Source organism: Rothia terrae, from assembly GCF_012396615.1.
GTDB lineage: Bacteria > Actinomycetota > Actinomycetes > Actinomycetales > Micrococcaceae > Rothia > Rothia terrae.
Window position 1 is genome coordinate 1 of the sequence record NZ_JAAXPV010000007.1, and the last position, 115,343, is coordinate 115,343.

General features: G+C 53.5%; 112 protein-coding genes, 5 tRNA genes, 2 pseudogenes and 1 riboswitch (1 of these 120 running past the window's edge). Of the genes and pseudogenes, 44 read left to right on the forward strand and 75 right to left on the reverse strand.

All coding sequences use genetic code 11. The features are described 5' to 3' along the window. The first annotated feature begins 292 nt into the window (after positions 1-292). Entirely contained in the window at positions 293-652 is a 360-nt protein-coding gene (locus tag HF984_RS04965) for a hypothetical protein (protein ID WP_168614582.1), read from the forward strand. Between the two features lie 60 nt (positions 653-712). Further along, positions 713-937, forward strand: a complete 225-nt coding sequence (locus HF984_RS11910) for a recombinase family protein (protein WP_168614583.1) — start codon at positions 713-715, stop codon at positions 935-937. A 258-nt stretch (positions 938-1,195) separates the two neighbouring features. Here the strand turns inward: HF984_RS11910 and HF984_RS04975 are convergent, their stop codons facing one another. From HF984_RS04975 to HF984_RS04985, 3 genes are all read right to left on the reverse strand, one after another. After that, the gene (locus tag HF984_RS04975) at positions 1,196-1,825 is read right to left on the reverse strand and encodes a transposase family protein (RefSeq protein WP_168614584.1); all 630 of its coding nucleotides are present in this window, start codon (positions 1,823-1,825) and stop codon (positions 1,196-1,198) included. A 184-nt stretch (positions 1,826-2,009) separates the two neighbouring features. Then, positions 2,010-2,759, reverse strand: a complete 750-nt coding sequence (locus HF984_RS04980) for a hypothetical protein (protein ID WP_168614585.1) — start codon at positions 2,757-2,759, stop codon at positions 2,010-2,012. 98 nt (positions 2,760-2,857) lie between these two features. Next, positions 2,858-3,589, reverse strand: a complete 732-nt coding sequence (locus tag HF984_RS04985; RefSeq protein WP_168614586.1) for a hypothetical protein — start codon at positions 3,587-3,589, stop codon at positions 2,858-2,860. Positions 3,590-3,898: 309 nt separating this feature from the next. On the opposite strand from HF984_RS04985, the gene HF984_RS04990 reads away from it, so the two are divergent. From HF984_RS04990 to HF984_RS05000, 3 genes are all read left to right on the forward strand, one after another. Then, positions 3,899-4,558, forward strand: coding sequence for a hypothetical protein (locus tag HF984_RS04990; protein ID WP_168614587.1), 660 nt, complete (start codon positions 3,899-3,901; stop codon positions 4,556-4,558). Between the two features lie 53 nt (positions 4,559-4,611). Further along, entirely contained in the window at positions 4,612-4,971 is a 360-nt protein-coding gene (locus HF984_RS04995) for a hypothetical protein (protein ID WP_168614588.1), read from the forward strand. Positions 4,972-5,212: 241 nt separating this feature from the next. Continuing rightward, positions 5,213-5,827 carry a tyrosine-type recombinase/integrase gene (locus HF984_RS05000; RefSeq protein WP_168614589.1) on the forward strand — a complete coding sequence of 205 codons (615 nt, stop codon included), beginning with the start codon at positions 5,213-5,215 and terminating at the stop codon, positions 5,825-5,827. 307 nt (positions 5,828-6,134) lie between these two features. Here the strand turns inward: HF984_RS05000 and HF984_RS05005 are convergent, their stop codons facing one another. Together HF984_RS05005 and HF984_RS05010 are read right to left on the reverse strand one after the other, a co-directional pair. After that, positions 6,135-7,214, reverse strand: a complete 1,080-nt coding sequence (locus HF984_RS05005; RefSeq protein ID WP_168614590.1) for an alkene reductase — start codon at positions 7,212-7,214, stop codon at positions 6,135-6,137. Between the two features lie 195 nt (positions 7,215-7,409). Then, positions 7,410-8,609 carry a glutathione-independent formaldehyde dehydrogenase gene (locus HF984_RS05010; protein WP_168614591.1) on the reverse strand — a complete coding sequence of 400 codons (1,200 nt, stop codon included), beginning with the start codon at positions 8,607-8,609 and terminating at the stop codon, positions 7,410-7,412. A gap of 297 nt (positions 8,610-8,906) precedes the next feature. Between HF984_RS05010 and uvrA the strand changes: the two genes are divergently transcribed. From uvrA to HF984_RS05040, 6 genes and pseudogenes are all read left to right on the forward strand, one after another. Next, complete coding sequence (uvrA, locus tag HF984_RS05015; RefSeq protein ID WP_168614592.1) at positions 8,907-11,579, forward strand: excinuclease ABC subunit UvrA; 2,673 nt, start codon at positions 8,907-8,909, stop codon at positions 11,577-11,579. A 243-nt stretch (positions 11,580-11,822) separates the two neighbouring features. Next, a complete protein-coding gene (locus HF984_RS05020) occupies positions 11,823-12,359 on the forward strand; it encodes a type 1 glutamine amidotransferase domain-containing protein (protein ID WP_168614593.1) in 537 nt (178 codons plus the stop codon). Positions 12,360-12,946: 587 nt separating this feature from the next. After that, complete coding sequence (locus HF984_RS05025; RefSeq protein ID WP_168614594.1) at positions 12,947-13,684, forward strand: hypothetical protein; 738 nt, start codon at positions 12,947-12,949, stop codon at positions 13,682-13,684. Between the two features lie 361 nt (positions 13,685-14,045). Continuing rightward, complete coding sequence (locus HF984_RS05030) at positions 14,046-14,381, forward strand: helix-turn-helix domain-containing protein (RefSeq protein ID WP_168614595.1); 336 nt, start codon at positions 14,046-14,048, stop codon at positions 14,379-14,381. Positions 14,382-14,411: 30 nt separating this feature from the next. Next, positions 14,412-14,675 (forward strand): annotated as a pseudogene (locus tag HF984_RS11915) (transposase family protein); the annotation flags it as partial. Positions 14,676-14,962: 287 nt separating this feature from the next. Next, complete coding sequence (locus HF984_RS05040; RefSeq protein WP_168614596.1) at positions 14,963-15,457, forward strand: hypothetical protein; 495 nt, start codon at positions 14,963-14,965, stop codon at positions 15,455-15,457. 443 nt (positions 15,458-15,900) lie between these two features. On the opposite strand, the gene sucD is transcribed toward HF984_RS05040, so the two are convergent. The 4 genes from sucD to pcrA all read right to left on the reverse strand — a co-directional run bounded on the left by sucD (position 15,901) and on the right by pcrA (position 21,789). Continuing rightward, a complete protein-coding gene (gene sucD / locus HF984_RS05045; RefSeq protein WP_168614597.1) occupies positions 15,901-16,818 on the reverse strand; it encodes a succinate--CoA ligase subunit alpha in 918 nt (305 codons plus the stop codon). A gap of 34 nt (positions 16,819-16,852) precedes the next feature. After that, positions 16,853-18,019 (reverse strand): ADP-forming succinate--CoA ligase subunit beta, encoded by a 1,167-nt coding sequence (gene sucC / locus HF984_RS05050; protein WP_168614598.1) that lies wholly within the window; start codon positions 18,017-18,019, stop codon positions 16,853-16,855. A gap of 355 nt (positions 18,020-18,374) precedes the next feature. Beyond that, complete coding sequence (locus HF984_RS05055; protein WP_168614599.1) at positions 18,375-18,986, reverse strand: aminomethyltransferase family protein; 612 nt, start codon at positions 18,984-18,986, stop codon at positions 18,375-18,377. A 103-nt stretch (positions 18,987-19,089) separates the two neighbouring features. Next, entirely contained in the window at positions 19,090-21,789 is a 2,700-nt protein-coding gene (gene pcrA, locus HF984_RS05060; protein WP_168614600.1) for a DNA helicase PcrA, read from the reverse strand. An 89-nt stretch (positions 21,790-21,878) separates the two neighbouring features. Here pcrA and HF984_RS05065 point away from each other — a divergent pair, with 89 nt between their 5' ends. Further along, positions 21,879-22,547, forward strand: a complete 669-nt coding sequence (locus HF984_RS05065; RefSeq protein WP_168614601.1) for a hypothetical protein — start codon at positions 21,879-21,881, stop codon at positions 22,545-22,547. A 158-nt stretch (positions 22,548-22,705) separates the two neighbouring features. On the opposite strand, the gene HF984_RS05070 is transcribed toward HF984_RS05065, so the two are convergent. Continuing rightward, positions 22,706-22,778: transfer RNA gene (locus HF984_RS05070), tRNA-Arg, on the reverse strand. Positions 22,779-22,978: 200 nt separating this feature from the next. On the opposite strand from HF984_RS05070, the gene HF984_RS05075 reads away from it, so the two are divergent. Continuing rightward, complete coding sequence (locus HF984_RS05075; protein WP_168614602.1) at positions 22,979-23,890, forward strand: DUF4031 domain-containing protein; 912 nt, start codon at positions 22,979-22,981, stop codon at positions 23,888-23,890. On the opposite strand, the gene HF984_RS05080 is transcribed toward HF984_RS05075, so the two are convergent. The 3 genes from HF984_RS05080 to HF984_RS05090 form a co-directional block, all read right to left on the reverse strand. Next, positions 23,879-24,115: a hypothetical protein gene (locus tag HF984_RS05080; RefSeq protein ID WP_168614603.1), complete on the reverse strand. Its 237-nt coding sequence runs from the start codon at positions 24,113-24,115 to the stop codon at positions 23,879-23,881. The genes HF984_RS05075 and HF984_RS05080 overlap by 12 nt on opposite strands. A 249-nt stretch (positions 24,116-24,364) precedes the next feature. Next, positions 24,365-24,967, reverse strand: coding sequence for a C40 family peptidase (locus HF984_RS05085; RefSeq protein WP_168614604.1), 603 nt, complete (start codon positions 24,965-24,967; stop codon positions 24,365-24,367). Positions 24,968-24,972: 5 nt separating this feature from the next. After that, positions 24,973-25,114: riboswitch (cyclic di-AMP (ydaO/yuaA leader) on the reverse strand. 522 nt (positions 25,115-25,636) lie between these two features. Further along, positions 25,637-26,329, reverse strand: a complete 693-nt coding sequence (locus tag HF984_RS05090) for an iron-dependent transcriptional repressor DtxR (RefSeq protein ID WP_168614605.1) — start codon at positions 26,327-26,329, stop codon at positions 25,637-25,639. Positions 26,330-26,589: 260 nt separating this feature from the next. Between HF984_RS05090 and serC the strand changes: the two genes are divergently transcribed. Then, positions 26,590-27,711 (forward strand): phosphoserine transaminase, encoded by a 1,122-nt coding sequence (gene serC, locus HF984_RS05095; RefSeq protein WP_425563892.1) that lies wholly within the window; start codon positions 26,590-26,592, stop codon positions 27,709-27,711. 105 nt (positions 27,712-27,816) lie between these two features. Here the strand turns inward: serC and HF984_RS05100 are convergent, their stop codons facing one another. Beyond that, positions 27,817-29,172: an MFS transporter gene (locus tag HF984_RS05100; protein WP_168614607.1), complete on the reverse strand. Its 1,356-nt coding sequence runs from the start codon at positions 29,170-29,172 to the stop codon at positions 27,817-27,819. Between the two features lie 180 nt (positions 29,173-29,352). Beyond that, a complete protein-coding gene (locus HF984_RS05105; RefSeq protein WP_168614608.1) occupies positions 29,353-29,907 on the reverse strand; it encodes a DUF3027 domain-containing protein in 555 nt (184 codons plus the stop codon). Between the two features lie 131 nt (positions 29,908-30,038). On the opposite strand from HF984_RS05105, the gene HF984_RS05110 reads away from it, so the two are divergent. From HF984_RS05110 to HF984_RS05125, 4 genes are all read left to right on the forward strand, one after another. Then, positions 30,039-30,272 carry a hypothetical protein gene (locus HF984_RS05110; protein ID WP_168614609.1) on the forward strand — a complete coding sequence of 78 codons (234 nt, stop codon included), beginning with the start codon at positions 30,039-30,041 and terminating at the stop codon, positions 30,270-30,272. 98 nt (positions 30,273-30,370) lie between these two features. Further along, complete coding sequence (locus tag HF984_RS05115; protein ID WP_168614610.1) at positions 30,371-31,075, forward strand: response regulator transcription factor; 705 nt, start codon at positions 30,371-30,373, stop codon at positions 31,073-31,075. Between the two features lie 13 nt (positions 31,076-31,088). Continuing rightward, positions 31,089-32,552 carry a sensor histidine kinase gene (locus HF984_RS05120; protein WP_168614695.1) on the forward strand — a complete coding sequence of 488 codons (1,464 nt, stop codon included), beginning with the start codon at positions 31,089-31,091 and terminating at the stop codon, positions 32,550-32,552. Positions 32,553-32,781: 229 nt separating this feature from the next. Further along, a complete protein-coding gene (locus HF984_RS05125; protein WP_168614611.1) occupies positions 32,782-33,072 on the forward strand; it encodes a WXG100 family type VII secretion target in 291 nt (96 codons plus the stop codon). Positions 33,073-33,209: 137 nt separating this feature from the next. Here the strand turns inward: HF984_RS05125 and HF984_RS05130 are convergent, their stop codons facing one another. Next, a complete protein-coding gene (locus HF984_RS05130; protein WP_168614612.1) occupies positions 33,210-34,223 on the reverse strand; it encodes an RNase H family protein in 1,014 nt (337 codons plus the stop codon). Between the two features lie 84 nt (positions 34,224-34,307). Between HF984_RS05130 and HF984_RS05135 the strand changes: the two genes are divergently transcribed. Then, a complete protein-coding gene (locus tag HF984_RS05135) occupies positions 34,308-35,084 on the forward strand; it encodes a 4'-phosphopantetheinyl transferase family protein (protein ID WP_168614613.1) in 777 nt (258 codons plus the stop codon). Positions 35,085-35,087: 3 nt separating this feature from the next. On the opposite strand, the gene HF984_RS05140 is transcribed toward HF984_RS05135, so the two are convergent. From HF984_RS05140 to HF984_RS05150, 3 genes are read right to left on the reverse strand one after another with little or no spacing between them, the layout of a single operon-like run. After that, positions 35,088-36,182, reverse strand: a complete 1,095-nt coding sequence (locus tag HF984_RS05140) for an isochorismate synthase (RefSeq protein ID WP_343947376.1) — start codon at positions 36,180-36,182, stop codon at positions 35,088-35,090. A 48-nt stretch (positions 36,183-36,230) separates the two neighbouring features. Beyond that, positions 36,231-36,998, reverse strand: coding sequence for an SDR family oxidoreductase (locus HF984_RS05145; protein WP_168614615.1), 768 nt, complete (start codon positions 36,996-36,998; stop codon positions 36,231-36,233). Further along, on the reverse strand, positions 36,995-37,651 hold the full coding sequence (locus HF984_RS05150; RefSeq protein WP_168614616.1) for an isochorismatase family protein: 657 nt from the start codon (positions 37,649-37,651) through the stop codon (positions 36,995-36,997). The genes HF984_RS05145 and HF984_RS05150 overlap by 4 nt, the downstream gene beginning before the upstream one ends. Positions 37,652-37,921: 270 nt before the next feature. Here HF984_RS05150 and HF984_RS05155 point away from each other — a divergent pair, with 270 nt between their 5' ends. Both HF984_RS05155 and HF984_RS05160 read left to right on the forward strand, forming a co-directional pair. Beyond that, positions 37,922-38,746, forward strand: coding sequence for a VanW family protein (locus tag HF984_RS05155; RefSeq protein ID WP_168614617.1), 825 nt, complete (start codon positions 37,922-37,924; stop codon positions 38,744-38,746). An 88-nt stretch (positions 38,747-38,834) separates the two neighbouring features. Continuing rightward, the gene (locus HF984_RS05160; protein WP_168614618.1) at positions 38,835-39,251 is read left to right on the forward strand and encodes a cupin domain-containing protein; all 417 of its coding nucleotides are present in this window, start codon (positions 38,835-38,837) and stop codon (positions 39,249-39,251) included. Between the two features lie 104 nt (positions 39,252-39,355). On the opposite strand, the gene HF984_RS05165 is transcribed toward HF984_RS05160, so the two are convergent. From HF984_RS05165 to HF984_RS05205, 9 genes and pseudogenes are all read right to left on the reverse strand, one after another. Further along, the gene (locus HF984_RS05165; protein WP_168614619.1) at positions 39,356-40,048 is read right to left on the reverse strand and encodes a type 1 glutamine amidotransferase domain-containing protein; all 693 of its coding nucleotides are present in this window, start codon (positions 40,046-40,048) and stop codon (positions 39,356-39,358) included. Between the two features lie 38 nt (positions 40,049-40,086). After that, complete coding sequence (gene rlmC / locus HF984_RS05170; protein WP_168614620.1) at positions 40,087-41,217, reverse strand: 23S rRNA (uracil(747)-C(5))-methyltransferase RlmC; 1,131 nt, start codon at positions 41,215-41,217, stop codon at positions 40,087-40,089. Positions 41,218-41,228: 11 nt separating this feature from the next. After that, positions 41,229-42,161 (reverse strand): annotated as a pseudogene (locus HF984_RS11840) (MFS transporter); the annotation flags it as partial. A 12-nt stretch (positions 42,162-42,173) separates the two neighbouring features. Further along, positions 42,174-42,545 (reverse strand): MFS transporter, encoded by a 372-nt coding sequence (locus tag HF984_RS05180; protein ID WP_168614621.1) that lies wholly within the window; start codon positions 42,543-42,545, stop codon positions 42,174-42,176. A gap of 147 nt (positions 42,546-42,692) precedes the next feature. Then, on the reverse strand, positions 42,693-44,102 hold the full coding sequence (gene uhpT / locus HF984_RS05185) for a hexose-6-phosphate:phosphate antiporter UhpT (protein WP_168614622.1): 1,410 nt from the start codon (positions 44,100-44,102) through the stop codon (positions 42,693-42,695). Positions 44,103-44,353: 251 nt separating this feature from the next. Next, the gene (locus HF984_RS05190; protein ID WP_168614623.1) at positions 44,354-45,436 is read right to left on the reverse strand and encodes an SGNH/GDSL hydrolase family protein; all 1,083 of its coding nucleotides are present in this window, start codon (positions 45,434-45,436) and stop codon (positions 44,354-44,356) included. A gap of 301 nt (positions 45,437-45,737) precedes the next feature. Next, positions 45,738-47,360, reverse strand: a complete 1,623-nt coding sequence (groL, locus tag HF984_RS05195; protein ID WP_168614624.1) for a chaperonin GroEL — start codon at positions 47,358-47,360, stop codon at positions 45,738-45,740. 354 nt (positions 47,361-47,714) lie between these two features. Further along, a complete protein-coding gene (locus HF984_RS11705; protein WP_168614625.1) occupies positions 47,715-48,314 on the reverse strand; it encodes a LytR C-terminal domain-containing protein in 600 nt (199 codons plus the stop codon). A 112-nt stretch (positions 48,315-48,426) separates the two neighbouring features. Further along, entirely contained in the window at positions 48,427-48,675 is a 249-nt protein-coding gene (locus HF984_RS05205) for a DUF3263 domain-containing protein (RefSeq protein ID WP_168614626.1), read from the reverse strand. Positions 48,676-48,740: 65 nt separating this feature from the next. On the opposite strand from HF984_RS05205, the gene HF984_RS05210 reads away from it, so the two are divergent. Beyond that, positions 48,741-49,418 carry a uracil-DNA glycosylase gene (locus tag HF984_RS05210; protein ID WP_168614627.1) on the forward strand — a complete coding sequence of 226 codons (678 nt, stop codon included), beginning with the start codon at positions 48,741-48,743 and terminating at the stop codon, positions 49,416-49,418. A 74-nt stretch (positions 49,419-49,492) separates the two neighbouring features. Here the strand turns inward: HF984_RS05210 and HF984_RS05215 are convergent, their stop codons facing one another. The 11 genes from HF984_RS05215 to HF984_RS05265 all read right to left on the reverse strand — a co-directional run bounded on the left by HF984_RS05215 (position 49,493) and on the right by HF984_RS05265 (position 62,768). Further along, positions 49,493-51,235 carry a threonine/serine exporter family protein gene (locus HF984_RS05215; RefSeq protein ID WP_168614628.1) on the reverse strand — a complete coding sequence of 581 codons (1,743 nt, stop codon included), beginning with the start codon at positions 51,233-51,235 and terminating at the stop codon, positions 49,493-49,495. Then, positions 51,232-53,316, reverse strand: a complete 2,085-nt coding sequence (locus HF984_RS11480) for a threonine/serine exporter family protein (protein ID WP_168614629.1) — start codon at positions 53,314-53,316, stop codon at positions 51,232-51,234. The genes HF984_RS05215 and HF984_RS11480 overlap by 4 nt, the downstream gene beginning before the upstream one ends. 167 nt (positions 53,317-53,483) lie before the next feature. After that, positions 53,484-54,584 (reverse strand): lipid II:glycine glycyltransferase FemX, encoded by a 1,101-nt coding sequence (locus HF984_RS05225; protein WP_168614630.1) that lies wholly within the window; start codon positions 54,582-54,584, stop codon positions 53,484-53,486. Between the two features lie 282 nt (positions 54,585-54,866). Then, positions 54,867-55,145 (reverse strand): HPr family phosphocarrier protein, encoded by a 279-nt coding sequence (locus HF984_RS05230; protein ID WP_168614631.1) that lies wholly within the window; start codon positions 55,143-55,145, stop codon positions 54,867-54,869. 125 nt (positions 55,146-55,270) lie between these two features. Further along, positions 55,271-56,968: a phosphoenolpyruvate--protein phosphotransferase gene (ptsP, locus tag HF984_RS05235; RefSeq protein WP_168614632.1), complete on the reverse strand. Its 1,698-nt coding sequence runs from the start codon at positions 56,966-56,968 to the stop codon at positions 55,271-55,273. Between the two features lie 47 nt (positions 56,969-57,015). Further along, positions 57,016-59,157 (reverse strand): PTS fructose transporter subunit IIABC, encoded by a 2,142-nt coding sequence (locus HF984_RS05240; RefSeq protein WP_168614633.1) that lies wholly within the window; start codon positions 59,155-59,157, stop codon positions 57,016-57,018. Between the two features lie 69 nt (positions 59,158-59,226). Continuing rightward, positions 59,227-60,189: a 1-phosphofructokinase family hexose kinase gene (locus HF984_RS05245; RefSeq protein WP_168614634.1), complete on the reverse strand. Its 963-nt coding sequence runs from the start codon at positions 60,187-60,189 to the stop codon at positions 59,227-59,229. Next, positions 60,186-60,977: a DeoR/GlpR family DNA-binding transcription regulator gene (locus tag HF984_RS05250; protein ID WP_168614635.1), complete on the reverse strand. Its 792-nt coding sequence runs from the start codon at positions 60,975-60,977 to the stop codon at positions 60,186-60,188. Before HF984_RS05250 ends, HF984_RS05245 begins: the two co-directional genes overlap by 4 nt. 98 nt (positions 60,978-61,075) lie before the next feature. Beyond that, the gene (locus tag HF984_RS05255; protein WP_168614636.1) at positions 61,076-61,552 is read right to left on the reverse strand and encodes a VanZ family protein; all 477 of its coding nucleotides are present in this window, start codon (positions 61,550-61,552) and stop codon (positions 61,076-61,078) included. After that, complete coding sequence (locus HF984_RS05260; protein WP_168614637.1) at positions 61,552-62,154, reverse strand: histidine phosphatase family protein; 603 nt, start codon at positions 62,152-62,154, stop codon at positions 61,552-61,554. Before HF984_RS05260 ends, HF984_RS05255 begins: the two co-directional genes overlap by 1 nt. 26 nt (positions 62,155-62,180) lie before the next feature. Further along, on the reverse strand, positions 62,181-62,768 hold the full coding sequence (locus HF984_RS05265; RefSeq protein ID WP_168614638.1) for a histidine phosphatase family protein: 588 nt from the start codon (positions 62,766-62,768) through the stop codon (positions 62,181-62,183). A gap of 97 nt (positions 62,769-62,865) precedes the next feature. On the opposite strand from HF984_RS05265, the gene HF984_RS05270 reads away from it, so the two are divergent. Further along, a complete protein-coding gene (locus tag HF984_RS05270; RefSeq protein WP_168614639.1) occupies positions 62,866-63,582 on the forward strand; it encodes an HAD family hydrolase in 717 nt (238 codons plus the stop codon). A 39-nt stretch (positions 63,583-63,621) separates the two neighbouring features. Further along, positions 63,622-64,329 carry a DUF4436 domain-containing protein gene (locus tag HF984_RS05275; RefSeq protein WP_168614640.1) on the forward strand — a complete coding sequence of 236 codons (708 nt, stop codon included), beginning with the start codon at positions 63,622-63,624 and terminating at the stop codon, positions 64,327-64,329. A 103-nt stretch (positions 64,330-64,432) separates the two neighbouring features. Here HF984_RS05275 and HF984_RS05280 read toward each other — a convergent pair whose 3' ends face one another. The 4 genes from HF984_RS05280 to HF984_RS05295 all read right to left on the reverse strand — a co-directional run bounded on the left by HF984_RS05280 (position 64,433) and on the right by HF984_RS05295 (position 69,249). Beyond that, positions 64,433-65,107 (reverse strand): methionine ABC transporter permease, encoded by a 675-nt coding sequence (locus tag HF984_RS05280; RefSeq protein WP_168614641.1) that lies wholly within the window; start codon positions 65,105-65,107, stop codon positions 64,433-64,435. Beyond that, positions 65,107-66,162, reverse strand: a complete 1,056-nt coding sequence (locus tag HF984_RS05285; protein ID WP_247596473.1) for a methionine ABC transporter ATP-binding protein — start codon at positions 66,160-66,162, stop codon at positions 65,107-65,109. The genes HF984_RS05280 and HF984_RS05285 overlap by 1 nt, the downstream gene beginning before the upstream one ends. 177 nt (positions 66,163-66,339) lie before the next feature. Further along, positions 66,340-67,194, reverse strand: a complete 855-nt coding sequence (locus HF984_RS05290; RefSeq protein WP_168614642.1) for a MetQ/NlpA family ABC transporter substrate-binding protein — start codon at positions 67,192-67,194, stop codon at positions 66,340-66,342. A gap of 330 nt (positions 67,195-67,524) precedes the next feature. Further along, positions 67,525-69,249: a long-chain-fatty-acid--CoA ligase gene (locus tag HF984_RS05295; RefSeq protein ID WP_168614643.1), complete on the reverse strand. Its 1,725-nt coding sequence runs from the start codon at positions 69,247-69,249 to the stop codon at positions 67,525-67,527. Positions 69,250-69,367: 118 nt separating this feature from the next. Here HF984_RS05295 and HF984_RS05300 point away from each other — a divergent pair, with 118 nt between their 5' ends. The 6 genes from HF984_RS05300 (at position 69,368) to HF984_RS05325 (ending at position 74,396) form a co-directional block, all read left to right on the forward strand. Continuing rightward, positions 69,368-69,514, forward strand: coding sequence for a hypothetical protein (locus HF984_RS05300; RefSeq protein ID WP_168614644.1), 147 nt, complete (start codon positions 69,368-69,370; stop codon positions 69,512-69,514). A gap of 6 nt (positions 69,515-69,520) precedes the next feature. Further along, a complete protein-coding gene (locus tag HF984_RS05305; protein ID WP_281727783.1) occupies positions 69,521-70,168 on the forward strand; it encodes a sugar O-acetyltransferase in 648 nt (215 codons plus the stop codon). A gap of 7 nt (positions 70,169-70,175) precedes the next feature. Beyond that, complete coding sequence (locus HF984_RS05310) at positions 70,176-71,048, forward strand: hypothetical protein (RefSeq protein WP_168614645.1); 873 nt, start codon at positions 70,176-70,178, stop codon at positions 71,046-71,048. A gap of 278 nt (positions 71,049-71,326) precedes the next feature. After that, positions 71,327-72,040: a response regulator transcription factor gene (locus HF984_RS05315; RefSeq protein ID WP_168614646.1), complete on the forward strand. Its 714-nt coding sequence runs from the start codon at positions 71,327-71,329 to the stop codon at positions 72,038-72,040. 44 nt (positions 72,041-72,084) lie between these two features. Continuing rightward, entirely contained in the window at positions 72,085-73,362 is a 1,278-nt protein-coding gene (locus HF984_RS05320) for a sensor histidine kinase (protein ID WP_168614647.1), read from the forward strand. Positions 73,363-73,364: 2 nt separating this feature from the next. Continuing rightward, entirely contained in the window at positions 73,365-74,396 is a 1,032-nt protein-coding gene (locus tag HF984_RS05325) for a hypothetical protein (RefSeq protein WP_168614648.1), read from the forward strand. 621 nt (positions 74,397-75,017) lie between these two features. On the opposite strand, the gene HF984_RS05330 is transcribed toward HF984_RS05325, so the two are convergent. The 6 genes from HF984_RS05330 to HF984_RS05355 all read right to left on the reverse strand — a co-directional run bounded on the left by HF984_RS05330 (position 75,018) and on the right by HF984_RS05355 (position 82,637). Next, positions 75,018-76,511 (reverse strand): dihydrolipoamide acetyltransferase family protein, encoded by a 1,494-nt coding sequence (locus HF984_RS05330; RefSeq protein WP_168614649.1) that lies wholly within the window; start codon positions 76,509-76,511, stop codon positions 75,018-75,020. A 16-nt stretch (positions 76,512-76,527) separates the two neighbouring features. Beyond that, positions 76,528-77,520 carry an alpha-ketoacid dehydrogenase subunit beta gene (locus HF984_RS05335; RefSeq protein WP_168614698.1) on the reverse strand — a complete coding sequence of 331 codons (993 nt, stop codon included), beginning with the start codon at positions 77,518-77,520 and terminating at the stop codon, positions 76,528-76,530. Between the two features lie 11 nt (positions 77,521-77,531). Beyond that, a complete protein-coding gene (locus HF984_RS05340; RefSeq protein ID WP_168614650.1) occupies positions 77,532-78,683 on the reverse strand; it encodes a thiamine pyrophosphate-dependent dehydrogenase E1 component subunit alpha in 1,152 nt (383 codons plus the stop codon). Between the two features lie 211 nt (positions 78,684-78,894). Then, entirely contained in the window at positions 78,895-80,022 is a 1,128-nt protein-coding gene (locus HF984_RS05345; RefSeq protein WP_168614651.1) for a histidinol-phosphate transaminase, read from the reverse strand. A gap of 41 nt (positions 80,023-80,063) precedes the next feature. After that, positions 80,064-82,070: an alpha/beta hydrolase gene (locus tag HF984_RS05350; RefSeq protein ID WP_168614652.1), complete on the reverse strand. Its 2,007-nt coding sequence runs from the start codon at positions 82,068-82,070 to the stop codon at positions 80,064-80,066. 39 nt (positions 82,071-82,109) lie between these two features. After that, entirely contained in the window at positions 82,110-82,637 is a 528-nt protein-coding gene (locus HF984_RS05355) for a hypothetical protein (RefSeq protein ID WP_168614653.1), read from the reverse strand. Between the two features lie 206 nt (positions 82,638-82,843). On the opposite strand from HF984_RS05355, the gene purB reads away from it, so the two are divergent. Both purB and HF984_RS05365 read left to right on the forward strand, forming a co-directional pair. Further along, entirely contained in the window at positions 82,844-84,286 is a 1,443-nt protein-coding gene (purB, locus tag HF984_RS05360) for an adenylosuccinate lyase (protein ID WP_168614654.1), read from the forward strand. Between the two features lie 88 nt (positions 84,287-84,374). After that, complete coding sequence (locus HF984_RS05365) at positions 84,375-85,262, forward strand: hypothetical protein (protein WP_168614655.1); 888 nt, start codon at positions 84,375-84,377, stop codon at positions 85,260-85,262. Between the two features lie 134 nt (positions 85,263-85,396). On the opposite strand, the gene HF984_RS05370 is transcribed toward HF984_RS05365, so the two are convergent. Continuing rightward, positions 85,397-86,161: a di- and tripeptidase gene (locus HF984_RS05370; protein WP_168614656.1), complete on the reverse strand. Its 765-nt coding sequence runs from the start codon at positions 86,159-86,161 to the stop codon at positions 85,397-85,399. Positions 86,162-86,520: 359 nt separating this feature from the next. Here HF984_RS05370 and HF984_RS05375 point away from each other — a divergent pair, with 359 nt between their 5' ends. Genes HF984_RS05375 through HF984_RS05385 form a run of 3 tightly spaced genes read left to right on the forward strand, consistent with a single transcriptional unit; the run spans position 86,521 to position 87,561 of the window. Next, entirely contained in the window at positions 86,521-86,715 is a 195-nt protein-coding gene (locus HF984_RS05375; protein WP_168614657.1) for a hypothetical protein, read from the forward strand. Continuing rightward, on the forward strand, positions 86,690-87,175 hold the full coding sequence (locus HF984_RS05380) for an EamA family transporter (RefSeq protein WP_168614658.1): 486 nt from the start codon (positions 86,690-86,692) through the stop codon (positions 87,173-87,175). The genes HF984_RS05375 and HF984_RS05380 overlap by 26 nt, the downstream gene beginning before the upstream one ends. After that, positions 87,175-87,561, forward strand: a complete 387-nt coding sequence (locus tag HF984_RS05385; RefSeq protein WP_168614659.1) for a DMT family transporter — start codon at positions 87,175-87,177, stop codon at positions 87,559-87,561. The genes HF984_RS05380 and HF984_RS05385 overlap by 1 nt, the downstream gene beginning before the upstream one ends. Before the next feature lie 109 nt (positions 87,562-87,670). Here HF984_RS05385 and HF984_RS05390 read toward each other — a convergent pair whose 3' ends face one another. The 6 genes from HF984_RS05390 to HF984_RS05415 form a co-directional block, all read right to left on the reverse strand. Further along, positions 87,671-88,444 carry a hypothetical protein gene (locus HF984_RS05390; protein ID WP_168614660.1) on the reverse strand — a complete coding sequence of 258 codons (774 nt, stop codon included), beginning with the start codon at positions 88,442-88,444 and terminating at the stop codon, positions 87,671-87,673. Positions 88,445-88,482: 38 nt separating this feature from the next. After that, on the reverse strand, positions 88,483-89,283 hold the full coding sequence (locus HF984_RS05395) for a spermidine synthase (protein ID WP_168614661.1): 801 nt from the start codon (positions 89,281-89,283) through the stop codon (positions 88,483-88,485). A gap of 26 nt (positions 89,284-89,309) precedes the next feature. Further along, positions 89,310-90,254: a cation diffusion facilitator family transporter gene (locus HF984_RS05400; RefSeq protein ID WP_168614662.1), complete on the reverse strand. Its 945-nt coding sequence runs from the start codon at positions 90,252-90,254 to the stop codon at positions 89,310-89,312. 18 nt (positions 90,255-90,272) lie between these two features. Then, on the reverse strand, positions 90,273-90,593 hold the full coding sequence (locus tag HF984_RS05405; RefSeq protein WP_168614663.1) for an acylphosphatase: 321 nt from the start codon (positions 90,591-90,593) through the stop codon (positions 90,273-90,275). An 84-nt stretch (positions 90,594-90,677) separates the two neighbouring features. Next, on the reverse strand, positions 90,678-91,358 hold the full coding sequence (locus HF984_RS05410; protein WP_168614664.1) for an SDR family oxidoreductase: 681 nt from the start codon (positions 91,356-91,358) through the stop codon (positions 90,678-90,680). Between the two features lie 28 nt (positions 91,359-91,386). Beyond that, on the reverse strand, positions 91,387-92,187 hold the full coding sequence (locus tag HF984_RS05415) for a carbon-nitrogen hydrolase family protein (protein ID WP_168614665.1): 801 nt from the start codon (positions 92,185-92,187) through the stop codon (positions 91,387-91,389). A 196-nt stretch (positions 92,188-92,383) separates the two neighbouring features. On the opposite strand from HF984_RS05415, the gene HF984_RS05420 reads away from it, so the two are divergent. Both HF984_RS05420 and HF984_RS05425 read left to right on the forward strand, forming a co-directional pair. Further along, positions 92,384-92,758 carry a YidH family protein gene (locus HF984_RS05420; protein ID WP_168614666.1) on the forward strand — a complete coding sequence of 125 codons (375 nt, stop codon included), beginning with the start codon at positions 92,384-92,386 and terminating at the stop codon, positions 92,756-92,758. 5 nt (positions 92,759-92,763) lie between these two features. Further along, positions 92,764-93,093 carry a DUF202 domain-containing protein gene (locus HF984_RS05425; protein WP_168614667.1) on the forward strand — a complete coding sequence of 110 codons (330 nt, stop codon included), beginning with the start codon at positions 92,764-92,766 and terminating at the stop codon, positions 93,091-93,093. Between the two features lie 74 nt (positions 93,094-93,167). Here the strand turns inward: HF984_RS05425 and HF984_RS05430 are convergent, their stop codons facing one another. Continuing rightward, positions 93,168-93,866, reverse strand: coding sequence for a DsbA family protein (locus tag HF984_RS05430; protein ID WP_168614668.1), 699 nt, complete (start codon positions 93,864-93,866; stop codon positions 93,168-93,170). Positions 93,867-94,091: 225 nt separating this feature from the next. On the opposite strand from HF984_RS05430, the gene HF984_RS05435 reads away from it, so the two are divergent. Both HF984_RS05435 and HF984_RS05440 read left to right on the forward strand, forming a co-directional pair. Beyond that, positions 94,092-94,166 (forward strand) — tRNA-Thr (locus HF984_RS05435). Positions 94,167-94,261: 95 nt separating this feature from the next. After that, entirely contained in the window at positions 94,262-94,492 is a 231-nt protein-coding gene (locus HF984_RS05440) for a hypothetical protein (RefSeq protein ID WP_168614669.1), read from the forward strand. A 73-nt stretch (positions 94,493-94,565) separates the two neighbouring features. Here the strand turns inward: HF984_RS05440 and HF984_RS05445 are convergent, their stop codons facing one another. From HF984_RS05445 to HF984_RS05455, 3 genes are all read right to left on the reverse strand, one after another. Then, the gene (locus HF984_RS05445) at positions 94,566-95,417 is read right to left on the reverse strand and encodes an HpcH/HpaI aldolase/citrate lyase family protein (RefSeq protein ID WP_168614670.1); all 852 of its coding nucleotides are present in this window, start codon (positions 95,415-95,417) and stop codon (positions 94,566-94,568) included. Positions 95,418-95,619: 202 nt separating this feature from the next. Beyond that, on the reverse strand, positions 95,620-96,348 hold the full coding sequence (locus HF984_RS05450) for an ABC transporter ATP-binding protein (protein ID WP_168614699.1): 729 nt from the start codon (positions 96,346-96,348) through the stop codon (positions 95,620-95,622). Between the two features lie 214 nt (positions 96,349-96,562). Continuing rightward, positions 96,563-97,654 carry an ABC transporter permease gene (locus HF984_RS05455; RefSeq protein ID WP_168614671.1) on the reverse strand — a complete coding sequence of 364 codons (1,092 nt, stop codon included), beginning with the start codon at positions 97,652-97,654 and terminating at the stop codon, positions 96,563-96,565. A gap of 201 nt (positions 97,655-97,855) precedes the next feature. Here HF984_RS05455 and HF984_RS05460 point away from each other — a divergent pair, with 201 nt between their 5' ends. Continuing rightward, the gene (locus tag HF984_RS05460) at positions 97,856-99,184 is read left to right on the forward strand and encodes a sensor histidine kinase (protein ID WP_168614672.1); all 1,329 of its coding nucleotides are present in this window, start codon (positions 97,856-97,858) and stop codon (positions 99,182-99,184) included. Positions 99,185-99,323: 139 nt separating this feature from the next. After that, positions 99,324-99,959, forward strand: coding sequence for a response regulator (locus HF984_RS05465; RefSeq protein ID WP_168614673.1), 636 nt, complete (start codon positions 99,324-99,326; stop codon positions 99,957-99,959). A 71-nt stretch (positions 99,960-100,030) separates the two neighbouring features. Here HF984_RS05465 and HF984_RS05470 read toward each other — a convergent pair whose 3' ends face one another. From HF984_RS05470 to HF984_RS05485, 4 genes are all read right to left on the reverse strand, one after another. After that, positions 100,031-101,200, reverse strand: coding sequence for an acyltransferase family protein (locus HF984_RS05470; protein WP_168614674.1), 1,170 nt, complete (start codon positions 101,198-101,200; stop codon positions 100,031-100,033). Between the two features lie 372 nt (positions 101,201-101,572). After that, positions 101,573-102,058 (reverse strand): dehydrogenase, encoded by a 486-nt coding sequence (locus tag HF984_RS05475; protein ID WP_168614675.1) that lies wholly within the window; start codon positions 102,056-102,058, stop codon positions 101,573-101,575. Between the two features lie 327 nt (positions 102,059-102,385). Next, positions 102,386-102,583, reverse strand: coding sequence for a YbdD/YjiX family protein (locus HF984_RS05480; RefSeq protein WP_228008147.1), 198 nt, complete (start codon positions 102,581-102,583; stop codon positions 102,386-102,388). 87 nt (positions 102,584-102,670) lie between these two features. Beyond that, on the reverse strand, positions 102,671-103,681 hold the full coding sequence (locus HF984_RS05485; protein WP_168614677.1) for a zinc-binding dehydrogenase: 1,011 nt from the start codon (positions 103,679-103,681) through the stop codon (positions 102,671-102,673). 150 nt (positions 103,682-103,831) lie between these two features. On the opposite strand from HF984_RS05485, the gene HF984_RS05490 reads away from it, so the two are divergent. The 3 genes from HF984_RS05490 (at position 103,832) to HF984_RS05500 (ending at position 105,846) form a co-directional block, all read left to right on the forward strand. Continuing rightward, positions 103,832-103,922 (forward strand) — tRNA-Ser (locus tag HF984_RS05490). Between the two features lie 187 nt (positions 103,923-104,109). Beyond that, positions 104,110-105,579 carry an FGGY-family carbohydrate kinase gene (locus HF984_RS05495; RefSeq protein ID WP_168614678.1) on the forward strand — a complete coding sequence of 490 codons (1,470 nt, stop codon included), beginning with the start codon at positions 104,110-104,112 and terminating at the stop codon, positions 105,577-105,579. A 178-nt stretch (positions 105,580-105,757) separates the two neighbouring features. After that, positions 105,758-105,846: transfer RNA gene (locus HF984_RS05500), tRNA-Ser, on the forward strand. A gap of 153 nt (positions 105,847-105,999) precedes the next feature. On the opposite strand, the gene HF984_RS05505 is transcribed toward HF984_RS05500, so the two are convergent. From HF984_RS05505 to HF984_RS05555, 11 genes are all read right to left on the reverse strand, one after another. Beyond that, positions 106,000-106,533: a SixA phosphatase family protein gene (locus HF984_RS05505; protein WP_168614679.1), complete on the reverse strand. Its 534-nt coding sequence runs from the start codon at positions 106,531-106,533 to the stop codon at positions 106,000-106,002. Positions 106,534-106,645: 112 nt separating this feature from the next. Then, positions 106,646-107,083, reverse strand: a complete 438-nt coding sequence (locus HF984_RS05510; protein ID WP_168614680.1) for a SufE family protein — start codon at positions 107,081-107,083, stop codon at positions 106,646-106,648. Beyond that, complete coding sequence (locus tag HF984_RS05515) at positions 107,083-107,979, reverse strand: sulfurtransferase (RefSeq protein ID WP_168614681.1); 897 nt, start codon at positions 107,977-107,979, stop codon at positions 107,083-107,085. The genes HF984_RS05510 and HF984_RS05515 overlap by 1 nt, the downstream gene beginning before the upstream one ends. A gap of 181 nt (positions 107,980-108,160) precedes the next feature. Continuing rightward, a complete protein-coding gene (locus tag HF984_RS05520) occupies positions 108,161-110,152 on the reverse strand; it encodes a BCCT family transporter (RefSeq protein ID WP_168614682.1) in 1,992 nt (663 codons plus the stop codon). A 196-nt stretch (positions 110,153-110,348) separates the two neighbouring features. Next, positions 110,349-111,143: an alpha/beta fold hydrolase gene (locus HF984_RS05525; protein ID WP_168614683.1), complete on the reverse strand. Its 795-nt coding sequence runs from the start codon at positions 111,141-111,143 to the stop codon at positions 110,349-110,351. A gap of 93 nt (positions 111,144-111,236) precedes the next feature. Next, on the reverse strand, positions 111,237-112,028 hold the full coding sequence (locus HF984_RS05530) for a winged helix-turn-helix domain-containing protein (RefSeq protein ID WP_168614684.1): 792 nt from the start codon (positions 112,026-112,028) through the stop codon (positions 111,237-111,239). A gap of 492 nt (positions 112,029-112,520) precedes the next feature. After that, positions 112,521-113,159, reverse strand: a complete 639-nt coding sequence (gene upp / locus HF984_RS05535; protein WP_168614685.1) for a uracil phosphoribosyltransferase — start codon at positions 113,157-113,159, stop codon at positions 112,521-112,523. A gap of 73 nt (positions 113,160-113,232) precedes the next feature. Further along, positions 113,233-113,490 carry a hypothetical protein gene (locus HF984_RS05540; RefSeq protein ID WP_168614686.1) on the reverse strand — a complete coding sequence of 86 codons (258 nt, stop codon included), beginning with the start codon at positions 113,488-113,490 and terminating at the stop codon, positions 113,233-113,235. A gap of 8 nt (positions 113,491-113,498) precedes the next feature. Next, positions 113,499-114,146: a hypothetical protein gene (locus tag HF984_RS05545; RefSeq protein WP_168614687.1), complete on the reverse strand. Its 648-nt coding sequence runs from the start codon at positions 114,144-114,146 to the stop codon at positions 113,499-113,501. 555 nt (positions 114,147-114,701) lie between these two features. Further along, positions 114,702-114,789 (reverse strand) — tRNA-Ser (locus tag HF984_RS05550). A gap of 72 nt (positions 114,790-114,861) precedes the next feature. Beyond that, positions 114,862-115,343 carry the 3' portion of a TetR/AcrR family transcriptional regulator gene (locus tag HF984_RS05555; protein WP_168614688.1) on the reverse strand. It continues 175 nt past the right edge of the window, so 482 of the gene's 657 nt are visible here — the last part of the coding sequence; the start codon falls outside the window, past its right edge — the gene reads right to left on this strand; its stop codon occupies positions 114,862-114,864.

Below are 115,343 nucleotides of genomic sequence, written 5' to 3' on the forward strand. Positions count from 1 at the left end.
AGTGCTGGTGGTCTTCCGCCTGGTTTTGCCCAGGTGATATGAGAGGTGAGGGCTGTCAGTAGCGTGGTGAATTGCTGAGGTGTGAGCCCTGTTGTACGCTGGTGGAGCAACGGTTCTTCCGGTATGGTTTGAGGTTATTTGTAGTGATTTAATCCTCTTATTTTTGCCGCTGGTGGGGCCGTTGTCTAGTTGGTGGGGTGTGGGTGTGTTCCTACTTTTGAATAAGCCTCGTTGTCTTTTGGTGGGGTGGGGTTGCCCCTCCCTTATGAATAAGCCTCCTTGGGGAATAAGAATGAAAGCATCATTCTCGATTTTACTAGGACTATTAGGATGTGGTGTTCTAGCAATTATCTCAGCGGGGTTTGCAGATAGTGCGGTTGAGAGGTTAGTCGGGGGACTTCTAGCTCTAGTAGTGTATGCAATTTGTATCATGATTGCAGGTGGAATCATGGATGAACATCAAGTTAGTACAGCTACTCTAACTAAATATTTAGTTGAAGCTGAAAATCCAACACAAGTGAGAGAGATTATTGAGAGAGCTTTAGATGGCGAAAAATTTGCTGTAAAGCAAAAAAGAGAGGGCGATAAATTATTTAAGCGATATTACCCTAGAGAGATAACATTAGGTTCGCAAAACTCGTCACATCAATAAGTTAAAACCGCACTCCACCACCTAATAAGCAGACCAACGCGAGAGATGAGGGCCAATGACATGAAAGTAGGTTATATTCGCGTTTCGGCCTATGAACAAAAAGAATACCTTCAAACACAAAGAGAGCAGTTAACCGCGCACGGGTACAAAAGACTTTTTCACGAAATTGCTTCAGGCGCCAAATCTAAACGTTCTCAACTTCAAGCTGCTTTGGAATACGCACGCGAAAACGACACTATAGTCGTCACTCGTCTCGACAGACGCCGTAGACTCTGTTACCCCTAGGAGAGAAGGTCCCTTCCATCCTACTGCTCCAGTATTACTTGGGGATCAGATGGCTTCCCTCTACCGAGAAAATTGGAGAAAGAAATAGAGGGAAATCATCACACCGAGGCTTATTCAAAAGTCCTCCCAGCCGCATAAAACACCAAACCCCGCACCAGAAGAAAACACCCGCCGATACAAACTCAACGGCCGCCTAAACCCCGAATAAAGAACCCGCCAGGTCTTCACTTGAGCGATAACCCGCTCCACCACAGCCCGTCATCTATTGATAATGCGATTATTATCCTTGACACCCTGAGGCACTTTCACACCAGGCTTACGCCTGGTCGGGGTTGCTAACCCCAGGCCTATATAGCCCTTATCGGCCAGAGTCGAGGAATCCAGTAGCTGATCTAGCCCGTGAGCTGTGAAAGCATGAGCATCATGCCTTGCCCCGGGTAGCGGGTCAGTGATGACTAGGAGCCTGCCATCGAGGGTGCAGATGACTTGGTGGTTGAAACCGGTTCGTTTATGTTTGCCCGAAAAATTTGTTTTTCCTAGTGAACGCCAGTTCCAGGTGGGTACAAGAGTTGCATCGACAACCAAAGAACCTGGTACATCCAGGCTCATTTTCAAAGGCTGTTCTAGAGGTTTGAAGACCTTTGCAAGCGCCTTTTCGATAGTGTTGATGGTTCGTGAGATGGTAGGTTGCGAGACGGTGAAGATTTCAGCAAGTAGCTCTTCGGTGAGGTTGTGTCGGTGGTAGAGCAGAGTGGTTTTGAGTGCCTGAGCTGGAGTGAGGGCTGGTGGTCTTCCTCCTGGTTTACCCCAGATGAGTTGGTTGGTCAGGGTTGTCAGTAGTGTGGCAAATTGCGTGGCGGTTAGGCCGGTTGTACGCTGGTGGTGCAACGGTTCTTCTTGGTGCGGTTTGAGAATATTTGTGGTTATTTATCCTCAAGGTTGCCGCTATGGTGGGGCCGTTGTCTAGTTGGTGGGTGTGAGGTGTGTGCATACTTTTGAATAAGCCTCACCGCCAAAACAACAATGGCGTAGGCGAAGAGTGCTTGCTACTGGAGATATCTTCAGCTAGTGCTTATCTCGAACACCACTTCCTGACAGCCTCAGCAAATTCTCCCAGACCTGAATGAACAGCTGCTATAACATCACACAACTCCTGAACCGCAGCTTTCCTCCACTTGTACTGCCACGCGTTCTCTTGCCAATAAAAAGCTTCAAGACTGCCACTCACACCATTGTTATGGGTCCAATGATCAGCATCTGCTCTGATACCCACACTGCGCATCTTTTCGGTGCTTAGCTTTTGTTCCGGAGCCAGCCACAAATATTTCACCGCATCGTTATCCACTTTTTCCGGGTCTAGCCAGCACCCATTGGTGTAACAAATTACTTGGTTACTGTAATGGGGGTGCTCGCCCGTAGGGCAATTAACATAATTAATCTGAGCGTTTCCCTTAAGCTCAACGGCTCCGATGAGTTCATCTTGCTCACTATCAAGATTAGTACGCGTAAGCGCAATATCAGGGCGACGCTGCGTAGATTTTCCGCTAGTAACTTCTGAACCAAGCAAACCTGAAACGAATGGTTCTGCACTTGAAATCTCTCGTAACCGATAGGCATATCGAGCTGATTTCTTTACCCCCATCTTTTGACAGAAGAAGTTAATAGTAACCTCCTCAAGATCCCCAAAGAAGGCGCACATAGCTGCAGAGATATCTCCTTCAAGCATTGTTTCGTTTTCCCACCGTGACCAGCAAGATACAGACCATCCTTTGACGTAGCCCTCAAAGAAATAATCCTCATTTTTGAAGATTGAAGTATCCATTATCGTTTTCTTTCAATAATTATTTTTAATGCGCAGGTCCCCTCATAAAAAGTGCACATTAGGAAGGGACCTAAAGATTCTCGGGTAGTAGTAAGTTCTTAAAGAATGTTTCCCTGAGCATCAAAGCTGAGCATTCGATGAGACTCGTGGCCATTCGGCAGAAGAACTGGAGCATGCTTATTCCATTCTTCCGCTTTTACTTCAGCAAACGGCTCACAAACACAATCCTGCAAATTGTGACGGTGTTTCGAATGTCCTAAAGGCATCACAGCGACAACATCTTTTGAGGTCGGGCTGGCAAAAGCATAAAATTCACCTCCCTCAATTTTCACGATTGAACGATAAGCTACAGACTTTTCCTGCGAAAGACTTACATCGGATACCGGCTCAAACTCTGATTGCGGCATAGTATTCAGTTCACTCAAAATATCTGCACGTTCTTCAGTCCAATATGAAGTCTGCGCCTCTTCAGTCTGAGCATAAGCATCCAATGATTCCTTGAGCACATCAACTGCAGGAAGAATTTGAATATTAGTTCCTTCTTTCAAACTGGGACACAAGATTACTAGTGCTTCAACTTTACGAACGCGAGCAGCATACAAAAGAGCTCGGATATCTTGAATCTGTTTTTCGTTCCACCGACGTGAAGGGTTCAGAGATTTGGTGATACGGATGCCCAGGTAATTTTTACGATTTTTTTGGTCTGTAATCGACAGCAGATTTTCGCAATCAATATCAGAATTCGGCAAGGTGTTCTGACGTACCACAGAGTATCCGTGAGGGAGGCAAAGAGCGTTAATTTTACGTGCAGATGATGCATTGACAGCCATGATTTTATCTTTCGTTTTTGTTTTTCTTAGTCGTTCGAACAAGTTAAACAATACACAACGTAAATATATTATGCAACGCAAAGATAATTTTTTTTCATCTAGTTTTGTACATATTTCAAGAGTAACCACACCTGACTAGGGTGAATGATTCGAAAAATATTTTTAGAATTTTTTCACCCCAACCAGGAATGAAGTAGAGGCAGGTGAAAACCCATGAAGCCCTTTATGTAAGTACATGGAAATATTTTTACTAATCATTATTTGTGATATGATGATATTGGATAGTAAAAATTTTGCAGAAGGAATATCATGGCTAGTTACGACGATGAGGGGTACGCTTTCCCTCCCCAGCAAACCCCCAGTTACCTGTCTCTTTCGCAGTTCATCACGCTGTGTAATCAGGGATTAGAGGAGCACGAAAAGCTCAATCGCAAAGCAGCTGAAGGCATTGCTCTTTCAGGTGTCCTCGATAAGTTTTCAGGGATTGATGGAAGCGTGACTTTAGACCTTAAAGGTCGACTACAAATAGCACCCGAAGCGGTAGTGCCTCTTCAACGGGTTGAGAAAGTTGATCTTGAAAAGTACCACCAGGTTCATGGTGATCAGGACATCCTGAATGTACGAGTCCGTCCTGCGCGAACGGTGGATTCAGATGATGGGGAACGTAAATATATGGGTTGGCATGCCAAGCTCACCGATGAAGAGGCGCGTTTAGGTGTAACTCGCTGGTGGTCTAAGCCTTACCGAGAAGACATTACAAATATGCCATTTTTAGCTACCATCAATGGTTTTGTAGTCTACAGCGGAGTCATCCGAGATATCGAAAAAACCATGCTGGGCTTAGTCGCTTTCGATGTTTGCACTGATGAAGCAGATGCTGAGCTCGGTGAGCAAGTGCGGCATATCCGCGAGAGTTTCCTTTATAAGCGCGTTGACTCTCCACGAGGTGGAAACATCGCTTACCTCTAAAGCCCTATAAAAATAACCATGACTAGTTCAAAGGAGTTTCTCAGATGAGAATCATGGGAATTCTTATCCCCGAAGACAACACACAACCACCACGTCTTGTGGATGCGGGGGATTATGCAGAAAACATCAAAGAGGTACTAGAGGTAAGGTCATTTGATATGACGGTGCTACCGGGACGAACCCTTTCTCTTTATTTCGATGCAGAAGGCGCTTACAAGGTAGGTGCTGTAATGAATGAGCGTGCTAGCACATTTTTTTACCAAGAAAGCAACCGCCTAGCTGGAGTATCTGAAGTATCCGAAACTTTACCTCGTGAAGCCATGATTTTCGGCCCGGTATTAGTTTTAGGCGGTCCTGATTCTCAGGGGTTAGATACCTCTGTAGGTGCGGAATACATCGAAAGAATCATCTAATTTTAGTGAATGTCCGCACTCGAATTACCAAAGGTGCACAGCAGATAGGTCGCCCTTTGCATAAGTGGCTTGGACCTCGACAGGTGTCTTAAATTCAAAGTAAGTTTGAGGCACCTATTTTAGTTTAATTTCTGGTCCATAATGCATGTTATGTATCATAAAATGGGTTCAGCGGGCCTAGCTACTGTTTTTCGGTGGCATGGGTCTCGAAAACGTGTTTTGCCCAGAAAGTGTCTCGTGAATGCCCAGCGAACTTGAGATAATCACCAGTGAATCATCAGAGTTGATAGAAACTGACTCAACCCTGCCCAATTTCGTGAAATACCGTGAGCACATCACCTCCTGGGCCCTCTCCTACGCCTCAGCCAACACTCAACAGGCCTACCTGAATGACCTGAAGATATTCTGCGCCTTTCTCGACGAAGCACGCGCTGATCTCTTGCAGGTGCGGCGCACCCACCTGGATGTGTTCTCCCGAGTCCACGAAAAGTACACCGATTCGAATGCATCGGTGGCCAGGCGCCTAGCTGCCATCTCAGCTTTCTACCGATTCCTCTTGCTGGATGAGGTGATTGACAAATCCCCCGCTGACTATATCCGCAGACCACCGGTTGACCCAGATTTCACCGCCACCCAAGCCCTCACCCAACGCGAAGCCCTACGGTTGCTCGATACAGCAACCGAGCACTCCCTGCGTGCTCAGACACTGGTGGATTTGTTGCTGAGCACGGGTCTGCGCATCAGCGAAGCCTTAAATATTAGGGAATCCGACATATCGCAGGGGCGTCTACTCATCACCCGCAAAGGTGGTAAAAATCAGCGGTCTACCTACCCGAGCATACGCTGCGGAACCTGAGGGATCTGACTCGGGCAACAGGGTTAAGAGCAGAGACTCAAGAAAATGGTGGGGTCTCTTATTACATTTGTTCGCTGTACCCAGTCCAAGCTGCTGACGCCACATTCCTCTGCACAGGTAGCCCGGGAGATTCTCCAAGCCCAGAGAATGATTACAACGGCGTAGCCTACAAAAGAAAATAAAAAGATAGCCCCCTGCCGTGCTACAAGACAGGGGGCTATTCATATCAAAAGGTGGAAGCAAATAGAAAGTCCACTCCCTCAATAAAATTAGAGAAAGTACACGGACTATCTATCCATTCAGCAAGTTATTCCTGACCTGCCATAGGGTAATCAATGTAACCATGAGGACCCGGGGTATAGAAGGTATCCGAATCTATAGGATTCAACGGAAGATCATTCTTCCAACGGTAAGAAAGATCCGGATTAGCAATAATCTCGCGCCCAACCGCTACCCCATCAGCCAGGTCATCCTCCACGATATGACGAGCCTCGTCCAATTCGGTCTCCGTACCAAAACCTGTATTGAGAATCATAAAACCGCCAAAAGACTCCCGCAAAAAGGCAACGAGGTCGCTCTCCGCGTCCTGATACAAAACGGAGAGATAAGCGATATTCAAATCAGCGATGCCGTCTAGTAAAGCCTTATAAGTAGCCCGTACGTCATTTTCATCCTCTTCCATGCAACCTTGGATGTTATGCATAGGTGAAATACGCAGGCCCAGCCGGTCAGCTCCAATTTCATCTGCAATAGAGCGAATAACTTCGATAGCTAAACGAGCACGATTTTCGGGGCTCCCACCATACTCATCTGTACGGTGATTGGAACTGGGGGCAAGGAACTGATGAAGAAGGTAACCGTTGGCTCCGTGCACTTCAACCCCATCCATACCTGCGTCAATGGCACGTCGAGCGCCTTCAGTAAATTTTCTCACGACCCGCTCAATGCCCTCGCTATCGAGAGCTACAGGAGTAGGTACCTCTTCTCGCCCTTCTGCACCATGCAGAGTAACGCCTGGAGCAATTGCGCTAGAAGATTCACCCTGGTCGAATCCGTTAATGGAGGGAAGAGTGAGACGGCCTCCATGCATAATCTGCATAACGATCTCGCTACCCTGTTCATGAACAGCCTGGGCAACTTTACGCCATCCTTCTTGTTGTTCGGCAGTGGCGATGCCGGGCTGCCCCAAAAATGCACGGTTGATGTCTTCAAAGAATGTACCCTCGGTAACAATCAAACCGTTGTCTGCCCGCTGTTTGTAATATTCGATGTGCATATCGGTAGGAATACCGTCTTGAGCCGCGCGTGAGCGTGTCAAGGGTGCCATAATAATACGGTTATTGAGGTGGATCGCACCTACCTGGGCAGAATCAAAAAGACCCGTCATTCTTCTCTTACTTTCGGTAGAAAATATCGTCTAACTGGATGTACAACACAGATTCGGGAAAAAATATTTCCCCTGCGGTATTAAAATTTCCCCACAGATTAATCGGGCCCTCTCAAGGCCCTTCTCATTCACAGAAAAAAGGGAGGGAATCGGTCAAACCAATCCCCTCCCCCTAATTCTTCTCGGAGAATTTATTTACTTAGCGGTAGGAATGCTACCGTGCGGATCAATAACATACTTCAATGATGAACCCTTATCGAAGTCCGCGTATGCCTGAGGTGCCTCATCAAGGCTAATGACCTTGATGTTGAGCATATCTGAAAGATAAGGCATACGATCCCACAGAATCGACATCATCAATTCACGGTTGTAATGCATAACCGGTGCCTGACCACCGGCAATACGAGGCGATTTAATCCAAGCATCACCGAAGTTGAGAGAGTAAACACCCTCACGCTCAGCAGGAACAGGAGAAATAGGGTTAGCACCATAAACACCGATGATGCCGGTTGCTCCACCGGGGCGGGTTGCATCCAGAACCTGATTGATAGCGTAAGACGATTTGGTCTTCTCAGCTTCTTCGCCCAGACCGTGTGCTTCGTTGCCTACATAGTCAACTGCGCAGTCAACATAGGGAGTGCCAAGGATAGCTTCAATCGCATCATTGATGGAGTCAACCTTGGAAAGGTTGATGGTCTCGCAACCATTCTGGCGAACCAGTTCCAAACGATCCTCATAGTAATCACCCACGATGATGCAAGATGCGCCCATGAGGCGAGCAGCAGCAGCACCACAGCGACCTACCGGACCAGCACCTGCAATATAGACAGTAGAACCAGGCTTCACACCTGCTTCGACCAGACCATGGTAAGCAGTGGGCAAAATATCGGAAAGCACTGCAAGGTCTAGAATTTTCTCCATTGCCTGATCCCTGTCAGGGAAACGAAGAAGCTGGAAGTCAGCGTAGGGCACGAACATGTATTCTGCCTGGCCGCCTGCGAAGCCACCAAGGTTGAAACCGTAGGCTGCACAGGAAACCTCAGGGTTAGTAGTTTCGCAAACCTCGGTGCGTCCGTTGCGGCAGTTGCGGCAACGACCACACGCTACGTTAAAGGGTACAGAAACGATGTCACCGGGCTTGAGGAACTCAACATCTGAACCGACTTCTACAACTTCACCGGTCATTTCATGGCCCATCACCATACCTTCGGGTACAGGGAAGGAGCCACGGTAGATGTGCAAGTCACTGCCACAGATATTGGTAGCAATCAGCTTGACGATAACGCCATGGGGGGCTTTTTTGCCGTTAGGCATTTCTAGCTTGGGGAAGTCAAGGGTATCCACGCGCATATCTTTGACGCCGTGGAATACTACTGCGCGATTTTTATCTGCCATGATTTTTCCTCACTGCTTTCTTCTTTGAGGAAGCTCTTAGGGTTGAAGCTAAAACTCTTGACGAGGAATAGTCCCTCAGAAGAGGGAGTGTTTTATTCATCTCAAGGGGCTTTTAGCTTCTTCGTAAGCTTAGCAGAGGGGAGGGTAAAACAAGATCTTCACCTACCCATTGAAAGAGAACAAAAAATCGTTGTTACGAATCGACGGGGATAGGCAGTAAAGTTGCAAACGACAAGAAATCACACCGATTTTGAGGCTCCCTGCGCCTTACACAGAAGCGATTGGTCAGATTTATCTATGAGCTATTTACACGAACGCGTCACAGACAACGAAACTCACATTCAACCAGATGTTCGAGTACTGGGAGCACGCCAGAACAACCTGCAAAACGTCGATCTTTCTGTACCGCGCGATGCTCTCGTCGTTTTCACCGGTGTCTCGGGATCGGGGAAATCCTCTCTTGCCTTTGGAACTCTCTATGCAGAATCACAGCGCCGTTATCTAGAGTCGGTAGCACCCTATGCCCGCCGTCTTATCGATCAGGCAGGAGTGCCCGACGTCGACTCCATTACCGGGATGCCTCCAGCCGTAGCCCTACAGCAACAGCGAGGTGGACAAAACTCACGATCGACCGTTGGTAGCATCACTACCATCTCAAGTCTGGTTCGTATGTTGTTTTCACGCGCCGGTCAATATCCAGAGCATCAGAGCATGCTCTATGCTGAGGATTTCTCTGCCAACACACCGCAGGGTGCATGCCCTCAATGCTATGGAATTGGCAGAGTCTATGAAGTTCCCGAAGATCGCATGGTTCCCGATCCCACCAAGACCATCCGTGAACGGGCCATAGCTTCTTGGCCTACCGCCTGGCACGGGCATCAACTTCGAGACGTTTTAGTGGCACTTGGCTACGATGTGGACGTCCCTTGGAAAGATCTTCCGAAAAAAGATCGCGACTGGATTCTTTATACGGACGAAACCCCGCACGTACCGGTCTACTCGCGAATGACACTTGCCGAAGCTCAAGCAGCCAAAAAAGCAGGTGCTGAGCCTTCTTACAGCGGCACCTATGTGGGCGCAAAACGCTATGTACTGGATACTTTTGCCAACACTAAAAGTGCCTCCATGAAGCGCAAGGTGGCGCAGTTTCTCACATCCATCCCGTGCCCAGCCTGCCACGGTAAACGCATCAAATCAGAGGCTCTCTCCGTCACCTTTGCAGGGTTAGATATAGCTGATTTCTCCCACCTGCCTCTCCATGAGCTAACCAGTCTTCTTGAAAAAGCTGTTGAAGATGCTTCCCGCAAAATACCCCTAAATGCAAGGGAGGAAGAAGCGCTGGGGCAAGGCTTGCACCAAAAAACGGGAGAAGAAGCTACAGAGCCCGGCACTCCCGCAAATGGACTTACCACTGAGATAGAACCGGAAGCTCTTAAGGCTCCCCCTCAGCCTACTGAAAAACTCGCCGCTACCTCTCGGCTGGCCACTGGCCTCATTGAGCGTCTTCGCCCCATTATTGACCTCGGCTTAGGCTATCTTTCTCTCGATCGGATGACCCCCACCCTTTCCGGGGGCGAACTGCAACGGTTGCGCTTAGCTACTCAGCTGACCTCTGAACTTTTTGGTGTGGTCTACGTATTAGATGAACCCTCTGCTGGGCTTCACCCTCAAGACACCCGTGCTCTTCTAGGCGTTCTTGACGGGCTCAAAGCACGAGGAAATAGTTTGTTTGTGGTGGAGCATTCTATTGAAGTAATGAAACATGCTGACTGGATTGTGGATGTAGGGCCAGGAGCTGGAGAACATGGTGGTCGAGTTCTTTACAGCGGTGAAGTTGATGGTTTAGCGTACGTCCAGGAATCTCTTACACGCGGTTACCTCTTTGGAGACAGTGGGCTCGCGCCACATACTCCGCGGAAACCCGAGCAGTGGATAAAACTTTCTGGAGTGAGCCGAAATAATCTCCATAACGTAGATGTACAAATTCCTCTAGGTATTCTCACTGTGGTCACAGGTGTTTCAGGTTCGGGGAAATCTAGCTTAGTCAGCCAGTGCCTACCTCAACTGGTAGGGCATCGCCTAGGTAAAACGGCGCAGGTAGATGAATCACCCGTTGAGGGAGATGAAATTCTAAGGGCCGAGCAGACCCCCGAAACGAGGGGAACTGTTGAAGGTGATTTCAGCGGGATACGCCGCGTGGTTGCCATCGATCAGAAACCTATTGGGCGAACACCTCGTTCAAATATTGCAACCTACACAGGGCTCTTTGACCATGTACGCCGTCGTTTTGCCGATACCGCTGAGGCCAAACGCCGGGGATACAAACCAGGCAGATTCTCCTTTAATGTAGCGGGCGGACGCTGCCCCACCTGCGAAGGTGAAGGGTCAGTGATGGTAGAGCTACTCTTCTTGCCATCGGTCTATACAAAATGCCCTGATTGCCACGGCACTCGTTATCAGTCGAGCACTTTGGAAATTTTGTGGCGAGGTAAGAACGTGTCAGAAGTTTTGGAATTGAGTGTGGACGAAGCCTTGGAGTTTTTTGAGGGAGAGTTCGATATTATGCGTTCATTGACTGCGCTGAGTGATGTTGGATTGGGTTATCTGCGTTTGGGGCAGCCTGCTACAGAGTTATCTGGTGGTGAGGCTCAACGAGTCAAACTTGCCTCTGAATTGCAGAGGGCTCAACGGGGCGACACTCTCTATGTACTGGATGAGCCCACTACAGGTTTACATTGCTCTGATGCAGACCGCTTGATGTCTCATCTTCAGACCTTAGTGGATTCCGGTAACACGGTAGTGATGGTTGAGCTTGATATGCGAATTATTGCAACGGCAGATTATGTGATAGACATGGGCCCTGGCGCAGGAGATGACGGGGGTCAGGTTGTTGCCGCTGGCACCCCATCGCAGGTGGCGACTTCAGCAAAAAGTGTTTCTGCACCATTTTTAGCGGCGGCCTTGAAGTAAGAATGTATTCATGGTTTGGAAGAGTTATTTATAATCCTTCTAAATTAAGTAACGCATTGAACTTTATGGGCTACCTTTCGCCCTCCCTCCCCCGGCTCATCTGGTGATCTTATAGGGGGGGGTAGCATCTTTTGATCGCGGTAGACCGATTCGGTAACTTCGAAAGAATTTTGTAGATATTCATCTCTCCACTACAGTTAGAACAGTAAGTTTTCTTAGTATCACTAGATTCAAGGAGTAACCATGGCTGACCTCAGCAATAAAAAAGTTCTTATTCTCGCTAGCCAGGGCGTAGAGCAGATTGAACTTACCTCACCCCGTGATGCACTCAAGGACGCCGGCGCGCAGGTTTCACTAGCAGCCCCTCAAGGCAAAGAATTCCAGGGCATGAACGGCGACTGGGAGAAAGCAGATACTTTCACCCCTGACCTCGCATTGGCAGACGTTAACGTTGAGGACTTCGATGCGCTTGTTCTCGCCGGCGGTACCCTCAACGCCGATGCAATGCGTATCAACCCTGAGGCTCGCTCCATTACCGTTCAGTTCTTTGAGGCAGAGAAGCCCGTTGCGGCAATCTGCCATGCACCCTGGTTGCTCATCGATTCCAAGAAGGTTGAAGGCAAAAAGCTAACCTCCTACACTTCGGTGAAGCTGGACCTTCAAAACGCTGGTGCCGAATGGGTTGATGAAGAAGTTGTGGAAGACGGCAATCTCATTACCAGCCGTAACCCCGGCGATCTTGAGGCTTTCAACAAGGCGATTATCGCGAAGTTGAGCTAATTCCTGAATGATAAGCCAGAACTTTCCTTGTTGATATCGCTTCTACGGTTGCGAGGACAGTAATGTCAAGCCCCGAGCGCACTGATACATGTGCCTCGGGGCTTGACTTATTCACCTGACGCTCAGTGCGTTTGAACTCCATAACGGAGTAGTTCGGTAGGCTTGGGAAAGAAAACACCGTCTCTTCAAAGATCGACGGGTGCCGGACAATCTGTATGCAAAACCCGCCAGGTTTTATTCTGGGCAACGTTCCGCTGAACCATCGAATGCAATCTGTTAATCCGATGATTATCCTATTTCACCGCAACTCTCATCTTCGCTGAGGCCTTCCGTTTTAGTCGGAGCCAGCAGCCTCAACCCGTAGTATGCTTTCTCTGCCAGCCCCAGCTGGGAGGGTGACTTTGAGGGCTTCAATCAAAACGAATAAGCCTCATATTTTTGAATTTAATGAACAATAATCCATTCAAAAGTAGATTTAATCATTTTTATTATTTAGACTGTCGCAGTAAGCTAACAGATTCTACCCGCACTCGCAGGTAACTTCCTTCAGCATCCCTCATCCCCCTCCCCGAAGAATAGGAATACCTATGTCCCCCTCCCTTACCCGTCGCCAGGTTGCCAAAGGCGCTGTCTGGGCAACTCCCGTTGTTGTTACTACCGCTGCGGTTCCTGCCTATGCGGCTTCTAAGGACATATGTGCCTTGGATGCAGGAGCGTCGCTTGCCACGGGCTTTGAGTATGGCGAGAAAATTGTCGATGCAAACACTAACCGCACCACTGAGTACTTCACTCTGGATAGAGGTGGCATGGATGTTTATGGTCTTGATGCGGATGAAACCGTCACTTCCCTTTCAGTTACTCTTAGCGTTGAAAATGCTAACTCCACCCGCACTGCAGGAAATAATCAAGGTTTTGATGATCCTACACAAAATACAGTAAATGTTGACGATTCTGGTTTGGGACCGGGTTGGACCCAGACAAGTGCAGCTCGCGCCCGCACCACTACCATCAATCTAGAAGATGGAGGAACAACCACTCGCAATATGTGGTCTGTAACTTTTACCAATGATCCACTCTCCAGCGGTTCATATTCAACTGATGCTAACGGTTGCAAGACATTTGTTTCTAGCGACATCGTTACCCGAACTGCAGGATACGCGCTCCAATACCCTAATATGGTGGCATACTCTGGAGACCCTGGAAATCTCATTGTGAGTCAGGTTGTTACCTACACAGCGACAACCTCAAAGGGTAATACCATTGTTTACCAAGAATACATTCTCAATAATGATTCTATCCATGGGGTAGTCAAAAATATTACTTAAAGGTGAGGCCAACTTCTGAAAGCGCAGGAAATTCTGGTAGACCATACCTGGCGTTCTGGGCGAACAGAGTAACCTAAGCTTTGGAACTTTATGGATTCCATCACCCATGCACACCATCTAAGCCGTCTACTGACTTTTATATTGAGATGCACGAGAGCCCTATTAAGGAAATCTCGTGCATCTTCATATTTTAAGATTAAAACCATTTATAGTTATAGAAAAATCCTGGAGACGATCATTGAGGCTTATTCAAAAGTATGCACACACCCCACACCCACCAACTAGACAACGGCCCCACCAGTGGCAAAAAATTGAGGATAAATAACCACAAATACTCTCAACACCGCACCAAGAAGAACCGTTGCACCACCAGCGTACAACCGGCCTAACCGCCACGCAATTTGCCACACTACTGACAACCCTGACCAACCAACTCATCTGGGGTAAACCAAGAGGAAGACCACCAGCCCTCACTCCAGCTCAGACACTCAAAACCACTCTGCTCTACCACCGACACAACCTCACCGAAGAGCTACTTGCTGAAATCTTCACCGTCTCGCAACCTACCATCTCACGAACCATCAACACTATCGAAAAGGCGCTTGCAAAGGTCTTCAAACCTCTAGAACAGCCTTTGAAAATGAGCCTGGATGTACCAGCTTCTTTGGTTGTCGATGCAACTCTTGTACCCACCTAGAACTGGCGTTCACTAGGAAAAACAAATTTTTCGGGCAAACATAAACGAACCGGTTTCAACCACCAAGTCATCTGCACCCTCGATGGCAGGCTCCTAGTCATCACTGACCCGCTACCCGGGGCAAGGCATGATGCTCATGCTTTCACAGCTCACGGGCTAGATCAGCTACTGGATTCCTCGACTCTGGCCGATAAGGGCTATATAGGCCTGGGGCTAGCAACCCCGACCAGGCGTAAGCCTGGTGTGAAAGTGCCTCAGGGTGTCAAGGATAATAATCGCATTATCAATAGATGACGGGCTGTGGTGGAGCGGGTTATCGCTCAAGTGAAGACCTGGCGGGTTCTTTATTCGAGGTTTAGACGGCCGTTGAGTTTGTATCGGCAGGTGTTTTCTTCTGGTGCGGGGTCTGGTGTTTTATGCGGCTGGGAGGACTTTTGAATAAGCCTCTTTGGTTTTTATGATTTTTGTGCACGAGATCCTGGTTTTTCGAACTATTAGCGTATGTGAATTAGTGGCAAGGAAAATATGGGTCACTGTAGTTCACTGGCGCTTTCCCCCGCACTAGAAAAATTAGGGAAATAATGAGCTCACACATTTCACGCCGTTCGCTCGCGAAGGGCGTCGCCGGGGCAACCCCGGCAGTAATGGCGACGGCGGCGGTGCCGGCGTATGCGTCTTGGCCCAAGGACTACACTTTTACGGCATCTTGGTTCTCTGAATACGAAACTTTCAACAATGGGCAGTGTGATATCGGCTCTGGTTATGTTGATTATTTTACTTTTTACACTGATGCTAGTTTCAACGGCGAAGCACCCGGATTTGGCGTAACTGAGCTTAATAATTCTCCCACTACCGGAGTAACTCTGAATAATGTTCAGATGCAGGTAGCGTTTCCTGCAAACCTAATTACCCGTTTGACCGTAGTTCAGGGAGACTACACGGTTTCAGGTCCGACAACTATTACGATGCCTGGGGCACCTTATAACCAGTACGATGTCTTCACTTTCACCTTCACAGGGCAAAACACCGGCACAACTTCCCCCACAAACACAACTTGGCCGGGCTCTAACTTGTAACCGACGTAAGTTACTACAATGACGTCTGTGTGCCGAACGGCGGCGAAAGCTACTACATCCGCTATACCGGTAGCTTCACAACAGATAACGGTGTAACCGTGGTTGGTTAGAAACCAGCTTCATATAGTCATCTATTACCTAATATAGGCGGGGCGTTTCTTTAGGGCGACGCCCCGTTTTTGTGTGTAAAGACTTCCTGCGAAGCTAGCGGGCGTCGTAGCCAACTGGCTCGGGGTTGGCGTTTAAGGGGAAGTTGGCGCACGGCGTCCGCTAGCGCGCCCTCACCCACGAACCTAAAAACCAGCATCCGCATTCTAAAGCAGGATTAGCGCCGTAGAATTACAGCAAACAACCCACAGCAATGTTTTAGAGTAAAGCAATACAAAAAGGTGGGGCGCCCTCTTGACGAGGACGCCCCACCTTTTCGCTGTGTAGAAGCTGGTTTACTTAGCTGCGAAGATGTCGCGCATGAGCTGAGCTGCTTCTGACGGGGTCTTGCCGACCTTCACGCCTGCTGCTTCGAGAGCTTCCTTCTTAGCGGCTGCGGTACCTGATGAGCCTGAGACGATTGCGCCTGCGTGACCCATGGTCTTGCCTTCGGGAGCGGTGAAGCCTGCAACGTAGCCGACAACGGGCTTGGTGACGTTTGCCTTGATGAACTCTGCTGCGCGTTCCTCAGCGTCGCCACCGATTTCACCGATCATGACGATGGCTTCAGTTTCAGGGTCAGCTTCGAATGCTTCGAGAGCGTCGATGTGGGTGGTGCCGATGACGGGGTCACCGCCGATGCCGATTGCGGTGGTGAATCCGATGTCACGCAGTTCGAACATCATCTGGTAGGTCAGGGTACCTGACTTTGAGACCAGACCAATCTTGCCCTTGCCGGTGATGTTGCCGGGGGTGATGCCTACGTTGGCTTCGCCGGGGGTGATGATACCGGGGCAGTTGGGTCCGATGATGCGGGTAATCTGCTTGCCGTTAGCGTCGACCTTTGACTTTGCGTGTGCCCAGAATTCAGCTGAATCCTGTACGGGAATGCCTTCGGTGATGACTACTACCAGGGGAACTTCAGCGTCGATAGCTTCGATGACTGCGTCCTTGGTGAATGCCGGCGGAACGAAAACGATGGAGACGTTCGCACCGGTCTTTTCTACAGCTTCTGATACTGAACCGAAGACGTCCAGCTCTACTTCTTGGCCGTCCTTGTTGGTGTGGGTAACAGTGGTGCCAGCCTTGCGTGCGTTCACGCCACCAACAATGTTGGTGCCGTATGCGAGCATGCGTGCGGTGTGCTTTGAGCCTTCGCCGCCGGTGATGCCCTGAACGATGACCTTTGAGTCTTTGTTCAAAAAGATAGACATAGTTTTTACCTTCTAAAAATATCTAACGGCGGTCTTATGCGGTGTGAGCCAGTTCAGCTGCCTTGTCGGCACCTGAGTCCATGGTCTCTGCCTGGTGTACCAGCGGGTGGTTAGCTTCGTTGAGGATCTTGCGGCCTTCTTCAACGTTGTTGCCGTCGAGGCGTACGACGAGGGGCTTGGTTGCCTTGTCGCCCAAGATTTCAAGAGCCTTGATGATACCGTTTGCTACAGCGTCGCATGCGGTGATGCCGCCGAAGACGTTGACGAATACAGACTTGACCTGCTCGTCGTTGAGGATGATGTCGAGGCCTGCTGCCATGACTTCAGCTGATGCGCCGCCGCCGATGTCGAGGAAGTTTGCGGGCTTGACGTTGCCGTGGTTTTCGCCCGCGTATGCAACAACGTCGAGGGTGGACATGACCAGACCTGCGCCGTTACCGATGATGCCGACTTCACCGTCGAGCTTGACGTAGTTGAGGTCGTTTTCCTTAGCCTTAGCTTCGAGCGGGTTCTCAGCTGACTTGTCAACGAGAGCTTCGTGCTCTGACTGGCGGAATTCTGCGTTGTCGTCGAGTGAGACCTTGCCGTCGAGTGCGAGGATCGTGCCGTCGCCGGTCTTGACCAGCGGGTTGACCTCAACGAGGGTTGCGTCTTCCTTGTCGTAGACTTCGCCGAGCTTAACCAGAACAGCTGCGACGTCGTCCTGGATGTCTGCGGGGAAGCCAGCAGCCTCAACGATTTCCTTAGCCTTAGCCTCGTTCAGGCCTTCAGCGGGGTTTACCTCTACCTTAGCGAGTGCTTCAGGACGCTCAGCTGCGAGGGTCTCGATGTCCATGCCGCCTTCGACGGAGCACATTGCGAGGTAGGTACGGTTTGAGCGGTCGAGCAGGATTGAGAAGTAGTATTCTTCAGCGATGTCAGCGCCCTGGGCGATCATGACGCGCTTTACGGTGTGGCCCTTGATGTCCATACCGAGGATCTGCTGTGCATATTCAAAAGCCTCATCGGCGGTCTTTGCGACCTTGACGCCGCCAGCCTTACCGCGTCCGCCAACCTTGACCTGAGCCTTGACGACGGTGACGCCGCCAATCTTCTCAGCAGCTGCCTTCGCTTCTTCGGGAGTAGTGGCCACGATGCCCTGAAGCACGGGTACGCCGTGCTTCTCGAAGAGATCGCGTGCCTGGTATTCAAACAGGTCCACAGGTTTTGTCCTTCTTCTTCGAAGTTCATGCTCGGGGGCGTCCCAAGCTTCTTACCTTGAAGCACACTGGCATCTCTCGCGAGAGCGAGAGCTGAAGCACAGTGTGATTCTCCACAGCCCACTTTAGCTGATATGAGCGATGACACCCTAACTCGCTGGCGAAAAAGATGAAATATAGTGCCACAAAGTAAATATGCGCTTGCAATGTGTGGGCAGGACGCGAGTAAAGCCGATGTGCGGTCGCCCCTGTACCCCTGATTTTCCGGGAAAGTAGATAAAGAAAAACCCGGCGCATCTGAGAATGATCAGTCTTAAACTCAGTTGTGCCGGGTTCTGGAATTATTTTCTTTGTAAACTAAGAACGGTAGTCCTCAATCGCGTCGAGCATATTAATGACGAAAGGCGCGGTATCAGATTTACGGGGCACCATCAGGTACTCCTGCTTGCTCAGCTTCCACAGCATCAGCGCAGAATCACCTACGCGCACGCGAAAAGCCATGCCGGGCTCAAAATACTTGGGCGATGCGTCCTCGAAAGTTGCATTCGCATCCAGCACCTTGGGCGCGCCAGAACCACTGAGGTTAATGACCGCACGGTTAGCGGAAACGTCCACCACAAAACCATCGTGGTTACCAAGAGCGGTATCAAGAGCTCGCCCCAGCTTAATCGGATCTACACGGCTGACCACCAAAAATACGTGAGGTTCTACATTCAAAGTAGCAACCACCTGGCGGGTACCGTACAGAATTTCCTGCGCCAAAGCATCACCATTGACTTCGCCACTGTAGCGAGGGAATTCAGTGCCCAGCACCTTCGTCATTCGCTGAGCGCCCTCAGAATCGGGGTCGATCTCAATGCGAAACAAGGTGAGATCTGTAATCTCGCTGATTTGGACTGTGGTATCTGTAGCCGCGTCCATCGCCTCAGAAAATTCGTCAGCCGGCGATGCTACTGCGTCTTCATGCATAAATTTCACCTATGTATGTCATGGGCTTTACTATCAGCGCCCTTGCTAATGACTAACGATTATATGTGAAGAGTTAATTTATTTCTTCGCTTCACAGAAATAGCTAGATTTTAGTAAGCGGCGCGTAGCGAAGCATCAGACGCTTCTCGTCGGTGCCAAATCGTGCTTTAGCAACCGTCTTATCGCCGCTACCTTCCACAGCAATAATGGTGCCTTCGCCGAATTTCGCATGCTTGACTTTGTCACCCACTGACAGCGCAGGAATCTCTTTGTTCTGCTGAACACGGGAGACGTTCTTTGTTGCGGCTTTAAAGCCAGAGACGTCGGCAGTGCTGCTGCGACCAAAACGGTCACCGCGTTCTTCGGTGCCGTAGGACGCGTACGATGACTTCACTCCCCCGCTAAAGCGATCGGTGTAGACGGAGTTACCGTAACCGCCAGAGAAACCGGTTGAGCTCCAGCCTCCTGACTGGGCACCACCGCGCCGCTTCCATTCAATGAGTTCTTCGGGAATCTCTTCGATAAATGGTGAGGGCGGGTTGTACTGGCTCTTGCCCCACATAGACCGCATCTCGGCGCGCGTAATGTAGAGGCGTTCCATCGCGCGCGTCAGCCCCACGTAGGCCAGGCGGCGCTCTTCGCTCATCTCGCTATCATCGGTCAGTGCGCGCTGATGCGGGAAGAGCCCGTGTTCAAGACCGGTCAAGAAGACCACGGGGAACTCTAGTCCCTTCGCGGTATGCAAGGTCATCAAAGTAATCACACCCTGCGAGCGCGCCTCAGCAACTTCCGCCGCAATCTGCGCAGCGGTGGGGCCTTCGCCGTCCTCCCCTACCTTGGGTTTGTTAGGGATCTGGTCAGCGTCGGCGACCAGCGCAACGTGTTCGAGGAAGTCTTCAAGACCTGCTTCTGGGTTATCGGTCTGGAACTCACGTACCGCTTCGACCAACTCGGAGAGGTTTTCCACGCGTGATTCGTCCTGAATATCGTTGGATTCCCGCAGTGCTTGCAGGTAGCCGGTCTGCTCCAGTACTGCTTCAAGGCAGGTGGCGGCATCCTCGGTTTCAGCAATCTGCGCGAGATCGTCGATGAGCTGAACAAAACCGACGATTTTTTTAGCTCCTGCAGCGCCCAGCCCGGGAATATCGGTAGCTGCTCGCGCCGCAGTCATAAATGAGGTGCGCTCACGGGATGCATAATCAGCAACAACACCCTCAGATTTAGCACCAATACCGCGTTTAGGTTCGTTGAGGATGCGGCGCACGTTGATATCGTCGTCAGGGTTCACAAGTACGCGCAGGTAGCTCAGAGCGTCCTTGATTTCCTTACGTTCGTAGAAGCGTGTGCCGCCCACGACGCGGTAGGGCAGGCCCACCTTCATAAGAGCTTCTTCAAGTGTTCGTGACTGCGCGTTAGTGCGGTAAAAGACCGCGATATCGCCGGGCAGTGTCTCGTGTTCATCGCGCAGACGGTCGATTTCTTGAGCAATATAGCGGGCTTCAAGGTACTCAGAATCAGCTACGTAACCGGTAATTTTTGCGCCGTCGCCGGACGCCGTCCACAGTTTTTTGGGTCGACGATCCTTGTTGCGCTCAATCACCGCGTTGGCTGCGCTCAAAATATTCTGTGTTGACCGGTAGTTCTGTTCCAGCAAAATGGTGCGAGCGTTCTTGTAGTCGCTCTCGAAGTCGGTGATATTGCGAATATCTGCACCGCGGAAGGCATAAATGGACTGGTCAGAGTCACCCACAACGGTGAGTTCTGCAGGTTCAACGACGCCAGGGTACGGGCCTTGCTCATCGTTGCGGCGATGCGCGCCCACCAGTTCGCGAACCAGCGCGTACTGTGCGTGGTTGGTGTCCTGGTACTCGTCCACCAGAATATGGCGGAAGCGGCGGCGGTAGTATTCAGCGACCTGCGGGAATGCTCGCAAGAGGTGCACGGTCTGCGCAATCAAATCGTCGAAGTCCAAAGAATTAGCTGCGCGCAAACGAGCAGTGTAATCCGTGTACACCTTTGAAATCGCCGATTCCCACGGGTTAGATTCGCTGACCTGCATGGCGTACTGATCAGCAGAAACCAGCTCATTCTTCAACCCGGAGATCTTGTTGGCAATAGAACGCGGTGCGAACTTCTTAGAATCCAAGTTATGTTGCTTAGCGATCAAGGTGATCAGGCGCAGTGAATCAGCGGAGTCATAAATCGAGAATGTTGTTTTAAGACCCAGAGTTTTAGCTTCACGACGCAACACTCGCACACAGAAAGAGTGGAAGGTAGAAATCCACATATGCTGAGCGCGCGGCCCCACCAGTTGCTGAATACGTTCACGCATCTCAGCAGCCGCCTTATTCGTAAAGGTGATCGCAAGAATCTGCCCCTGATGCGCGCGTCCAGTTGCCAGAAGATAGGCAATACGGTGGGTCAGGACGCGGGTTTTGCCCGAGCCCGCACCCGCAACAATAAGCAGGGGCGAACCAGCATGAATGACGGCCTCTTTCTGCTGCTCGTTCAGCCCTTCCGTTAAACGCGCAGCAGACGGGGCGACGGACGGCTCAGCAAACTCCTCGTGACGCCCTACCTGGTAGCTGGGCGGCATAAAGTCAGAGAACGCATCATCTAGCGCAACAATATCAGCCGGCACCTCAAGATTGGGCGTCGGCTCCTGCTCATACGCAGCGTCCGGCGCGGTAGCATCGTAGAAAGGGTCGTACGGCGGCTCTTCTACAGGCACCGAATCGCCAGCGGGCTGGCGCGAGTTCTGTGAACGGGCGGGCATAAAGTCATCGTCAAACAAGTGATCCATCGTTATTCCAGTGTAAACCGAAGATGTGTTCGAACGTTAGACTTCACTCTCAGCGTGCACTCACGGTGAAATTGACGATAATAGAAAGCATGGGTCTCTCTAAAGGTCAAAAAGAACGTCTGTACGGCAAAGACAAAACGCACGCCCCGGTTGATTCGCATCCTACTCCCCCGGCTGCACGCGCCTCTCGCTACCCCAGCGGCCAGCTATATGCAGAGCCCACCAAATCCTCATCCAATATGTACCTGTACGTGGCGCTTGCCGTCGCGGTGCTTTTAGGCGCTTACAACTATTTTTGGTTGCTCCCGCAGTTCTCTAACTTTGCGGGCAACACCGTCCCCGAGCTCATGTTCACTTTTGGACGCGACCACGTTGCTGCCTTTGCCAACAACATTGGCCCCGATTACCTCGAGCAGTACAAGGCATACCACCGCGTATCAGCCCTTGTCTTCCCGGTACTCTTCGCTGGAACATGGGTATGCTTCATCTTCGCGGCACACCTACGCGCTAAGGCACGCAACCTGTACCTCATCATTCCCGTGCTATTTGCCCTGGTATACATCATCGGCGGTTTTGTGCTCAACGCAGCTGTCACCAACCCCAACAGCGGTGCTGTAGCACTCGCATCCTTGCTCGTTACCTTGCGCTGGGTTCTCTTTTTCGCGATGCTCGCCCAGTTGCTCTACCTTGCAGTGCGACTGGTACGCGGCAAAGTAGATGCGTTCTCCCGCGGCGAGCTACCCGAACAGCGACGCTAGGTGGTTGCCCTACCTGCGTCCTATACATATCCGCCGAGATCCTGATTTATCGACGAGATCCTGTTTTAAATCAGGATTTCGTCGATAAATCAGGATCTCGGCGTTAGAGGGAGGGCAACAAAAACCCACCTACTGACAAAAGCAGGTGGGTTTATTAGTGCCCTCGAATGGATTCGAACCATCGACACCCGCTTTAGGAGAGCGGTGCTCTATCCCCTGAGCTACGAGGGCTTATATTTTATTTTTACTCCCCCGTCATAGCCTCAGGGGATTACTCGCTTGCGCTCGCTTCTACACCTCAATTTTTATCTCCTCGCACGCTCGGAAAATTGACGCGTAGCTGAGCTACGAGTGCTTATCTTTTTCAAGACTCTCACCAGTATATGTGTTTTCATTTTTTCACCCAAACCAGGTGTGAAAAACTATAAAGTATGGCTATTTTGATTGATCCCCCGGCGTGGCCGGCTCACGGACGCCTGTTCTCGCACATGGTGTCAGACACCAGTTACGCTGAGTTGCACGCTTTCGCGCGGAATCACTCAATCTCGCTCAGGGCTTTCGATCGCGACCACTACGATGTACCCGATGACCTTTACAACCGGCTGGTCTCCGGTGGAGCGACCCCGGTAACCGGTGGTGAGCTAACCCGCGCTCTTATCGCATCCGGGCTACGAGTACCGTTGAAGGAGCGCCCGGAGAAGATTCGAAACACTCTGCTCCGTCAGTGGAACGAGTATTTTCCTTACTTCACTGATTTAGGAGAGCATCTTCTAGAGCAGTGGGAACAGCCTCATCGTGCCTACCATAACAGCGCGCACCTGCTTGAAATGCTGACTGTTCTAGAGAAACTTACACCCCTTACCGCAGAGCTAGTTCTGGCGACGTGGCTTCACGATATCGTGTACGACGCGCAACCCGGTAAAGATGAAGAAGCGTCAGCTCGTTTTGCCCGAGATGTGGGTGCGCCTCTTATCCATCAGGACGCGATTTCCCAGCAACAGATGGACGCGGTTGCAGGGCTCATAGAGGCAACCGCCGCTCATACTGTTGACCAGTTGCCGCCTGAAATCGCTCAGGCCTTTTCATCTCACGAGGTCCACGCATTTTTTGATGCCGATATGGCAATCCTCGGCGCAAAGACTCCGAGGTACGACCGCTATAGCGCGGGCGTCCGCCAAGAGTTTTCTCATTTCAGCGATGAAGATTTTAGGCGTGGTCGCAAACAGTTTCTTGCGGATGCGACCCAGCGTGAGCAGCTTTTTTATACAGAAAAAGCGCGCCGGCTCTTTGAGGAGCAAGCGCGCGATAACATGCGTCGAGAACTACAAAGTCTATACTTGTGAGCGATGGTCCTTGGTCTTTTTCTTGAAAGCTATGCGTGAGGCAATAAGACCAATCACCACGCCAAGACCACCGACAATGGATACCCACATGGCAGCGTGACCAAGCGGAATAGCAACGAGCAATCCGATAATGATTCCGGGGATGGCACCGGCAATCATGCCGATTGCCATGTACTTGAATTCTTCGTCAGAGCTGGATGTGGGAGATTCAAACTGTGTAGGCATACAACTGATTCTACCCACCCCGAACCTCGGATGCTTTGCATGTTCGCTGTTGAGACAAAAGGGCATAAAAAATGCGGCCCGTGCTGGTCGTACTGGGGCCGCATCCATCGATAAATTATCGATCAGCAATTTCAAGACGCATCACCGTCAAGAAATCAAGTTTTAGGTGAGAAGCTCAGATAACGCTTATAAAGACCAGAACGCTATGCAAGCTCAACTTATTATCGCTGTACTCTCAAAAATTAAGTCTTAGAGACCTGCGGTGTAGTAACCGTCAACGGGCATGAAGCCGCCGCCGTCAACTGAAGTCAGCTGGGTGCCCTGACCGGGGTTGAGAGCTGAGATCATCTGACCGTTACCAACGTAGATACCTACGTGGGCGTAACCGTTGGTGAATACGATGTCACCGGGCTGGGGGTTTGAGGTGGGGGTGAGCTGGTCTTTCATAGTGTATGTGTAAGAATCTACGTTAACACCGCTACGAGCAAGAACGTTAGCAACGAAGCCTGAGCAATCCCAAGCCTTGTAGGAGTCACCGCCCCAAACATATGCGCCACCGATACCGTCATACGCCGCTGCAACCACAGCTGCACGTGAACCTTCAACGTTCTTGATTTCCTGTGACTGAGGCTTTACAGATGAAGTTGAAGCAAGCTGCTGTGAACCGTTGTCGTATGAGTAGCTGAACTCGGTGGTAGCTGAGTCAAAGCTTGATAGTGAAGGTGCTGAGTAAGTGGTGTTTACCGCAGCGGGTGCTGCCTCTGCGTATGCGTTAGCGGGGAGTGCTGAGCCTGCAACTGCTGCGGTTGCGATTGCCGCGATTGACGCGTTGCGTACAGTCTTTGAAGCCATTTTAGTTTTCCTCCAGTGCCTAACGAGGTGAGCTGTCGGGTTCGAGTAGGAAGTCACTCGGTTGCGTAGTGCAACTTAACCCCAAGGGCTTTGATGTGAAGCCCAAAATTTGGTTCCCCCGCTTCTGCCAAGCAGTGTTTTATGAATGAGACCCTGATTGCTGCGAACAGTGGCAGAACTAGGCGTGCTGTTCTCAGGGGTGCCGATCCGACCAGTGATTGGCACAGAAGAAGACATTACACACGTTTTTAGGAATTGTCACGTTTTGGTCACGAAAATATAAATTCTAGATAAATCCACCGGCGGGCGATGAGGATTTTAAGTGATGTGATACATTTTTACCTTGAAAAGCAACTAGCGAAAAGAGCTTCTGACTAGCATCTTTACAAAAAGCATCATAAATAAGCACCCTTCATACCTATTTTAAGCAAGCTTAATCACACTCATGAGATTCGTCGCCCAGAGACTACTTAAAACAGTCCTATCGTCCCCTTTAAGGTGTCTATACCTCATAAAGTCACGATTAGGTAACGGAGCATATACGGTCTCGCACTCCGATTCGCCGCCCTTTGGATAAAGCATTCAACGCCGGTTTTCTTTAAAACAACAACCCGCCTGCCTACCGCAGACGGGTTGCCCAGATAAAACTTTATAAAAATACGTAGCGCCCTAGTGACGCTTGACCACAATCGAATCAGCAATCTCTTCGATAAGCTCCAGCCCGGACTGCTGCCCTTCAGCCGTAACTCGCACTCCGCGAGGCGTCGGAAGAATTGATACTTCAGCACCGTAGACGATTCCAGCCGCCGCTAGCTTACCCAGCAAGTCCATATCGGTCTGTACAAACTCTGAGAGACGAGAAATAGTAAAGCGATCATCCTCATCTGAGTCTTTAGCGGCAATAGTCATTGACACGGTCCGCGTATCATTGCGTTCGCTACTGTCCCCTAGATCTTCAAGACCGGGGATCGCGTTACCGTACGGCGAATACTTGGGGTTATCGAGTAGCTCGAGCAGGCGACGCTCTACTCGCTCGCTCATTACATGCTCCCACCTGCAGGCTTCGTCGTGAATATATTCAAATTCAAGCCCGATAACGTCCGACAGTAGGCGCTCAGCTAGGCGGTGCTTACGCATCACTTCAACAGCCTTGTGACGACCGTCCTTGGTCAACTGCAAAGAACGATCTTTAGCGACCTCAACCAACCCGTGACGCTCCATGCGCGCAACAGTCTGCGAAACAGTGGGTCCAGAATGGTCCAGGCGCTCAGCAATGCGAGCGCGCATAGGCACAATTTCTTCTTCTTCAAGTTCAAGAATCGTGCGCAAGTACATTTCAGTAGTATCAATAAGATCTGTCATGTCTGTGCTCTCTTATCCAGATACGTGCACCGGCACGTGGGGTTTCTTTAGATATTTATTCTAATGCTGATTTTTATTTTCATGGTCAGCTTACTTTGTGAGCGTACGAGATTGTGTGTTTGCGTTTCACTCTTTTATCTCACCATTCGAAAATTTGCCGGTTTGTTCTGCCTTCGTCGCTTTCACAGGCACAATAGAGAGTATTCGAGCCCGTTCCCTCACCCTTTACGCTGGGCTCACAACCATAAATGGAGTGTATTGTGACTGATTTTCTCACCATTCCCGCTGATTTGATTCCTGCCGATGGTCGATTTGGGGCAGGGCCTTCGAAGGTTCGTGCTGAGCAAGTTGAAGCTGTAGTAGCGGCAGGCAAAAAACTTTTAGGCACGTCTCACCGTCAGGCGCCCGTTAAAAACTTGGTGGCTGAGATTCGCGAAGGCATCAAAACTTTCTACCAAGCTCCTGATGGCTACGAGGTAATTCTCGGCAATGGTGGCGCTACAGCTTTTTGGGACGCGGTGGCTTTTGGTCTTGTGGAATCTAAAGCCCAGCACCTGGTGTTCGGTGAGTTCGGTTCTAAATTCGCATCGGCCACTGATAAGGCTCCTCATCTAGAGCGCTCATCTATTATTTCTTCGGAGCCCGGAACACGCCCGTCTCCTGTAGCCGAGGAGGGTGTTGATGTGTACGCGTGGCCGCACAATGAAACATCAACCGGCGTCTTTGCTCCGGTGCAGCGTCCTGTCGGCATTGACGAGAATGCGCTGGTAGTGGTCGATGCCACAAGTGCGGCGGGCGGTTTGGACGTAGATATTTCCCAGTGCGATGTCTACTATTTCTCGCCTCAAAAGAATTTTGCCTCCGACGGTGGGCTCTGGTTTGCACTGTTCTCGCCGAAAGCACTCGAGCGCGTACAGAAAATTGCAGAGTCAGGACGCTGGATTCCAGATTCTCTGTCGCTGGCTACGGCGGTTGATAACTCGCTGAAAAACCAGACCTACAACACGCCTGCCCTTACTACCCTCATCATGCTCAATGAGCAGGTGAAATGGTTGAACGCCAACGGCGGGCTTACCTTCGCCGCTGAATGCACCGCAGACTCGGCGGCACGCGTCTATGAGTGGGCAGAGGCGTCCTCATATGCTCAGCCATTCGTTGAAAAAGCGGGCGAGCGTTCTAACGTCATTACCACCATCGACTTTGATGAGAGTATCGATGCAGCTTTCATCGCTCAAACTTTGCGCGCTAACGGTGTTGTTGATACCGAGCCGTACCGTAAACTCGGTCGTAATCAGTTGCGCATCGCCACCTTTACCGCAATTGAACCTGACGATGTTTCAGCGCTTCTGCGTTGCATCGACTATGTGGTGGAGAACCTGTAGTTTCAATCATCGTAGCTCCTACCCGGTTCTTTATTGTCACTGCATCGGTGCCCGCGTCCTGGCAACACTGTCAAGGACGCGGGCACCTGCGTACACAAGGGATGTTTAGCGGGGCTCTTGGATGTCGATAGCCGCTGTCACAGCGGGTGGTTCAGTGTCATTGTCAGCCGTATCTTCTTCGTGCTTACGAAGAACAAATTTAGTGTGAGCAGAACGGTCAAAGACAAGGTGGAGTTGCTGCGAGCGCATATACCACCCAATGCCGATAGCAGCTGCTAGCAAACTTGCGATGACGGCAACGCCTAATCCCCAGCGAGCACCAAAGACGTCGTTAACCATACCCACCAACGGTGCGCCGATGGGTGTGCCGCCCATGAAAACAGCCATGTAGAGGCTCATGATGCGACCGCGCATCAGTGGCTCGGTGGTGACCTGCACGTAGGCGTTGGCGCTGGTGATGAGCGTGAGGGCCATGAGTCCCATGGGAACAAGCGCAATGGCAAAGACCCACATGTTGGGTGAGATAGAAGCGAAGAAGCATGCGAGACCAAAACCAGCGCAAGCACCGAAGATGTACCGCAAACGCGGCACTTCGCGTCGTGCAGCTAAGAGTGTGCCCGTCACCGAGCCGATAGCAAGAATTGAGTTGAGAAAACCGAATTCACCGGCACCGTGCCCAAACTCGGTGGTTGCCATAGCGGCAATGTTCATAGCTGAGTTAAGCCCGAAGGTACCCACCAAGAAAACCGCTACCATAACGGCGAGGATGTCCGGCCGGGTTTTGAGGTAGCTCAGACCATCTCGCAGGCGGCTTTTAGCTTTGGACGCGCGTTCAAAGTGTCTGAGCTGATCGGTGCAGATGATGAGAATGGCGGTGATCATGGCTACGAAGGTCACGGTGTTAATCAGAAAGACCGGGCCGGAGCCAACAGCAGCCACCATCACACCAGCAATCGCTGGGCCTATCATGCGGGCTGAGTTGAAAGACATCGAGTTGAGCGCCACCGCGTTGGGCAGATCTTGATCAGATACCAGCTCTGATACAAAGGTCTGACGCACCGGCGAATCAAGAGCAGTTACCACGCCCAAGGCTAACGCAAAGAAGTAAACATGCCACAGTTGAGCTAGCCCCGAAATGGTCAGCAACCCCAGCCCCAAGCTCAAAAGACCCATGCCGCTTTGCGTCCACAACAGCACCTTACGGCGGTCATAACGATCAGCAACCACACCCGCATAAGGGGCAATCAGAAGCTGAGGAGCGAACTGCAACGCCATGACAATACCCATCTGGGTAGAATCCTGGTCGCTCAGCTCATTGAACACTAACCAGTCCTGAGCAATGCGTTGCATCCATGTGCCGATATTTGAAACTAACGCACCGACAAACCAAATGCGGTAGTTCATAATCCACAAGGATCTAAAGGTCGTAGATTTATCTACCACCGGTTGCGGGCCTTGCATACTCTGTACCTGACTCGTTGCGCTCACCATCCATCTGCTGTTGTATCTAAAGTTTTACTATGCTTTTTTGTTCACTTAAAGTCACGCAATATTTAACAAATGCGCTGATAGCTCACTAGCAGAGGATAAAGTAAAGCGCTCCCCCTTTACGGGCGAGCGCTTTATCTCTAGCTATTTGTGCTATTCGGCCTCTGATTCACGGGCTTCTTGTTCTGAGCTCTTGGTTTCTAGCTGGTTTACCGGCGCATCTTCATCAACGTCCTCGGCATCTACGATATCGGTAGTGTCGTAATCGTCATCGCTCTCGGTGTCTTCAGGGCGAACTCGGTCGGACCATGGAACCCACTCAGGGGCCAGTAAAGCGTCGTCACCGGGCAACAAACCAACTTCGCAAACAGTAACGTGCTTGGAACGGGGTGCGCGGGCAAGGGTAGCAAACCAGAACCACCCGCGGTAACCGGGCAGAGCACACTCAAATAGATGAGTGCTCAATCGCTCTTCTTCACCGCGCACGTGATGAACAGGACCAACTGACTCAGAATTTGTAATTTCAAGAATCCCAGTCAGCGCAAGATCTTTAGCTGCAGCAATAACCTCATCGACCTTTTCGGTACGGCGACGACGCACCGGCACACCCAGCGAAGGATGCTCATCGGTGCTCTCTGTAGAGTCGAAGGTCGATACGGCGTTCTCAGGCGTCGAAGTATCGATAGCCTCGGGAGCAAATTCTGACATACTCCTATTAAAGCGTGAAAATCGCTCAAACGTTTAACTCGGCCTTTTAGATAAGTCATATATGTCGAAGAAAGATTCCCGATTTTACCTGTAGGAATCCGGTATCGAGAAGGCCTTGATACGGTAAGTACATGACTACAAAAGACGTACTGCCCTACGCCGGCACCATTCGTGCGCTCGGTGTAACCGGCGCAATTCTTGCCATTATCAGCACCATCAGTGGAGTTCTCATGCTCTGGATGAAGTGGACCGGAGCATCCACCCCAAACATTTTGACGCAGATTCCGCTGCTTCTCTTCCCCCTCGCATTCATCGCACTGATGATTGCCATGGTGTTCCTCGTCCTTCAGCGTCGCGCGCTGTAGCCATAACACCGCGTCCTGCCATTGAGTCAAGGGAGAAAATCAGCAGACGGTAGAGATTGTCACAGCAAACTTTCAGCTAAAAGGGAGATTATTAAACCGTGAAAAAGCAGACTGAAGCAAAACTACTAGTAGTAGACGACGAGCCCAACATTCTTGAACTGCTCGCTACCTCCCTGCGTTTTGCAGGCTTTGAAGTAGTGACCGCATCGAACGGGCGCGAAGCACTCGACAAAGCACAGACTGAATCTCCCGATCTCGCTGTACTCGATGTCATGTTGCCCGATATGGACGGCTTTACCGTCACCCGCAAGCTCCGCGCATCAGGGCGCCTGTTCCCGGTGCTCTTCCTAACAGCTAAAGACGACACCGAAGATAAGGTCACCGGACTGACCGTTGGCGGCGACGATTACGTGACCAAGCCCTTTAGCTTGGATGAGGTTGTAGCGCGCATCCGCGCTGTTCTACGCCGCACCGCAGCTCACGAAGAAGAAGATTCACGCCTGCGCGTTGACGATCTTATTCTCGATGACGACGCGCACGAGGTGTTCCGTGGCGACCGCGAAATTGACCTTTCGCCCACCGAGTTCAAGCTCTTGCGTTACCTCATGCTCAATCCCAACCGTGTGCTGTCCAAGGCTCAGATTCTTGACCATGTTTGGGAATACGATTTCAACGGCGACGCCTCAATCGTGGAATCCTACATCTCGTACCTGCGCCGCAAGATTGATAACAATCCGGAGCTCCCCTCGCTCATTCACACCAAGCGCGGTGTGGGCTACCTGCTCCGCACGTCTAAGAAGTAATTTTTAGTAGATGATGCGTCAACGTATTCTTCGCTCCCGACTGGGTTCGCTGTCATTGCGAACCCAGTTGGTTGTTTTAAGCTCGCTCCTTATTGCTCTTGCTATTGCGGTGACAGCGCTCGTTGCTATTTCAGCGATGCGTAGCCACCTCACTAGCCAGTTGGATGAAGAAATTCAGTCCAATGCCGGCGTGATTACCAGCAATCTTCTGCCTTCCGGCAGTGAGATTAATTCGACGCCGCGGCTGGCTTACACCGCTTTCCTGTTAGATTCTGAGGGCAACGTGGTGCACCAGTTCTCCACCGCCGATGAAAGTGAGTCCACCCCTCTGACGGGCACGTGGCCGCGAGATCGCGTAGAAAAGCTATCAGCAACGGGCTTTACCGTGCCGTCGGTATCGGGGCACACACAGTGGCGCATCATGCCCTTTTCAACGGATTCTGACCAGTACTCCGTCATCATCGCAACCCCGCTAACGCAAACTAATTCAACGGTGGCGCTGGTGGGTATGCTGACAATCGCCTTCGGTATGGCGACGCTGTTCGCGGCTATCGCCATGAGCTGGGTACTCGTTACCAGAGCCTTCGAGCCGCTCGCCCGCGTCGAACAAACAGCAGCCAAAATCGCCTCGGGCGACCTCTCTCAGCGCATCGTCAATTACAATCCCTACACCGAGCTGGGGCACCTCTCAAACTCACTCAACCAGATGCTGGCGCACATTGAAGAGGCCTTCGATACCCGCAAGCGCTCTGAAGAAAAGATGCGCCGCTTTGTGGGCGATGCATCGCACGAGTTGCGCACACCTCTGGTTTCAATTCGCGGGTATTCAGAGCTCTACCGTCACGGTGCCCTACAAACTCCGGAGGACGTTGGCAAGGCGATGGCGCGCATCGAGGCAGAATCTAAGCGCATGGGCCAGCTGGTTGAAGATTTGCTGACGCTTGCCCGCATCGATGAGCGTCGCGTCAACGAAAATACAAACGTTGATTTGCTCAAGCTCGCTCAGGACGCTGCTGCCGACGCCTTTGCCATCGCACCCGATCGCGAAGTTATTGTGGTGGGCTTGCAGGATCCCGACAGCGACGGCACCACTGCCCCTGTCATGGGCGATGAATCGCGCTTGCGTCAGGTGGTAGCTAACCTGATGACCAACGCTATCCGCTACACGCCCGAGGGCTCTCCCCTCGAAATCGCTGTGGGAACTGACCGAGGCCCCAACGGGCTGCTGTCGGTGCTCAAAGTACGCGACCACGGCCCCGGTATCCACGGCGAAGACCGCGAGCGCGTCTTCCAGCGTTTCTACCGCGCAGATACGTCAAGGACGCGAGAGACCGGCGGCACCGGTCTGGGGCTGGCGATTGTGGCGGCTATTATTGCGCAGCACGATGGAACCATCGATATTGAAGAAACTCCCGGTGGTGGCGCGACCTTTGTGTTGAAGATTCCGGCGTCGGCAGAAGCGCTCACGGAGCGTTAAAGAGACGTTAGGAATGTGGACACACGCCAACTGAGGACAGAAAAATCTGTGGATATCGTAGTTTGAGGGCTACTTATCCACAGATTTTTTCTTTAAGTAGTTTTCCGGAGTGCCCAAGACATACCGTAGTGTCAGGAGGTTAGCTCGCAACTTTTCAGCGTAGGATTTCTCAGCCTAAACAGCGTGTTAACCTCTGCATCAATCCCAACTCTTTTGAAAAGGAACCACCATGGCACAGTTTGTTGTTGACTCAGACCTCATTGCTTCAAAGAGCGCTCAGGCACGCGCCCACGTCGATTCGATTATTGCCGAGGTCAACGGTATGACGAGTTCTCTGCAGGATTTGCAGAACTCGTGGACCGGCTCTGCGTCCGTGAATTTTCAGGGCGTTTTGAGTAACTGGCGTGCTACTCAACGTCAGGTTGAAGAGGCTATCGCGCAGATTAACGATGCCCTTTCCAAGGCAGGTATGAACTACGACGACACCGAGTCCGCTAACGCAGCGATGTTCTTAGGCTAGATCGGCGCACGGCGGTACACAGGTGTAGGTCTGTAGGCTTGTACCAAGCGTCCTTTGTGCAGCGACCAGCGCGAAGACCGGCTCTCGGCACCAGCAAGGAAGCTCAGCGCCTGCACCTGTTACGCCTAGAAACTTATCTACGTTGCGCTCTCTTGACGAAAACGCAGGAGCCAAGCGCCAATTTCATTGCGGTAGTTCTCGCGAACCCACCAGCTGGTGCGCACCACTTGACCGCGTTTAGTAAAGACTCGTGACACCACTAGCGCCGTCGACTCATTGAGCATATCGGTCTCGATAATCTCGGGAGTGCCTTCCACATGGAAAGCTCTCTCGCGGTGCTCAATGACTTCTTGACGAGACACAATGACGCCGCGAGGTGTCACCCACGAAAATTCGGGAGCTAGAAAAGATTCCAGCTTGTGCGCATCCGCGTAATTCTCGGCGCGCAAGAGAAGCTCTTCTTGGTGAGCGGCCAGGCGGTCAGGTCCAATCTGGGCAATGCGCGCGCTGTGCGCTTCTTCCTCGGCACGGTCCTGTTCTTCTAAGGCATCGCCGGAACGATAGTTTGTAGGATGCGCGCGCCGTGCCTCTGCTTCGGCTTCGCTCATACGGTTTTGCGGTGACGGGAACAAATCCACCACAGTGTGTTCGTCTGATTCGATGCTGTCAGCATCATCGGTAAAACCGGGGCCTGAGTTAGGCTTTTTTCCATCGCGGTAGGCTGTTGCCGCCGCACGTGCACGCTCATCAGCGGCTTCGTTCAGTGCGTGGCCCGCGTGGCCTTTCACCCACTTGAACTCGTAATTTCGCCCTGACAAAGCAGCGTCCAACGCCTTCATCAAATCCTGGTTCTGCACAGGCTTACCGTCGGATTTCTTCCATCCTTTCTTCTTCCAACCGGGCATCCACTTGGTCAAAGAGTTGATGGTGTACTGGCTATCGCACAGCACCTCAAGTTTTCTCTCGGGAACATGCGCCGTTGCTTCGAAAAGATCGAGCACTGCTTTGAGCTCGCCCATGTTGTTGGTGCCGTGCTTCCAGCCACCGGCAGCCCACGTATCATCATCGATATACCACGCCCAGCCTGCAGGGCCGGGGTTACCCAGCGCAGAGCCGTCAGCGGCGGCAATAATTGGTTCTTTAGTTCCCATGCAACTAACCTTAGCGAATAAGTAGCTCTGACCTGTATTTCAGTGCAAGAACCGCATTCATAAAACTTCAGTAGAATTGCGTTCATGAGTAATATGACGCAGCAGCCCGCTACCGCGGTGGAGCTTTTTCTGCTTGATCCTGAGATGCTACGTTCCGGGTACGGCGTGAGTTGGCTTGCCTACGTAGGCTTCGAGGAACAACGCCGAGCCGCTGAATTTACTCACCCTGACGATGCCATGACCTACGCGGCGCAACACGCCCTGATGCGTACGATTGCGGCCACCACCCTCGGAGTGCTCCCCACTGGTGCGGCAGCAATCCCGGTGGATCGTTCGTGTTCTTTATGCGACAGCGGCGCTCAGCACGGTAAGCCCACCATTGAGGGCGTCAACCTCAACATGAGCCGCACACAGGGCTTAGTCATTGGAGGTTTCACCCGCGACCACCAGTTGCTACTCGGCATTGACGTTGAGAAATCTCGCGGATCTCTTCACAACGGCTTTGATCGCATCGCCCTGGCTCCCAGCGAAAGAGAGTTCCTTGCTACCCTTGACTCCCAGTCAGCGCAGCTGGTGCGTATGCTTTTGTGGAATGCTAAAGAGGCGGTGCTCAAAGCAACCGGTCACGGTCTCTCGGTAGACCCGCGAAGCGTCGTGGTAACAATGAGCGATGACAGTGCGCCCTTTAGCCGCGCACACGCGTCCTTCGCAGACCCCTCGACCGACCGTAAATATAGCTTTGACGTGCACTGGTACACGAAGGGCGAACACTACATCTGCGTTGCAGCGTCCGCCCCTGTATCTGTTGCTATGCATCGGGTAACAACACCCAAAATGGTGCGCGATCTTCTAGCGCCCTAAGACTTAGCGGGTACTGATTCCCAGCACCTTGCCGAAAGTACCCAGCTTGGTAGCGGTTTCAGCGTGCTCGCTCTCAGGTTGCGATGCGCGCACAATACCTGCACCCGCGAAAAGAGTTGCACGGTGCGGTCTCACTCGGGCGCAACGTAGCACCAGCGCCCACGAGCCATTGCCGTCCGCATCCATGTAGCCCACTAAGCCACCAAAATAGCCGCGGTCAAAGTCCTCGTACTCGCGGATGCTCTCTAGCGCAATATCGCGCGGAGTACCGCAAATCGCTGGCGTGGGGTGGATAGCCCGGGCACCATCTAGCGAGCTCAGATGCCCTTTGAGGACGCCGGTAATTTTGGTTCCCAGGTGCCAGAGCTGCGGGGTGGTCATGAGCTCGGGAACAGCGGGAGCATCAAGTTCCTCTGTTAAAGGGGCAAGACGCGAGCGGATATCATCAATGACGGTGGCGTGTTCGGCGCGGTCTTTAGCGGAGCGCATCAGCTGCTCACCAATTTGCATATCTTCAAGGTCGCCGGGGTGCGCAGAACGCTGAGCCGAACCGGCCAAAGGATGCGTGTTGAAGCGTCCGCCGGCTTCTGTCTTAAACACGAGTTCGGGAGAAGCTCCCATGAGGTACTCATCGGAATCCGGCAATTTTACGGAGAACGTGTAGGCGCGAGGCTGTTGCAGGGTCAGGTTATCGTAAACATCAGCAATTTTAAGCGGCTGGTCGTAGTGGGCGGTGAGGGTGCGTGCCAGCACGACCTTGTCGAACTCGCCGTTGTTCATGCGCGCAACCGCATCCCCTACAGCCTGACGATAGCGCGGGTTATCAATGCCCTCGACGCGGCTGGGAGCTGGGAAGTTATGCGAGCCGTCGGTAGCAGTGTCAGCGTCCTTTCGCTCTTCGACCGTGTAACTTTGCGGAACCCACAGGGTTGCAGGACGAGACGGATCAAACGGCACCAGCCCCATCACAATAGATTTCTGTGCGCGCGCGGTTTCAAGCGCTGTTTCTTCAGTAACAGCAGTTAGCGCACCGGCGCTGGTGATGCTCTGGTGGCCCACACTCATCACAAAATCAGCAAACGGTTGCTCAATACTCACGGGCGAAAACTTTCTTTCTCGAAGCGCATTCGTTGTTAGTGTACTCATCTAAAACGTTGCACCACCATCGACTGTTAGCTCCTGCATTGTCACGTGACGGGAGCGTGAATCTACGAGAAACTCGATGACAGCTGCAATGTCCTCAGGCTCAGCGATGCGTCCGAGCGGAATACCGAGCCTGAAATTCTTGCTGTTACCTTCAACCGGCTGGTGAGATAAGTCTTCACCGCGCCAGGCGTCGGTAATCATTGGTGTGCGTGTGGTTCCCGGGCACACGGTGTTCACTCGAATACCGTACTGTGCCAGTTGCAAACCAAAACTTAAACTTACACTCGATGCAGATGCTTTAGAGGCACCGTATGCACCGAATTCCGCTCTGGGCGTGTGTGAGGCGTTAGAACTCACCGTGACAATACCGCGTGCGTTAGTGCTATCTTTCGGGTTCTGTTCAATCATGAGCTGCGCAAATTCGCGGATCACGAGAAAGACTCCGGTGGAGTTCACCGCGTGCAACTGCTGCCAGCTTTCGAGCGAGGTTTCTAGTAGCGGCTGGCTGTGAGCGATGCCGGCGCACAGCGCAAGCCCCTGCAATTCTACTCCTAGTGATTGAACCGAAGATCTAAGAGCGAGGATGCTGTCTGCCCGGCTCATATCGGCTGGGAAGTAGGGAGTATTCGACTCTTCACCAAAGTTCTCTCTCCACTGCTGAGCGCTCAGCACATCTGTTGCGACTACCCCGTAGCCAGCTAAACGGAGAGCCTCGGTGGTGGCGCGTCCCACTCCCCCGGCAGCGCCCGTCACAAGAACATATTTCATGCGGCGCCCCTTACGCGAGTTCCGCTACCGAGCTGATCCAGTGCTTGCTGGGTAGAGCACACAAGACCGCATCGTGAGGCAACATAGTCGCAGGCCATCTGATGCTTTTCAAGGCTGAAATCAGCGAGCGCATCGTGAATAAAGAAGGGCTGGGTCTCGTGCATGAACGCGTCAAGAGCGGTCGTCATGCAACCGATATGAGCGTACACACCGGTAATCAAAAGCTGGTCGCGACCCCAGCTCTTCATCTGCTCACGAAGATCGGTGTGCGCGAAGGCTGAGTAACGCCACTTGGTCAAGAGCTCCGATTCTTGTGCCTGTAGCTCTTCAATGATGGCAGCGGCTTCATCGCTTTGCAGACCGGTACCCCAAAAATCTGTCAGTAGCGCGCGTTTTTCTGCCGTTTGACGCGGTGGTTGAGCTGAAAAAACTACGGGAATATCTTGCTCGCGTGCGGCGGCAATAAGCGCTGCGATGGAATTAATAGCAACGTTGATTTGAGCAGAAGAATCGGAGCGATCGAATGCGTTGATGAAGTACTGCTGCATATCGTGCACAAGCAACACGGCGCGGGCAGGATCCAGCGTCCACTCAACGGTGTTGGTGAGGTTTGCGGGCGTATATCGATAGCCGGAAATCTGAGGTAGAGCCATGCTTTCTCCTAGAGACTGTGGTTTTGTACCGGTGACCAGAGAAAACACTAACACACTCAAACTTAGGTTTACCTAATTAAGTGATTAGGTTTAATGAAATTAGCCTTAAGCTGCACCTTATCAAAATGTTCCTATACTGCGAATTGGAACGGCTTACGCTAGACACGTTTTTTACACAGCCCCACATAACCTCATTTAGTGAAGTGAGGCACATACCATGACGGTATACATTCACTTATTTTTCGAACCACACTTTTAGAAAGTACCGTCATGCCCCGCAAGCTCTTCTGCGAGATCTCTCCGCTCACCTACCAAATCTCCCGCCGCAAAAGCATCCTCACTCGACAGATCAAAGACCGCCTCAGCAAAGAACATTTTGCAACCGCTAAAAGCAATGAAAAACTGTCGGTGGTGATCTACAAGCACAATTCTCTGATTCGCCGCCAGCTCGGCAATACGCGCATGGACCTTCAAGAAAACAAGGCGCAAAACCTCAAAATCTGCACTCCGCTCGTCAACGGCGTGCTTATCAAGCCCGGCGAAGTCTCTTCACTCTGGAAGCTCGTTGGTGAATGCACACCGAAGAAAGGCTATAAAGAAGGGCTGATGGTTGGACGCGAAGAGGACGCCCAGTCCGGTATTGGCGGCGGCATGTGCCAGTTCTCAAACCTTATCCACTGGATGGTGCTACACACCCCCTTTGGAATCGTGGAACACCACCACCATGACGGTGTTGATATGTTCCCTGATTTTGGTCGCAAAGTCTCTTTCGGCACCGACACCTCGATTGTTTACAACTACCTCGATTACAGGTTCCGCAACACCACCGATAAGACCTACCAGCTCATCACCTACACCGATGACGAATACCTCTACGGTGAATTGCGTTCCACCGAGCACCAAGACTTCAAATACCGCATCAAAGTCGAAGACGAGTTCTTCAGCAAAGAAAACGGCACGGTCTACCGCAACTCCAAAATTTACAAGCGAACCATCGACCGCGCCTCCGGCAATGATGTCGAAAAACAGCTCATCAAAACCAACCACGCAAAGGTACTCTACGATACGAGCAACCTTGAGATTATAGAGATGTAAGTACGACCGCGTATTACCCCGATACTCGTGTAGTTCTGCCCGAAAAGAGTAGGGTGAAAGTACCGGCCTCTACGACAAAGGAGTAACCATGGCAAGCAAAAACGAACAAGAAGTTAAGAACAGTCTTTTCGGTTTCGGTGAGCCCAATGAGGCTTTTGGCCAGTACTTTATCGGTCAGAGCTTCCTCAAAGGGCTAGTGAATGAAGACGACGTGGACGTCATGGTCGCAAACGTCAGCTTTGAACCTGATTGCCGCAATAACTGGCACAAACATGTGGGTGGCTACCAGATTCTGCTGGTGACCGAAGGTGAAGGCTGGTATCAGGAGGACGGCCAGGCAGCTCGTAAACTCACCGCAGGTGACGTCGTTGTGACCAAGGACGGTGTCAAGCACTGGCACGGCGCAACCAAGGATTCGTGGTTCAACCACGTTGCCATTACCGCTGGCGAAGGTGAATGGCTTGAGCCCGTTGACGATGATCACTACAACGCTTTAGAAGGCTAAAGACCTTCCCCGCAGAATAGCCCCGCCCGATATTGCTCTTACGCATGCGGTTTGCATCCTCGGTAGCAATATTGGGCGGGGCATTTTTTATTTGAGCTACGCCTTTAGGACGCGGGTTTGTTCAGCAGTGCCTCGCGAACAATCTGCCCCACCGCGCGTGCCGACTGCGGGTTTTGGCCGGTGATGACGCGTCCGTCAACCTGAGTGAACGAGGTGTAAGGAAGCGCCGCCTTGGTGTAGTTGGCACCCACTTCTTTGAGGCGATCTTCAAGCAGGAACGGCACATGCTTGGTACGCATAGCCAGCTTCTCTTCAGTGTTCGAGAAACCTGTGATGGTCTTACCTGCAATAAGAGCGCGGCCATTGATGCTGACCGTGCTCAACGCACCAACACCGTGGCACACGGCCGAGACGAGTCCGCCGTTACTGTAAATTTTCGCAGTGAAAGCATCGAGCTCGGGATTGCCCACAAAATCAAACATGGTGCCGTGACCACCGGTGAAGTAAATAGCGCTGAAGTCATCGGGGTTGAGGTCTGAGAGCTTAGCTGTTTCGCGCAACGCCTTGCGGAAGGCAGGATCTTTGAAGTGTTTTTCGGTTTTTCCGTCCACAAACATTTTGCCCAGGCTCACCGGGTCGAAAGGAGTGTTTCCACCCTGCGGGCTGGCGATCACTACGGGAATTTCAGCATTCACTTCATCATAGAAATGCGTCAGTTCGCTAAACCACAGGCCGGTGGGAGTATCAAACTTTTCGTATTTTTCGGTGTTGGTAACCACCGCGAGAACCGGTTTCATTTTTCTCCTTGCAACAATTAGTAATTACACTTACCAATTTACGCGCGTTGCAACAATACCGCCACTTCATAGTGATTCGTATGCGGGAACATATCAAAAACACGCCCCTCCACAGGCTTCAGCGAGGGCATCTTCTCAAGATCTTTCACCAGCGAGCGCGCATTACAGCTGGAGTAAACAACCGTTTGAATTCCCGAGTGCTCCAGCCACTGCGCTAACTGCTCACCAATACCGCGTCGCGGCGGATTGACAACAACGCACTCGGGTAACTCTTGAGCATCAACGGCAAAAGTCGTGGCGTCCTGCGCAATGAAAGTCAGGTTATCAAGCCCTTTTTCATCCACAGTGCGTTGCGCAGAAGCAATGGCTTCTTCACTAATTTCAATACCGGTAATGGACGCGTCAGGTAAAGCCTGCGCGCTATGCAGGGCAAAACCGCCAACCCCGCAATAGAGATCCCACAGCGTGTGCGGTGCGGCATCCGCTACCCACTGCGCACCTTGAGCATAAAGCGCCTCGGCAATAGCGGTATTTGTCTGAAAGAAGCTTTGCGGGCGCAGGTGCAAATCCATGCCGTTAACCTGCATCGGCAGGGTTTGCTGCTCGGTCAGAATAATTTCTTCCCCACCCTCAACCACCGCTTTATGCTCGCGCAAAAGGTTGATAGAAACTACGCTAATTGCCGGATTCCGTTGTTGCAACCACGAGATTTCGCGACGAATAGGCACCAGAAGTTTTTTAGAGCGCAACACAAAACGGAGCATCAGCTCACCGCTGGGGCTGGCTGTTACCAGAATATTTTTCAGCTCGCCTTTTCGTGCGGGCACGCTATAGGGCGTTAAGGATGCCCGCTGAATCAGCTCGCGAAGAACCGGCATCAGCGCCAGAATATCGAAGGTATACAGCGGACATTCGCTCAGATCAACACCGTTGCCCTCCCGATTAAGAATGCCCAAGACAGGGTTCTGATGCGTGCCAGAAACAACAATTTTTGCCTTGTTACGGAAAGCTGATTCTTTACTGGCTACCGGCGAGAGCCAGCGCAACTGAGCGTGCTTGTGAAGCAGTGCTTTCGCATCCGCATCCTTAGACTCAAGTTGCGTAGCGTAGGGCACACGAATTTGGGTGCACGAGCGGCACACACCGGCATCAAAATAGTCACACTGCATAGGGCACCATTCTACCGGTCCATCGCAGTCGGTCCCGTACGCGCATAGTTGATGGTCTTTTCTATGCCCGAGACACCGATGAGCACGCAGGTAAACCAGATAGCGCCAGCTGGCCCCAATGGCGATGCCACGGCACCGGCAATCAGCGGGATAGTGACCTGCCCAAGACGGTTACCCAGCAGACGCACGGCAAGGGCCGGCGAGCGCCAAGAAACAGGAACCTCTTTGACAATCATGGTCATCGTCAGCGGTTGGGCAATTCCTACAAAGAAACCACCGATGAGCATCACAATCACCGAAATAGTCACATTGTTGATGGTGGGTGGAATCAGCGCGATGAGCACGGCGCTCACGAGCAAAGAGGTAATCACTAGCTGACTTCGATTCCATCGACGGCTCAAGGACGACAGTGAAAAACGAGAAACGATTGTGGCAGCAGAACGAATAGCTAGCAGGAGGCCGATCCACGCGGGCGAAACTCCGGCCGCCTCACCCACCAGCGGCATGAAGGAGATCAAGATATCGGTTACCGACAGCATGCCCAACGAGGCAAACATATTTGAGACAACGCCGTGCCGACGCATAATTTTGAGAGTGGTCGCCTTGCCAGGATTGCTATCCGAGGCACCGGCAAGAGGCTTTTCGCCCAGAACCTCCGCTGTGGACTCCTGCGGTACCTCTTCGACCTGCGCCGTTATCGGAATTTCCGAGGTCAGTGCTGGCATTTCTTTCAAACGCACAGGCCAGAGCATGAGCGGCACCGACACTATCGCGAACACAGCACCCAGCCACAAAGCAAGATTAATCAGGTGCATACGATCACCACCTGTACTGTCACCCAGCAATAAGCCACCCAGTAAGGGGCCCAGCAACTGCCCGGCAGCAATGCCGGCTGTCTGCCAGCCAAAACCTTTATCAAGCGTCGCATCCGTAGAGTAACGGGTTACCGATGCCTGCTATGAAATCACAAAGATAAGATGACCAAAGCCCAGCAGGACGCTCGCACACGCAACACCAAAAACGGATGGCACCAGCGCCATCAGCACCGCACCAATACCGATGAGCAAACCGCCCGCCATCACGGTATGCCGCAGATTTTTGACCCGCTCGGTGTAGCGTCCAAACCAAATCGCCAGAAAGACAGGAACCAGCGCGTATAGAGCCGTCAATGCACCGATCAAGGCCTCGCTAGCACCCAGCTCAATGAGCTTATAGCTCATCTGCGGACGTGCCATATTCAAGGCGGTTTGCGAGGTCAGCGAGAAAGCAACGAGAGTCCACAGCCATGCTTGAGGCCTGGATGCTGATGCGGCGGATGAGTAATTCACAGCGGCTCCTAGGCAGGCTAAATTTTTCTGTGCGCGATGACCCAGGGTATACCCCGTAACGAAAACCACCGGCGACTAGATGGTCAAGAACCTATAGAAGGTTCTTCTAGTCACCGGTGGTTTTACCCTCGGTAAGCAGACAGCGGCTTAAGCAATCAATTCGTTACGTTCTTCTGCTGCCTGCAGTCGGCGGATGCGTCGTTCTTCGCCGTAAGCAACAATGAGCAAGCAGATAATGCCCAGCACCAAAGCTGCGTAGAAAACGGTGAATACTGCGCCCCAGCCGTGCAAAAGGTGACCGAAAACGGTAAGACCGTCGCGTTCGGGGTCCGCAATTGCAGCCAGCCCAACCTTCGCCATGGAGTCACCAAAAAGGTAACCGAAAGTACCGGTCATACCGTTTGCAACACTCACCGCACGCTTGGGCACAAAGCCAACCAGCGAGACACCGATCAGTAGCTGCGGGCCAAAGATCAGTGCGCCCAGGCAGAAGAGCGCAATGTTCACGGTCATCACGTTGGTTGCGTTCTTGTACATACCCACCGCGAAGAAAATAAGCAGCATACAGCCGACCGCAACCACCGCGCGTCGTCCCTTGAGAAGGTCAGAGACGTAACCCCACAGCAAGCTGGCAACCAGCGCACCGATTTCAAAGTAGAAAATCGTGTTAACGGCATCGCCCTTATCAAAGTGCAGTGCCTCAGTGACATAGAGCGGAGCCCAGTTATCAATGCCGATGCGCACAATGTACACAAAGATATTTGAGACACACAGCAACCAGATCCACGGGTTTTTGAGAACGTAGGTGGTGAAAATCTGCCACTTAGTCAGCGACTCAGCTTCGGTATTCTCGGCCTCGATAGCCTCACCCCAGATTTCTTCGCTGCGGTTCCAGCCCAGCTCCTCGGGGTCGTCCTTGCCGATGAATAGACCTGCAATACCGATAGCCAAACCAATCAGCGCGGGGAAAATGAACATACCAACAACGTGACCGTTGAAGAAGATGTTAGCGCCCCACAGTGCAAGACCACCGGCGATTGCGCCACCCACGTTGTGCGAGGCATTCCAGAAGCCTAAGAAGCGTCCGCGCTTAGTACGCGGCGCCCACCGAGAAATAGTCGAGTAGGACGCCGGACCACCCGCAGCCTGGAACAGGCCGTTCAATCCCCACAGCACGATAAAAATACCGATAGCTGAGCCGAACGCGCTGAGCAAAAGCCCCATGGTAAGAACCATGAGCGAGGCGAGAATCAGCAGTGCTGAGACCAGCTTTTTGGAATTCTTACCGTCGACGAAGTATCCGACCAGAGTCTTGCCCAGACCATAGGTAATAGAAAAAGCAAGACCGATATAACCCAGCTCTAGGGTGCTAAGACCATACTCTTCTTTGAGCAGAGGCTGAGCGGCCTTGAAATTGTTACGGATAAGGTACATGGACATGTACACGAAGAACACAACGAAAAAGGCTTTAAGAAACTGACCGAGCCACTGCTTACGCTGTACAGAAAGAGGGATTCCCTTATTGGGAACCTTGTTAACTTCAAAGAATTGAAGCACGATAGCACTCCCTATGAATGTGAATGGTGTGTGAGAACAACTGTTCTTACTGCCAGCTTAAACCCGAATTTATACCAAACGGTTCATTTTCCTGCTTCTGGATTTTGTTCCAAAATTTGGCGATAAAGAAGTGAAAATACTTTCTAAACATTCGATGTACCCACGAAAATAAATAGAAATTTCCCCCGCACTTTTTATTTCTAGGGAAACAAAAATCCCCTCACCGAAGTGAGGGGATTTTTGAGATCTATTTACTTAACAGCGTTGCGTAGCGCCCACTTGAGCGGAGTAACAAGCTGATCCTGCGCCGAGGCTGACAAGGTGCCATCGGGGTTTACCTGAGCCTGAAGACCGTACGTGCTCACCCAGCCCCGAGTAGACACAAAACGAGCACCGGAGTTACCCGCGACAGCCTCAAGTCGCTGGCTCAATTCGTTGAGCTTCGCGTCGTCGCTAGTGGAAGGAACATCGCTGACCACGATGCGCGCATTCGGGTAAACCTTCTGCAAGGTCGCAATGGTCTCACGCAAATCGGATTCCAGCGTTGCAGGGTCAACATCAGCATCAGCCGCCGACGCCTGAATATCCACGATCCAAGGAGTACCGATACCCAGAGCCACTGCGTTATCAACCACCATGTTCTTGATGGACAAACCATCTGCACCGGTAGCTGAGATACCCGCACCAGCTGCAGTGTATTCGTTGGCAGAGTAACCGGCAGCCTGCAGACCCTGCGCAACATAACCGGTGTTCCAGCTAGGAATAACAGCGGAATCACCCAGCACAACAGACTCATCCCAGTCGATAGCGTCATCTGCGTACTGCCACCATGAGCGGTCCATGACCTTACCTGCAGAAGGAGTGTAGGCGAGAGTCGAACCGTACATGTCATCGCCCGACTCGCGGTAAAAACGAGTGAGAGGCCCCTGGCTCATATGACGCCAGTAATGGTTAGCAGTCTCGGTTCCGGTGGGATAACCGTAGCGCGCAACCTGAGCCTCAAAAGAGATAGCGGGGCTGTTAGCACCCGTCCAGAAATCATAAACTTGCGGGCTCATGGCGCTCTGGTACGAAGTATTGCCATCGGTATAGTTCACCACGTAACCGCGTTCGTACTTCTGCGCTCTTGCCTTAGAATCAAGCTCAATGGCGCTTCCCACACGCTTGCCCAACCAATGGCGAGCTGCTTCAGCATCCATCTTAGTTGCGGTGTCCTCAGCAACAGCAACCTGAGCGGCAGGTGCCGGTGTATCTGCTTCTGCAGCGTGAGCAGGTACAAACCCAGATGCCAGCAAAGCGAGAGTGCCCATAGATAGAGCGATAGTCTTTTTCACGTCTTCCCCTAAATCGCGAAAATAGATTGGCTCCTCATCGAAGAGCCGAATAAATATTGAGTTATAAACCTAGCGAGTTTATTTTTATATTTACAGAGCATAAGACTGTTTGTAGGCTTAAATAAGGTCAAAAGCCTGCCGACTTTCTTTTAGTTTATGGTTTACATCATACGAATTCTTTTATTCTGCGTAACCGGTACAAAAAAGGACGCGGCGCCCCTCACCAAGAGGGACGCCGCGTCCTTCGCATATCGCGTGAATGAGGTGAAAAGTTTTAGCCTCTCACCGCTATTTCACGTGATTACATCATGCCGCCCATGCCGGGATCCATTGCAGGTGCTGCACCTGCGGGCTCGGGCTTATCGGCAACAACAGCTTCGGTGGTCAAGAATAGACCAGCGATGGATGCCGCGTTCTGCAAAGCTGAACGGGTTACCTTCACGGGGTCGTTAATGCCAGCTGCCATGAGATCTTCGTATTCGCCGGTTGCTGCGTTGAGACCGGTACCAACGGGCAGGCCACGTACCTTATCAACAACAACGCCGGGCTCGAGACCTGCGTTGGTAGCGATCTGCTTGAGGGGTGCGTCGATAGCAACCTTGACGATGTTCGCGCCGGTAGCCTCGTCGCCTTCAAGCTGAAGCTTCTCAAATGCGGTTACGCCAGCCTGAATCAAAGCAACACCACCGCCGGGGACGATACCCTCTTCAACAGCAGCCTTCGCGTTGCGGACAGCGTCCTCAATGCGGTGCATACGTTCCTTGAGCTCAACCTCGGTAGCTGCGCCAGCCTTAAGAACTGCAACGCCGCCAGCCAGCTTAGCCAGACGCTCCTGCAGCTTTTCGCGGTCGTAGTCTGAATCTGAGTTAGCGATTTCGCCACGGATCTGAGCTACGCGACCCTCGATGGATGCTGCATCGCCTGCACCCTCGATAATGGTGGTCTCATCCTTGGTTACAACAACCTTGCGTGCTGAACCCAGCAGGTCGATGGTTGCCTGATCCAGTGAAAGGCCAACTTCTTCGGTAATAACCTGGCCGCCGGTCAGAATAGCGATATCAGCCATCTGAGCCTTACGACGGTCGCCGAAGCCGGGAGCCTTCACAGCTACAGACTTGATGGAACCGCGCATCTTGTTCAGAACCAGCAGTGCAAGAGCTTCGCCCTCAACGTCCTCAGCAACGATCAGCAGGGGCTTACCTGACTGCATGACCTTCTCGAGGACGGGTACAAGATCCTTCACGTTTGAGATCTTTGAGTTAACGATCAGGATGTAGGGATCTTCAAGAACAGCTTCCTGACGATCGGGGTCGGTCACGAAGTAACCTGAGAGGAAGCCCTTATCAAAGCGCATACCCTCGGTTAGTTCAAGGTCAAGACCGAAGGTGTTTGATTCCTCAACGGTGATAACGCCTTCTTTGCCGACCTTCTCCATTGCCTGAGCAATGAGCTTACCGATTTCCTTATCGCCTGCTGAGATTGATGCGGTAGCAGCGATTTCTTCTTCGGTTTCAACTTCCTTAGCGGAGTTGAGAAGCTCAGCGGTAACAGCTTCAACAGCCTTTTCGATACCGCGCTTGAGGCTCAGCGGATCAGCACCTGCTGCAACGTTGCGCAGGCCTTCGCGTACGAGTGCCTGTGCCAGAACGGTTGCAGTGGTGGTACCGTCACCTGCGATGTCGTCAGTCTTCTTAGCGACTTCCTTAACCAGCTCTGCGCCGATCTTTTCGTAAGGATCCTCGAGCTCGATTTCCTTAGCGATTGAAACGCCGTCGTTGGTGATGGTGGGTGCGCCCCAAGCCTTTTCCAATACAACGTTACGACCGCGCGGGCCAAGGGTTACCTTGACTGCGTCTGCAAGGGTGTTCAGACCCTTTTCAAGACCGCGGCGTGCTTCTTCATCAAAAGCAATCAACTTTGCCATTGGTGTTTCGCCCTCCTGGACGTATTGTCGGTGTTCGTATTACCGGTGCCCGCGACGGACGGTGCATCGAGCGTCCGGCGTCTCTTTTAGCCGGATGCGTGCACCTCACCGATAAACGAAAAGTTTTACTTGAGTGAGCCACCAGAACCACAAAACTAGCACTATGTTTAGCAGTTGGCGGCATCAAGTGCTAATTACAATCTTGGCACTATGGCACAGCGAGCGCAAACGTCTTACGGTTTTTGGTACCGGTTAATCGCCTACAGCGCATTTAGAGGTGCGCGCAGCTCAGTACGGATGCGTGTTTGCAGGTTATTACGGCGAAAAGTAGCGCTGAATACAGAAGAGAGCGTACTACTGATAATCTGTTGCAGATGCGGTTGCTGAGGGGTCTGTTGCCTCGTCGGTACGCAGTGATGAAAGCACGTATTCAGGGCCGAGCACGGCGACAACGGGGCTATCTTGCTCTGTGGATTCTTCGGTATAGTCCACCCCGAGAATTTCAGCGACGGCCGTAGCTTTCTGCTCGTTGCCAGCAGTGTAGTAGATGGTGGAAACGTTGACGGGCACACCGTGCCAGTTACCTACCTGGGTAATCTCAACATTCTGCTCCGAGTTCATCAGCAGGTTCATGGCGTCCGACGCCGCCCCGGTCACGCCACCGGAGTTGTAAATCTCTACAACATAGGGTTCGCCTATAGGTTCGGCAGATGCAGTTTCAGAGACGCTGGGAGTTGAGGACGCGGTTGCTTGGGTAGCTGCCTCGGGTGAGGCGTTTTGCGGTGAGAATACGTACATGAAGCCGCCCAGAATCAGCGCGGCCAAACCCGCGCCAATCAGCGCTAAAATTGAGCGCTTGTCCCGAGCAGCGTTTGGGTTTATTGCGCGATAAACGCCGCGTCGTTTTGAGTCTTCATCGACATCGTCAAACTCATCGTGCGGGTACTTATTCACGCGTTTTCTCCTCAAATCGACTAATGGATGTTTCTAGGCTACACGGTTGACCTCGGGTTTAAATCCACATTCTCATAGCGCGCAGAGAGTGTCTTGCGCCTTCGCCCCGTTGCTATACCTCGGAGTCGCGGTGCTCGCGCAATCGGCGCGTAAGGGCGGGTTCTTGTTCGATAACGCGCGGATTATCAATTAGCCGGTTAAGCTGCTGGTAGTACGCAACTGCGCTCATGCCCAGTTCGCTACGGACAGCCTGCTCCTTAGCGCCCTGATACTTCCAGCGTCGTTTCTCAATAGAAATAATCTTCTGCTCTTGTTCGGCGAGCGGATTTTTCGGCTCGTTAGGGGTAGCGTCTTCGCTCATGGCAACCTCATCTAGGTATGATCGTGTGCATACTTACTGTAGTACGAAGGGTAAAAGTTTTTTCCATGCCAGCACAACCGCTTAACGACATCATGGCAGAAGACTGGGCGCAGGCACTCGCCCCCGTCGAAGAGAACATTCGGGCAATGGGCAACTTTCTCCGCGCAGAACATGCCGCCGGACGCCAAACGCTCCCACCAGCGTCCAACATTTTCAGAGCCTTTGAGCGCCCCATGAAAGACGTTAAAGTCCTCATCATCGGACAGGACCCCTACCCCACCCCGGGTCACGCTGTTGGGCTGTCGTTCTCGGTCGAACGTCATGTTCGTCCCGTACCGCGTTCACTGCAGAACATTTACAAAGAACTTCAGTCTGACCTGGGCATCGATGTTGCTGAGCATGGCGACCTCAGCGCGTGGAGCGACCAGGGCATCATGCTGCTCAACAGGGTGCTCTCCGTCGAAGCAGGCAACGCCGGCTCGCACCGCAATAAAGGCTGGGAAACCATCACCACCTGCGCGATCTCAGCCCTCGCTGAACGCGGCACTCCCCTCGTCGGTATTTTGTGGGGACGCGACGCCCGCAACTGCCGCCAGCTCATCAGCAACTATCCGGTGGTTGAGTCGGCGCATCCTTCGCCGCTCAGCGCATCCCGCGGATTCTTCGGCTCAAAGCCGTTCTCACGCACCAACGAGCTACTCGTGCAACAGGGCGCTCAGCCGGTGAACTGGCAGCTGAGTTAGAGAGCAGCACATAGACGGCGTACAAGAGGGCGGACGCTGCCACCGAGCGTCCGCCCTCTTGCCTCCCCGCATTGTTAGCGGTCGAAGGTAGCCAGCCGCACAGCGCGCGCACTGTCTCTAGCGGCTCGCCATTGAATGAGGTACTGCATCAGGTAGCCGCCCAACACAACACCGCCGGCTAGAGCAACAATCGTCGATAAAGCAGAGACAATTCCCGCAACACCGGCAGTGGGATCAGATGAGACGCTAAAGGCATAGAAGCCCTTGAAGAAGGTCAGGCCGGGGAGCAGAAACATAATGCCGGGAACCGCAAATATAGCTCTCGGGGAATGTAACCTGTTGGCAAGATAAGCACTTACAGCACCCACCGTCAACGCCGCAAGAACCGTATTGACTCGGCTCATCTCAGCTCCTGTAAACGTGCTGTAACCATAATAAACAGCCTGCCCCAAGCCCGAAATCACAACGACCCAGCCCATGTTGGCAAGCGTCCCATGCACCACAGAGGCACACATGACGCTACCAATAATCATGCCGGCAATACTCATCCATAGAGGCGGTGGATTAAACACTACAGCCTGCACGTCAATCTCGGTGGCACCCAAATACCCCATCACCTCGGTAGCAGTGGCAATGCCGATAATCAGTCCCAAAAAGGTCATCGCGGTTGAAACCATTTTACCGGCAGAGGTCAGCGGAAAACCGTTAATCGCGTCCTGAACCGATGACACCAAAAAGAAGGTCGGCATAAACATCATCAGCCCACCACCGATGACGTGCGGGGCAGAAACCACAAAGCCTACATCACCAAAGAACAATGAATAGTCACTGATATACAGTGCTAGACCCGTCATCACACCGGCGTTGATAATCATACGGAAAAATCCAGGCAACCCGAATTTAGCGGCCCACTGCCCCGTCGTATGTAAAACAAGAAATACGAACACGGCAACCAGTGCACCGCGCCAGCTACCACCCACACCAAAGGTAAAACTCGCAGCCATTAGCAGGTTGAACAGCAATACCTTAAACGGCGAGTTCAACTTGGGAGTGTCATTAATTTCTTGTAAACGCTTCTGCGCTTTCTCACGCGGCAATCCCTGCTCGGTGATGCTGTGAATCAGTTTGTAGACCTGAGACAGCGCGGCGTAGTTTTCAGACATCGAGCGCATCACGCGCACCGCAGTGTGGCTAAACCTAAGATCATCGGTGGTCTGAGTAAACGGCGAGTAGCTACCGCGATCCACGTCAGACACATAGTTGAGAATAATCGACTGGTTCGTCACGTTTGCTTCGACGTTCTCGAGCCCGTAGGCCGCGCAAACACCCACGATGGCAGCGTCAACGTCCATCGCATCGGCACCGTAATGAAACATGGTCTCGGCAAGGCGAACCGTAAAGTTCAAAACGTCGCGAGCCTGTTCTTTTTCTTGGACAAAGCCTTCGCGACGAATCTGCGCGCGCACCGAAAACTGTTTTTGAGCAACACGCGCCAGCCCTCGAATCGGCGCTGTCGGTGTTTGGTCACCCCTCATCCACTGCGCAAACTGTGTTCGAGGTTTACGGGCCGGGACGGGCGCAGGCACAGCCGAGGGGTAGGAAGCCTGCGGCAACTCGCCCTCAGTGGTGACGGACGGTGTTGAAAACTCGTGAAGAGCTACCGGAGTCTCAAATTCCGCGGCCGCTTCTGCTACCTCATCAGCCGTTGCGGAAATCCCCTGAGCCAGCGGCAGAGAAACCTCTTGACCGAACGCAGACACGGGGCCGGTGTTCTGAGGTGAGTTCTCAAAGGGATGAGCCGACGGGTGTGAGCTCATCGATCAAGAACCTGGGTGTTTTCTTCGTTGGTTCGGGCAGGTTTAAAGGTTTGAACGAGGTACTGGGTGATGTAGCCGCCCAGCACAACACCCGATGCCATCGACAGGATAATTGCCATTGCCGCGATAATTCCGGGAACGCCCAGCGCCGAATTGGATTCCACGGTAAACGAATACAAACCGCGGAAGATTGAAAGACCGGGCAACAGGAAGGTCAGTGACGGAATTGAAAATATAGCCTGCGGGGCATGAAAGCGATGCGCGAGATACATACTCAAAAGACCGACCACAAAGGCAGCAACAGCAGTATTACCGCGTCCGCTACCCGTACCGAAGACGGCGGTGAAACCGTGGTACGTTAGCAGGCCAGCCAATGTAACAGCCATAATCCACATCAAAGTACTCTTACGTGCCTGCGTGGTAATACCTATTGCCAACGTACCAATCATCATGAAGGTAATGTTGATCAGCGGGGCAGGAAATTCAAAAGCACTTTGCGAAACATCCAGAGGCTGTGCGCCCACAAACCCCAACGCCGTCACGCCCGTTGCTAGACCAACCACAAGCCCTAAGAAGGACATACCGGTAGAAACCAACCTACCTGCAGCCGTCAGCGGGAACCCGTTGATAGCGTCCTGCACCGACGACACCAATTTGAAGGTGGGCACCAGCATAATCAAACCGGCAGCCACAATATGCGGCGCCGAAACCGGCAGGCCAACCCTCGTCAAGAACGAATTCTCATCACCTAAAGATATAGCCGCAAAGGTAATAAAGGCGGCGCTAGCGGCCATATGGAAGAAGCTCGGCATCTGTAGCTTGCTCAAGAACTGATCAAGAAAATAGACGCACAAGAAGAGAATCAGCGACACAACACCGGCTCGCCAGCTACCACCAATACCGATGGTCAACGCACCCGCGGCAACCGCGTTGCCTAACAGAACAACCAGCGGCGGGTACAGCTTTTTCGCGTTGTTAATCTTTTGCAGCTGTTTATCGGCCTGCTCACGCGTCAGACCTTCTTCGGTAATCGAATGAATAAGCTTGTAAATATCGGCAAGCGCCGCGTAGTTCTCAGACCACGAACGCACCACGCGCACCACGGTGTGGCTAAAGCGTTCGATGGACGCAGAGGATCGAGCGTTGACGCCCTCGGAGCTAAAGACGTCATCGATGTCTGAGACGTAGTTGATAATCACTGACTGGTTAGTGATATCCACTTCGACATCGTCCAAACCGTAGGCGGCACAAACTGCAACAATGGCGGAGTCAACGTCCATGGCGTCTGCGCCATAATGGAACATGATCTCTGACAGGCGCAGAGTAAAGTTCAGTACTTCGCGGGCTTCTTCTTTCTCACGAACATAGCGTTCGCGGTGACGACGCGAAGACAGCGCAAATTGACGCTGCGAAATACGCTCCAACCCACGAATGGGGCGGGTTAGCGACTTATCTGCCTGAACAAAGGACTTCAGCGAAGATTTAACACGGGACACCGGCTTGTGCGCGGGAGTGACCGTGGGGATGCTGATGGTCGCGGGAGCGACAGAGGGGTAGGACGCTTGCTGGATGCCCTGCGATGAGGCAACCGGTAGCGTAGTGGTTGCCAGCGGAATTGCGGATGTCAGCGGTGCTATTTCGTTGACCGGGCTCGCTGCGGGTTCGAAGGGGCTGGAGACAGGATCAGCTGGTGCGGTGGGACTAACAGGTAGCTCAGGCGCCGTACCGAAAGCCTGCGTGGTGTCTTCTGCAGGCTTTTCAGTCTCCGTTTGCGTGAGCAGGTACTCTCGCAGTGAAGGATCTTTGACCTGCGACATTGAGATCGCGGGCAGTCCTTGCCCAAACGCATCCGCCGCCGAGACCGAATCGCTATCTGCAGGAGCAAACGCATCAGTCGCGTCCTCGCTCGTTACAGCAGGCGAAGGCTCTACAGCCGCTGGGGCGGGCTCAGTTACCAGCTGACGTGGCAAAACATCGGTAGACCCAAAAGCACCGAATGCAGAGGTAGAAGCGCTCGTACTCTGCTCAAAAGCAGAAGGGTACGCTTTTTGCTGCAGTTCAGTCTTTTCTGCAGGACTCACGATGTTGCCGGCCTCCTTCTGCTGACGCAACGCCTCACACGGTTGAAAAATGACTCCGACGGTTGCCGTACTTATCTTTTATCAATATAAAAGATGAAGACGCAACCGCCGAAGCCTATTTCTAAGATACTTTGATACACCTGCACAGCAAGCGCTTAGATCTTTGCTTAGTAGAAAGGCTGACCAGTCTTACGAACCCACAGCTGGCGCATAACCTTCTCAGCGAAGTTGGTCCACAGTTTGTACTTAGCGGGTGAAATAACCTGATCGTAGACACCCACAAAATCTACAACGTTCTTAGTGAATGATGTCTTGAACAGGCCCAAACCGTAGTAGTTGTGCTCCTTGTTCTTCAGCTGATCGCTCGGCGGAGTACCGCAGAAATCATATTCTACGATTCCGTGTTCCTTCATAAGGTCGGTCAGAGCGGTCCACTGAACCTGGTGCGAATCGCCGTACTGCTTACGACGCGGCTTTGAACCGCCATCCTTGTAGGTGCCCTTATTGCCGTAGTTAATAACGTAGGCGCCCACTGAAGGCTCACCGTCTTCGTAGGTGAAGTACAGGCGTCCCTGACCAGCCTTTTCGAAGGTGGTCCAGAAATCACGGTAGTAGTCGAATGAACGCAGGTTCACATTAGCAGTACCCTGGCCGACGGTGTCCATGAGAGCGTACATCTTGCGCATGTTCTCTTCGGTCAGCTCGACGCGGGTTACTTCGCAACCTTCGCGCAGTGAACGGCGCACAGCATTGCGGCCGCGTGAGCTCAACGACTTCAAAACGTCGTCTTCACTCTTGTTGGTATCAAGAATCGCGGTGGAATCATTGGGCTGAATGTTGAATGACTTCACCAAGCCGGTGCGTGCCAAGAACGCGTTCGTTGACTCAGAAGCCACGATATCCGGCTCGATCTTTACTGCAAATACGCCAAGCTTGTTCTCTTCAATGAACTTCTTGTTCGCATCCAAAATCTCGGGGATTTCCTCAACGCTGTATACGTCGGGGCCCTTAATCATGTACCAGATTTTGCCGACACCGGGAACAGCTTTTTCAAGCACCAGGTTGTAGCTGGTGAAAGGCGCCTGTTCACCTTCACGTACAGTAGTGCCCTCGTAGACAAGGTACAGCGGCTTCCAGCCGTGCTTAGCTTTTACTGCTGCGAAGGACGCCGACTGCAGCAGGTTGCCGCCATTAGGGTTCGCGGTGACGTGGGAATCCCACTCCGCGATTTCTTCTGCGGTTGCAAAGCGTGCGGTAAATTCTCGCAAGGAGCCTCAACTCTATCTTTCAGGCGCACTCTCAATGCGCGGTACATTTGCTCTCCCACAAGTTTAGCGATGATACCGGCAGGTTTACAGCTTTCACGCGCGTGAGCTACACGTTATCGTTCATACCCCTTACTTTTGGCGTCCTGTGGATGCGGATTGGCGGGTTCGCTAGATACCGTACGCAGCACCGCTGTAGTGCGGCCAAGCTTGGGCATAAAAATATCGCCCCGGCTCTCACATCCTTGCGGGAGCCGGGGCGATACTAACCGATAGAGCTAAGAATTACTCAGCGTCGTGGTCGGTTTCGAGGATCTTGACGAGGGAGTCAAGTGCTTCTTCAGCACCTTCACCTTCAGCGCGCAGAACAACCTTGTCGCCGTGCTTTGCACCGAGCGACATTAGTGAGAGGATTGACGCTGCGTCCATAGCCTCGTCTGCGGGCTCGCCTTCAGCTGCGATGGTTACCTCAACGGGCAGGTCGCCTGCTGCTTCTGCGAAGATAGCTGCGGGGCGTGCGTGCAGGCCAACGCGGCTTGCGATGGTGGCAATACGTTCTGCCATGATGATTCTCCTTTATGGGAATGTTGTGGAATATGTTCTTCCACTATCGAGTCTAAAGCAGGTTTCGCACATTTTGGGTACGAAACCACGCCTTTTTGACTCACATTACAAAGTGTTTTTAGTGTTTACAGACCGAGTTCATCCAGAACAGGGAGCATGTCGCGAGCTGCTGCCTTAGCCTCAGCTGATGAGATCTGTGACAGAGCCTCAACCGCAATCTGCTGCGCCTTTTCCTTGGTAACGCTCTTGAGAACCGCTGAAACCGCTGCGATAGCGCCAGCGTTCATCGAGAGGGTATCTACACCAAGACCAACCAGAACAACTGCCAGAGCCGGATCAGCTGCAGCTTCACCACAAACCGAAACGTACTTCTTGGTACCGGTTGCGGTGGATGCGCGGCGTGCACCCTCAACAGTCAGCTTGATCATCTTGAGAACAGCGGGCTGCCAGGGGTTGTTCAGGTGAGCGAGATCGCCGAGCAGTCGGTCTGCTGCCATGGTGTACTGGGTGAGGTCGTTGGTACCGATTGACACGAAGTCAACTTCGCCCAAGATAGCTTCAGCGTTGACAGCTGCAGCCGGGGTCTCAACCATAACACCGCGGGTTTCCAAGCCAACTTCCTTGAGCATGTTCGCAAAGTTGCGAGCCTCGGAGGTGGTTGAAATCATCGGAGCCATAACCCAGATGTCAGCGTCTGAACCCTCTGATGCCTTCTTGATTGCCTCAAGCTGGCGGGTCAGAACACCGGGAACGGTCCAGTCGGTACGGAAGCCACGAACACCGAGTGCGGGGTTCTCTTCTTCCTTAGTGTTCAAGAACGGCAGGGGCTTGTCAGCACCAGCGTCCAGGGTACGAACGACAATGTGCTTACCGGGAAAAGCGTCAAAGACTGACTTGTAGGTTTCAGCCTGGGTTTCCACTGAAGGCTCAGCGTCGTAGCCCAAGAAGCCGAACTCGGTGCGGAGCAGACCAACACCTTCAGCCTTAAGGCCGGCAGCCTTTTCAGCGGACTTGCCGTCGCCAACGTTTGCGTACAGCGGCACGTGGGTGCCATCTGCCAGAACGCCTTCGCCGTCGAAGTCAGCCAGGGGCTTGCGGTTAGCGTACTTTTCAGCAGCTTCGCGGTCTTCGTCGGTGGGCTCAGTGTTAACAACGCCCTCGTTGGAGTCAACGTAAACAATGGTGCCGTTTTCAATTTCAGTAACACCCTTTGCCGCAACGATTGCAGGCAGACCAAGGCCGCGAGCAAGAATTGCGGTGTGAGCCTGAGGACCACCGTCTGAGGTAATCAAAGCGATAACCTGCTCGGGGTTCAAGGTTGCGGTATCTGCCGGAGCAAGATCAATCGCTGCCAGAACGAAAGGCTCATCTGAGGTAGGAATACCGGGGGTGGGCTGGCCGGTCAGCTCTGCAACGATGCGTGCGCGAACGTCGTAGATATCGGTCACGCGCTCAGCCATGTAGCCGCCCAGTGCCTGCATCTGGTCTGCGAATGAAGTCGCTGCTTCCCAAATAGCGCGCTCGGGAGCTACACCCTGGTTCTCAACGAGCTTGATAGCGCCCTTGAGCAGTGCGCGGTCGGTTGCCATCTGAGAAGTTGACTTCAAAACAGCTTTACCGTCGCGAGAAGCGTGTTCAGCACGATCCAGCAGATCAGCCTTTACAGCCTCAGCTGCTGCCTTGATGCGTTCTGCAGCCTGCTCACCGGTTTCGTTCGGGTTGAGCTTGAGGTTAGCTGCCGGTTCGCCGATGGGCTCGGGCATCTGAAGAACGGGGCCAATAACGCGGCCTGCGTAGACGCCTACGCCTTTATAAGTAGTCATGTGCTTATCCTTTGACAGATTGTCGTTGCCTAAATTCTACAAGAGATTTAGGCGTCTACTTTGTTCTTGGAGCGTGCACTCTTGAGTGCGATGTACACAAGAGCGGTGACAACAGTACCGGCGATGACCGATACAAGGAACATAGGAATGTTGGTTGCAAGACCGATAATCCAGATACCACCGTGCGGGGCAGGTGATGCAACGCCCGATGCCATGGAGATTGCGCCAGCTACAGCTGAGCCTGCCATGGATGCGGGGATGACGCGAGCGGGGTCTGCAGTCATGAAGGGAATCGCGCCTTCAGAGATGAAGGATGCGCCGAGCAACCATGCTGCCTTGCCGTTTTCGCGTTCGGGTTGGGTGAAGAGCTTACCGCGCAGGGTGGTAGCAAGTGCCATACCCAGCGGAGGGGTCATGCCGGCGATAATAACGGCTGCCATGATTTCGCGTGATGCATCGGTGTTAGCTGCAAGACCAGCGGTTGCAAAGAGGTAGGCTGCCTTGTTGACGGGGCCACCCAGGTCGAAGCCCATCATGAGGCCGAGGATGATACCCAGAAGAACTGCGCTGGTGCCGCTCATGGAGGTCAACCAGTTGTTCAGTGAAGTGGTAATCCACGCGATGGGGCCACCGAGAATCAGAAGCATCAGACCTGCTGAGAACAGGGTTGCAATCAGCGGAATAATAACAACGGGCATCATAGAGCCGAGCCAGCGCGGTAGCTTGAGCTGCTGCAACCAGTAAGCGCAAAGACCAGCAAGAAGACCGGCGACGATACCGCCAATGAAGCCGCCACCAACGGTAACAGCGATAGAACCGGCGATGAAACCGGGTGCAATACCGGGACGCTGTGCCAAACCGTATGCGATGTAAGCAGCGAGTGCCGGAATCATGAGGCCAAGACCGGTTGAACCGATGGTGTGCAAAGCTGCACCCAGGTAGAGGCTCAGCGGAACACCCTGCAGGTTGAACAGACTACGGCCTGATTCACCGTTGAGGTCAAGGATTGCCTTGGGGTCTACTTCGCCCAAGTTAGGCATGGTGATGGCCTCGAGCATGAAGCCGATTGCCAAGATGATACCCGCCGCAGCAACGAAGGGAATCATGTAAGAGACACCGGACATCAGCGCCTTGTAGATGCGCTTGCCCCATGAACCGTTTTCATCAGCGGAATCAGCGGTTTCTGAGGCAGCACCCGCGCCCGATACACGACGACCTGAGGGGTTATCGGCTTCTGCCAGAGCGTTCTTAATGAGCTGCTCGGGTTCATCGATACCGCGCTTGACGGGTACCTCAACGTAGGGCTTGCCCGCAAAACGCTCGCGTCCACGAACGGGAACGTCAACAGCGAAGACAACGGCGTCAGCAGCGTCAATGTCAGTCTGAGTGAGCTTGTCACCACCGGAAGAACCCTGCGGCTCTACCTTGAAGTCAACGCCCATGTCTTCAGCGGCATATGTCAGGCCGTCTGCTGCCATGTAGGTGTGCGCGATGCCGGTGGGGCATGCGGTGATAGCTACAACCTTACGACGTGCGCCAGAAGCTACGGGGGTTGCGTTCGCCTCGGTGGATGCTACGCCCGCGGTGTTATCGGCAGTGTGAGTATCTGCGTTAGCACCTGCTGCAACAGAACCCGCAGCCACAGATGCGGCACCGGCAGTAGCAGCGCCAGCCGAGGTAGTTGAGGGTGACTGCTGGGCAGCTGCCTGCTCAGCGGTGCGCTCAGAACCATCAGCGTTAACGCCGAGGGCATCATTCACCAAATCTACGACTTCCTGCTCAGTCTGAGCTTCGCGTAAAGCCTTAGTGAAAGACTTCTTCATCAGTGAGCGAGCCATCTTCGACAGAATTTTCAGGTGAGCCTGATCGCCATCTGCAGGAGCAGCAATGAAGAAAATAAGGTCGGCTGCGCCGTCCTTAGCACCAAAATCAACGCCGGGGTTAGGACGGGCCATCGCCAGTGTCGGTTCGGTAACTGCCTCGCTACGGCAGTGAGGAATCGCAATACCACCGGGAATACCGGTATCGGTCTTTGATTCACGTGCTTTTGCGTCCGAGTACAGTGTTTCAAAACTGTGCGCGCGACCAGCATTCACAACGGATGTCACCAGGTGTTCAATCACGTTAAAACGTGATTCACCGAGGTTCTTGTCGAGCGTGACAAGATCCGCAGTGATAAGTGCAGACATGTGCTCCTCCTTAGAAGATGTCTCTCATAGGGGTGGTGCGCGCACAAAGACGCGCGAAAGATTGAAGTTTTACAGCGACAGCTCGCGTACCGTGACGGCCTCGGGAGTTGTCTGGGCAAGGGTGGGCACCTGAGTGCCGGGCAAAGATGCAGCAGCTGAGCCGTGTGCAACTGCCTGAATCAGGCAATCCACGGGAGCTTTACCCTGCTCGCTTGCAATCAGGTAACCTGCCAACGATGAATCGCCCGCGCCCACAGTGGAACGCACCTTTACGGGAGCGTGCTGAGCGTGCCAAGCACCGTCTTTAGTCACCAGAACTGCGCCCTTGCCGCCCAAGGTCGCCAAGACAACATCGATGCCGCGCTCCACAAGTTCGCGCGCAGTGCGGGCAGTAAGTTCAGGGTTGCCTTCTAGCTCATCGGCTGCCTCGGGACGGCCAACGAGCTCCGCAAGCTCCTCAGCGTTGGGCTTGATGAGGTTGGGCATACCGTCCTGACCGTTGACCGCATCGCGCAACGCAGCGCCAGAGGTATCAACAGCAATAGAGGGTGCCTTCTCCCCCAGTGCCTCGCGGATAGCGCGACCAACAACGGAGTAGTAATCGCTCGGGATACCGGGAGGCAAGGAGCCAGCTAGAACCAGCCACGATGCGTCCTGAGTCTCCTGGATCAGAAGACGAGTGAGCTGCTGCTGGGCAACATCATTCAGCGGAGTACCCGGCGCATTGATCTTGGTGGTGGTGCCATCGGGCTCAACAATGGTGATGTTGGAGCGAATGGGCTCGCCAGTTGGCAAGTTCTCGCACGCAACATTGTCTTCAGCCAGGCGCACCAACACAGCGTCGGTATCATCACCGGGCAAAACGGCGGTGGTTTCAAACCCTGAGTTCTGAAGCGCACGAGAAATATTGACGCCCTTGCCACCCGGGTCTTCAACAGCACGCTCAGCACGGATAACTGCATCGCGGGTGAGAACGCCGGGAATCTCTACAGTGCGGTCCATGCTCGGATTCGCGGTTAGTGTAACAATCATGCGATGAGCACCTCTACATTTGATTCTTCGAGGGCAGCAGCAAGCTCGCCCTCCGGGGCTTTATCGGTGATGAGGGTATCGATATCCTCAAGACCTGCAAAACGAACGAGTGACTCTTGAGCGAACTTGGCAGAATCGCACAGAAGAACAACTCGGCGCGCTGATTTTACGATTGCTGTTTTCACGATTGCCTCGTTCAATCCCGGGGTGCTAAGACCAAATTCGGGATCGAGACCGTTCACGCCGATGAAAGCGATGTCGGGTCGAATCGTTGAAAAATGCTCAGCAGCGCGCGCGCCCACTGCTGCCCACGTCATCTTGCGTAGTTGCCCGCCCACGAGGTCAAGGACGACGCCGTCCGCCTCTGCAAGCTTGACAGCAATGTGCAGAGCGTGGGTAATAATCAGGCGATCAGCACCTGACTTTAAACTGAAATTTTCACTCGCGATACGGTCGGCAAGAATCTCGATAGTGGTACCGGCGTCCAAGACAACAGCGCCAACATCTGAGTCTCGCAACAGCTCGTATGCCTTATGAGCGATACGCTGCTTCTCGGGTGTGTTCATGCTCTGGCGTAGAGCTATTGAAGATTCAACCGAGGTGGACTGTTCAACAGTTACAGCACCACCGTGCACACGACGTAACTTGCCCTCAGACTCTAAAGCGGCCAAGTCACGACGCACGGTTTCCATCGTGACTTCGTATCGTCGTGCCAAATCAGCACCGTTAACGCGTCGAGCGGAAGCTACGAGCTTCGCTATTTCAGCACGGCGTTCTTCAGCGAACATGAAACTACCTTTTGTGTGGAGTTTGACCTTTAGAGCGGTCCTTATACATTTGATTTTATGTGGGTTTTTGTTGTTCAGTCAATGCGAAGCGCGCTGATTTAACCTTTTCTTGGTTGCGTTTTTCGCGGATTATGTTGTTTTTTCACTCGAGTTCTTAAGCTATTGAGCACCCACGCCAATAAAGCTCCTACGAGCGCACCCAAAGTATTGGCCATGATATCCCACCAGGAACTTGTTCGCTCCGGCATAAAAAACTGTACTGACTCGATAAATACAGAAGCACAAAAACCACACACGGCGGCTATAAAACGCAACCGCGCGGGCAACACAAAAAACAACAAGAAACCAAACGGAACGAACATCACCACGTTGGAGAGCCATTCGATACTCGAATAGTCCACCCATCCCGGTAAAAATCCTTCGGCGCGTCCTCGATCGATAAAATCAACCAGCGCACCGCCAGCGGCATTGTCATCGACGTGAGCTGGCCAGAACACGACAAAAACTAGCGCTATCGCATAGAGCGATAACGCTAGATGAAGCATTTTTTGAGGTCGAGGTAACGACGCTGCCACTAGACCTTCAGCATCGGTTCGTTATCGACGTCCCACGCGAACAGACCGTCCAGCGGCATATCATGAGGAATCGCGTTTTCGATGGGCGAAGGTACTTCTGCTCCGCGGGCTGCTGAGAGAGTACGACGAATTAGGCTGCCGTGCGATACAGCAATGACGCGTTTTCCCGGGTAGTCACGCACGATTTGGCGCAGGGTGCGAACGCCGCGGGTAAAGACATCGCGTTCTGGCTCAACGCCGCTGTAGAACTTTTCTGGATGCGCGCGTTGCTCAGCGGGAATATCAAGCCCCTCCGCCTCGCCGTAGGAACGCTCTTCAAGACCGGGGTAAGTGCGGTCAACTTCTAGCCCGAAGTAGCTGCCAATAACCTGCGCGGTTTCGTATGCACGAGACAGCGGTGAAGAAACCAGCACATCGAATTCAAAACCCTCTTCAACCAGCTTTTTGCCGGTTTCATGGGCTTGTTCGCGTCCTCGATCATTCAGCGGGATATCGCTGGAGCCCTGCATCTTCTTCGCTTTGTTCCAGTCTGTCTGACCGTGGCGAATCACTAGCAGGGCGCCGCCGCCTAAATCTTTGGTCAGTTCTTCAGCTCGTACCATGTGTTCTTTCCTTCTACGCGTGTGGCTTATTGACCGTTCAATAGCTGTTTTTTAGATTCTGCGGTGAGCTCAGTGACGCTGGCGTTCGCGGGAACCTCGAAGACCTCACCCACCAGCGAACTCATTGTTTTGGCAATCCACATGCCGTGGGTGACGATAATCAGGTTCTTGTCGCCATGTTGCTCAAGAACCTGACGCAGAGCCTCAAGGTTTCGTTGCACGAAGGCGTCCATCGGCTCAATGTCAGCAAAATTTTCATCCATGTGTTGCCAGTTCTCGGGCGTTACCACCTGCCCTTCAGCCTCGCCAAAGAAGCGCTCCATCAAACCATCATGAGTACCGATGACAGGAAGCTCAAGAGACTCAGCAATAATCTGCCCGGTCTCAGCTGCCCGCGATAACGGCGAGGTGAGAACAGCATCCCACGCAAAATCAGGCTCGCTCTGTGCCCGCATCAGCGCAAAATCACTCAAGTGAGCGGCAGCCTCAGCAGCCTGCTCCCGTCCCGTAGCATTCAAAGGAATATCAGACTGTCCCTGAAAACGATGTTCGAGATTCCAGTTGGTTTGACCGTGACGAATAAATACGTGAGTTTTCTCGTGGAATTGAGGCATACAAGCATTATCGCATTTAAGTTATATCCACCGCATACAGCGCAGAGCGTAACCTATACCTCTATTCTCCTCGCGTAAACATGAAACAATAGAGACTATGTTTGAGCTTTCTACTCCCTCTGACTGGTACCCCACCTGCGCAGTCTTTGATTGCGACGGTGTTCTCCTTGACTCAGAATCCACATGGCAAGAAGTACAAGATGAGTTGTGCGCTCACTATAACGTCACCTTTGACGCAGAAACTGAGGACGCTCTCGTCGGCTCAGCAGCGATTGACTTCGCCAAAACCCTCGCTGAATTTTCTCAGCCCGAAGGTGCCAGCGCCGAAGAGAAAAAAGCTCATGAAAAGAGCGTGATTGACCACGTGTTTGAGGTCGAATCAGAAATGCTCAAGCGCGATATTGACCCTGTCGAAGGTTCACTCGAAACTATTGCTAAGCTATCGCGCATCATTCCGGTGGCAGTTGCTTCTAACTCATCGGGTGAACTCCTGACCCATAAGATGCAGACCTTCGGTTTCGATCAGTACCTCACCACCTGGGTTTCGGCAGATGACGTAAAAAACCCCAAGCCCTCCCCCGATATGTACCTTGAAGCGGTGCGACGCCTGGGCGGAGATCCTCAGTACGCGCTCACCGTTGAAGATTCCAAAGCCGGTGCACGCGCTGCGCAGGGTGCTGGAACTCAGACCATGATTTACGTGGGGCACGGCGAGACCGGTGCGCAAGGTAACGGTATCTTCAGTTCGTTCAACGACCCCGACTTCCAGGCTCAGATTGATGAATGGTTGGAAAAGTCCGAAGCTAACAAGTAGCACCAGGCTACGCTTTTATTTTTCACAAGGAGGTGAAACATGAGCTCTGATAAAGATGCCAACGCCAACCCACGCCCGGCAACTAAGTACGGGTTGCGCTATGAAGATTTGAGCGACGAAGACCGCGAGTTCTTCAGACCTTTCTGGCAAGAGCCAGAACCGCACCCCAACTTTGTAGTACACGATGAGAACCTGGTGCGTGCCCGCGTCCGCATGGCAACGGGGCTCAGTTTCACCCTGGTTCTGGTTGGAATACTGCTCACCCTCGCGCTCGCTGCCTCTCAGCTACCGTTGTTGGCGGGGGCAAGCGTCGTTGTAGCGGGGCTAGGTCTCTTTGGGCTGGTTGCTGTTCGACGACGCTTGTTCGCGTGGTTACGTGTGCCAGGTTCTCCACCGCCTACCAGGAACAAGAAGGCGCGCTGGTTCTGGCTACCCCACACAATCGTCATCATCTCAGTGCTGTGTATGGTGGCAAGCTTTGCGGTGGTTCCCCAGTTTGTAACTCACCTGGATGAGCTACACCAGCGTGCGTGGAGCATTTTCTTCGCCGAATTCGGCTTCTTCGGTCTGTTGGTGGCGGCGCTCATGTATGGCCTGATTGCTCTTGCCGCGTATTCAAAACACGACGATGATGAGCGCATCATGCGTCCTACCGACTACGCCGAGCAGATGCTTGAAAAGGATTTGCGAAAAAGAAGCGGCGATGATTTCTACGATTCAGACTGGATTACCGGCAAACGACGCTAGCTAAGACCTCGTTAATAACAAAGTGACCACGTAACCGTCAAAATCCGCTGCTTTTCGGCAGTATTTTGATGGTTACGTGGTCACTTTGTGTAAGAGGTGTTTTTTATCGGCGCATGACCTTGCGTGCCAGCAGGTTACCGATGAGCTGAACCAGCTGCACCAGCACAATAATGACTGCCACAACAGTCCAGGTAATCATGTCGTTGAAGCGCTGGTAGCCATCGACAAGCGCGAGCTTACCCAAGCCGCCACCGCCGATGTAGCCCGCCATTGCAGACATATCGACAACGCCAATCACCAAGAAGGTGTAACCCAGAATCAGTGGGCCAAGAGCCTCGGGGATCATGACGTTGAAGAGGATGCGTGACTTAGACGCGCCCATTGCGCGGGCAGCTTCTACAACACCCGGGTCAATCGACACCATGTTCTGCTCAACGATGCGAGCAATGGCAAAGACAGCACCAACACACATCGCAAAAATCGCGGCGTTAGTGCCCAAACGGGTGCCGACCACAGCAGAGGTTGCCGGTCCCAGAGCCGCCAGCAAAATGATGAACGGAATGGGGCGAACAACGTTCACCAAGAAGTTCAGAACAATGTTGATGGGACGGTTAGCAAGAATATTGCCCTGACGTGTGGTGTACAGCAAAGCGCCGAGCACCAAGCCGATCAGACCCGCGATGAGCATGGTCATTGAAACCATGAACAGGGTTTCTTGCAACGCCGGAATCAGCTTATTGGGAATGAAGGTATCCCAGTTGACGTCTGAGAGTGACATTAACGAACCACCTGTACTCGGGTTACGGTTTGGAGTTCAGCGACAACAGCATCGATGTTGATGATGTCGCCGATGAGTTCAAGGGTGAGGGTGCCATATGTTTTACCTTGCAGAGTTTCAAGGCCGCCTTGGACGATGTTGAAGCGGACGCGTCGCTCGTTGAGTCGAGAGAGCACCTGACCGAGTCGATCGTTGCCCTCGGTGATTTCAACGTTGATGAGGTAGCCCTTATGACGCTGCTTGAGATCATTTGCTTCTTCACCGGTAGGTGAGGTCTTGACCGTGGTAGCAACAAAGCGCTGAGCTGTTGCGGTTTGCGGGGCTGAGAAGACGTCGTAGACGTTACCGAGTTCGACTACACGGCCCTTCTCCATAACGGCAACGCGGTCGGCAATCGATGAGACAACGTCCATCTCGTGCGTAATGACCACGATAGTGATGCCGAGTTCGTTGTTGACGCGCTTGAGAAGCTCAAGGACCTCTTGAGTGGTTTCGGGGTCAAGCGCTGAGGTTGACTCATCAGCCAGCAAAAGGGTGGGTGAAGTTGCCAGCGCGCGTGCAATACCAACGCGTTGCTTCTGACCGCCGGAAAGCTGATCAGGGTAATTCTTAGCTTTATCAGCAAGACCAACGAACTGCAGCATCTCAGCGACGCGTGCCTTGCGCTTCGCCTTATCCCAGCCAGCTACCTTCAGCGGAAATTCGACGTTGGCAGCTACTGTGCGAGAGTTCATCAGGTTGAACTGCTGAAAGATCATACCGATGTTAGTGCGAGCCTCGCGCAACTGAGATTCGCGCTTGCCGGAGACTTCAAAACCATCAACAATCAGGTTGCCGCTGGTAGTTTCTTCCAAACCGTTGATAAGACGTACAAGGGTTGACTTGCCTGCGCCCGAGTAGCCGATAATCGCAAAAATTTCACCGCGATTGATGGTCATCGATACGTCGTTGACGGCCGTGACCAGGTTTTTTCCGACCTTAAATTCTTTAGTGACGTTTTTGAGCTCAACCATTTCGGTTGCGCCGCGAGAAGCGGTCTGAGGTACTTGGCTCATTTATTACCTTCACATGTGTTGGGGTCTCATAGCGGGCGTACCCGCGCTAGCTTACCTGTATCTCAGCGCGTAAGCCAATGACAGCAAAATGCGGTATCCGGTCAGTCTTTCGCCATGTCAGAAACTGGTATGAAGGCTGTGTTTTCCGGCTACCGCATCATTGCGTAGTTGAAAGAATTAGGAGTTCTTCTTTGATTCTTCGAGCTGCTTTTGGGTATCGCGCAACTCTGAAACGTCGGTGTTTACCTCAACTGCGGTGCCACCGGTGACGTCCTTGACAACGTCCTGAACTTCCTGGGTGTGGTAAAGCTCAACGATCTTCTTGTAGGTTTCGTTGTCTTCATCACCGGAGCGTGAGACGAAGAGGTTGACGTAGGGGCGAGCGGATGCGTTAGCGGGGTCGTCCTGAGCCAAAGCGTCGTTGGGGTTCAGACCAGCGTCCTTGATGAAGTCATTGTTGATGACTGAGCCGTCTACTGACTCCATGGAGATCACGGTCTGGGTTGCGTCAACCGGGGTAACCTTCACCTTTGACTTGTCGGTATCGACGTCGTCAACGGTGGGGGTGTCTTTTTCAGTCTTGAATTCGATGAGGCCGTTTGCCTTCAGCAGCTGCAGTGCGCGAGCTTCGTTCACAGTGTCGTTAGGTATTGCGATTTCGCCGCCCTGAGGAATTGACTCTACGGAGTCATGCTGCTTGGAGAACAGTGCCATCGGGTAGATAACGGTGGGGCCAACAATCTGCAGGTTGTCATCAGCTTCTACGTTGTAGTTTGACAGATATGCGATGTGCTGGAACCAGTTCAGGTCTACTTCGCCGTCTTTGAGAGCGGGGTTGGGCTGGTTGTAGTCGGAGAACTCAACGAGCTCGATGTTAATGCCCTCGTTCTTAGCGACCTCAACGAGCTTGTCGTTAACCTCGTCAGAACCGACAACGCCGATCTTAACGGTTTCTGCTGAATCTGATGAGCCGCAGGCTGTCAGACCGAATGCGAGCGGTACGAGAGCCAAAGTGGCAACAAATTTCTTCACGGCTATGAATCTTTCTGTTGTAAGAAGTGTGAAAATGCGACCACGTTTTCATGCAGATGACACTGATTTTTTTCGTGGCTGACGCAGTATTTTTGTGCGTTCTTCAATTACAACATGAGCACTGGGCTTTCACGATTTTTGAGGAAAACTTAAACTCTTTTTCAGCAACATGGCGTCACCTCGTAACACTTTGTAACACTAACGGATGACGCCAATACAAACTGATAGCGGTTGATACTGAGCTGTGAACCCCACTTATACACAAGTTGCGTGCGGATACCGGGCTGCAGCCCAGCATCCACACGCAACTTTTAGCTAGACGCAGAGAACTTATTTGCTCTTCTCTTGTAACATTTCACGCACCTGACGACGCTGCGTCTTGCCCAGCATGGTGCGGGGTAGATCATCAACAGCGATGTAGCGGCGGGGCACTTTATAACGAGTGACCTTGCTGTACATGTGATCCTTCAAAGCCTGCTCATCAAGCGCGTGGCCGGGAGTCGGAATGATAGCTGCAACGACGTCCTCGCCGCCGCGAGGATTCGCTAAACCAACAACGGCAGCATCGGACACAGAGTCGTGCTGTTTCAGCGCTGTCTCAACCTCGGTGGGCGAAACGTTGAAACCGCCTGTAATAATGACTTCTTTAATGCGGTCAACAACGTAAAGGAATCCGCCCTCGTCCATAGTGACGATATCGCCGGTACGCAACCAGCCACCGTCGATGAGGGTGCTGTGCGTTTCTTCCTCTAGCTTCCAGTAACCCTTGAAACGCTGAGGACCTTTGACGAGCAACTCACCTTCTTCGCCAAGCTCAATGTCCTCCAGCGTCTCGGGGTTAACGATGCGCAAGTCGGTTGAGGGGAACGGTAGGCCGATGGAGCCCGCCTTACGGTTGGTACTCAGCGGGTTGCAGCTCACCAAGGGGCCGCACTCGGTCAGCCCGTAGCCTTCAACCAGGTAGCCACCGCTTTGCTCTTCCCATTCAGCAACGAGTTCCGGCGGAAGGTTCATTGCACCCGATACGGCGTAGTCCACGCCTTTGAGCAGGTGTAGCTGGCCGCGCTCCTTAGCGGTATCAAGGAGTCGACGGTAGACCGGAGGCACTGCAGGCAAAATGGTGGGGGTGTTCTTCTTCATCGCCTTGAGAATCAAATCGATATCCACGGTGGGAAAGAGCACCAGCTTGGCTTGAATAAGCACAGAAATAGTCAGCCCCAGCGTCAAACCGTACGCGTGAAAGAGCGGCAGAACACCGTAAATAATGTCGTTGCCCTTGGGCTGAATCCACGCCTTACCCATTCGAGCGTTAGACTCCAAGTTGCGGTGAGTGAGCATAACACCCTTGGGCTTTCCAGTAGTGCCTGAGGTGTACTGCAAAATCGCAATATCATGAGCCGTCGGGCGGTGGTGGCCGGCATCGATAGGCTGATTTTTCAGCAGGCTCTTCCAGCTAATGGCACCGCGGGATGCCACGCGTCCTTCAAGTTTTTCGCGTGACTCTTTCATGCTCTTGACGGGCATCTTCAGCGCCGTGCGCATCACCAACGGCATGGCTTCGATGAGGTTGACAGAAACCACAGTAGAAGGACGCACGTCGAAGGGTAAATCAAGCACGTTAGCGAGCGCTTTGTCCCAGACGATAGCGACTTTAGCGCCGTGGTCTTCGAACATATGGCGGAGCTCTGCCGCTGTATACAGCGGGTTGTGCTCAACGACCACTGCGCCGAGCCTAAAAGCTGCGTAAAAAGCGACAACGTGTTGCGGGCAGTTGGGAAGGACGATAGCGACGCGGTCGCCGGCTTGAACTCCGGCTTGGCGAAGGCCTTCTGCCACGCGGCGAATCTGGTCGCCGAGCTGACCGTAAGTGGTGGTTGCGCCAAAGAAATCGAGGGCGATGCGGTCGGGGGCGCTTCGCACAGCGTGTTCCATGAGGTGGCTGAGTGAGGTCTCGGGCAGTTGAATATCGCGTTCTACGCCCGGGTTGTAATTCTGAATCCAGGGACGCGTCGAGAGGGGGTACTGAGGTGAAGTATTGTCTTGCGCTGAATGCATGTCTTTGATTGTGCCATAGTCTCAGCGAGCGTGAGAGGCATGTGTGCTTTGCTTTCTTCCCGCAGGCAGGCGTCTCGAGAGGTGTTGTGCGGGACTTATTGCTGACATACTAAGTCTTATGGCTAAAAAGAAATCGCGGGACATCACACCCGAAGAGTTTAGCGAGCTGATGCGGGAGATTATTAAGCGTTTTATGATCGCTGGTCTCGCGGTTGCTGCTTTTGGTTTTTTGATTGTTATCGCGCTGCTGGTGTGGGGAAAGTAGGTACAAATGGTAGAGAATGTTGACCGCAACAAGCCTTCGGTAACCTTTAACAAAATGGTTTCCGGCAAGGCATACCGCCCCGATAAGTACTGTTCTGCGATGACCCGCCGCGGTGAAGATCTGATTCAGGTGTACACCCAACAGTACCGCGAGCGCGATAAAGAAGGTATGAAGAAAACTCTCACCGGTTTGCTTGGCGCAGTGGGCGAGGATGTGACGTTCCGCCCGCCGCTCAACTTTGATTACGGCGTCAACACCTTTATTGGCGATCACTGTTTCTTCAACTACGGCGCCATGATTTTGGACGTCGCTGAGGTGCGCATCGGTGATTTCTTTATGGCAGGGCCTAACGTTCAGTTTTTAACGCCCACTCACCCGCTCAACCCTGAGGACCGTCAGGCGCTGTGGGAGGGCGGCCAGCCCATTACCATTGGCAATAATGTGTGGGCAGGTGGCGGAGTGATTTTCTGCCCGGGCGTCACCGTCGGTGATAACTGTGTGATTGGTGCCGGTTCTGTGGTCACCAAGGATATTCCGGCGCACTCGGTAGCAGTTGGCAACCCCGCCCGCGTCATTAAAACTGTTACCGCCGATGACCGCCCCGCCGCCCCTCACCAGTTCAGCGCTGAGGCACTAGCGCAAGAAGAAGAATAGGATGCCTATGCCCCGTTCACCGCGTTCATCAAGCGATGCAGATATTTGGGACGATATCTTGGCAGATGATGACGAGGCCACGACGGTCCTCAGTTATCAGCCGCAGGAATCTACCGAATTTTCTTCTCAGCAGGAATCTTCTACTGAGCACTTAGCATCCATCAGCGCCGAGCGTCCGATGCGTGCACCGCGTCCGGCAGCTCCAGCATCAGTTCAAGCTGCCCACGAAGAGCAACCGGTTGCCTCTCGACGGGAGAAAAAACGGGGCAGAAAGGCTTCTGAAGAACGTGAGGCCCCCGTTGAGGCACGTACACCGGCCTTCCAGTCGCAGGCGCCCAGGGTGCCTTCACGGTTTGCCAGGATGCAGTTGTGGCCCGGTTTTCTGGGTTTCCTCGCGTCCGCTACAGCGCTGCAGGGTCTTCTCTGGATGTATCAGCTCATCATCCGTGGTGCGAGGTTAGATCATGCCATTTCTGTACCTGTTGCCATAGAACGCGCCCTTACGCAGGACGCGGCTTCCGCCCCCACGCACTGGATTAATTTCGGTGTGCTTCTTGCGCTCTGGGCCTGCGCTTTCGGCCTCGGTGGCTATACAGCGGCCAGGCTTGCCCGCTTTGTTGCTCCCAAACAGGGATTAGCGGTCTTTCTCTGGTTCATTCTTGCCAGTGCGCTCTCTACTATGGTCAGCTTCCTCTGGAAAAATTTGCTGCCGTCCGAGCCCTTTTTCTCGTGGATGCGGTTGGCAGATGCGTCGGTGAGCAACAACGTTTTAGGTCTTTTAGCTATCATTTTCGCAGCACTCGGCGGCGTGTTATTGGGCTCACTTATGGGCAAAAGCTACGGGCAAAAACTTTCTAAAGAAAATTCTGTTTATCACTAAAAGGTCCTTATTACTCAACACGCTTATTTCAAAACCAAATATGATAAAAATCTATTCAAACAGCCCAAAAATTATGCTTTTTGTGTAAACTTTTTGGTCTACTTTGTGGGCTATAACGATAGAATATAGATGCCCTGTAGGCAGTGAGAACATTATTTGCGACCGATTTGGGGGCACATAACAGTGCATCGGTACCTCCATAGATGGTGTTTTCATCGCCCCACCAATTCGCTAACACCGCGTATGAACGGTACGCATAACACCAAGGGGAAAGAGATATGACAGCCACTAAAGTCGCAATTGTTGATGATCACGAAGTAGTTCGCGAAGGACTTCGCGCTGTAGCTCTTCAGCGAGACGACGTTGAGCTCGTTGCCGCCGCACCCACCGTCCTTGATTTGCTGATTGCCCTCGGACGCAACCCCCGTGACCCCGCTGTGGCAGACCTCGGAAAAGTCAAGCGCGAGTGCGATGTCGTCCTGCTCGACCTTTCCCTTCAGGATCGCTCACGCCCCGGTGAAAACGTTGAACTGCTTCAGCAAGCCGGCATTAAGGTTCTTATTTTCAGCATCGGTGAAAACCCCGCACTCATTCGCGAGGCTCTCAAGCAGGGCGCACTCGGCCTTGTCCGCAAGTCAGAACCGCTTGAGCACGCTCTTCACGAGGCTCGAAACATTGCCGACGGCAAGGCTGTTGTCACCAAAGAACTAGCAGCTGCTATCGATTCAGACCCCGAGTTCTCCAAGGCGAACCTTTCTCCTCGTGAGCAGGAAACTCTGCGTCTTTACGCATCAGGCTTTGCACAGGTACAGGTTGCCCGCCGCATGGGCATCAAGCAGTCCGCGGTAAAGACCAACATCGACCGCATCCGCGAAAAATATGCACGCGTTGGACGCCCCGCGCCCACCAAGATTGATCTGCGCATCCGTGCTATCGAAGACGGTCTCGTAGACACCATGGAAGACGTCAAAAGCGCTGAGCGCTACCTCTAATTATTGAGGTAGCCGGATAGCGCCGTTCCCCCACGAGAGAAGAATTGACTACTCATACAGATGTCACTAAGGACTTAGCGCGATCTCTGAATTCTCAGCGAGGTAATCGTAAGAATTTTATTGGTCCGATTACCTTTGAGCTTTTTTGTCGCATTGAAGTTCTGTATGCGGTTTTAGCCCTGGTTATTGTCGTACAGATGGCGGCAACATCGGGTGGTTATGCCGCGTGGTTCAACGTGGTGGGGCTTGTAATGGTGGTTCATGCAACCCTTTTGATGTTTTACGGGTTGCGTAAAAGCTTTTCGCCCAGTTTGATGCGACCGGCGTCCATCTTGACTACCGCCGCCTATCTTTTGTGGCCACTAGCACTTTCGCCCGGGGAATCTCCGTATTCATGGATTTGGGCGCTGGCGCTGTACGGCATGCTTACTCCCCTGACGCTGTACAGCGCTGTGGGGCTGGTATTGCACATTGTAGGTTTCGCGGGGCTGTATACCGCTTCTTTGGTAGTGGCTCACCTTCTCACAGATACACCGTTGCAGGGCGATCTCATGAGTCTCTACCTCGGCTATCTCATTGGTTCCTGCGTGCTTTTGGCGGGCTTTATCGGGCTCATTATCGACTCCGCGCACGACGCTGACACCCTCTACAACGAGACTCTCGGCGCTCAGCTTCGTATGTATCGCACGCGCGATCTTTCGAACCAGCTTCAAGAGTTCGATAAGCTCGTGCACGATAACGTGATGGCAACTTTGTTGGACGCGTCCCGTCAGCAAGGTCCGCTAGCGGAACGTACCAAGCGCCTTGCCGAGCGCGCACTTGGCGTGCTCGATGAGGAAAGCGCGAAAACACAGTTTGAGCTACCGCTGACCTTTCAAGGTCTGACTGAGCAGGTAGCAGAAGGTGTTTCACCCTGGAATAGCCGTTTACGCTTCAATGATATTGAAGTACGCCAAGCATACCCGCCGGCAGACGCCGAATCTGTGCTTCCCTCACCGGCAGCACGAGCCTTCGTTCACGCCGTCACCGAGGCGGTCTCAAACAGTGCCCGCCACTCAGGCACCCGCACCACGCACATCAACCTGCTCACCGAGTACCGCCGTCCTTTCCGCGAAAGTCGCTCCGCAGAACCGCGGTCATTTATTATCTGCACCGTCACCGACCGCGGTGCAGGATTTCAAATGAAAGACATCGACATTCGCCGCATGGGCGTTCGCGTCTCAATGATGCACTCTATGAAAGAAGCAGGCGGCGAAGTACGCATTGAATCGGCTCCGGGCAGAGGAACCAAAGTTACCGTGCAATGGCCGGGAGAAGAATAACCGTGAACGTAAATTTTGACTTTGTTCATAGCAAATACTTCAAATCAGCGATTACCGCTTACGTTCTCACGGTACTCATCACCACCGTTATTTGGTCGTTTTCGCACCCTTTCATTACCCACATTGGTGCTTTTTCGTTCTGGTCATTCACCAGTTTCTCGCTAGCTTTTCTCCTCGCCTTTGCAGAACCCAGTAAACTGCGCCTACCTGAGATCTACGTTCCCGTCATCGCGCTGCTGTCCATGTACAACCTCGAGACCACGCTGGAAGTACTGCCCCACTCTCTCCCGCGCGGTAGCGCTCTCATGGTGGCCCTGCCTATCCAGGCGATCTGTCTGGCTCTTATCTTCCGCAAACGCTCCATCGCGGGGTGGATGGTCTTCCTCTTCATGCTTTTGCAGATTTCGCACTGGTATCAGCCATTCTCGCGTCCTCTCACGGACTTTCTAACGCTGTTCCTGGTTCCCGCCATCGTGCTTGCTACCGCGCACACCATGAACGGTCTTTCAGACTCCGCCTTTCAACAGGCAGAAGAATCTGCACAGCTAATAAAAACCGCGCAGCACGGCCACGAAGAAGAAGAGGGCCTGGGCAACGTCGCATCCCAGCGCGTTGAAGAGGTACGCGCCCTCACCGTCGATATGCTCAAGCGCATAGCTTATGACCCAGCTCCCGTGACTGCCGAAGAGACCAACCAGTTCAGGCTGACCGAGGCGCAGTTGCGCGACACCATTCGTGGACGCCACATTGTCAATAAAGACATTCTTAAAGCTACGTGGGAAGCTCGAAGCCGCGGCACACGCGTCGATATTTTGGACGAGTTAGGCAGCAAGCTACCGGAGTACATTATTCAGCCGCTCACCGAAAGTGCCCTAGAAGTTCTCTCCGTGGCAACAGGCGGAACAGTGACGATTCGAGCCTTCCCGCAGTCCGATCCTATTGCCGTTATGGTTGTCTATGATGGTGGTGTCGATGAAGAGAACCCGATTGCTATTGAAATTGACCGGAATACGGGAAATATCGATCGTTTCTAAGAAAAACTTTTTCAGAGTGACCCACAAAGAAAACCCTAGTCAAAGCCATTATTCAACCTCTAAAGGGTGGTATTTAACCCCGTGTAAACAGGTATGGGGACATACTTTTATTTTCAACTAAGGCACAATAGTAAGAGTTCAAGGGAACACGAGTCGGGGGACTCTTTGTGTTGTTCTAGTGATGTTGGGGGACGGATCTAGAACCGTAGCTCTTGAACGTAAGATATTTGCAACCGCAACCTTTGTGCGAAATTTCGCCAAAGAGTGCTACGAGCTTGGGGAAGTTTCGTGCACATTGCGGATTGCACCTTTATCTTCAAATGAAGGCTCTCATGATGAGAGCCTTCATTTTTTATATCTAAATGCTGTCACGATGCCGCATAGAAAGCCTCAGACTCTTTTTCGCGCGCCGCATAGCTACCCGTCAAGTTTCTACTCACCTTTTGCTCTCACCGGGGAGGAGCCGGAGCCGGAAAGACAAGTGCAGTGCGCTTATGCCCCGCTGAAAGGCTCTCCTTTTCGTGGAGAAAGAGAATTCTAGAAAAATAAAAGGCGCCCTTACCTGCGCTCTTGTTCAAGAGGCAGATAGGGACGCATCGGCAACACGTTGTGGAAGGGTCGTTACATATCCAACAGTAAAGCGGGCTCTTCGAGAATCGCCGCGACATCCGCCATGAAGCGCGCCGACAGATCGCCGTCTACAGCACGGTGGTCGAACGAACCACCCAGAGTGGTCACCCAGCGTGGGATAACTTCACCATCAACAACCCAGGGCTTCTGTTTGATGGTGCCGAACGCCAGAATGCCGACCTCACCGGGGTTCAAGATCGGGGTACCGGTATCGATACCCAGCACACCGATGTTGGTAATGGTGAATGTGCCGCCAGACATATCGGAGGGTTGAGTCTTGCCTTCGCGTGCAGTGGCAGTCAGATCGTTGAGCGCTACCGCAAGCTCGCGCAATGTAAGATCCTGAGCGTTCTTGATGTTAGGCACCAGCAAGCCGCGCGGTGTTGCAGCCGCGATACCCAGGTTCATGTAGTGCTTAATCAGAATCTCTGAGTCAGTCCACGTAGCGTTAACCTGCGGGTTTCGGGCAGCCGCGTAGATGACTGCCTTTGCAAGAATCAGTAGCGGAGTGACTTTCACGCCTTCGTACTTGGGTGACTTCTTGAGACGCTTGACGAACTCCATGGTGCGGGTGGCATCAACATCAACAAAGATTGAGACGTGCGGTGCGGTAAACGCTGACTGCGACATAGCGCGGGCAGTCGCCTTACGCACGCCCTTTACCTTGATACGCTCGATGCGGTCATCGCCGATGCTCTCAGCGTTCCAGAAATCGCCGTCTTCGCTGTGCGCGGTGGTCTCAGCAATATGAGCCACGTAGTTCATCAGGTCTTGCTTGGTGACCTGCCCGTTATCGCCAGTCGGTTTTACGTCGGCAAGATCAACGCCCAAATCCTGCGCCGCTTTGCGCACAGGAGGTTTTGCGAGAGTGGGGCGGTGCGGAATCGAACCGGTAGGCTCCCCCGCTACCTCGTTGCGACCGTTGGCGGGCATCCGACGGATAGCTTCGCGTCCTTCTTCAACTAACTTGGTGGCACGGCCCTGCAGTTCTTGCCAGTTGGGCAGACTGCCCTTGAGCAGGCCCTTCTTCTCGCCCGGTTGCGCAGGCTGAGGGGCGCGTTCAGGTTCTTGCGGTGCAGGACGCGGCGCAGGCGCGGGACGCTTGCGCGCGCGACGCTTGACGGAGTCAGCTTTAGGCCCTGAGCCAACGAGTGCTTGCGGTGCGGGCTCATCATCAGGTTCAGCTTCGTCTTCTGCTGCCTCAGATGGAACGCGCGTCCGCTGCTTGTGGTCATCGCCGCTCTCATCGCCACCGGAAATCGCGATGATGGGGGTGCCGGTTTCTACGGTTTCGCCCTCTGCCACCAGCAGTGATTCTACGGTGCCTGAATACGGGGAAGGTAGCTCGACCACTGACTTTGCGGTTTCGATTTCTACAATGACATCGTTGACCTCAACGCTGTCACCCTCAGCAACTTTCCAGGAGAGAATATCGGCTTCGGTGAGGCCTTCACCGACATCGGGTAGCTCAAAAATTTGTGACATCTTTTCTCTTACCTCTTTAGTAGGTGAATGAACGTTCGATGGCTTCGAGAATACGGTCAATGCCCGGCACATATTCTTCTTCGACCTTGGCAACGGGGTACGGCATATGGAAGCCACCCACGCGGAGCACCGGAGCTTCGAGGGAGTAGAAGCAACGCTCGGTGATGCTGGCAGAGAGTTCGCCGCCCATGCCGCCGAAGGTGGGTGCCTCGTGGGCGATGACCAGGCGTCCTGTCTTGTTCACGGATTCAGCCACGGTCTCAACATCTAGCGGTGAGATAGATCGAAGGTCGATAACTTCTACGCTGTAGCCACCTTCTTGAGCAGCCTGCGCAGCGGCCAAAGCTACCGGCACCAGTGCTCCGTAGGTGGCGATGGTGAGGTCTTTACCCGCGCGCACCACTTCAGCGGTAAAGGGATCAAAGTTGGTGTGCCCAAAGTTGACGGCGCCCTTCATCCAGTAGCGACGCTTGGGTTCGAAGAAGATGACGGGGTCGGGTGACTCAATGCTTTTACGCAAGCCCCAGTAGGCGTCGTGCGGTGAGGACGCGGTTACAACGCGCAAACCCGGAGTATGGGCAAAGAGAGCCTCGGGTGACTCGGAGTGGTGCTCAACAGAGCCAATCACGCCGCCAAAGGGAATACGAATGGTCACGGGCACTTCAAAATTCTTACCCGTGCGTCCGTGCATTTTAGACAGCTGCGAGGTGATCTGGTTGAAGGCGGGAAAAACAAAACCGTCGAACTGAATTTCAGGTACAGGACGGTAACCCTTCATCGCAAGACCGATGGAGGTGCCGATAATACCGGCCTCACCTAAAGGTGAGTCCATCACGCGCTTTTCACCAAATTCAGCGCTCAGCCCCTCGGTCACGCGAAAGACGCCGCCGAGCTTGCCGATGTCCTCACCCATCAGCACAACCTTGTTGCTCTCGCTCATGGCATCGCGAAGCGCGCGATTGATAGCTTTAGCCATCGTCAGGGTTTCAACGGCGGGAGCTTCATTCATTTCAGTTGTCATTAGTTCTGCTCCTCAAAGCCTTCTTGGTATTCCTGGAACCACTGCGCTTCTTCTTGAACCAGCGGATGCGCCGACGCGTATACGCGCTCAAAGAAATCTTCAAAACGGGGGTTCTGCAGGTTAAGAGCACTGTTGCGAACGGATGCGCCGTATTCTTTGACCTCTGCCATGAGTTCTTCGAAGAAAGAATCCGGTGTGCCTTGCGCACGCAGATACTTTTCCAGGCGTCCGATGGGCTCGTGAAGAGTGCGGCTCTCAAGTTCCTCGTTGGTGCGGTACTTGGTGGGATCATCCGCGGTGGTGTGAGCACCTAGACGGTAGGTTTCTGCTTCAATCAGCACGGGGCCTTCGCCCGCACGAATTTTCTCTAGGGCGTAGCGAGTTGCTGCTACAACGGCCAAGATGTCGTTGCCGTCCACTCGCAGGCCTTCAAAACCGTAGCCGGCTGCGCGGGTAGCGATAGGCACGCGAGACTGTGTAGAGAACGGCACAGAGATAGCCCATTGGTTGTTCTGAACAAAGAAGAGCACCGGTGCGTTATAGGATGCGGCAAACACCATTGACTCGTGAACTTCGCCTTCGGTGGATGAGCCATCGCCGAAGTACGCCAGCACGGCGGGTTTTTCATCGCTGTTCGGGTCGCGTTCATTACCGAAATCAGCGTCGAAGTTCAAGCCCATGGCATAGCCGGTTGCATGCGGAACCTGCGCCGCGAGCACCAGCGTGTAAGCCTGAAAGTTATGGTCTTGGGGCTTCCAGCCGCAGGTATTAACACCGCGGAACAGCGCCAGCAGTTCGCCGGGATCGATACCGCGGCTAATGGCAACACCGTGTTCGCGGTATGAAGGAAAAATAAAGTCTTCGGGGCGAGTAGCAAATGCAGAACCCACCTGCGCAGCTTCCTGACCCTTGCACGGTGCCCACAGGGCAAGCTGTCCCTGACGCTGAAGTGCTGTTGCTTCATCGTCAAAACGGCGGGTGAGCATCATGGTGCGGTACACCTGTTGCAGAGTTTCACGATCTATATCTTCTACGTAAGGGCTGAACTTATCATCGTGCTGAAGCTGTGCTTCTTCGTTGAGAAGCTGTAACCGAGCGGGGATTCCCCACGGGTTAGATGGCACCTCAACGGTTGTTTGTTGCTCGGGCATAAACCCTCCGTATAGATATAAATTTTATAGGCGCAAAAGACGCGGTGACGCGCTACGACAGGTGCGTTCGCGGGAGTACTGGCGCTTTTGCAGATGTTTCTCTTTTAAAAAAATTAGCCTATCTTTTCAAAAATAGCGATATCCGCCCCGGCGAGGTTACCCACATCATAGAATGGGCTCCTTGCCGGGGCGAAAGTGCTACAGCTAGCTTCTAGTTTGCTGAGATAAATTCTTCGCAGACTTGAAGCAATCGCGCGTTAGCTTCGTCTTCGCCAACGCTCACGCGCACGCCCTCGGTGCCGAAAGCACGAACGCTCAGGGCATTCGCATCGGCGAGTGCACTGAATTCAGGGGTGCGCTCCCCCAGCGGTAGCCACACAAAGTTCGCTCGCGTTTTAGGAACGTCATAGCCTAGTTCCTTCAAACGTTTCACCATTTTTTCTCGCTCTTCCACCAGATGCTCAACGCGGTTCATAACCTCGTCACTGTGATCGATGGACGCAATTGCTGCTCGCTCTGCAAGGCGGCTAACAGCAAAGGGGGTAGCGCCTACGCGCAGGTGCTGAGTGAGCTCGGGATGCGAGATTGAGTAGCCAACGCGCAGGCCTGCCAGCCCCTGTGCCTTAGAGAAGGTGCGCAGAATAACCACGTTGTTGTAGTCAGGGTAAACATCCAGGCCGTTAACGGGGGGCTGCTCGTTCGCATCAAGGGGTGAGACAGCGCAGAATTCAAAGTATGCCTCGTCAATAACAACAACGACGTTCTTGGGCACCTTCACCAAGAATTTGCGCACCTGGTCTTCGGTGAGAGCGGGGCCGGTGGGATTGTTGGGGGTGCACAGCAGAATGACGCGGGTGCGGTCGGTAATAGCCGCTGCCATCGCATCCAAGTCGTGTGAACCATCTGCCAGGTTAGGAATCTGCACGCTCTTAGCGCCCGCCAGACCTACCACAATGGGGTATGCCTCAAAGGAGCGCCACGCGTAAATGACCTCGTCCTGAGTGCCGTCGGGGTTGCCACCAGCAAAGGTTGCCATCATCTGCTGAAGGGCGCCCAAGCTACCGGCACCTGTCACGATATCTTCGGCATCTACACCTAACTGCTCTGAAAGCTTGGTGCGAAGCTCGGTAGAGAGAGGGTCGGGGTAACGGTGCACCTGGTCAAAGCTAGAGAGAACCTCGGCAACAGAAGCTACAGGTCCGAACGGGTTTTCGTTGGAAGAAAGTTTGTACTGTTCGAGGCCCTCTACCTTAGCGGCGGGCTTGCCAGCAGAATATGCCGGAAGCTGGCTGAAGACAGGGCGCGGCTGAGGGGCAGGTGAATGTGGATTCTGAGTCATAACTTTGATTGTAAGTCTTTCAAGAGTGTTGTGCGCAACATTTATGACGCTGGTGCGGGAGTTGGGGGTCGCGTCGGAGTATTCCACGCTGCCCACCACGAGTCGGCCGGAACATCGCAATTCATAGCGATAGGTGCCCCCGCATCCACTCGTGGCTTAGGCAGGCTATCGGCAATCTCTTCAGATACTTTATCGCCGGTAAACCGCAGGGTTTCTTGAACGTTGTATGCCTTGAGCACCTGCTGAGTTTCAGGCGCGGCGTCCTCAAGCCCGTCGTTATCTTCAGTGATAAGGTCAAACCCAGTAGAAACTTCTCCTACGATACCGCTTGTTTTATCAACCTTTCCTTGAAAATCTTTGAGCTTTTCAATGCCTGAGTCCAGAGAGACGGCAGGTTCCTGGTGAGGGTTTGCGTATGCTGACGAGGTACCTTCCATTTTCTCTTTGGCATCTGCTTTTATTTCATCGGCATGAAAATTCACCGCTGAATCAGCACCGTACTGAACGGATTGGTCTGCAACCGATAGACCCACCTCTACTCGACGGTTACGAACGCTTTCTGGCGTGGAGTGCACCGGCATCGTGCTACCGGCGGTCAGTGAGGACGCTGACGACGCTGCCGCGCCGGTAAGAAAAGGTCGCGCATCCTGCATCCGTCCGGCAACCAGCGAACTATCGGGGTTTTCAACCGCCGCGATGTACTGACTCATGTCGTGAGCTTCCACGGGGTTAAAGGTGGTTTCTTCTATCGAGTCAACGTAGATCATGCGGTCATCAGTGCCATTTTCATGTTCGGCGCTGTTGCCCTGCAGAATAGGAACGGAGTCATCGACCTGACGAATTTCTGTGTAGGTTGTACCGGGTGCCCTATGCATGCTGCCGGTTGGGCCGCCAAAACCGTAGACCTGTTGCACCTTATATTTTTGGCTGAGAAAAGGACTGGATGCGGCGTTGAAAGCAGCCATCGCACCCTGGCTATGCCCCACCATCATGAGCGATGTTCCCGGATCAATCCCTGCCTGACGCAGTGCCTGCTCAATGAGTTGGGTGCTGGCAAAAGCGTCCTCGTAGGTGGTTCCGGTGTCCATTTGGGTGTGTTGAATAGTTTGTTCGGTTCCTAATACCTCACCTTTCACAGGTGCTGAACCGAAGTCAGTGCCCGGTAAGTACACCACGACTTTGATTTCTCCGGTGGCGCTATCGACAACTTTTTGAAGACCGATGCTCGAGTACATTTCTATAGCGCCGTGTTCTGCTTGGAAGGTATCAAACTTCTCTGCGGCGTTACTGGTGAGCTGCAAATTACGGGCTAATACGGCAGGGTCGTTGAGATCGGTTTCGTATTCTTTACCAAGGACGCTGGGGTCTACCGCTTGAGCGTGATCGAGTGTGCCATAGGAGCCAGCTTTACGCAGAATCTCATCGGTCGTTTGAGTAAGGTCATCAACTTCGTGACCAAAGATTGTTTCGAGATTATTCTTCAGGCGTCGATTAGCGAAGGCGCCGCCGTTGAGTTTGGTATCTAGGTAATAACCGAACCCAAACATTGCCACGGCTGTTGTATAGCCAATTCCCGCAATCTCAGGGTGCCCAGCTTCAGACAAATGTCCTGACGTCGCATAGAGGGCATAGGCCCCCACATACGTGTACTGCCCAATATGGCGCTTAATGTACTCTTGCTCGCTCAGCAACGTGCGGTCAAGTACGTACGTGGTTTCTTCCGTTGAAAGGTGATGACCGAACAGGCTATTGAGCAGGTGATTAGCGGCTTCTTCGGCACGCTGATAATTATCACTGGCAAACTGCACGCTACGGGCAGTAGCAGTTACCGCAGCCCCATCGGCACCGATTGCCGCACCAATCTCCCCGAGATCCACAAGAGTCTGCGCGCCGCATCCTGAAGAATCTGCCGCAGCAAGCGGGGCAAAACGGGCGGCGATACTGACCAAAGAAAAAACGACGTTATCGTACTCAGAACAGGCCTGACACAAGGAACGGGAGCACTGTTCTAAATCTTCTGTCACGATACGGATGCTAGTGAGCGTCACGGTGGTTCTTTCTTCACAAATCTGTCATTACACGGTGCGCTAGCGCACCATACGTTCGGCGGCGAGAATAAGCGGGCTCGCCATCAAGTCATCTAGTGCCCCTTGTGCGGCGGTGACGCTGGCATCTAAAAAGACGTCGGCGACTTCTTCGATGAGGTTGTTAGAGGCAACAGCGTCAATGGTTGCATCTACCGTCTGCCCTACAGCTGCAATCATGGCCGCCAGCTCTTCAAGCCGCTGAGCAACTGCGGCGCCCGTGGCGGTCACCTCAGCCTGTATATTTTCAAGACGACGCTGAAATCCTGCGTTTGCGGCCCAGTGATTTTGCACGGCTTTGAGGTAAAGGTCGGCCGTGCGAGACTGCCATTGTGGCTGGGTACTGTGCGCTATAGACGTTTCAGCCCGGTGCAAGGCAAGGCACTGGATGCGAAGATCGGCGCAGATAGATTCGGCGTAATCACGCACATCCTGCGCCAAGGCACGAACTTTCTCAGCCGCGCCGGATGCCGCAGATGAGCCCATTCCCGATGCGGACGCGTGCTGCAAGGCGAGGTGAAGCAAAGACATGGTGTGGTTCTTTCGGTCGAAATATAGATACAACAACGAACGATGTCTTTACCGTAAAACCAAGCATTCGCGTAGCCAAGAGAAACAGCTAAATCTGTGGATAAGCCCCCTCTTTTCGTCCTTATCCACAGGTTTTTATGTCAGATTTTCGCTATCCACAGGCTCGGGGGTGAGCTTGCACAACGCTTCATGTCACAATAGAAACTATGTCTCACAGCGATAACAACACTTTGCCCTCAGGCCGCATTTCTTTGGCCTCCGCCGACATTGCACTTGGTGCTCTCGACGGCCGCTACAAGTCAGCAACTGCTCCCCTCGTCGACTACCTCTCAGAGGCAGCGCTCAACCGCGACCGCGTCCACGTTGAAATTGAATGGTTCATCTACCTGTGCAACAACGAGGTTCTGCCCGGTCTCAAGCCGTTGACCGATGAGCAGCAGGCTGGCTTGCGCGCCATCGTCACTGATTTCAACGAAGATTCCATCAAAGAACTGGCTGAGATTGAGGCCGTTACCGTTCACGATGTGAAGGCTGTTGAATACTACATTGGTAACCGCCTTGAAGGCCTGGGTTTGGCTCACCTCAAGCCCCTGGTTCACTTTGGCTGCACCTCAGAAGACATCAACAACCTCTCTTACGCGCTGGGTATTAAGGACGCTGTCACCAACGTCTGGTTGCCTGCGGCCCGCGCTTTGGTTGAGCAGATTATGAAGCTTGCCGAAGAAGCACGCGAGGTTCCCATGCTTTCTCGCACCCACGGTCAGCCTGCTACCCCCTCAACTCTGGGCAAGGAGCTGGCCGTCTTCGCGTACCGTTTGAACCGTCAGATTAAGCACATTGAAAACACCGAGTTCTTGGGCAAGATTAACGGTGCAACCGGTACTTACTCCGCTCACATGGTTTCAGTGCCCGGCGCTGACTGGCAGAAGGTTTCAGAAGAATTTGTGACCGGTTTGGGCTTGGATTGGAACCCGCTGACCACCCAGATTGAAAACCACGACTGGCAGGCAGAGCTCTACTCATCCATCGCGCACTTCAACCAGGTATTGCACAACCTCTGCACCGATGTTTGGAGCTACATCTCCATCCGCTTCTTCCGTCAGATTCCTGTGGCTGGCGCAACCGGCTCATCCACCATGCCGCACAAGGTCAACCCCATCCGTTTTGAGAACGCTGAGGCTAACCTCGAGATCTCCAACTCACTGCTGAACACCTTGGGTGCAACCCTGATTCAGTCACGTTGGCAGCGCGACCTTACCGACTCGTCCTCGCAGCGCAACATCGGTGTAGCGTTTGGTCACTCCGTGCTGGCGATTTCAAACGTTATCAAGGGTCTTGAGCGTCTTGATATCGCGGCTGATGTTATCGCTGAAGACCTGGATCAGAACTGGGAAGTTCTTGCTGAGGCTATTCAGATGGTCATGCGCGCCGAGGCAATCGCTGGCGTTGAGGGTATGGAAAACCCCTACGAGCGCCTGAAAGAACTCACCCGCGGCCACCGTGTGGACGCTGCTCGTCTGAAGGAATTTGTTGCTGAGCTGGGTCTCTCACAGGATGCTGAGAAGCGACTGAGCGAGCTCACCCCGCACACCTACATCGGTCTAGCACCGCAGCTGCTCGGTTACGCGACTGAGCGTTACGCAAAGTAACTAGCGTCCTGCCTAAAGCGCAGTGAACCCCTGTTTTGGCTCAAGACAGGGGTTCAACTGCGCTTTAGGCACTAGGTACACTAAAACCATGAGCCAGACACCTCCCGATCAGTCACGAGAGTCCCTCGCGCAGCGTCGCATCCGCAAGCTCCGTGCGTCCTACCCCGCCGAAACTCCCGCGCAAGTTGCGCAGCGCCTCGGTGAACTCTTTATCCGTGACTTCGTACTGGTCGGCGGTGCCAGTGCCAGTGCGCAAGAGTTGACGCCGGGTGCCTTAGGACGCCTCACCAGCAACCCTAAAATTGCGATGGCAACCCGCGCGGCGGCGCACCTGGGCAACGCCGGTCAGAAAATTTCGCAGGCAGATGCTGCAGCGCGTCAAGGAGTCGATACCGCTGCTCATGTTGGCTCAGCGCAAAGTGTCAAAGCCTACGTTCACGGCCTGGCTCTTCTACACGGCATGTCCGTTACAGACAGCACGGACGCCGCTCAACAAATACTCGGTACAGATATCAACGAGTTACTCACCACTATCGATGTTCAAGAGCGCAAAGGCGCCCCTTCGGTGAACGTCTTTGGCGCGGTTGGGGTGTTTGCCGCCCGCAACCCTAAAACCACGGTGCTGGTGAAAGCCGGCGAACAAATCGCGCGGGCCGGTGGCGCCGTCGCGTCCACTACTAAAGCTCGCAAGGAATTCGCCCAGCAGATCATCAAACAGGCGCATGAAAATCTAGGTGATTTTCCTGCTGAATTCCCAGCGAAAGATGAAATTACAAAAAATGGGCAGGACACGGCAACCCACGCCATCCCAGCCACCGGCGATACCGCACCTTCAGCGGAGCCAGCACCTATTGATTCCTCACACCTTGAAACCAGTGAGAGCTTTGACCCTCAAACCGCCACAGGTGCCCACGCTGCCGGTGCTCGTTTTGCGGCAAAAGCCTTTATGAAAGCATCCAGCCGCTTCAGAAAATAACACCCTACAGCAATGAGAAAACCACCCAGAGCACACAAAAATCCCGTTGCGCCCCTCAGTAAGGGAGCAACGGGATTTTTCTCAACGCTAGAAAACTAGCCGTAATAGCTTACGCAGTTACTTCGCCTGCGGGCTTATCTGACGTTTGCGTTATCTACAAACTTGGGTGCACGGTTTGAGACAGCCTCGGGGAATACTGCCGGAGGAGTACCGAATGCCTTCTCAACTTCTTCAACAACCTTCTTGCCCAAGGCGAGGTTAGCGCCGCCGCCAACCACTGCACCGATGCCGAAGGGCAGCGCGCGTCCGAGCAAAGCACCGGACTGCTTGGTCAAGGAGCGCTTGATGAACATGTTGCGGATGGTGCGTTCAACGCTGAACAGCTTACCGTCGTCCTTGCTACCCTTGCCCATCATCATGCCCCACTTGTTAGTGATGCCGCTGGACTTGGTGCTCTGCGCCATCAGTGAGCTCATGAGGTTTGAGCCGTCTTCGCCCAGCATGAGAGCCATAACCATCATGCGCCCCTTTACAGGGTCGTCAACGTGCACGCCGTGTAGCTCTGCCATTGCCTGAGCGTAGATTGCGGTGCGCTCAAGGTAGCCACCCACTGCAAGGAATGAGAGAACAACAGAAGTTGCGGTACCGATACCGGGAACAAATGCTGATGCACCCACAGCGCCACCACCCACGGTGATATCGCGCAGGTAGGTCTTCTCTAGACGCTCCGCGATCTGTGCGGGAGTTTCGTTAGGGTACTTTTCGTGAAGCTTCTTCACTATACCGATGACGAGCGGACGCTGAAGACGCAACACATTGTCTAGGACCTTGGTGACAGCCGGCTTGGGCTGACCATTTTCGTCGAAAGCATTTTTTGCATCAAAAAAGTTGTTAAACATACTTACCAGTGAACCACTTTCTTGCTCGTAAGCTACAGAGGACGCGTTCAATGTACGCCAACAGCACATTGAAGCTATTTACATATAAGACGGTGAAAGCGCTATAGGCGTCACTGTAAATACAAATTTTTTCAAAAAACAGAACGCTCAAAAAACGAGGCTGTGTGAGCCACCTAAACAGGCAGGGCGAGTATACTCACATTTTCACAAACTCCACCTCTGACGTGGGGAAACTATCATTTCAGGCAGCTGCTTAGGCTCGTCCCCTTAACTAGTTTGTATAGACCAGTTGTTTTCTCTACCCCTATTCGATATAAAAACTTGTCGCCGCTTGCCCCCCCCCCGCGAAAAGGAGCTATATGTCGCCCACTTCAGCGCACGCATCCAAGAGCGATCTTGGCACTGGCGTCGTCTTAATTTTGATCGTATGTATCTCCGTGCAGTTTGGTGCAGCCTTCGCTGTGCACCTGTTCCCTGCACTCGGCCCGTGGGGGCACCAGTGGCCTGCGCATCGGAGTAGCAGCGCTAGTGACGGTGTGTGCGGTTCGCCCTAAATTTTGGAAGTGGACGCGCGAGCAGTGGATGTCATCTATCGTCCTCGGTCTAGCCCTGGGCATGATGAATGGCGTGTTTTACAGTTCCTTGGCTAAGCTCCCGCTGGGTTTGGCGGTGGCTTTTGAGTTTGTGGGCCCGCTCGTTCTCGCGATTGTTTTGTCGCGTCGCGCTATCGACGCTGTCTGGATCTCTCTTGCCGTTGTGGGTATGGCCTTGCTCGGCCTCGATAGCCGCTCTGAAGGCATTAACGTTTACGGCATTTTTCTCGCCTTACTGGCGGGCTTTTTCTGGGCTTGCTACATTCTTGCCAGCGAGAAAGTTGGACGCGTCTTTCACGACGCCGAAGGGCTGTCAGTTGGTCTGGTGGTGGCTTTGCTCGTCACTTTGCCGTTGGGCGCAAAGGGTGCGACGGTTGCTTTCACCGACATCCATCTGCTGGGGCGGTCATTACAGGCCTAATGTCGTCGCTCGTACCTTCAGTACTTGAGCTTGACGCGCTGCGCCGTATGCCGCGTAACGTCTTCAGTATTCTGCTTTCGCTCGAACCTGTTTTCGCGGCTCTGGGTGGAATGCTTCTGTTGCACCAGTCAACCGGCGCAATCCGCTGGGCAGCCATCGCAATCCTCGTGGCAGCGTCCGTGGGCGTTACACTCACGCACCGCACCAAGTCCGCTGAGGCTGAGTTCGATGATAACGAGATGATGCTCGAATCCATGCCCGCTACCGGTGCAATTCCGATTATTATTCAGCACCCGCAAGAAACCGAGATTGAAGAACACGATTCTCTTGCAGATCATGCCCATATCGAACTCGATGAGCAGGTAGAAGAAGAACGCATCCGGTAGTCGCTGAGCCGTTGTATTGCAAGAAAGGACGCTGGCGGTGTAGGTATCTACATCGCCAGCGTCCTGCCTTAGTAAGCCCACGCCGTCGCAGATTTACGGTCATCACCTTCTAGAAAGTCTGAATACCTGCGCGGCTATAGTGCGCGCCGTGCCCGCTTTCGGTATCGGTCAGCGTCATGCCATCCTCTTCACTTTTGAGGGTGAATTGTCCGTAGTAGACAGTGGTGCCATAGGGGATTGTTTGGCCTTTGTATTCACCGTCAATCACTGATAGCGGAGCCTCTGCTCGCTTCGTATCAAAAACGTTGCCCTGGGTATCCACCCCGTAGGACCACCCTCGAAGACCGTCAGTGTCACCATTAGTTTGAGCATTTTTGAGGGCCTGCCCGCTGAGTGACATTACTGAACACTGGGCAGACTTAGAAAAGATTTCGCAACCGATATTGCCGGTAGGGCTCAGGGCTGTGGCAACTTGCTTATTTTCACCCAGTTCTCGCGGAGTAAGTTCGCTGGCTCCTGCGGGAATTCCCGCTGCCTTTTCACCGCTTGCAGTTGTCCCGTTGGGTGCATTGGTCGGGCGCGTGTTGCCCGGTTTAGTGGGCGCAGGGGTGGTGGGAATATTAGTTTCGGTCACCGTGGGTTTTTTCACGGTGTGGCTGGGCGTGGGAGTTGGCGTTGCGCTTGCGCTGGTAGTTGCGCTAGCGGTCGTTGATGGGGTCGCAGATGCGCTGGGACTAGCGGAGTTGCTGGACGATGATGCCGCGCTCGCCGCTGCACTGGACGCCGGTGCCTCGGGCGCAGGAGCGGTTTCTTCGGTTCCGCCGCAGGCGGTCACCAGGGCAAGCAGGGTCAATGCGGTCAAAGAGTACGAGAAGCGCTTCATGCTTTGATTCTACGTTTAGCACTCTGTCGCAAGCGAGCTTAAGCGCGTAAATCTTCGATTAAGTCTTGCACCTCGTGGGTGTCGAGCACTGCCGCGGGATGCGGTCCTGCGCCCAGCAAATGTGCACGAGTCTCGTCGGTGAGCGGCTGGTCGGTGGCAACGAGCACGAGGTTTCCGGCGTTCTTACCGGTGAGCATATCGGTGGGAGCCAGGCACCAGACGTGTTCGTACACATTGAGCAGTGATTGCGCTTGCGCAGTAAAGAACGTCAGTCCGGCATCATCACCGACGTTGACGATCAAAGCACCGCCGGGTGCCAGCACGTCTTTGATTTCACTGTAGTAGGACTGTTCGGCTAGGTGCTCGGGTGCGCTCCATCCCGAGAAGATATCGAGAATGATGGCATTCACCGCTTCAGTTCCGAGGCGGGCAGGTAGCTCGCCGGTGGCGGCACGCGCATCGTCAATAATTACCTGGCAGTTAGTACCGGAAGGTAGCGGCAGGTACTCCATGACCAGTGAAGGCAACTCGCGTTCAATATCTACCGCAATTTGGGCAGAGCCGGGGCGAGTTGCCTGAATATAGCGCACCAGTGTAAAGGCACCGGCGCCCAAATGGGCAGCTGTAATTGTCTCGCCTGCAGGTGCCAGCACATCAATCACGTTGCCAATACGCCTGAGGTACTCATAGAAGATATAGGAGGGGTCGCTCAAATCAACGTGCGACTGCTCCGCTCCCCCGATTTCAAGCACATAGCCGCGGTCGCTAAATCCGTCGGGAAGAATGCGAGCGCTTGCCCCGGATACGGAGAGCTGTACGGTTTTGGAAAATTCGCTCACGGGCGTCCTTTCGGCTCAAGAAGAAGTTAGGGCAGGTTGTGGTAGTGCTCGCCGCGGTACATGCTCACGGGCTCCAGCTGGAAGGTGGAGTGTTTGATGCTGATTTCAAAGTGCTCGGCAACGCAGTGGTGTAGGTCTTTGAGAATCTCTACAGAGTGGCCGTCGTGAAAGCAGGTGTCGTCAAGAATCACGTGCGCGGTGAGAACGGGCAGGTCCGATGAAATCTGGCTGACGTGAAGATCGTGCACTTCAATCACGTGCTCGTTTTTATCTTCAATGTGCTTTTTGAGCGCGTTCACGTCAATACAGGCAGGCGTATTTTCCATGAGGACGCTGGCGGTTTCGCGAAAGAGCGTGATGGTGCGCGGAATAATGAGCGCGCCGATGAATAGCGCCAGTACGGTGTCGATAAAGCTCCAGCCGGTGTAGCGTAGCACCAGTGCGCCGATAATGACCGCCACGGAACCCAGCGCATCGTTAGCAACCTCAAGAAAGGCCGCGCGCATGTTGAAGTTGGTGCGGTCGCCGCCGAGCAGAATCACCAGCATCAGCACGTTACCCACCAGGCCTATAACGCCGAAGGTAAGAAGCTCGCGACCGGGAATTTCAGGGGTTGTAAAGAGACGCTGTACGGCTTCAATCAGCACGAAAACGCCAACCGCTAGCAGGGCAGCTGACTGGAAGATGGCAGAGAGTACCTCTATGCGCTTCCAGCCCCAGGTACGACGCGGGTTAGCCGGACGCCGCGCCAGCACGGCGGCGACCAGCGCGATCACTAGACCCAACGAGTCCGTGAAAACGTGCACGGTATCAACAAGCAAGGCTAGCGAGCCTGTGACTAGTGCACCGATGCACTGAGCCACCAGTACCGCCACCGCAACAGCGCATGCGAGTGCTAAACGCGGCAGGTTATTGGTATTGTGCGAGTGGTCATGCCCAGAATGTGAGTGCCCTGCGTGGCTGTGTCCCATTGAGTGCGCGGTCCTTTCTTAGTAGGTGCCAAATCCTTTGTATGATCCGGTGGGCTGGGTGATTTCAGCATCCACGTTCTCAACGTGACCGGCTGTGTTACCCGACTCGAAGATGGTCTGCAGTTTTTCGCATGACTCGCGAGAGCCCTGCGCTACGACCTCAACATCACCGTTATCAAGATTCTTAGCGTACCCTACGAGCCCCAAAGTCTTGGCCTCACCGGCGGTCCACCAGCGGAAGCCAACGCCCTGCACGCGTCCTGAAATGGTCGCATTCAGCTGAGCCTCGCGAGGGCCGGGTTCTACTTTTTCGCCGTTGAACATATCGAAAAATCCCATTCTTACTCCTTGCATATAAAGAACGCGCGGTACTTCCTGCGTCTAGGGCAAGTGTACCGCGCGTGATGCTTGTGGTCAGTAGTTTTACTGCAAGCTGGTGGTATCGGGGGCGGTGCCGAATGCCTCGGTCACCTCGGTATCACCGCTACCAAACGCGATTGCTTTACCCGCTGTGGTTGCGTCATTAACGGACGCTACGATAGCTGCAGCAACGGTCGCACGCGGAGTCTTCATCTGCTCTTCGCTCAAATCGTGGCCGATGGTGACGCCGCCTACAGCGTCCTCCGTCAGATGGCCGGGGCCCAGAATAGTGAAATCTAGCGAGCTTGCGCGCAGGTGATCATCGGCATCTGCCTTGGACTGTGCGTAGGCGTAGAAAGAATTATCTTCGGGAACGCCGTGGTTCTGGCCTGCGCCGTTGTAGGACACCATGATGTAGCGCTGCGCACCGGATGCCTGCGCCGCGTCCATAGAACGAATAGCGGCATCGCGATCCACTGCGTAGGTGCGTTCGGGGTCGCCGCCACCTGCGCCTGCACTCCACACCACAGTGTCGATGTTGCGTTCGGTTAACAACTCGCTGATGTCATCAGTGCTGAGCTGCTGAATATCTGCGACAATCGCGTTCGCGCCGGTTTTCTCAACCTCTGCGCGGTGTTCCGGGTTGCGGATAATCGCGTGCACCTCGTGGCCGGCCTCAACGAGCAGGGGCTCAGCCAGCAAAGCAACTTTGCCGTGACCGCCAATAATAGCAATACGATTCATGATTTCTTTTCCTCTCTTGAGTAAATCTTTAGTAACCGAGTTTTGCGTTCTCTAGCACCGGGAGCTTCTGGTGGGCTTCTTCAACCAGCTCTAGATCCAGCTCTACTAGGCGAAGGTCGGGAGATTCGCCGAGCTCCACCAACTCGCGTCCAAAGGGATCAATGACGCGGCTGCGGCCGATACCCAGCGGGGCGGGTGACTCATCGGGGTCAGAACCCACAGTCAGCGGGTGAGCCTGACCAACCGCTACCACGTAGCTGTTGGAATCCAGTGCGCGGGCAGTGGTGAGTGCGCGCCACTGATCAACCTTGCCGCTACCCTCGCCCCACGACGCGATGACCAGCATGACCTGGGCACCCGCACGCGAGTACTCGGCGTAGAGCTTAGGAAAGCGCACGTCATAGCAAACAGTAAGACCCAGCTTGGTGCCGGCGACCTCGGCAAGTACCAGTTCATCACCGGGTGCAACGTTTTCTGATTCCTCAAAACCGTAAGCGTCAAAGAGGTGCATCTTGTTGTAAATCTTCTCGCTACCGTCAGGGTATGCCAGCAGAAGCTGGTTGTAGACGCGCTCCCCCGCGGTCTTGAAGCCGCCTGCCGCGATAGCGATACCGTGCTGCTGCGCTGCGTCCTTGACAGCTTTTTCCCATTCACCCTGGTGGGCGGCGGTTTCATCGGGCAGCGGACCTTCAAAGCTCAGCATGCTAGCTTCGGGAAAGACCACAAGATCAGCGTCGTGCTGAGCCGCAGTAGCAACATTCTCACGGAGAAGTTCAATGTTCTGGGCGACATCTCGAGTACTAGAAATCTGGGCTAACGCAATGCGCATGGGTGGTCCTTTCTGGGGCAGGCAGGTGATCCAACGATGGGATATAAGATTGTTGATGCAGATAGTTAGGATGCGGCATCACCCCGCCCCGATACTATCTACGCTTAGTATTACTCTTTACTCTACTCTTCAGAGCGAAAAAATCAGCACGATATGACGAGAAAACCCGGCCCGGAAGAAAAGGAATGCGCTAGTCATGAGTAAAAATCACCGTAATCGACTCACGCGCGTGTTCTTTCCGCACGGCACCGAACCGGACCCTCGCTTCACGCTGGCCAACGAACGCACCTTCTTAGCATGGATTCGCACCGCACTCGCCTTTTTAGCGGGCGGGCTGGCAGCCTATGCTTTTGCGGACTCCTCGGGAGCAGACGCATCCATCTGGCGGGCTGTCTCCGTTCTGATGCCTGCAGCGGCTGCCGCTCTTGCTCTTTTAGCGATCGTGCGCTGGGTACGGGTGGAACGCGCTATCCGCAACTCGCGTCCGCTTCCCGCTCCTTTGGCGGCTCCTCTGCTGATTTTCGTTATCTTTGCTGTTGCCGCCGTTGCCATTAGTTTGGACGTCCTTTAAACGTCATGGCTCGTTTCTTTTCTCGGCCATCGCGTTTGGATTCTCTTTCAGATAAGAGACTGCAGCCCGAACGCACTTCACTATCGTGGACGCGCACCTGTCTCTCGCTGTTTGTGTTGATTCTCGTGCAACTGAGGTTCGGGCATTTTTCGCCTGCGGTCACTTTGCTACTCTTTGCGCTAGTGGCGGTGCTCTTTTCAACGGCGACGGCCCGCTATGAAAGGCAATCACGCGGCATTTTGCAGGAGCATTATCCACCCAACACTGCCGCGGTGCTGGGCTTAGGTGCTGTAGTTTTCTTAGCAAGCATTGTGCTGCTCATCCAAGCCGCTTAAACACAGGTGGACGCGGCACCCTCCCCTCACTAGGGAAAGAGCACGCATCCACCGCCGGTAGCAGGCCAGCTATTTTAGATACCGGCTGCCTTCTTGAAAGCCGAAATCATATCGTCTTTAGACGTTGAAGATTCCACGCCTTCAACAACCTTGCCGCCCACAACCCACTGCGGGGTGCCACTCACGCCGGCGTTGCGTCCTGCCTGGAAATCCCTTTCGATGATCTGCTTGACCGCATCGCTATTAGCATCGGTGCGGAACTTCTCAAGATCCAACCCCAGTTCTTCGGCATAGCCCTCATAAACCTTGACGGCATCGGCCTGCGACTTTTCTTCCCAATCCTGCTGGGTCTGGAAAATCTTTTCGCCCATCTCAACATGCTTACCCTGAATTTCAGCGGCCTCAACAGCCTGAGCAGCCGGTACCGCATTAGCGTGCATCGGCAGCGGGAAGTTCTTGACGGTCACGTTCATAACACCATCAAGCTCGTTCGCCACCTGCATGTAGGTGGGGTCAGCCTTAGCGCAGTAAGGGCACTGGAAATCGCTGTACAGGGTGACGGTGGGTGTCTGCGACTTTGAGTTCAGGTGAAAGCCGTCAGAATCGCGGGTGTACACGCCCTCGCCGGTAGGACGCGGCGTCGAAGACTCTGAGCTGCCCTGCCCGGATGCCTGATTATCATTATTCTGCGCGCCGCACGCCGCCAAAATAACGGCACTCAGCGCCGCACCAGCAGTGAAAAAGCTACGGCGGGTGATTGTCGAAGAACGCATGGGAAGGTTCCTTTACATCTCTTATAGATAACTACAACAAATAGTCCGTGTACACCCATACTGGCACACTCACAAAGACCGCGAATGGGGTTTAAATGACCAGAACTAGATGCCGTGTCTCGGTGCGCGGGCACACCAGCAGCCACCTAAGCATTCAGCTCGCGGGCGCTAACTGGCATCAGCACCCGTGAATCTGATAAAGTGACACCGTTCGCACAAGCGTCCGCCTCCATAGCTCAGGGGTAGAGCATTTCCCTCGTAAAGAAAAGGTCGTCGGTTCAAATCCGACTGGGGGCTCCACTAAACGCCCGGTTTCACGCACGAAACCGGGGTTTTCTTATACTCGAGCATTATTTCTGCGCACAAGCACTTTTACCGCCACTACACTTAGAACTATGCTCAAAGATTACTTCGGAATAGGACGCGGTAGCGGCTCCACCATCACCCCGCGCTTTCTTGCACTGTTCGTCATCGTCTTCATCCCTATGACGGCACTGTGGTTTTTCTACCGCTGGATTTTCAACGACTCCGCCTCAATCTTCGCGATGCTCGTGATCTCACTCGGCACGTCCTGGATTATTGCCTACCTCATCGGCTACGGCAAAGACACGCACACCCGCGACTAAGCTTTAAAACCAAAGGACGCGCCCGCCCACTTTCGCAGTGAAAGTAGGCGGGCGCGTCCTTGAATCTACAGTTTTAGCTACGCCACAGACCGTAAGTCTTAGCCAGCTGAGACACCTTCTTAGCGCGAGCCAGACGCGGCAGGTACGAGCCGTCCTTGGGCATAGCGTCGCCGTCCTGCTTCTGCAGAAGATCACGTGCCCACTGGATTTCATCCTCGCTCGGTGCCAGCGAGATGTTGATGGTGTCTACCTGCGCGGGATCAAGAGTGAGCTTACCCGTCATACCGGCAGCGGATGTAATAGAGCAGTCCTTCATCAAATCAACGCCGTGCTTACCCACCGAAGGGCCGTCAATCGGGCCGGGCAACTCGCCCACGCGGGATGCGAGCACCAGCTGCGAGCGCACGTACGCCAACGACAGCGCGTCCGCCGCCATACCGGTGTCTTTACGGAAGTCACCAATGCCAAAAGCCAAGCGGAAAACACCGGGTGCACGCGCAATATCAACAGCGTTCACAATGCCGATAGCCGATTCAATAAGCGCAATAATCGGGGTGCCGGGAGGAAGCATCATCGCGGTGCGAGTCACCATCGCAGCGTCCTCAACCTCAGCCAGCATCACACCGCGCAGGCCCTTAGCCTTGGGCAACTCTTCAACGTCTTTATGCCACTCTTCAGTGCCGAACTTGTTAATGCGAACCCACGCCTCAACACCGTTGTTCAACCAGTGCATGACGCGCTCGCGTGCCTCGGTCTTCTGGTCGGCGGGGGTGCCGTCCTCGAGGTCAATCAAAATGGAATCGGCTTCTGATTCGAGGGCTGCTGCCAGGCGTTCTTCATCAGCTGCTGCGGTAATCAGCATCCATGAGCGTGAGAGTCGGGCAGGGAGGGAAGCCGCCCGTTCGTTGCGGTGAAAAGTAACCATAATGCACCTGAATCGTTAGTTAGTGTTTGAAGCACCTTTAAGCATAGTGGGTGCGCGTAAACATACGTAGACGCTAGGTCACATGCCCACTAAAAACTTTCCGCCGCACACGATCTTGCTACAGGTGACCAGAAAACTCTCAAAAACACGGCATTTTGGGGTGGTTTTTGAGAGTTTTGTGGTCACAAGGAAATTATCGTGGTCACTTGGTCAAGGTAAGGCGGCCATCAGCCATCACCGCTACACGGTCGGCGGCGTCTGCGAACTCGACATCGTGTGTGACCATAATGGAGGCCAGGTTGAACTCGCGCGTCACACGCTGCAACAGCTCAACAATAGCCACCGAACGGTCATGATCCAGCGCACTGGTCGGCTCGTCAGCCAGCAGGACGCGGGGATTGCCCATGAGCGCGCGGGCAATATTCACGCGCTGACGCTGACCGCCGGACAGCTGGTGCACGCGGCGGTTAGCAGCGCCCTCAAGCCCTACAAGCTCGAGCAGTTCCTTAGCGTGCACGCGCGCTGCTTTCAGCTCTTTACCGCGCTTTCCACGAATATGTTTCGCGAGCACCAGTTGTTCGACGGCGGTGAGGGACGCAATCAGATTGGGTTGCTGAAAGATGATGCCGATTTCATCGCGGCGCAGGGCAGCCAGTTGCTTGTCGCTGAAGCCCGTGATGTCGCGTCCACCCACTAATACCTGCCCCGAGGTTGGGGTAATAAGGGCTGAAGCCATCGACAGCATGGACGACTTACCAGAACCCGACTGACCAATAAGTGCGGTCAAGGTACCCTGCTCAGCGGTGAAGTTCACGCCGTCCAAGGCGCGCACAGTAGTGGGGTTGCCTGATGCGTCAACACCGTCCGGGTACTCCAAGGTGACATCGCGTAGCTCAAGCACGCTGGTGAACTGGTTTTCAAAAGTATCCATAGCGCCGGTAGTAATACGCTCTGATGCTGAAATGTTCATGGTCTCTTTTCCTAAAAACTAAAAACTGTGGGGGCGGGGTAAGCGTGAAGGTTCGAGGCTCGCAGGCACACTCGACGTCAGCAGTCCCTCTCACGAGCTCGCGTGGGGCGCTCGCCCGTGATTCACGCCAGCCCCGATGCCAGCTGACGTCGGAGCGTGCCATACTCGCCTCTTATTAGTTGCCGCCCAACGCGATCATGGGGTCTATCTTTGAGACTCGGCGGACGGCAACGAAAGCTCCGGCGATGCCCAGCACCCAGATGCCAAAGGCGGGGCCGGCGATGGTGAGCGCTTCGAGCTGAAAGGGCACTGCTCCTGCCGCTAAAGCTCCTAGCACCCAGCCCACCAGCGCGCCGAGTGCGGCGCCGACTGCCAGAACAACGGCTGCCTGAAAAATCGCGTCCTTCACCAGGTATTTGCCGGATGCGCCCAGTGCTCGCATGACCGCGATGTCGCGGGTGCGCTGGATAGTCCACACGGTCAGGAATGAGACGGTGACGAGGGCTGAGATGCCGTAGAGAAAGCCCTGCATGGTGACCAGTGACTTGTTCTCGGATGAGTAGGCTGCTAACCCAGTAAAGGATTCTTTGGGGGTTGCGGTGACGGCATGGGTGGCGGATGCGAGTGCGTCATAGTCAGCATCGCCGGTAACAGCAAGGGCGGTTCCCACTACGTTGGGGGCTACGTGGGCCAGTTGCTGCCAGGTGCCGGTGGACGTCCATGCCACGGGGGTGTGGGAGTAGAAGGTGTCGTGAGAAATCGCTTGAACAGTCAGTTGTTGGCCGCTGACGGTTACGGTGTCGCCTACTTTAGCGCCGGTTTTGTCGGCGATGGCGTGGCTGATGATCAGCTTGCCTTCTTCAACTTTTAGGCTGTCGCCGGTATCGCTACCGATGTTATCTGCCACCAGCGATGAGTCAGTGGGAATTCCCATCACGGCGATGCCTGTTGCGGAGTTAGCTTCGAGGTTGCCCTGGGTGAAGCCCACGGGGGTTGAGCTGTTCACGCCGGGAGCGTCCGCCCACTGCTGTGCCTGCGCATCGGTAATCGTGGAGTTAGTGTAGGAGACTTCAGGTTCTGATGTTCCCGAGGTGCCAAAGACCATGCGGGTAGCGTGCAAGTCTTCAATCGCTTTGGTGTTCTGGCTGCCCAGTCCACCGGTGAGTCCGGTGAGCATGACCAGCAAAAGGGTAATCAGACCAACGACCGAACCAATCAGCGCAAAGCGTCCCTTTGCAAAAAGAATGTCTCTGATGCCCAAAAACATGATGACGAGACCTTTCGAAGTTTCCTTTTTCTTACATGTTCAATTCTTCGGGAAAGGGGTGGTTGATACATCGCGGGAAAGGTTGAAAAGGGAATCAACCGTTTGGTTGATAGGAGAAGATGGTAGTAGCTGACGACTTCTGGTAGACCGGGCTAAGAGCATAGGATGAAAGCCATCAGGTAAGGTCCGTGAAGGAGAGTCATGGCGAAAAATTTTAGGGCGCAGGACGCGTCCGCCGCGCAGATTAGCCCTTCTACTACGGGGCAGTCTGTGCTGCAGACCCTTCGCGTTTCTTTGCACGTGATGTTCGCTCTTTTGCTGTGCACCGGCATGGTCATTGCCGTGCGTGAAGATTCGCTGAGCACCTTCGCTAAGGTGGGAGCGGTGCACGGCGCGTTGACTCTCGGCGTGATTTATATGCTTGGCACGGTGCTTGAAAACCGTTACGCCCGCAAGGTATCGCGCGGAGTACCGGCTAAAAACCCTCGAGTGTTCGCGCCGCTCTGGCTGTGCGTGGTAGTGATTCTGTGGGCGGTGCTAATGTACATGAGCGCGGGTTTCACCTGGCTGGTTTTTCCCATCATGTTCCTGGTGCTCTACCTGCTCCCGGTTTTCCCAGCCCTACTCGCTGTGGCGCTGTTGACCGCGTTTTCTATTCTGTTTCCGCTCTACCGCCCAAACTCCGCGCTGGCAACCGAACTCAATCCCGGCATGGTGATCGGCCCGGTCATGGGTGCGCTGCTTTCGGTCATCATCAGCTTTGCTTACAGCGCCCTCCATAAGGACGCCCAGCACCACGCCCGCGTGGCTGAGCAACTGCGCGCGGTGCAGGCAGAGCTCATTCAAAAAGAACACGAAGCCGGACGCACCGAAGAACGCGAGCGCCTAGCCCGCGAAATCCACGACACGCTAGCGCAGGGGCTCTCATCCATCGTGCTCATGTCCCGCGCATCAGCTCAGGCCCTTGCACACGGCAAGGTCGATGAAACCGCGCGTTCACTTGAACTCATTGAAACCAGTGCCAGCGAGAACCTGGCAGAAGCTAGGCGCTTTATTCACGATCTCTCATCGCCAGCCCTCGACAGCGCGCTGGTGCCGGCCCTACGACGCTTGTGCGCAGACACCCAAGCGCAAGAAACCGCCAAGGGCACACCACTGACCTGTTTGCTCCGCATCGACGGAACAGACGGTGAGCACTCGCGGGCTGAGCATCTGCCCGACCAGATACAAGAAGCCCTACTGCGTGTGGCTCAGGGGGCGCTCGCCAACGTGGCGGCACATGCATCCGCCCGCACCGCCGCAGTGACCGTAGGGCTGTGGCAGGATGCTGTCACCCTCGATATTTTCGACGACGGCGTTGGTTTTATACCCGATGCGACACGCTCTGCCTCCCCCGGCGGTCACACCGGTTACGGGCTCACTTCTCTTCGAGCACGCGTGGACGCCGTTGGCGGTACCCTCAGCGTAGAGTCAGCGCCAGGTAACGGCACGGTGCTGAGCGCGTACATTCCGCTCGTGGATAGGAGTTAAGTTCAGACGAAATGTGCTGGCCCGACTTCCCTCAAATGCCAACCCCGAGCCAGTTGGTCCAGCGCATTCCACCTTCACTCCGCACAGGTAGCATCACGATGTGCGGTGCTATACCTCTAACCCACGTAAAGTAGGCTTTATGCAACCGCTCAATATTTTGCTGGTCGATGACCACCCCATTGTGCGCGCCGGTCTGCGCGCGGTACTCAGCGGGTTTGACGACATCACCGTCGTAGCCGAGGCATCAGACGGATCTGAAGCGCTCGATATAGCGCGCAGTCTCACGCAACAAGGCACCGCGCTTGATGTAGTCGTGATGGACATTCAAATGAAACCCATGAACGGAATCACCGCTACCGCACGGTTCAAAGCCGCAGGCGGCCCACCCGTCCTGATTCTCACCACCTTCGATACCCAGTCAGATATTGTTGCCGCCATTGAGGCAGGAGCTCTCGGCTACCTTCTCAAGGACGCGCCACCGGAGCAGGTGCACACCGCCGTCCTTGATACCGCCGCCGGAAAGAACACGCTAGCGCCGGATATCGCAGCTGCACTCATCACGCGCATGCAGCGCTCGCAAGTAACACTCAGCGCACGCGAACAAGAGTTATTGAGCCTTCTTGCCACGGGAGCTACCAACAAGAAACTCGCTCAGCAACTGTTTATTTCAGAGGCAACCGTCAAAACGCATCTGGTGCATATTTACTCTAAGCTGGGCGTTGATAACCGGACGTCCGCTATTGCACGGGCTCGCGAAGAAGGTCTGATTTCTTAGCCGGCCCAACGCAAAAAAAGCCCGCCTGCTCTTGTGCAAGAACAGGCGGGCTTTTACTGTGTTGACGCTGTTTAGGGAGCTTCGCGACGCTCTAACTTAGCCCTCTCTGACTTAGCGTTAGCTGATGCAAAGTGGCGGTCTTTAAAGCGCTGTGCGGGTAGCTCAATGAACTTCCAGATTGCAACGCCACCGGCGATACCCAGCACCACCAGAATCGGCAGGGATACTAGGCGCGGCAGGTGCTCAAAGAGGGGTTCGAGTGCCTTATTCAGCACGTCGTGCAAGAGGTAGATGCTGTAGGATGCAAGACCCAGCACCTGCAAGAAGCGCCACTGCAAGAAGTCGTGGAACTTCTGTCCCAGCGGTGAACGCACTTCGGTCAAGCCCCAGAGAATAACCATTGCCGCAGCAATTGCCTGAATGGAGTAGCGGATAGTTTCGCGGAAAGTTTCATCGCGAACTACCAGCGAGAACAGGTAAAGCACCAAGGCAGTGACAGGAATGTAGGTTTTACCCAGGGTGGGTACGGTGCGTTGATCGCTAGCTGCAACTACATTTTTACCTGCATCGTGGCTATGACGCGCGCTGTACTGGTTGCCAGTGATGCGCGGGGAGGTACGGTGGGTGAAGTACCAGATTGCGACCAGGGTGCCAATGCCGATTGCTTCAACGCGGGTATCGGTGCCGAAGTAGATGCGGTCGTTAGTAGCACCGCCGAAGTACAGCACGATGCGGGCGATGAACGAGTACACCACTACGATGCCTGCCAGCGCTGAAACAACCTTGAGATAGTGCTTGCTCTTGACGGCAAACAGCCAGATGATAGCGAAGATCAGGTAGAACTGTTCTTCAATGGAGAGGCTCCATGTCACGTGGCTACCGGGTAGCACGTTGATGTCTGAGTCAAGATAACGCCAGTTGAGGAAGAAGAAAATCTGCCCCAAGAAGTCGACGATATTGACGCTGTGACCCAGCGCCATGTAAATGAGCGTGGGTATCACGATAATCAGGAACAGTGGCGGCGCGATTTTGATGAGGCGTCGCATGTAGAACCCGCCCACGTCGAATCCGCCTGTTTTTTCGCGTTCGCGCAACAGCAAGTAGGTGATGATGAAGCCGGAAATCACAAAGAAGATGGTGACGCCGGATCCACCGGGTACAAAGGTGAGTCCTGCGTGTGAGAACACCACCAGCAGAACGGCAAAAGCGCGCATGGCATCGATATGCCCGTAACGATTCAAGAATTCTCCCCCGATTTGTGCTGTGACGCTCCCCATTTGCGTCCGCATTTTATGCGTAAAACAGCTAGATAAAAATGCACAGTAATTTTCAAGCTAACACAATTGCATGAAACCGCTGAGTATATCTAGCTCACATCTTTGAATATTTTATGTGTTTGGACTAGTCAGAGCATTGTTTTTATAAAAGCACACTTTGCCCCACAACTATTTGTAGGCGAGCATTTTCAAAGCACCGCCCTTTTATAGATAAGCCAAGTTACTTTATTGATAACAAGTAGCGGAACACTTCACATATATTAACGTTTATTCGCCGGAGTCAAAACCTCTGGATAAAGAGAGGGGAAGCCAACGCATCACGCAACGGCAAGTAGCTTAGAATGCTTTTTGTGCCGCTTCTTCGCGCGCCTGCACAATGAGCTCTTCGGCTCGGACAATGTGTTCTTCGACGGTGGCGACGCGTCGTTCTACTGAAATTTTACCGGTGCAGGCGGCGGCACATTCGCCGGAGCAGCGCAGCATGGCGAGAGCTTCAGCGCACAGGGCTACCGAGTTGCCGGCTTTTGAAAGTGCGCGGTTGAGATCCGAGTAGGTGCCTTGAGTGGAGTAGGGAATATCCGTGCCGTCGCTGGGAGCCAGCTGTTGCGCTTCCTCTGCAATGGCGCGGACGCGCGGCAGAAGGTCGGCAAGTGAGTTAGCCGCAGGCACCATCACATCGATCATGTCAGCAGAGGGCATGCGCTCTAGAATCTGGTGAAAACGGTCAAGGCCGCGCACAAACCTATCGTGGTTGCGACGCCAGATACCGTGCCCGAGCTCGGCTTCATCGCGTCGTTTTTGAAGGTAGTCTTTGATTCCCATGCGATGTACACCCCTTTCCCTCTCCTAGTTTACTTAGGTTACCCTAAATTTTTTAGTGACAGGCTGTCAAGGTTCTGTGTGTCTCCTCAATCCGTTGATGATGCGAGAGCCTACATAACCATAAGAGGGAGCGATGGACCGTTTTTCGGGTAAAAACGGTCCATCGCTCCCCTCTCACGCCTCTTCAGTCTGACCTTATAAGTAGGTCGGTGGCAGAGCCATTATGTAGCTTTCTGATCGCTGATTTTTATTTCCTCGCTCGCTCGGAAAATCAGCGTCCAGTCCCTCTCGCGAAGCCTCAGTAGGCGAGGGAAAATCTGCGCCTAGCTAGCAGCAGCGTCCTTTCGGGTTCTTGTCTTGGCGGTCTGTGTAGTCGCGCCAGAACTCCCGCTCGCTCATGGGTGCAGATGAGCATCCGGTAGATCGATGGTACGCCAGGTACTTCTGGTATTTATCGGCGCCGGTAACGCCGTTCCAGAAGTATGCCGCGGATGAGAAACGGAACCTCGGGAAAAAGTTATCCAAGGTATCCTGCAACATTACTCAAGAACACAGGACGCCCTTATCCCTTGCAAGTACAGCGCCAGAAGGCTTGCGCGCATCAAGTCGGGTCTAGGAAGAAATGCCTTCCGACATTTTTAGCAGAACCTTGCCGGTATGCTGCCCAGAATCAAAATACTCATGCGCCGAAGCCACATCATCCAAATCAAATACGCGATCCACATGAACAGACACCGCACCGCTAGAAATCAATGGAACAACCACGCGCTGCACCCCCTGCATCACCTCCGCTTTAGCGTGTGCACTCTGCGCTCGCAAGGTGCGACCGTGCAGGCTCAGACGCTTTTGCATCATGCGCGCCATATTCAGCTCATCCTTTGCGCCACCTTGCACCGCAATAGTGACCATAGCCCCCTCAACTGCCAGCGCACGAGTGTTGGCATCAAGGTATGAGCCACCCACGACGTCCAAAATGTAGTTCACGCCCGCGCCGTCGGTCTCGCGCTCGATAACCTCAACGAAATCTTCATCGCGATAGTTAATCGGGTGTGCGCCCATCGAGCGAATAAAATCGCACTTTTGCGCGGTGGACGCGGTGGCGAACACGCGTAGCCCCAAGGCCACACACAGTTCAATAGCGTGCGCACCGATGCCGCCGCTACCACCGTGAATCAGAATAGATTTACCCTGGTTGTCAGCTGGGCCCTCCCCCACCCCTGCGACCATACAGAGGTTGGAATATACGGTGGCAGCCACCTCGGGAATACCGGCAGCCTCAACCAGCGAAACCCCGTGAGGCACTGGCAGAGTCTGACGCGCATCCACTGCCACATACTCTGCGTAGCCGCCCGATGCGAGAAGCGCCATTACCTCTTGGCCTGGGCTAATAGCGTGAACGCCCTCGCCGATTTCTTCAACAACACCCGACACTTCAAGGCCATAGACACTGCTTTCACCGGCAGGTGGCGGGTAATGCCCCTGACGTTGCAGCACGTCCGCGCGATTGAGACCCGCCGCAACAACCTTAATAAGTACCTGCCCCGCCTGAAGCACAGGACGCTGCTGCTCAGTAATTTCTAGGACGCCAGCATCCCCATGCTCTTTTTCTACAACTGCTCTCACGGCCTTCTCCCTTCGATTGTTGATATTTCAACCCTACCCACCCCAGGAGAAGCCGACAATGACGTGTCATTCACCACGCTCAACAGTTTTGCTTTGCAATACCCAGCGCAGGTGTGTAATACTATTTCAAGTGCTTTGAGCACAACACTTGGATGGTTGTCCGAGCGGCCGAAGGAGCTGGTCTTGAAAACCAGTAGGCGGCAACCCCGTCTCAAGGGTTCAAATCCCTTACCATCCGCCAAAATAAAGCCTCGCTTTTCGAAAGAGAAGTGAGGCTTTTGGTTTATAGTGACCGCGTTTTCTCATAGTGACCACGAAACCGTCAAAAACCGCCGTAAAAAGAGTGTACTTTGAGAGTTTTGTGGTCACCTCTTAAGGGCGCCGGATATCTACCAGACACCGTAGGTGTCCCAAGGCACAATGGAAGTATGGAAACTTTTGCATACTTCGGCCTGGACGTTGGCACCTCAAGCACTAAGGCAGTGCTCGTGGCGCCGGACGGCACCGTCATCGACTCGCAGGTACAAGAACATTCAGTAACCCGTGGTGATCACGGCCTTGTTGAGATGGATATGCGCATCTGGTGGGACGAGTTCAAAACGCTCTACCCCGCGCTTTTGAACCGCAACGATGTGCGCGTGAAAGGAATCGGCATCTCGGGTATGGGACCGTGCATTGCCGTCACCGATACCAATGATGAGCCCGTCGCCCCCGCAGCTCTCTACGGCGTAGATCAGCGCGCACGAGAAGAGATTGACGAACTCGCGGACGCGTTTGGGCAAGATTTCTTGCTCGAACGCTACGACTCGCAGCTCACCACCCAGGCAGGTGGTCCCAAGCTTCGCTGGTTCGCTAAACGCTACCCGCAGGTTTTCGCATCCGGCGCGCGGTTCTACATGCCCGCGTCCTGGATTATCAAGCACATCACCGGTGAGTATGTTCTCGACCGCCACTCGGCGAGCCAGTGCACCCCGCTGTACAGCCCCGAAACCCGTGAATGGAATGCTGACATGGTGCAGAAGATTGCGCCGGGCACAGAGCTTCCCCGTCTGGGGTGGAGCCATGAGATATGCGGTGAAACCGTTGAGGTTGCAGAGGTGCCGGAACTGGCGTCGGGCATCCCCGTTATTTTTGGCACCGTGGACGCCTGGGCTGAGCAGGAATCGGTAGGTGCTATCAAAAATAATCAGCTGTTCTTGATGTATGGCACCACCCTGTTTTTGGTGGCTAATTCGCCACAGCGTGTGCGTCACGCATCGATGTGGGGTACCACGGGCACACGCGAAGGCACCTTTAACATGGCCGGTGGCTTGGCGACTTCTGGTGCGTTGACCAACTGGTTCCGCGAGATTTCAGGCGAACGCGACTACGCCAAGCTGGTCGAGGCAGCGCAGGGTGTGCCTGCTGGTTCCGAAGGTTTGCTAACGCTACCCTATTTCGCCGGCGAGCGTACTCCCCTGCAGGATCCCGATGCGCGCGGTGTGATGATTGGCCTCAGTTTGCACCACGGCCGCGGCCACATGTACCGCTCGTTACTCGAGGCAACCGCGTTTGCGGTACGCCACAACATTCAGATCATGGAGGACGCCGGTGCTTCTATTGAGAGCATTTCGGCTGCCGGTGGCGGCGTGACGTCTGATCTGTGGCCGCAGATTGTTTCTGATGTGACCGGGCGCGCGCAGGAGCTTCGCCGTGAGTCGGTGGGAGCGTCCTACGGCGATGCGTTTATGGTGGCGCAGGCACTGGGCGATGTTGAGTCGCTGGATCAGTGGAACCCTGTTGCTAAGGTGATTGAGCCGCAGGATCTACCCGTTTACGATGACCTCTACGCAAGCTACCGCACGCTCTACACCGCAACAGCTGATATTCAGCACCGGTTGAGGACGCTACAGAGGTAACAGAGAGTAGCCGGCGAGTAGAAGATCCCAATTTTTCGTTAGTTCTATGTATTCGTACAGCGCCACACCGATATATCTACCGACCACGCTTTGACCTCACCCCACCGATGCGGTATCGTTGATAGCGCTGTGTTGCGATTGAGCAATAAGTTGACGAACGCTTAGACCGATACAGCGAGGAGACGTGCCAGAGCGGCCGAATGGACTTCACTGCTAATGAAGGGTCGGGATTAAACTCGACCGGGGGTTCAAATCCCCCCGTCTCCGCAAGATAAGGAGCCCCGCGCTTTCGAAAGAAAACGCGGGGCTCCTTTTTTGCTTAAACCACCTCTATTAGTCGCGAGAGGGGAGCGATGTGCCGTTTTTGCGCTCAAAAACGGCACATCGCTCCCCTCTCGTGGGTAGAGTTCGCGGGGAAAACTAGAACGCTTTGAACGCCTTCAACAAGGCGTCGGCGGTATCAAGCGCCGCCCAGTCGTCCAGTACATCAAACACGGCTACGGATGCCGGGGCGAAACCGTACGACGCGTCCATCAGCGCCTCGTAGTCAGAGTCGGGGCGCGCAAGCTGCAGCGACGCGTCCTGCACACCGGGCAGATGAGCCACGATCATGAGCGAACGCACTGACTCAGGTGCGCCATTAATCGCTGAAATGATGCGTGATGCCGGCGCGTTGTACAGCTCCTTGCTCAAGGACGCGGTGGGTGCCTTCTCCCCCAGCCCTTCAGAAACCCAGGTGGTGGTCTGACGGGTGCGCAGAGCCGCCGAGGAAATAATCATCTCAGGAATATGCCCATTGTCTGCGAGCCAGCGTCCCACCTGCGGCGCCTGCGCATGGCCGTGTTTGGTGAGTGGACGGTTGAAATCGTCCAAGCCCCAATCAGCTTCTGCATGGCGCATGATGATCAGCTTTTTCGCGTCGTGACGCGGTGTTAATGCGAAAGTTTCAGACATGTCCCTATCCTATCGCGCCGGTCCAATCGCCAGCGTCCTTAAAATAAGACACCCATATCACGGAGCCCCCGCTCAGGGACGCCGAAATATGGGCATCTATGCGCGAAAGGTATTACGCGGTTGCTTCTTTGACCTGACGCTGGATGCGCGCCAGCATACCGCTCATACCGTTGAGGCGTAGCGGGCTGACCTGGTCTGTCATTGACAGGCGCATGGCGACGTCTGACGGTGTTGAGAGCACGGTTTCAACGCTTTCACCGTTGAGGCCCTCGTGCAGAATGGATGCGAATCCGCGGGTGGTCGGTGCTTCTTGTGGTGCTGAGAAGAAGAGGTTGACGATGCCGTCCTCAACTTCGGTCACCAAGAAGATCGGTGACTGGCACTCGGGTACGGGTTCTAGTAGCTCGGGGTGCTCGGCATAGCGCTCCGGTAGCTCAGGGAGCGACTGACTGAATTCAAGAAGCAACTGCAAGCGGTCGGAGTCGGGAACTTCAGCGAACTCGTTCGCGATGTCCTGAAGTTTTGCGGGAAGATCCTGGTTCTGGCTCATTACTTCCACTCACCCGGCTCTTCGCCCTTGACGATGGGAGCTGCAACAGCGTTGCCCCATTCGGTCCATGAGCCGTCGTAGTTGCGTACGGAATCAATGCCCAGCAGGTACTTGAGGACGAACCAGGTGTGCGATGAACGCTCCCCGATACGACAGTAGGCGATGATGTCATTTGCGCCTGCCAGACCCAGCTCGTCGATGTACAGTGCCTTGAGCTCGTCGAAGCCCTTGAAAGTGCCGTCTTCATTTGCTGCCTTTGCCCAGGGCACGGAGCGAGCGGTAGGAATATGACCGCCACGCAGAGCACCCTCCTCGGGGTAACCTTCCATGTGAGTACGACGGCCGGTGTACTCATCGGGGCTGCGGACGTCGATCAGCGGAGTGACGCCGATGTTCGCCTTCACCTCGGGCAAGAAAGCGCGGATAGCCGCGTCCCTACGCTCAGCCACAGGGTAGTCAGTTGCCTCAACTGCAGGCTTCTCGGTGGTGGTTTCGCGTCCTTCTTCAATCCACTTAGCGCGGCCGCCGTCCATCAGGCGAACGTCCTCGTGACCAAAGAGCTTGAAAACCCACAGCGCGTAGGCAGCCCACCAGTTGGACTTATCGCCGTAAATCACCACGGTTGAATCGCGAGAGATGCCCTTAGCTTTCATCAAGGATGCGAAACCCTCGCCATCAAGGTAATCGCGGGTGACGCGGTCGTTGAGTTCGGTGTGCCAGTCAATCTTGACGGCGCCGGGAACGTGCCCGGTTTCGTACAGTAAAACGTCTTCGTCAGATTCAAGGATGACGACGCCGTCAGTGTTGAGGTTCTGTGCAACCCAGTCGGTGGAGACCAGGTTCTCACCGTGCGCGTACTGGGCAAATTTTTCGTTGGTATCAGCGGCAATGCTCATGTTTCAACGTCCTTTCGTTACAGAAGTTTTCTGCTATCAACTCCACCACAACCGTGAGCTGTGGGCAAATAATCTTTCTGAGAACTTAATACATCTATTAGCTATCAAAAAGCCTTGGGCGGTTCAGAAAGTATCTTCTGAACCGCCCAAGGCTTTTCGTTCAACCGGGTTCTAAGGTTTCTTAGCCCTTATAGCGGTTACGGTGTTCTTCTAGCTGCTCAGCGGTGAGCACCTCATTTTCTTTGGTGACGGGCTGGCCGTCGTCGTTGAGGTAGACACCCTGTGAGTAGTCGAAGTTCACGGGATTGCCTTCTTCGTCTGTACGGGTGTACCACTCGGTGTGTTCACCTGAGGTGGAGTCGAAGTCCGCGCCGGTTGCGTACTCGCTGGTGGGCTCGGTGGGTTCGATAGCGATCTTGAAGTTATCGCCGTGCTCACTCACACCGTGCACCACCGCGTTTTCGACCGCGGTCTTTGCGAAGTCATGTCGAATGGTGAACGGGTCATTACGCAGTTCTTTGAGCAGAGCCACGCACATGATGATCAAAATCGCGGCGAACGGAAGCGCCGTCACCGTCACGAGGTTCTGCAGACCCTGCAAGGCGTTGTCGCTACCTGCCAGCAGAATAACAACGGCAATACCCGCCATGCAGATTGCCCAGAAGGTGGTAATCAGCTTATTGGGGTTGGGGTTACCGCGCTGGGATAGTTGCGAGTTAACCAGTGACGCTGAGTCAGAGGTGGTGATAAAGAAGATAGCCAACATAATCAGCACGAGAGGCGCAATGAACTGCGCACCGGGGAGCTGATCCAGCACCACAAAGAAGATTTCTTGCGGTTTAGGCATGGACGCGATGGTTCCGTCGGTCGCGATGGACTGGTGTTCGCGCTGCATCCAGATGGTGGTGCCGCCGAGAATAGTGAACGCCAAAATGATGATGGTTGACGGAATGAACAGCACACCAAAGACGAACTGTCGGATGGTGCGACCGCGTGAGATCTTTGCGGTGAAGACACCGACGAAGGGCGCCCAGCTCACCCACCATGCCCAGTAGAAGGTGGTCCATGATGAGAGGAAGGTTTTCATCTCGTCTGACTCTGCCATGTTGGCGCTGAGCATATCGGGCATTGACGAAACGTATTCGATGATGGTTGCCGGAATGATATTCAGCAAGAAGGCGGTGGGGCCTGCAATAAAGAAGAAGATCGCCAGACCGATTGCCATTGCCATGTTGATGTTTGAGAGCAGACGGATGCCCTTTGAAACACCTGAGACCGCCGAGATGATGGTGCCAATGGTCAGCAGGGTAATGATGATCAATGCCAGTGTGTTGCCTTCGGGGCTCCAGCCAGAGACGAGCTCGACGCCGCGTCCAATCTGAAGTGCACCGATACCGAGTGCCGCTGCGGTGCCGAAGAGGGTGGTGATAATTGCCAGGGCGTCAATGATGCGCGAACCCACGGAGTCGTTGCTGTGGTTTTTGAACAGCGGTGCGAGGATGGAGCTCATCAGGGGCACGCGTCCGCGACGGTAAGAAACGTACGCTACTGCTAGGCCGACGATAGCGTAGATAGCCCAGGCGCTAATACCCCAGTGCATTGCTGCCTGTGCCATTGCGCCGGTGATTGCTTCGGGCGATGCGGCTTCGTAGGCGCCAGGACGCGGGCTGAGGTAGTAGGTCAGCGGTTCGAAGGGGCCGAAGAAGATGATGCCGATGCCGATGCCTGCGCCGAAGAGCATCGCTGCCCATGAGCCGGTGGAGAATTCGGGTTTTTCGCCGTCCATGCCCAGCGGGATTTTGCCGTAGCGGCTAAAGGCGAGGGCGAGCAGGAACAGCATCATGCCGGCTGCAACGATAGTGAAGAGCCAGCCGAGGTTGGTCATGACCCAGTTGAGCGCGGTAGTTGATACCGCGAAGACTTGGTTGGGGTTGATGACGCCCCAGATCACGAAGGCGATAATCAGTGCACCAACGGTGAAGAGAATGGGCTTGTCAACGCCGTATTTGACGCGCTGATCGTCGATAGAGATACCGGGCACTAGAGCCGGGTGGGTGTCGTGAGGGTAGATGACTTTTTTGATCATCTGCCGTGCTCCACCGGGTGCTCGAACCAGCGAAGGCTTGTTCGTAGGTCGAGGCTCCTGGGGAATCTGGGGCTGTTGTGTGCTCATGTATACCTCAAAGTGAGAGTTAACGTATCAACCACGTAGTTTATAGGTACGCACACTTACTTTCGGGAGCTGAGAGCCTTTTTGCCTCATTATTTCGATTACCTATCAGGTACTGGCGGCACAAAAGCCTACTCAGCCAGAGAGGTAGGAATCTCTACAGAACCAGCGGCAGCCGACACCTCAGAGTCTCACGCCCCTAGCTTTCTTGCTGAAGAAAAGAATTGAGAATGTAGGTCACTTCTTCTGGCTTATCAGCGTGCACCCAGTGCCCGGCACCCTTAACACTAATTTTGCGCACGCGCGGAAACAGCTGACGCATCACGGGGGTATCTTCTGGCTGAATGTAATTGGAGTTCGCACCAGCCACCCACAGCACAGGGTTTTCAAAGGGCTGCGCATCCACAGGTTCCCAGCCCATTATCGCATCCAAATTCTTGCGCAGCATGGGAAGGTTAGGCTCCCAGTAAAAGCCGTCCTTACCGCGCGCAAGATTCTGCAGCAAAAAACCGCGGACACCCGCATCGGGCACACGGTCCGCAATTTCGTCGCTCGCTGCACTGCGAGACTTGAGAGTTGCCAAATCAAGGCTCAGCAGCGAATCCAACAAAACGGTGAAACTACCCTTTGAGTCATTAGGAGCGATATCCATAATCACTAACTTATTCACCAGGTGCGGATGTCTGAGCGCCAGAAGCATCGCGATTTTGCCGCCCATAGAGTGTCCAATAACGTCCACAGGCCCGTCAGCGGCAAAGCCGTTCTCAAGATCTCGCGCCACAAGATCTGCCATGTCAGCGTAGTCGAAAGAATCCGTCCAGTCCGATGCACCGTGGTTAGGCATATCCATCAGGAGCACCTGGTAGTCATCGCCAAGCCCTCGCGCGATCCGCGTAAAGTTCTTGCCGCGTCCCATCAGACCGTGCAGAAAAGCGACCTTCTGCGCACCGCTACCAACTGTTGATGATTCAATCGAAAACTCTTGAGTACCCATGTTCTCTAGAGTACCGAGTTAGTCAACGAGCGCTCAAAGCAGAAGGCTCCACTCCCCTTGCGGGAAATGGAGCCTTGCGCTGATAGCAAAGATTTAGATGGAGTATTCCGGGGCTGCCCAGATAACAACCTCGGGATGCTCGTAGAAGCGGTAACCCTGGCCGCGCACGGTGCGCACGGTGTTTGAAAGGCGTCCCAGCTTAGAACGCAGGCGTCGAATATGAACGTCAATGGTGCGCTCGTTAGGTACTTCTTCAGCATCGTGCCACAGGCTATTTAGTAGCTCGTCGCGCCCTACAGTACGGGCGCCGTTTTCAACGAGGTAGTTGAGAAGCTCAAATTCTTTGAAAGTAAGATTCAGAATCTCACCGTCCAAGAACACTTCGCGGCGGGAAAGATCAATCAGGACGCCGGTGGTGTGAGTGGGCTTGGAATCTGATGAGAAGACGTTGCCGCCGGTGTGAGCGCTCTGCGCAGCGGGTTCGGGCTGGTGATGCATTGCGGTGGGATCGCCCAAAGCATTGCGCACAACTTCAAGGTCGGTGCCCTCTGCCCCCGCAGGTGCCAGCGCAACAGCTGCGTAAGACTCGGCTTCGGGAGCAAGATTGTGGGCGTATGCGCGAAGATCCTGAACAATGCGCACCAGCGAGGTACCGCTACTCGCAGCGGCTTCTTCGCTCAAACCTACGTAAATCACGAAGCCGCGAGCCTCAGAATCGGGCACCTGGCGCGCGACGGGTTCCGGCGCAACGCGGGCAGTCATGGGACGCAGGTTGGCAGGATACTGCTTTGAGGCAGGAGCATGGTGAGGCGCTGCAGCTGACTGTTTAATCGCCTGAGGTCGGTTTCGCTGGGAAATGTGAACGTATCCAGGTGCACCTGACATTTTCTAACCTGCTCTCTGGCCTGTGTTGCCCCGCAACAAGCGTGTGTGTGATGTTCTTGCGACGGGTAAAAATCCACGGCGTGTATAAGGACGCGCGATTTTTACCGGGGTAGTCCTTTTATGGAACTCTGAATAAGTAAATAAATCAAGTAATATTTGTGATTTTTCAAAAAATATAATCTTTTTCTCGAAATTTACCTGTGTTACAAAATATTTCACTGTATAAAAAATGTATAGATATGCATGTTTGACATCTCGCATCCGCCCATCTGCTAGGTCGAGCGGTAAAAATTTTCAGAAAAATGGAACATCAAAGAAACTGAACATTTACCCTTCAAATGTCAAGGTTGATTTACAAGAAAGTTCTAAAATTCTATCTTGCAGTCCATAATCAACATTTCACGGTTGGTAAATCGGGCAGAAAAATACCGCCCTCTCCGCAACATATTGATGCGGTGATGAGAGCGGTATTCAGTGTTCTCAGTAAGAGCCTTACTCGGCTACACCGTACAGGCGGTCACCAGCATCGCCCAAGCCGGGAACAATGTAAGACTTCTCGTTCAGGCGCTCATCCTGAGCAGCCAAGAAAAGATCAACATTCTCAAGACCTTCCACGCCAGCCTTGAGCGCTTCAATACCTTCGGGAGCACCCAAGATACACACGCACGTAATATGTTCAGCTCCACGCTTGCGCAAGAACTTAATGGCCTCGATCAACGTGCCACCGGTCGCCAGCATGGGATCAAGAAGGTACACCTGGCGTCCCGTCAAATCTTCGGGTAGACGCTCAGCGTAGGTCACGATATCCAAAGTTTCTTCGTTACGTGCCATGCCCAAGAATCCAACCTCAGCGGTGGGAATCAAACGGGTCATGCCTTCAAGCATGCCCAAACCTGCGCGCAGAATAGGCACTACGAGCGGACGCGGTGAAGAAATGTAGGTACCAACGGTTTTGGTGATGGGAGTTTCAACCTCGCGTTCTTCAACACGAATCTCGCGGGTTGCCTCATACGCAAGCAGAGTCACTAGCTCATCAACGAGCTGACGGAAAATAGGTGACGGAGTGTTCTTATCACGAAGAACAGTGATTTTATGGTCGACCAGCGGGTGGTCCAAAACTTTAATACGCATGAGTTAAACGCTACCACCGCGCGCGACATCTCCAACCAGAAAACTCACAAAAGTGGATCGGGTTGAAGGCTTATTATTTATCCACGCGCACGAGGGTGAGCTCGCCTCCTTCACGCACCTTGTACTCTGGCGTGTATTGCCCGCTTTCATTAGCTTCAGGTGAAGGTGTTTGAACTTCAGAAGCAGAGCTGCTGGGGCTGCTAGAAGGTGATGGAGTTTGGGACGGGCTTGCAGATGAACCCTGTGTTGGAACAGCAGTGTCTTCCGGCGTTGCAGTTGGCTCCGCAATAGATGAAGGATTTGAGGCAGAAGGCATAGGTGTTTGGCTCATTGTTACTCCTAGAAAGAGGTAGGACCAGTATTTTTAGTCATTGTCTTTGTACCATTAGCATCTGTGTACGTCATAGTGGTCTGGCCCGTAACGGTTAGACCACCGGCCGCAACACACCTATCGGTAACTTTAAACTGAATAAATACACCCGTAGCATCACCCGTACCATTCACCGAGGTGGAGACCTGCCATACAGGGGCAGTGTATTTGAGGGTAAGGGTTGTCGGACTGGTCTGAGTAACTGTCCACCCAGCAGGGATAACATTTGCACCGTATGACCCTGTAGGTTCAATTTGAATACTGTGGTTGAAGGTAATGACAGAGGTAATGCTGACGTTAGTAACAGTTCCAGCAGACCCTTCTACCCAGTAGCCGTTCGACGAAGTGGTTGATCTATTGGAGTCAGAGTTACCTGCAGGTGATTTATAAGGTAGGGAGTCAATGTAACCGCGCGTTGGGTTAGTAGTTACGTTACAGGTACCTCTCATAGCTTTTCGGGCAACAGTTCGAAAGTACTGACCAGCTGTAGTAGTTGCCGTCCCTCTTTTGGACGCCGCATAAGCAGGAACAGAAGCCGCAGAAAGAACTACAGGCGCAGCCCAAGCCATCCCCTTAGCAAGGCTGCGACGAGATACGTGAGAGGAATTCTCTGACATTTTGCACTCTTTAGTTTTCGAAATTAAATATTTAGAAATCAGTATAACAAAGTTACTACCCCCCCCCGCTTAGATTTTTATGAGAAAGCTCCACGCGCAGACTTGGCTCGTAAATGCTTTTTCACTCGTTTAGCCTAGGAAGATGTGAATATATTTCAAAGAGACCAGTTAAACCCGAAGTCAGACCCGGGTTTTTAACTAGATATTCCGGAGGCCTTTTTCTCTACCGACTAGGAAATTTATCTTTCCAAAGAAACAAAATATTTTTTATGCTTCGGCGCGCCGCCTACAGATATTTATTTTAAATTAACCGATATTTAACCAGTTGATAAACCCATAAACCGCCTATAACTATCAGCATTCCTTCAGTTACCAGTCAGTCAAATACATCTATATCAAAACTTAACCAACGGTACGACCACAGCCAGGAAGGTGATTTTATAAGACCTTCCGTAACGTCGGATGCCCATAAAGAACCCCCGCTCCAGTACCCCGCACAAACATTCAGGCATAACAAAAGCCCGGTTTAAAAATTCAAACCGGGCTTTATATGAGCGGTGACGGAGGGATTTGAACCCTCGGTACGGGGTTACCGTACACAACATTTCGAGTGTTGCACCTTCGGCCGCTCGGACACGTCACCAGCGTCTACGAGCTTACCCAAAAGCGCGACAATACTCAAATACTACGGCAGATAGCATCAGGCATACATGAGCTAAGAAGAAATATAACCGTCGATAACAAGCATTGCAGTTCGAGTGGCATCCTCAGCATCGCGGTCTGAGGCATGGACTTCGCGGTCCATTGTCAGCATAAATACCGCACCAAAGAGCGCGACGGCTACAGCCTCCGTACTTTGATTGGTATCAACCTTATAGTGCAGCGGAATACCGTCGATAATGCCCTTGATAGCACCGATGAGTTCCTGGCGCACCTCTCGCATGGTGGGCGACCAGGTTTCGGGATTCTTCCAGACTTCTGAAAGCCACAGACGAGCGAAGCCCGGGTGCACTTCTAGATATTTAAAGGCTGAATAGCACGCCAAGCGAATTGCCTCGCGCGGATCTCGCTGTGTACATCCTTTATCAATCTCTGAAATCAAGAGCTTGGCTCCATACTGCAAGAGTTGGTCAACCATCGTCTTTTTGGATCCAAAGTTGTAGTAGACGGTGCCCTTTGACACCCCTGCGCGCTCGG

Bases quoted from the DNA above. Each gene is read 5' to 3' on its own strand.
- HF984_RS04965 (WP_168614582.1), top strand. From the start codon at position 293: ATGAAAGCATCATTCTCGATTTTACTAGGACTATTAGGATGTGGTGTT.
- HF984_RS11910 (WP_168614583.1), top strand. From the start codon at position 713: ATGAAAGTAGGTTATATTCGCGTTTCGGCCTATGAACAAAAAGAATAC.
- HF984_RS04980 (WP_168614585.1), bottom strand. From the start codon at position 2,759: ATGGATACTTCAATCTTCAAAAATGAGGATTATTTCTTTGAGGGCTAC.
- HF984_RS04985 (WP_168614586.1), bottom strand. From the start codon at position 3,589: ATGGCTGTCAATGCATCATCTGCACGTAAAATTAACGCTCTTTGCCTC.
- HF984_RS04990 (WP_168614587.1), top strand. From the start codon at position 3,899: ATGGCTAGTTACGACGATGAGGGGTACGCTTTCCCTCCCCAGCAAACC.
- HF984_RS04995 (WP_168614588.1), top strand. From the start codon at position 4,612: ATGGGAATTCTTATCCCCGAAGACAACACACAACCACCACGTCTTGTG.
- HF984_RS05000 (WP_168614589.1), top strand. From the start codon at position 5,213: ATGCCCAGCGAACTTGAGATAATCACCAGTGAATCATCAGAGTTGATA.
- HF984_RS05005 (WP_168614590.1), bottom strand. From the start codon at position 7,214: ATGACGGGTCTTTTTGATTCTGCCCAGGTAGGTGCGATCCACCTCAAT.
- HF984_RS05010 (WP_168614591.1), bottom strand. From the start codon at position 8,609: ATGGCAGATAAAAATCGCGCAGTAGTATTCCACGGCGTCAAAGATATG.
- uvrA (WP_168614592.1), top strand. From the start codon at position 8,907: ATGAGCTATTTACACGAACGCGTCACAGACAACGAAACTCACATTCAA.
- HF984_RS05020 (WP_168614593.1), top strand. From the start codon at position 11,823: ATGGCTGACCTCAGCAATAAAAAAGTTCTTATTCTCGCTAGCCAGGGC.
- HF984_RS05025 (WP_168614594.1), top strand. From the start codon at position 12,947: ATGTCCCCCTCCCTTACCCGTCGCCAGGTTGCCAAAGGCGCTGTCTGG.
- HF984_RS05040 (WP_168614596.1), top strand. From the start codon at position 14,963: ATGAGCTCACACATTTCACGCCGTTCGCTCGCGAAGGGCGTCGCCGGG.
- sucD (WP_168614597.1), bottom strand. From the start codon at position 16,818: ATGTCTATCTTTTTGAACAAAGACTCAAAGGTCATCGTTCAGGGCATC.
- HF984_RS05055 (WP_168614599.1), bottom strand. From the start codon at position 18,986: ATGCATGAAGACGCAGTAGCATCGCCGGCTGACGAATTTTCTGAGGCG.
- pcrA (WP_168614600.1), bottom strand. From the start codon at position 21,789: ATGGATCACTTGTTTGACGATGACTTTATGCCCGCCCGTTCACAGAAC.
- HF984_RS05065 (WP_168614601.1), top strand. From the start codon at position 21,879: ATGGGTCTCTCTAAAGGTCAAAAAGAACGTCTGTACGGCAAAGACAAA.
- HF984_RS05075 (WP_168614602.1), top strand. From the start codon at position 22,979: ATGGCTATTTTGATTGATCCCCCGGCGTGGCCGGCTCACGGACGCCTG.
- HF984_RS05080 (WP_168614603.1), bottom strand. From the start codon at position 24,115: ATGCCTACACAGTTTGAATCTCCCACATCCAGCTCTGACGAAGAATTC.
- HF984_RS05085 (WP_168614604.1), bottom strand. From the start codon at position 24,967: ATGGCTTCAAAGACTGTACGCAACGCGTCAATCGCGGCAATCGCAACC.
- HF984_RS05090 (WP_168614605.1), bottom strand. From the start codon at position 26,329: ATGACAGATCTTATTGATACTACTGAAATGTACTTGCGCACGATTCTT.
- HF984_RS05100 (WP_168614607.1), bottom strand. From the start codon at position 29,172: ATGCAAGGCCCGCAACCGGTGGTAGATAAATCTACGACCTTTAGATCC.
- HF984_RS05105 (WP_168614608.1), bottom strand. From the start codon at position 29,907: ATGTCAGAATTTGCTCCCGAGGCTATCGATACTTCGACGCCTGAGAAC.
- HF984_RS05110 (WP_168614609.1), top strand. From the start codon at position 30,039: ATGACTACAAAAGACGTACTGCCCTACGCCGGCACCATTCGTGCGCTC.
- HF984_RS05120 (WP_168614695.1), top strand. From the start codon at position 31,089: ATGCGTCAACGTATTCTTCGCTCCCGACTGGGTTCGCTGTCATTGCGA.
- HF984_RS05125 (WP_168614611.1), top strand. From the start codon at position 32,782: ATGGCACAGTTTGTTGTTGACTCAGACCTCATTGCTTCAAAGAGCGCT.
- HF984_RS05130 (WP_168614612.1), bottom strand. From the start codon at position 34,223: ATGGGAACTAAAGAACCAATTATTGCCGCCGCTGACGGCTCTGCGCTG.
- HF984_RS05135 (WP_168614613.1), top strand. From the start codon at position 34,308: ATGAGTAATATGACGCAGCAGCCCGCTACCGCGGTGGAGCTTTTTCTG.
- HF984_RS05145 (WP_168614615.1), bottom strand. From the start codon at position 36,998: ATGAAATATGTTCTTGTGACGGGCGCTGCCGGGGGAGTGGGACGCGCC.
- HF984_RS05150 (WP_168614616.1), bottom strand. From the start codon at position 37,651: ATGGCTCTACCTCAGATTTCCGGCTATCGATATACGCCCGCAAACCTC.
- HF984_RS05155 (WP_168614617.1), top strand. From the start codon at position 37,922: ATGCCCCGCAAGCTCTTCTGCGAGATCTCTCCGCTCACCTACCAAATC.
- HF984_RS05160 (WP_168614618.1), top strand. From the start codon at position 38,835: ATGGCAAGCAAAAACGAACAAGAAGTTAAGAACAGTCTTTTCGGTTTC.
- HF984_RS05165 (WP_168614619.1), bottom strand. From the start codon at position 40,048: ATGAAACCGGTTCTCGCGGTGGTTACCAACACCGAAAAATACGAAAAG.
- rlmC (WP_168614620.1), bottom strand. From the start codon at position 41,217: ATGCAGTGTGACTATTTTGATGCCGGTGTGTGCCGCTCGTGCACCCAA.
- groL (WP_168614624.1), bottom strand. From the start codon at position 47,360: ATGGCAAAGTTGATTGCTTTTGATGAAGAAGCACGCCGCGGTCTTGAA.
- HF984_RS05205 (WP_168614626.1), bottom strand. From the start codon at position 48,675: ATGAGCGAAGACGCTACCCCTAACGAGCCGAAAAATCCGCTCGCCGAA.
- HF984_RS05210 (WP_168614627.1), top strand. From the start codon at position 48,741: ATGCCAGCACAACCGCTTAACGACATCATGGCAGAAGACTGGGCGCAG.
- HF984_RS05215 (WP_168614628.1), bottom strand. From the start codon at position 51,235: ATGAGCTCACACCCGTCGGCTCATCCCTTTGAGAACTCACCTCAGAAC.
- HF984_RS05230 (WP_168614631.1), bottom strand. From the start codon at position 55,145: ATGGCAGAACGTATTGCCACCATCGCAAGCCGCGTTGGCCTGCACGCA.
- ptsP (WP_168614632.1), bottom strand. From the start codon at position 56,968: ATGACTACTTATAAAGGCGTAGGCGTCTACGCAGGCCGCGTTATTGGC.
- HF984_RS05240 (WP_168614633.1), bottom strand. From the start codon at position 59,157: ATGTCTGCACTTATCACTGCGGATCTTGTCACGCTCGACAAGAACCTC.
- HF984_RS05245 (WP_168614634.1), bottom strand. From the start codon at position 60,189: ATGATTGTTACACTAACCGCGAATCCGAGCATGGACCGCACTGTAGAG.
- HF984_RS05250 (WP_168614635.1), bottom strand. From the start codon at position 60,977: ATGTTCGCTGAAGAACGCCGTGCTGAAATAGCGAAGCTCGTAGCTTCC.
- HF984_RS05260 (WP_168614637.1), bottom strand. From the start codon at position 62,154: ATGGTACGAGCTGAAGAACTGACCAAAGATTTAGGCGGCGGCGCCCTG.
- HF984_RS05265 (WP_168614638.1), bottom strand. From the start codon at position 62,768: ATGCCTCAATTCCACGAGAAAACTCACGTATTTATTCGTCACGGTCAA.
- HF984_RS05270 (WP_168614639.1), top strand. From the start codon at position 62,866: ATGTTTGAGCTTTCTACTCCCTCTGACTGGTACCCCACCTGCGCAGTC.
- HF984_RS05275 (WP_168614640.1), top strand. From the start codon at position 63,622: ATGAGCTCTGATAAAGATGCCAACGCCAACCCACGCCCGGCAACTAAG.
- HF984_RS05280 (WP_168614641.1), bottom strand. From the start codon at position 65,107: ATGTCACTCTCAGACGTCAACTGGGATACCTTCATTCCCAATAAGCTG.
- HF984_RS05285 (WP_247596473.1), bottom strand. From the start codon at position 66,162: ATGAGCCAAGTACCTCAGACCGCTTCTCGCGGCGCAACCGAAATGGTT.
- HF984_RS05295 (WP_168614643.1), bottom strand. From the start codon at position 69,249: ATGCATTCAGCGCAAGACAATACTTCACCTCAGTACCCCCTCTCGACG.
- HF984_RS05300 (WP_168614644.1), top strand. From the start codon at position 69,368: ATGGCTAAAAAGAAATCGCGGGACATCACACCCGAAGAGTTTAGCGAG.
- HF984_RS05305 (WP_281727783.1), top strand. From the start codon at position 69,521: ATGGTAGAGAATGTTGACCGCAACAAGCCTTCGGTAACCTTTAACAAA.
- HF984_RS05310 (WP_168614645.1), top strand. From the start codon at position 70,176: ATGCCCCGTTCACCGCGTTCATCAAGCGATGCAGATATTTGGGACGAT.
- HF984_RS05315 (WP_168614646.1), top strand. From the start codon at position 71,327: ATGACAGCCACTAAAGTCGCAATTGTTGATGATCACGAAGTAGTTCGC.
- HF984_RS05330 (WP_168614649.1), bottom strand. From the start codon at position 76,511: ATGTCACAAATTTTTGAGCTACCCGATGTCGGTGAAGGCCTCACCGAA.
- HF984_RS05335 (WP_168614698.1), bottom strand. From the start codon at position 77,520: ATGAATGAAGCTCCCGCCGTTGAAACCCTGACGATGGCTAAAGCTATC.
- HF984_RS05340 (WP_168614650.1), bottom strand. From the start codon at position 78,683: ATGCCCGAGCAACAAACAACCGTTGAGGTGCCATCTAACCCGTGGGGA.
- HF984_RS05345 (WP_168614651.1), bottom strand. From the start codon at position 80,022: ATGACTCAGAATCCACATTCACCTGCCCCTCAGCCGCGCCCTGTCTTC.
- HF984_RS05355 (WP_168614653.1), bottom strand. From the start codon at position 82,637: ATGTCTTTGCTTCACCTCGCCTTGCAGCACGCGTCCGCATCGGGAATG.
- purB (WP_168614654.1), top strand. From the start codon at position 82,844: ATGTCTCACAGCGATAACAACACTTTGCCCTCAGGCCGCATTTCTTTG.
- HF984_RS05365 (WP_168614655.1), top strand. From the start codon at position 84,375: ATGAGCCAGACACCTCCCGATCAGTCACGAGAGTCCCTCGCGCAGCGT.
- HF984_RS05370 (WP_168614656.1), bottom strand. From the start codon at position 86,161: ATGTTTAACAACTTTTTTGATGCAAAAAATGCTTTCGACGAAAATGGT.
- HF984_RS05375 (WP_168614657.1), top strand. From the start codon at position 86,521: ATGTCGCCCACTTCAGCGCACGCATCCAAGAGCGATCTTGGCACTGGC.
- HF984_RS05385 (WP_168614659.1), top strand. From the start codon at position 87,175: ATGTCGTCGCTCGTACCTTCAGTACTTGAGCTTGACGCGCTGCGCCGT.
- HF984_RS05390 (WP_168614660.1), bottom strand. From the start codon at position 88,444: ATGAAGCGCTTCTCGTACTCTTTGACCGCATTGACCCTGCTTGCCCTG.
- HF984_RS05400 (WP_168614662.1), bottom strand. From the start codon at position 90,254: ATGGGACACAGCCACGCAGGGCACTCACATTCTGGGCATGACCACTCG.
- HF984_RS05405 (WP_168614663.1), bottom strand. From the start codon at position 90,593: ATGGGATTTTTCGATATGTTCAACGGCGAAAAAGTAGAACCCGGCCCT.
- HF984_RS05410 (WP_168614664.1), bottom strand. From the start codon at position 91,358: ATGAATCGTATTGCTATTATTGGCGGTCACGGCAAAGTTGCTTTGCTG.
- HF984_RS05415 (WP_168614665.1), bottom strand. From the start codon at position 92,187: ATGCGCATTGCGTTAGCCCAGATTTCTAGTACTCGAGATGTCGCCCAG.
- HF984_RS05420 (WP_168614666.1), top strand. From the start codon at position 92,384: ATGAGTAAAAATCACCGTAATCGACTCACGCGCGTGTTCTTTCCGCAC.
- HF984_RS05425 (WP_168614667.1), top strand. From the start codon at position 92,764: ATGGCTCGTTTCTTTTCTCGGCCATCGCGTTTGGATTCTCTTTCAGAT.
- HF984_RS05430 (WP_168614668.1), bottom strand. From the start codon at position 93,866: ATGCGTTCTTCGACAATCACCCGCCGTAGCTTTTTCACTGCTGGTGCG.
- HF984_RS05440 (WP_168614669.1), top strand. From the start codon at position 94,262: ATGCTCAAAGATTACTTCGGAATAGGACGCGGTAGCGGCTCCACCATC.
- HF984_RS05445 (WP_168614670.1), bottom strand. From the start codon at position 95,417: ATGGTTACTTTTCACCGCAACGAACGGGCGGCTTCCCTCCCTGCCCGA.
- HF984_RS05450 (WP_168614699.1), bottom strand. From the start codon at position 96,348: ATGGATACTTTTGAAAACCAGTTCACCAGCGTGCTTGAGCTACGCGAT.
- HF984_RS05455 (WP_168614671.1), bottom strand. From the start codon at position 97,654: ATGTTTTTGGGCATCAGAGACATTCTTTTTGCAAAGGGACGCTTTGCG.
- HF984_RS05460 (WP_168614672.1), top strand. From the start codon at position 97,856: ATGGCGAAAAATTTTAGGGCGCAGGACGCGTCCGCCGCGCAGATTAGC.
- HF984_RS05465 (WP_168614673.1), top strand. From the start codon at position 99,324: ATGCAACCGCTCAATATTTTGCTGGTCGATGACCACCCCATTGTGCGC.
- HF984_RS05475 (WP_168614675.1), bottom strand. From the start codon at position 102,058: ATGGGAATCAAAGACTACCTTCAAAAACGACGCGATGAAGCCGAGCTC.
- HF984_RS05495 (WP_168614678.1), top strand. From the start codon at position 104,110: ATGGAAACTTTTGCATACTTCGGCCTGGACGTTGGCACCTCAAGCACT.
- HF984_RS05505 (WP_168614679.1), bottom strand. From the start codon at position 106,533: ATGTCTGAAACTTTCGCATTAACACCGCGTCACGACGCGAAAAAGCTG.
- HF984_RS05510 (WP_168614680.1), bottom strand. From the start codon at position 107,083: ATGAGCCAGAACCAGGATCTTCCCGCAAAACTTCAGGACATCGCGAAC.
- HF984_RS05515 (WP_168614681.1), bottom strand. From the start codon at position 107,979: ATGAGCATTGCCGCTGATACCAACGAAAAATTTGCCCAGTACGCGCAC.
- HF984_RS05520 (WP_168614682.1), bottom strand. From the start codon at position 110,152: ATGAGCACACAACAGCCCCAGATTCCCCAGGAGCCTCGACCTACGAAC.
- HF984_RS05525 (WP_168614683.1), bottom strand. From the start codon at position 111,143: ATGGGTACTCAAGAGTTTTCGATTGAATCATCAACAGTTGGTAGCGGT.
- HF984_RS05530 (WP_168614684.1), bottom strand. From the start codon at position 112,028: ATGTCAGGTGCACCTGGATACGTTCACATTTCCCAGCGAAACCGACCT.
- upp (WP_168614685.1), bottom strand. From the start codon at position 113,159: ATGCGTATTAAAGTTTTGGACCACCCGCTGGTCGACCATAAAATCACT.
- HF984_RS05540 (WP_168614686.1), bottom strand. From the start codon at position 113,490: ATGAGCCAAACACCTATGCCTTCTGCCTCAAATCCTTCATCTATTGCG.
- HF984_RS05545 (WP_168614687.1), bottom strand. From the start codon at position 114,146: ATGTCAGAGAATTCCTCTCACGTATCTCGTCGCAGCCTTGCTAAGGGG.